This window comes from Leisingera sp. ANG-M6 (genome assembly GCF_000813905.1).
Classification (GTDB): domain Bacteria; phylum Pseudomonadota; class Alphaproteobacteria; order Rhodobacterales; family Rhodobacteraceae; genus Leisingera.
The window spans coordinates 1-111,792 of record NZ_JWLG01000007.1; the positions used below are offsets into that span (position 1 = coordinate 1).

The 111,792-nt window shown below is 63.7% G+C and carries 107 protein-coding genes and 6 tRNA genes; 52 read left to right on the top strand and 61 right to left on the bottom strand.

The window, feature by feature from the left end; all coding sequences use genetic code 11:
- Positions 1 to 114 precede the first annotated feature (114 nt).
- Positions 115 to 390 carry a glycine zipper 2TM domain-containing protein gene (locus RA24_RS04345; RefSeq protein WP_019298551.1) on the top strand — a complete coding sequence of 92 codons (276 nt, stop codon included), beginning with the start codon at positions 115 to 117 and terminating at the stop codon, positions 388 to 390.
- 341 nt (positions 391 to 731) lie between these two features.
- Here the strand turns inward: RA24_RS04345 and RA24_RS04350 are convergent, their stop codons facing one another.
- From RA24_RS04350 to RA24_RS04370, 5 genes are all read right to left on the bottom strand, one after another.
- Positions 732 to 1,262, bottom strand: coding sequence for an AAA family ATPase (locus RA24_RS04350; protein ID WP_039190123.1), 531 nt, complete (start codon positions 1,260 to 1,262; stop codon positions 732 to 734).
- A gap of 169 nt (positions 1,263 to 1,431) precedes the next feature.
- Complete coding sequence (locus RA24_RS04355) at positions 1,432 to 2,058, bottom strand: DUF2306 domain-containing protein (protein WP_039190126.1); 627 nt, start codon at positions 2,056 to 2,058, stop codon at positions 1,432 to 1,434.
- A gap of 53 nt (positions 2,059 to 2,111) precedes the next feature.
- Positions 2,112 to 3,386, bottom strand: coding sequence for a phosphopyruvate hydratase (gene eno, locus RA24_RS04360; RefSeq protein ID WP_039190128.1), 1,275 nt, complete (start codon positions 3,384 to 3,386; stop codon positions 2,112 to 2,114).
- A gap of 173 nt (positions 3,387 to 3,559) precedes the next feature.
- Entirely contained in the window at positions 3,560 to 4,453 is an 894-nt protein-coding gene (locus RA24_RS04365; RefSeq protein WP_019298555.1) for a DMT family transporter, read from the bottom strand.
- A 195-nt stretch (positions 4,454 to 4,648) separates the two neighbouring features.
- Positions 4,649 to 5,062 (bottom strand): Fur family transcriptional regulator, encoded by a 414-nt coding sequence (locus RA24_RS04370; RefSeq protein WP_019298556.1) that lies wholly within the window; start codon positions 5,060 to 5,062, stop codon positions 4,649 to 4,651.
- Positions 5,063 to 5,414: 352 nt separating this feature from the next.
- Between RA24_RS04370 and RA24_RS04375 the strand changes: the two genes are divergently transcribed.
- Complete coding sequence (locus RA24_RS04375; protein WP_029205083.1) at positions 5,415 to 6,731, top strand: DEAD/DEAH box helicase; 1,317 nt, start codon at positions 5,415 to 5,417, stop codon at positions 6,729 to 6,731.
- Between the two features lie 234 nt (positions 6,732 to 6,965).
- Here RA24_RS04375 and RA24_RS04380 read toward each other — a convergent pair whose 3' ends face one another.
- Complete coding sequence (locus RA24_RS04380) at positions 6,966 to 7,670, bottom strand: endonuclease/exonuclease/phosphatase family protein (protein ID WP_019298558.1); 705 nt, start codon at positions 7,668 to 7,670, stop codon at positions 6,966 to 6,968.
- Positions 7,671 to 7,826: 156 nt separating this feature from the next.
- Entirely contained in the window at positions 7,827 to 9,245 is a 1,419-nt protein-coding gene (locus RA24_RS04385) for a protein adenylyltransferase SelO (RefSeq protein WP_039190130.1), read from the bottom strand.
- A gap of 57 nt (positions 9,246 to 9,302) precedes the next feature.
- Between RA24_RS04385 and RA24_RS04390 the strand changes: the two genes are divergently transcribed.
- A complete protein-coding gene (locus RA24_RS04390; protein ID WP_039190132.1) occupies positions 9,303 to 9,722 on the top strand; it encodes a cupin domain-containing protein in 420 nt (139 codons plus the stop codon).
- Between the two features lie 44 nt (positions 9,723 to 9,766).
- A complete protein-coding gene (locus tag RA24_RS04395; protein WP_039190135.1) occupies positions 9,767 to 10,669 on the top strand; it encodes a fatty acid desaturase in 903 nt (300 codons plus the stop codon).
- Positions 10,670 to 10,750: 81 nt separating this feature from the next.
- Here RA24_RS04395 and RA24_RS04400 read toward each other — a convergent pair whose 3' ends face one another.
- Entirely contained in the window at positions 10,751 to 11,860 is a 1,110-nt protein-coding gene (locus tag RA24_RS04400; RefSeq protein ID WP_039190137.1) for an anhydro-N-acetylmuramic acid kinase, read from the bottom strand.
- Positions 11,861 to 12,003: 143 nt separating this feature from the next.
- On the opposite strand from RA24_RS04400, the gene tyrS reads away from it, so the two are divergent.
- Entirely contained in the window at positions 12,004 to 13,260 is a 1,257-nt protein-coding gene (gene tyrS / locus RA24_RS04405; RefSeq protein ID WP_039190140.1) for a tyrosine--tRNA ligase, read from the top strand.
- Between the two features lie 298 nt (positions 13,261 to 13,558).
- Here tyrS and RA24_RS22445 read toward each other — a convergent pair whose 3' ends face one another.
- Positions 13,559 to 13,696: a hypothetical protein gene (locus tag RA24_RS22445; protein ID WP_193747109.1), complete on the bottom strand. Its 138-nt coding sequence runs from the start codon at positions 13,694 to 13,696 to the stop codon at positions 13,559 to 13,561.
- 46 nt (positions 13,697 to 13,742) lie between these two features.
- On the opposite strand from RA24_RS22445, the gene RA24_RS04410 reads away from it, so the two are divergent.
- Both RA24_RS04410 and RA24_RS04415 read left to right on the top strand, forming a co-directional pair.
- Positions 13,743 to 14,657, top strand: coding sequence for a GNAT family N-acetyltransferase (locus RA24_RS04410; protein WP_052269530.1), 915 nt, complete (start codon positions 13,743 to 13,745; stop codon positions 14,655 to 14,657).
- Positions 14,658 to 14,757: 100 nt separating this feature from the next.
- Complete coding sequence (locus RA24_RS04415; RefSeq protein WP_039190143.1) at positions 14,758 to 15,513, top strand: SDR family NAD(P)-dependent oxidoreductase; 756 nt, start codon at positions 14,758 to 14,760, stop codon at positions 15,511 to 15,513.
- A 241-nt stretch (positions 15,514 to 15,754) separates the two neighbouring features.
- Here the strand turns inward: RA24_RS04415 and RA24_RS04420 are convergent, their stop codons facing one another.
- Positions 15,755 to 16,111 carry a winged helix-turn-helix transcriptional regulator gene (locus tag RA24_RS04420; RefSeq protein WP_019298567.1) on the bottom strand — a complete coding sequence of 119 codons (357 nt, stop codon included), beginning with the start codon at positions 16,109 to 16,111 and terminating at the stop codon, positions 15,755 to 15,757.
- A 95-nt stretch (positions 16,112 to 16,206) separates the two neighbouring features.
- Here RA24_RS04420 and RA24_RS04425 point away from each other — a divergent pair, with 95 nt between their 5' ends.
- Positions 16,207 to 16,494, top strand: a complete 288-nt coding sequence (locus tag RA24_RS04425) for a putative quinol monooxygenase (protein ID WP_039145605.1) — start codon at positions 16,207 to 16,209, stop codon at positions 16,492 to 16,494.
- Positions 16,495 to 16,646: 152 nt separating this feature from the next.
- Positions 16,647 to 17,204, top strand: a complete 558-nt coding sequence (locus RA24_RS04430; protein WP_039170666.1) for a sugar O-acetyltransferase — start codon at positions 16,647 to 16,649, stop codon at positions 17,202 to 17,204.
- A gap of 134 nt (positions 17,205 to 17,338) precedes the next feature.
- Here the strand turns inward: RA24_RS04430 and RA24_RS04435 are convergent, their stop codons facing one another.
- The 3 genes from RA24_RS04435 to RA24_RS04445 form a co-directional block, all read right to left on the bottom strand.
- Positions 17,339 to 19,147, bottom strand: coding sequence for an ABC-F family ATP-binding cassette domain-containing protein (locus RA24_RS04435; RefSeq protein ID WP_082020321.1), 1,809 nt, complete (start codon positions 19,145 to 19,147; stop codon positions 17,339 to 17,341).
- Positions 19,148 to 19,216: 69 nt separating this feature from the next.
- A complete protein-coding gene (locus tag RA24_RS04440) occupies positions 19,217 to 19,957 on the bottom strand; it encodes a GNAT family N-acetyltransferase (protein ID WP_052254172.1) in 741 nt (246 codons plus the stop codon).
- Positions 19,958 to 20,021: 64 nt separating this feature from the next.
- Positions 20,022 to 20,495, bottom strand: coding sequence for an outer membrane protein assembly factor BamE (locus RA24_RS04445; protein WP_029204843.1), 474 nt, complete (start codon positions 20,493 to 20,495; stop codon positions 20,022 to 20,024).
- Between the two features lie 101 nt (positions 20,496 to 20,596).
- Between RA24_RS04445 and RA24_RS04450 the strand changes: the two genes are divergently transcribed.
- From RA24_RS04450 to RA24_RS04490, 8 genes are all read left to right on the top strand, one after another.
- Positions 20,597 to 21,133 (top strand): YceD family protein, encoded by a 537-nt coding sequence (locus tag RA24_RS04450; RefSeq protein WP_039145595.1) that lies wholly within the window; start codon positions 20,597 to 20,599, stop codon positions 21,131 to 21,133.
- Between the two features lie 224 nt (positions 21,134 to 21,357).
- Complete coding sequence (gene rpmF / locus RA24_RS04455; RefSeq protein ID WP_008558107.1) at positions 21,358 to 21,564, top strand: 50S ribosomal protein L32; 207 nt, start codon at positions 21,358 to 21,360, stop codon at positions 21,562 to 21,564.
- Between the two features lie 37 nt (positions 21,565 to 21,601).
- Complete coding sequence (gene plsX / locus RA24_RS04460) at positions 21,602 to 22,714, top strand: phosphate acyltransferase PlsX (RefSeq protein ID WP_039190147.1); 1,113 nt, start codon at positions 21,602 to 21,604, stop codon at positions 22,712 to 22,714.
- A gap of 18 nt (positions 22,715 to 22,732) precedes the next feature.
- Positions 22,733 to 23,704: a beta-ketoacyl-ACP synthase III gene (locus RA24_RS04465; protein ID WP_019296536.1), complete on the top strand. Its 972-nt coding sequence runs from the start codon at positions 22,733 to 22,735 to the stop codon at positions 23,702 to 23,704.
- A gap of 101 nt (positions 23,705 to 23,805) precedes the next feature.
- Positions 23,806 to 24,108 (top strand): integration host factor subunit alpha, encoded by a 303-nt coding sequence (gene ihfA / locus RA24_RS04470; protein ID WP_008207184.1) that lies wholly within the window; start codon positions 23,806 to 23,808, stop codon positions 24,106 to 24,108.
- Between the two features lie 16 nt (positions 24,109 to 24,124).
- Positions 24,125 to 26,347, top strand: coding sequence for a MerR family transcriptional regulator (locus RA24_RS22720; protein WP_052269531.1), 2,223 nt, complete (start codon positions 24,125 to 24,127; stop codon positions 26,345 to 26,347).
- Between the two features lie 190 nt (positions 26,348 to 26,537).
- Positions 26,538 to 26,614 (top strand) — tRNA-Pro (locus RA24_RS04485).
- A gap of 138 nt (positions 26,615 to 26,752) precedes the next feature.
- On the top strand, positions 26,753 to 27,832 hold the full coding sequence (locus tag RA24_RS04490; RefSeq protein WP_039190150.1) for a 2'-deoxycytidine 5'-triphosphate deaminase: 1,080 nt from the start codon (positions 26,753 to 26,755) through the stop codon (positions 27,830 to 27,832).
- 151 nt (positions 27,833 to 27,983) lie between these two features.
- Here RA24_RS04490 and RA24_RS04495 read toward each other — a convergent pair whose 3' ends face one another.
- Complete coding sequence (locus tag RA24_RS04495; protein ID WP_241480901.1) at positions 27,984 to 28,544, bottom strand: Lrp/AsnC family transcriptional regulator; 561 nt, start codon at positions 28,542 to 28,544, stop codon at positions 27,984 to 27,986.
- Positions 28,545 to 28,588: 44 nt separating this feature from the next.
- On the opposite strand from RA24_RS04495, the gene RA24_RS04500 reads away from it, so the two are divergent.
- The gene (locus tag RA24_RS04500; RefSeq protein WP_052269532.1) at positions 28,589 to 29,746 is read left to right on the top strand and encodes an MFS transporter; all 1,158 of its coding nucleotides are present in this window, start codon (positions 28,589 to 28,591) and stop codon (positions 29,744 to 29,746) included.
- Here RA24_RS04500 and RA24_RS04505 read toward each other — a convergent pair.
- The 10 genes from RA24_RS04505 to RA24_RS04550 form a co-directional block, all read right to left on the bottom strand.
- The gene (locus RA24_RS04505; RefSeq protein ID WP_039170658.1) at positions 29,739 to 29,936 is read right to left on the bottom strand and encodes a hypothetical protein; all 198 of its coding nucleotides are present in this window, start codon (positions 29,934 to 29,936) and stop codon (positions 29,739 to 29,741) included. The two genes, RA24_RS04500 and RA24_RS04505, sit on opposite strands and share 8 nt — an antisense overlap.
- An 82-nt stretch (positions 29,937 to 30,018) precedes the next feature.
- Positions 30,019 to 30,696 (bottom strand): SMC-Scp complex subunit ScpB, encoded by a 678-nt coding sequence (gene scpB, locus RA24_RS04510; RefSeq protein WP_019296542.1) that lies wholly within the window; start codon positions 30,694 to 30,696, stop codon positions 30,019 to 30,021.
- On the bottom strand, positions 30,696 to 31,490 hold the full coding sequence (locus tag RA24_RS04515) for a segregation and condensation protein A (protein WP_039190157.1): 795 nt from the start codon (positions 31,488 to 31,490) through the stop codon (positions 30,696 to 30,698). Before RA24_RS04515 ends, scpB begins: the two co-directional genes overlap by 1 nt.
- Positions 31,483 to 32,487: a beta-N-acetylhexosaminidase gene (gene nagZ, locus RA24_RS04520; RefSeq protein WP_039190159.1), complete on the bottom strand. Its 1,005-nt coding sequence runs from the start codon at positions 32,485 to 32,487 to the stop codon at positions 31,483 to 31,485. Before nagZ ends, RA24_RS04515 begins: the two co-directional genes overlap by 8 nt.
- A gap of 155 nt (positions 32,488 to 32,642) precedes the next feature.
- Complete coding sequence (locus RA24_RS04525) at positions 32,643 to 33,842, bottom strand: SPOR domain-containing protein (protein WP_039190162.1); 1,200 nt, start codon at positions 33,840 to 33,842, stop codon at positions 32,643 to 32,645.
- 118 nt (positions 33,843 to 33,960) lie between these two features.
- Positions 33,961 to 35,706, bottom strand: coding sequence for an arginine--tRNA ligase (argS, locus tag RA24_RS04530; protein WP_039190165.1), 1,746 nt, complete (start codon positions 35,704 to 35,706; stop codon positions 33,961 to 33,963).
- Between the two features lie 165 nt (positions 35,707 to 35,871).
- Positions 35,872 to 36,210, bottom strand: coding sequence for a YciI family protein (locus tag RA24_RS04535; protein WP_019296547.1), 339 nt, complete (start codon positions 36,208 to 36,210; stop codon positions 35,872 to 35,874).
- Positions 36,207 to 36,506, bottom strand: coding sequence for a YciI family protein (locus RA24_RS04540; RefSeq protein WP_039190167.1), 300 nt, complete (start codon positions 36,504 to 36,506; stop codon positions 36,207 to 36,209). Before RA24_RS04540 ends, RA24_RS04535 begins: the two co-directional genes overlap by 4 nt.
- A gap of 144 nt (positions 36,507 to 36,650) precedes the next feature.
- Positions 36,651 to 37,043 (bottom strand): GFA family protein, encoded by a 393-nt coding sequence (locus tag RA24_RS04545; protein WP_039190170.1) that lies wholly within the window; start codon positions 37,041 to 37,043, stop codon positions 36,651 to 36,653.
- Positions 37,044 to 37,424: 381 nt separating this feature from the next.
- Positions 37,425 to 38,576 (bottom strand): deoxyguanosinetriphosphate triphosphohydrolase, encoded by a 1,152-nt coding sequence (locus tag RA24_RS04550; RefSeq protein WP_039170654.1) that lies wholly within the window; start codon positions 38,574 to 38,576, stop codon positions 37,425 to 37,427.
- Between the two features lie 91 nt (positions 38,577 to 38,667).
- On the opposite strand from RA24_RS04550, the gene RA24_RS04555 reads away from it, so the two are divergent.
- A complete protein-coding gene (locus tag RA24_RS04555; protein WP_039178633.1) occupies positions 38,668 to 38,991 on the top strand; it encodes a HesB/IscA family protein in 324 nt (107 codons plus the stop codon).
- A gap of 108 nt (positions 38,992 to 39,099) precedes the next feature.
- On the opposite strand, the gene RA24_RS04560 is transcribed toward RA24_RS04555, so the two are convergent.
- The 3 genes from RA24_RS04560 to RA24_RS04570 form a co-directional block, all read right to left on the bottom strand.
- Positions 39,100 to 40,017 carry a DMT family transporter gene (locus RA24_RS04560; RefSeq protein WP_039190172.1) on the bottom strand — a complete coding sequence of 306 codons (918 nt, stop codon included), beginning with the start codon at positions 40,015 to 40,017 and terminating at the stop codon, positions 39,100 to 39,102.
- On the bottom strand, positions 40,017 to 41,078 hold the full coding sequence (locus RA24_RS04565) for a DUF6902 family protein (RefSeq protein ID WP_039190174.1): 1,062 nt from the start codon (positions 41,076 to 41,078) through the stop codon (positions 40,017 to 40,019). The genes RA24_RS04560 and RA24_RS04565 overlap by 1 nt, the downstream gene beginning before the upstream one ends.
- Positions 41,079 to 41,175: 97 nt before the next feature.
- Positions 41,176 to 41,928, bottom strand: a complete 753-nt coding sequence (locus tag RA24_RS04570) for a DUF6749 family protein (RefSeq protein ID WP_241480902.1) — start codon at positions 41,926 to 41,928, stop codon at positions 41,176 to 41,178.
- Positions 41,929 to 42,205: 277 nt separating this feature from the next.
- Between RA24_RS04570 and xth the strand changes: the two genes are divergently transcribed.
- A complete protein-coding gene (xth, locus tag RA24_RS04575; protein ID WP_019296739.1) occupies positions 42,206 to 43,012 on the top strand; it encodes an exodeoxyribonuclease III in 807 nt (268 codons plus the stop codon).
- A gap of 108 nt (positions 43,013 to 43,120) precedes the next feature.
- Here the strand turns inward: xth and RA24_RS04580 are convergent, their stop codons facing one another.
- Together RA24_RS04580 and dksA are read right to left on the bottom strand one after the other, a co-directional pair.
- Complete coding sequence (locus RA24_RS04580) at positions 43,121 to 44,287, bottom strand: FAD-dependent monooxygenase (protein WP_039190179.1); 1,167 nt, start codon at positions 44,285 to 44,287, stop codon at positions 43,121 to 43,123.
- Between the two features lie 104 nt (positions 44,288 to 44,391).
- On the bottom strand, positions 44,392 to 44,814 hold the full coding sequence (dksA, locus tag RA24_RS04585; protein WP_039146440.1) for an RNA polymerase-binding protein DksA: 423 nt from the start codon (positions 44,812 to 44,814) through the stop codon (positions 44,392 to 44,394).
- A 175-nt stretch (positions 44,815 to 44,989) separates the two neighbouring features.
- Between dksA and RA24_RS04590 the strand changes: the two genes are divergently transcribed.
- The 4 genes from RA24_RS04590 (at position 44,990) to RA24_RS04605 (ending at position 48,805) form a co-directional block, all read left to right on the top strand.
- On the top strand, positions 44,990 to 45,829 hold the full coding sequence (locus RA24_RS04590) for an AAA family ATPase (RefSeq protein ID WP_039145572.1): 840 nt from the start codon (positions 44,990 to 44,992) through the stop codon (positions 45,827 to 45,829).
- Positions 45,830 to 46,023: 194 nt separating this feature from the next.
- Positions 46,024 to 47,385, top strand: coding sequence for a DUF2927 domain-containing protein (locus tag RA24_RS04595; RefSeq protein ID WP_039190182.1), 1,362 nt, complete (start codon positions 46,024 to 46,026; stop codon positions 47,383 to 47,385).
- A gap of 48 nt (positions 47,386 to 47,433) precedes the next feature.
- Positions 47,434 to 47,601 carry a hypothetical protein gene (locus tag RA24_RS22450; protein ID WP_019296744.1) on the top strand — a complete coding sequence of 56 codons (168 nt, stop codon included), beginning with the start codon at positions 47,434 to 47,436 and terminating at the stop codon, positions 47,599 to 47,601.
- Between the two features lie 19 nt (positions 47,602 to 47,620).
- Positions 47,621 to 48,805 (top strand): vWA domain-containing protein, encoded by a 1,185-nt coding sequence (locus RA24_RS04605; RefSeq protein WP_019296745.1) that lies wholly within the window; start codon positions 47,621 to 47,623, stop codon positions 48,803 to 48,805.
- A 206-nt stretch (positions 48,806 to 49,011) separates the two neighbouring features.
- Here RA24_RS04605 and RA24_RS04610 read toward each other — a convergent pair whose 3' ends face one another.
- On the bottom strand, positions 49,012 to 49,380 hold the full coding sequence (locus RA24_RS04610) for a hypothetical protein (RefSeq protein WP_039170649.1): 369 nt from the start codon (positions 49,378 to 49,380) through the stop codon (positions 49,012 to 49,014).
- 185 nt (positions 49,381 to 49,565) lie between these two features.
- Here RA24_RS04610 and RA24_RS04615 point away from each other — a divergent pair, with 185 nt between their 5' ends.
- From RA24_RS04615 to RA24_RS04635, 5 genes are all read left to right on the top strand, one after another.
- Complete coding sequence (locus RA24_RS04615; protein WP_052269533.1) at positions 49,566 to 51,032, top strand: alkaline phosphatase D family protein; 1,467 nt, start codon at positions 49,566 to 49,568, stop codon at positions 51,030 to 51,032.
- A gap of 213 nt (positions 51,033 to 51,245) precedes the next feature.
- On the top strand, positions 51,246 to 51,995 hold the full coding sequence (minC, locus tag RA24_RS04620) for a septum site-determining protein MinC (RefSeq protein WP_019296749.1): 750 nt from the start codon (positions 51,246 to 51,248) through the stop codon (positions 51,993 to 51,995).
- Entirely contained in the window at positions 51,995 to 52,843 is an 849-nt protein-coding gene (gene minD, locus RA24_RS04625; protein WP_039190184.1) for a septum site-determining protein MinD, read from the top strand. The genes minC and minD overlap by 1 nt, the downstream gene beginning before the upstream one ends.
- 2 nt (positions 52,844 to 52,845) lie before the next feature.
- The gene (gene minE, locus RA24_RS04630; RefSeq protein WP_039190186.1) at positions 52,846 to 53,109 is read left to right on the top strand and encodes a cell division topological specificity factor MinE; all 264 of its coding nucleotides are present in this window, start codon (positions 52,846 to 52,848) and stop codon (positions 53,107 to 53,109) included.
- Between the two features lie 220 nt (positions 53,110 to 53,329).
- Complete coding sequence (locus RA24_RS04635; protein WP_039170648.1) at positions 53,330 to 54,781, top strand: HD-GYP domain-containing protein; 1,452 nt, start codon at positions 53,330 to 53,332, stop codon at positions 54,779 to 54,781.
- On the opposite strand, the gene RA24_RS04640 is transcribed toward RA24_RS04635, so the two are convergent.
- Both RA24_RS04640 and RA24_RS04645 read right to left on the bottom strand, forming a co-directional pair.
- Entirely contained in the window at positions 54,778 to 55,950 is a 1,173-nt protein-coding gene (locus RA24_RS04640) for a threonine/serine ThrE exporter family protein (protein ID WP_039190188.1), read from the bottom strand. The genes RA24_RS04635 and RA24_RS04640 overlap by 4 nt on opposite strands.
- A gap of 93 nt (positions 55,951 to 56,043) precedes the next feature.
- Positions 56,044 to 56,988: a LysR substrate-binding domain-containing protein gene (locus RA24_RS04645; protein ID WP_052269534.1), complete on the bottom strand. Its 945-nt coding sequence runs from the start codon at positions 56,986 to 56,988 to the stop codon at positions 56,044 to 56,046.
- 96 nt (positions 56,989 to 57,084) lie between these two features.
- Between RA24_RS04645 and RA24_RS04650 the strand changes: the two genes are divergently transcribed.
- Both RA24_RS04650 and RA24_RS04655 read left to right on the top strand, forming a co-directional pair.
- The gene (locus RA24_RS04650; protein WP_039190189.1) at positions 57,085 to 58,047 is read left to right on the top strand and encodes a sodium-dependent bicarbonate transport family permease; all 963 of its coding nucleotides are present in this window, start codon (positions 57,085 to 57,087) and stop codon (positions 58,045 to 58,047) included.
- Between the two features lie 57 nt (positions 58,048 to 58,104).
- Positions 58,105 to 58,791: a M48 family metallopeptidase gene (locus tag RA24_RS04655; protein ID WP_039190192.1), complete on the top strand. Its 687-nt coding sequence runs from the start codon at positions 58,105 to 58,107 to the stop codon at positions 58,789 to 58,791.
- 68 nt (positions 58,792 to 58,859) lie between these two features.
- Here the strand turns inward: RA24_RS04655 and RA24_RS04660 are convergent, their stop codons facing one another.
- The 4 genes from RA24_RS04660 to RA24_RS04675 all read right to left on the bottom strand — a co-directional run bounded on the left by RA24_RS04660 (position 58,860) and on the right by RA24_RS04675 (position 61,976).
- Complete coding sequence (locus tag RA24_RS04660) at positions 58,860 to 59,273, bottom strand: hypothetical protein (protein WP_019296757.1); 414 nt, start codon at positions 59,271 to 59,273, stop codon at positions 58,860 to 58,862.
- 188 nt (positions 59,274 to 59,461) lie between these two features.
- Positions 59,462 to 60,004: an RSP_2648 family PIN domain-containing protein gene (locus RA24_RS04665; protein WP_039190195.1), complete on the bottom strand. Its 543-nt coding sequence runs from the start codon at positions 60,002 to 60,004 to the stop codon at positions 59,462 to 59,464.
- Between the two features lie 5 nt (positions 60,005 to 60,009).
- Entirely contained in the window at positions 60,010 to 61,224 is a 1,215-nt protein-coding gene (locus RA24_RS04670; protein ID WP_039190198.1) for an RSP_2647 family RNA methyltransferase, read from the bottom strand.
- An 83-nt stretch (positions 61,225 to 61,307) separates the two neighbouring features.
- Entirely contained in the window at positions 61,308 to 61,976 is a 669-nt protein-coding gene (locus RA24_RS04675; RefSeq protein WP_039190200.1) for a DUF6778 family protein, read from the bottom strand.
- 245 nt (positions 61,977 to 62,221) lie between these two features.
- On the opposite strand from RA24_RS04675, the gene RA24_RS04680 reads away from it, so the two are divergent.
- Positions 62,222 to 63,355, top strand: a complete 1,134-nt coding sequence (locus RA24_RS04680; protein ID WP_039190204.1) for a glycoside hydrolase — start codon at positions 62,222 to 62,224, stop codon at positions 63,353 to 63,355.
- A gap of 9 nt (positions 63,356 to 63,364) precedes the next feature.
- On the opposite strand, the gene RA24_RS04685 is transcribed toward RA24_RS04680, so the two are convergent.
- Together RA24_RS04685 and RA24_RS04690 are read right to left on the bottom strand one after the other, a co-directional pair.
- The gene (locus RA24_RS04685; RefSeq protein ID WP_039170641.1) at positions 63,365 to 63,637 is read right to left on the bottom strand and encodes a hypothetical protein; all 273 of its coding nucleotides are present in this window, start codon (positions 63,635 to 63,637) and stop codon (positions 63,365 to 63,367) included.
- Positions 63,618 to 66,425: a [protein-PII] uridylyltransferase family protein gene (locus tag RA24_RS04690; RefSeq protein ID WP_039190207.1), complete on the bottom strand. Its 2,808-nt coding sequence runs from the start codon at positions 66,423 to 66,425 to the stop codon at positions 63,618 to 63,620. Before RA24_RS04690 ends, RA24_RS04685 begins: the two co-directional genes overlap by 20 nt.
- A 475-nt stretch (positions 66,426 to 66,900) precedes the next feature.
- Here RA24_RS04690 and RA24_RS04695 point away from each other — a divergent pair, with 475 nt between their 5' ends.
- The 4 genes from RA24_RS04695 to RA24_RS04710 all read left to right on the top strand — a co-directional run bounded on the left by RA24_RS04695 (position 66,901) and on the right by RA24_RS04710 (position 69,201).
- Complete coding sequence (locus tag RA24_RS04695) at positions 66,901 to 67,356, top strand: DUF2852 domain-containing protein (protein ID WP_039190210.1); 456 nt, start codon at positions 66,901 to 66,903, stop codon at positions 67,354 to 67,356.
- A 76-nt stretch (positions 67,357 to 67,432) separates the two neighbouring features.
- Positions 67,433 to 67,864, top strand: coding sequence for an RDD family protein (locus RA24_RS04700; protein ID WP_019296765.1), 432 nt, complete (start codon positions 67,433 to 67,435; stop codon positions 67,862 to 67,864).
- 129 nt (positions 67,865 to 67,993) lie between these two features.
- Positions 67,994 to 68,818: an arginyltransferase gene (locus tag RA24_RS04705; protein ID WP_019296766.1), complete on the top strand. Its 825-nt coding sequence runs from the start codon at positions 67,994 to 67,996 to the stop codon at positions 68,816 to 68,818.
- Positions 68,818 to 69,201, top strand: coding sequence for a VOC family protein (locus RA24_RS04710; protein ID WP_019296767.1), 384 nt, complete (start codon positions 68,818 to 68,820; stop codon positions 69,199 to 69,201). The genes RA24_RS04705 and RA24_RS04710 overlap by 1 nt, the downstream gene beginning before the upstream one ends.
- 151 nt (positions 69,202 to 69,352) lie before the next feature.
- On the opposite strand, the gene RA24_RS04715 is transcribed toward RA24_RS04710, so the two are convergent.
- From RA24_RS04715 to RA24_RS04725, 3 genes are all read right to left on the bottom strand, one after another.
- Entirely contained in the window at positions 69,353 to 71,707 is a 2,355-nt protein-coding gene (locus RA24_RS04715) for a TRAP transporter large permease (RefSeq protein ID WP_039190213.1), read from the bottom strand.
- Positions 71,708 to 71,722: 15 nt separating this feature from the next.
- The gene (locus RA24_RS04720; RefSeq protein WP_039190217.1) at positions 71,723 to 72,649 is read right to left on the bottom strand and encodes a TRAP transporter small permease subunit; all 927 of its coding nucleotides are present in this window, start codon (positions 72,647 to 72,649) and stop codon (positions 71,723 to 71,725) included.
- Positions 72,650 to 72,780: 131 nt separating this feature from the next.
- Positions 72,781 to 73,863: a TRAP transporter substrate-binding protein gene (locus tag RA24_RS04725; protein WP_019296770.1), complete on the bottom strand. Its 1,083-nt coding sequence runs from the start codon at positions 73,861 to 73,863 to the stop codon at positions 72,781 to 72,783.
- 282 nt (positions 73,864 to 74,145) lie between these two features.
- On the opposite strand from RA24_RS04725, the gene RA24_RS04730 reads away from it, so the two are divergent.
- From RA24_RS04730 to RA24_RS04740, 3 genes are all read left to right on the top strand, one after another.
- A complete protein-coding gene (locus tag RA24_RS04730) occupies positions 74,146 to 75,573 on the top strand; it encodes a cache domain-containing protein (RefSeq protein ID WP_039190219.1) in 1,428 nt (475 codons plus the stop codon).
- A 56-nt stretch (positions 75,574 to 75,629) separates the two neighbouring features.
- Positions 75,630 to 76,274: a response regulator transcription factor gene (locus tag RA24_RS04735; protein ID WP_039146433.1), complete on the top strand. Its 645-nt coding sequence runs from the start codon at positions 75,630 to 75,632 to the stop codon at positions 76,272 to 76,274.
- A 68-nt stretch (positions 76,275 to 76,342) separates the two neighbouring features.
- Positions 76,343 to 77,311: a LuxR C-terminal-related transcriptional regulator gene (locus tag RA24_RS04740; RefSeq protein ID WP_039190222.1), complete on the top strand. Its 969-nt coding sequence runs from the start codon at positions 76,343 to 76,345 to the stop codon at positions 77,309 to 77,311.
- Positions 77,312 to 77,314: 3 nt separating this feature from the next.
- Here the strand turns inward: RA24_RS04740 and RA24_RS04745 are convergent, their stop codons facing one another.
- A complete protein-coding gene (locus RA24_RS04745; protein ID WP_039190225.1) occupies positions 77,315 to 78,463 on the bottom strand; it encodes a lytic murein transglycosylase in 1,149 nt (382 codons plus the stop codon).
- Positions 78,464 to 78,728: 265 nt separating this feature from the next.
- Here RA24_RS04745 and RA24_RS04750 point away from each other — a divergent pair, with 265 nt between their 5' ends.
- On the top strand, positions 78,729 to 79,718 hold the full coding sequence (locus tag RA24_RS04750) for an MBL fold metallo-hydrolase (RefSeq protein WP_039190227.1): 990 nt from the start codon (positions 78,729 to 78,731) through the stop codon (positions 79,716 to 79,718).
- 67 nt (positions 79,719 to 79,785) lie between these two features.
- Here RA24_RS04750 and RA24_RS04755 read toward each other — a convergent pair whose 3' ends face one another.
- Positions 79,786 to 80,637, bottom strand: a complete 852-nt coding sequence (locus tag RA24_RS04755) for a HalD/BesD family halogenase (RefSeq protein ID WP_039190230.1) — start codon at positions 80,635 to 80,637, stop codon at positions 79,786 to 79,788.
- Between the two features lie 403 nt (positions 80,638 to 81,040).
- On the opposite strand from RA24_RS04755, the gene RA24_RS04760 reads away from it, so the two are divergent.
- Entirely contained in the window at positions 81,041 to 82,792 is a 1,752-nt protein-coding gene (locus RA24_RS04760) for an acetolactate synthase 3 large subunit (RefSeq protein ID WP_019296777.1), read from the top strand.
- An 85-nt stretch (positions 82,793 to 82,877) separates the two neighbouring features.
- On the top strand, positions 82,878 to 83,438 hold the full coding sequence (gene ilvN, locus RA24_RS04765; protein ID WP_019296778.1) for an acetolactate synthase small subunit: 561 nt from the start codon (positions 82,878 to 82,880) through the stop codon (positions 83,436 to 83,438).
- 29 nt (positions 83,439 to 83,467) lie between these two features.
- Here ilvN and RA24_RS04770 read toward each other — a convergent pair whose 3' ends face one another.
- On the bottom strand, positions 83,468 to 83,947 hold the full coding sequence (locus RA24_RS04770; RefSeq protein ID WP_241480903.1) for a hypothetical protein: 480 nt from the start codon (positions 83,945 to 83,947) through the stop codon (positions 83,468 to 83,470).
- 109 nt (positions 83,948 to 84,056) lie between these two features.
- On the opposite strand from RA24_RS04770, the gene RA24_RS04775 reads away from it, so the two are divergent.
- Complete coding sequence (locus tag RA24_RS04775; protein WP_019296780.1) at positions 84,057 to 84,854, top strand: helix-turn-helix domain-containing protein; 798 nt, start codon at positions 84,057 to 84,059, stop codon at positions 84,852 to 84,854.
- Between the two features lie 2 nt (positions 84,855 to 84,856).
- On the opposite strand, the gene RA24_RS04780 is transcribed toward RA24_RS04775, so the two are convergent.
- On the bottom strand, positions 84,857 to 85,627 hold the full coding sequence (locus RA24_RS04780) for a DUF2189 domain-containing protein (RefSeq protein WP_039170632.1): 771 nt from the start codon (positions 85,625 to 85,627) through the stop codon (positions 84,857 to 84,859).
- A gap of 245 nt (positions 85,628 to 85,872) precedes the next feature.
- On the bottom strand, positions 85,873 to 87,000 hold the full coding sequence (gene prfB, locus RA24_RS04785; RefSeq protein WP_019296782.1) for a peptide chain release factor 2: 1,128 nt from the start codon (positions 86,998 to 87,000) through the stop codon (positions 85,873 to 85,875).
- Between the two features lie 224 nt (positions 87,001 to 87,224).
- On the opposite strand from prfB, the gene RA24_RS04790 reads away from it, so the two are divergent.
- Positions 87,225 to 89,222 carry a Hint domain-containing protein gene (locus tag RA24_RS04790; RefSeq protein WP_039190234.1) on the top strand — a complete coding sequence of 666 codons (1,998 nt, stop codon included), beginning with the start codon at positions 87,225 to 87,227 and terminating at the stop codon, positions 89,220 to 89,222.
- Here the strand turns inward: RA24_RS04790 and RA24_RS04795 are convergent.
- The 3 genes from RA24_RS04795 to RA24_RS04805 all read right to left on the bottom strand — a co-directional run bounded on the left by RA24_RS04795 (position 89,216) and on the right by RA24_RS04805 (position 94,348).
- A complete protein-coding gene (locus tag RA24_RS04795; RefSeq protein WP_039190236.1) occupies positions 89,216 to 91,717 on the bottom strand; it encodes a penicillin-binding protein 1A in 2,502 nt (833 codons plus the stop codon). The genes RA24_RS04790 and RA24_RS04795 overlap by 7 nt on opposite strands.
- A gap of 166 nt (positions 91,718 to 91,883) precedes the next feature.
- Positions 91,884 to 93,110, bottom strand: coding sequence for an N-acetylmuramoyl-L-alanine amidase (locus tag RA24_RS04800; RefSeq protein ID WP_039190238.1), 1,227 nt, complete (start codon positions 93,108 to 93,110; stop codon positions 91,884 to 91,886).
- Between the two features lie 92 nt (positions 93,111 to 93,202).
- Entirely contained in the window at positions 93,203 to 94,348 is a 1,146-nt protein-coding gene (locus tag RA24_RS04805; RefSeq protein ID WP_039190240.1) for a pyridoxal phosphate-dependent aminotransferase, read from the bottom strand.
- Between RA24_RS04805 and RA24_RS04810 the strand changes: the two genes are divergently transcribed.
- Together RA24_RS04810 and RA24_RS04815 are read left to right on the top strand one after the other, a co-directional pair.
- Positions 94,347 to 95,726 (top strand): M48 family metalloprotease, encoded by a 1,380-nt coding sequence (locus tag RA24_RS04810; protein ID WP_039170626.1) that lies wholly within the window; start codon positions 94,347 to 94,349, stop codon positions 95,724 to 95,726. The genes RA24_RS04805 and RA24_RS04810 overlap by 2 nt on opposite strands.
- A complete protein-coding gene (locus RA24_RS04815) occupies positions 95,723 to 96,487 on the top strand; it encodes a DsbA family protein (protein ID WP_039190242.1) in 765 nt (254 codons plus the stop codon). Before RA24_RS04810 ends, RA24_RS04815 begins: the two co-directional genes overlap by 4 nt.
- A gap of 90 nt (positions 96,488 to 96,577) precedes the next feature.
- On the opposite strand, the gene ispG is transcribed toward RA24_RS04815, so the two are convergent.
- The 3 genes from ispG to hemA all read right to left on the bottom strand — a co-directional run bounded on the left by ispG (position 96,578) and on the right by hemA (position 100,384).
- Positions 96,578 to 97,699 (bottom strand): flavodoxin-dependent (E)-4-hydroxy-3-methylbut-2-enyl-diphosphate synthase, encoded by a 1,122-nt coding sequence (gene ispG, locus RA24_RS04820; RefSeq protein ID WP_019296789.1) that lies wholly within the window; start codon positions 97,697 to 97,699, stop codon positions 96,578 to 96,580.
- Between the two features lie 104 nt (positions 97,700 to 97,803).
- Positions 97,804 to 99,030 (bottom strand): helix-turn-helix domain-containing protein, encoded by a 1,227-nt coding sequence (locus RA24_RS04825; protein ID WP_039145520.1) that lies wholly within the window; start codon positions 99,028 to 99,030, stop codon positions 97,804 to 97,806.
- A gap of 130 nt (positions 99,031 to 99,160) precedes the next feature.
- Positions 99,161 to 100,384, bottom strand: coding sequence for a 5-aminolevulinate synthase (hemA, locus tag RA24_RS04830; RefSeq protein WP_029204868.1), 1,224 nt, complete (start codon positions 100,382 to 100,384; stop codon positions 99,161 to 99,163).
- A 400-nt stretch (positions 100,385 to 100,784) separates the two neighbouring features.
- On the opposite strand from hemA, the gene RA24_RS04835 reads away from it, so the two are divergent.
- From RA24_RS04835 to RA24_RS04850, 4 genes are all read left to right on the top strand, one after another.
- Complete coding sequence (locus RA24_RS04835) at positions 100,785 to 102,176, top strand: M20/M25/M40 family metallo-hydrolase (RefSeq protein ID WP_039190244.1); 1,392 nt, start codon at positions 100,785 to 100,787, stop codon at positions 102,174 to 102,176.
- Positions 102,177 to 102,388: 212 nt separating this feature from the next.
- Entirely contained in the window at positions 102,389 to 103,267 is an 879-nt protein-coding gene (locus RA24_RS04840) for an alpha/beta fold hydrolase (RefSeq protein WP_039190246.1), read from the top strand.
- Positions 103,268 to 103,392: 125 nt separating this feature from the next.
- Positions 103,393 to 103,614, top strand: a complete 222-nt coding sequence (locus RA24_RS04845; RefSeq protein ID WP_019296794.1) for a hypothetical protein — start codon at positions 103,393 to 103,395, stop codon at positions 103,612 to 103,614.
- A 55-nt stretch (positions 103,615 to 103,669) separates the two neighbouring features.
- Positions 103,670 to 104,086, top strand: coding sequence for a nuclear transport factor 2 family protein (locus RA24_RS04850; protein ID WP_039190248.1), 417 nt, complete (start codon positions 103,670 to 103,672; stop codon positions 104,084 to 104,086).
- A 45-nt stretch (positions 104,087 to 104,131) separates the two neighbouring features.
- On the opposite strand, the gene RA24_RS04855 is transcribed toward RA24_RS04850, so the two are convergent.
- The 4 genes from RA24_RS04855 to RA24_RS04870 form a co-directional block, all read right to left on the bottom strand.
- Positions 104,132 to 104,208: transfer RNA gene (locus tag RA24_RS04855), tRNA-Asp, on the bottom strand.
- A 66-nt stretch (positions 104,209 to 104,274) separates the two neighbouring features.
- A tRNA-Asp gene (locus RA24_RS04860) sits at positions 104,275 to 104,351 on the bottom strand.
- An 81-nt stretch (positions 104,352 to 104,432) separates the two neighbouring features.
- Positions 104,433 to 104,509, bottom strand: a tRNA-Asp gene (locus tag RA24_RS04865).
- A gap of 200 nt (positions 104,510 to 104,709) precedes the next feature.
- Positions 104,710 to 104,785, bottom strand: a tRNA-Val gene (locus RA24_RS04870).
- A 237-nt stretch (positions 104,786 to 105,022) separates the two neighbouring features.
- Between RA24_RS04870 and RA24_RS04875 the strand changes: the two genes are divergently transcribed.
- Positions 105,023 to 105,727: a hypothetical protein gene (locus tag RA24_RS04875; RefSeq protein ID WP_039190250.1), complete on the top strand. Its 705-nt coding sequence runs from the start codon at positions 105,023 to 105,025 to the stop codon at positions 105,725 to 105,727.
- A gap of 31 nt (positions 105,728 to 105,758) precedes the next feature.
- On the opposite strand, the gene RA24_RS04880 is transcribed toward RA24_RS04875, so the two are convergent.
- The 4 genes from RA24_RS04880 to RA24_RS04895 form a co-directional block, all read right to left on the bottom strand.
- On the bottom strand, positions 105,759 to 106,328 hold the full coding sequence (locus RA24_RS04880; RefSeq protein ID WP_039190252.1) for a histidine phosphatase family protein: 570 nt from the start codon (positions 106,326 to 106,328) through the stop codon (positions 105,759 to 105,761).
- Positions 106,329 to 106,441: 113 nt separating this feature from the next.
- Positions 106,442 to 106,516: transfer RNA gene (locus RA24_RS04885), tRNA-Val, on the bottom strand.
- 12 nt (positions 106,517 to 106,528) lie between these two features.
- Complete coding sequence (locus RA24_RS22725) at positions 106,529 to 106,885, bottom strand: HU family DNA-binding protein (protein WP_039146431.1); 357 nt, start codon at positions 106,883 to 106,885, stop codon at positions 106,529 to 106,531.
- Between the two features lie 334 nt (positions 106,886 to 107,219).
- On the bottom strand, positions 107,220 to 107,675 hold the full coding sequence (locus tag RA24_RS04895) for an Lrp/AsnC family transcriptional regulator (protein ID WP_019295887.1): 456 nt from the start codon (positions 107,673 to 107,675) through the stop codon (positions 107,220 to 107,222).
- 133 nt (positions 107,676 to 107,808) lie between these two features.
- Here RA24_RS04895 and RA24_RS04900 point away from each other — a divergent pair, with 133 nt between their 5' ends.
- A complete protein-coding gene (locus tag RA24_RS04900; protein WP_039190380.1) occupies positions 107,809 to 108,864 on the top strand; it encodes a Glu/Leu/Phe/Val family dehydrogenase in 1,056 nt (351 codons plus the stop codon).
- Between the two features lie 318 nt (positions 108,865 to 109,182).
- On the opposite strand, the gene lon is transcribed toward RA24_RS04900, so the two are convergent.
- On the bottom strand, positions 109,183 to 111,594 hold the full coding sequence (gene lon / locus RA24_RS04905) for an endopeptidase La (RefSeq protein WP_039190254.1): 2,412 nt from the start codon (positions 111,592 to 111,594) through the stop codon (positions 109,183 to 109,185).
- Positions 111,595 to 111,792 lie beyond the last annotated feature (198 nt).

Here is a 111,792-nt window from a genome sequence, read left to right on the forward strand (position 1 = left end):
CGCTGCTGTCCCCAAAGCGCGCATTTATGCGGAACCATCCTCCTGAGGCCGGCGTTATAGTCCCGTCTGCGGCCTGAAACACGGCCACCCTGGACCTGAAAATGGAGATATCAAATGACTTTCCGCTGGATCCCTGCACTTGCAAGTTCCGCTGTACTGGGCCTCGGGGCCTGTACCAATCTGACCCCGGAACAGCGCACCGTTGCCGGTGTGGCAGGCGGTGCCGCAGCCGGCCTGATCGCAGCTGACGCGCTCAAGGCAGACGACGACTGGCGCCTGATCGCAGCGCTCGGCGGCGCCGCCGCAGGCACGCTGGTTGCGCAGAACAACCAGACCCGGCAGTGCGCATATTCCCGCGGCGACGGCACCTATTACACCGCCCCGTGCTAAGAATTCACGATCTGGCGCCCTCCCCCCGGCCAGGGCGCCAGATCTCCCGATGCAGCCTGCGGTCAGGCCGCATCCCTGGCATCAGCGTATTTCACCGCCAAGATTCAGCCGCTGGACCGGATCGTCCGGTGACGCGGCCTGGCCGCTGAATGGGTAGGTTCCCGGTCCGCTGCATCCCAGAAGGGTCGAAAGAACTGCACAGATTGCCACTGTGCGCAAAGCCCGAATTGTCATGGCTTGCTCCCCTTTCCCGCGGCTGCTTTGCGCCGCGTAAGAACAAGCTACATGACGCCAGCGTGAGCGTCTGTGATCCGGGCCACATATGCCGAAATGGGGATTTCTTACGTCTCTGCCAGCTCTGCGGCCAAGGCGCGGCCCTGCTGCTCAGCGTCGAATTCCAGGCCGCACGGCACAGAAATCAGCCGCCCCGCCTGCAGAGGGTAGCCGGCTTCGAGTACTTGAAGCCACTTCAGAACATCATCCCGGCTGCTCAGGTCTTCAAGACGCCTTTTGGCTGAGCCGAACCTTTCCGCAGCAACTTCGGCACTGCAGGCGCAATGCACCTCCACCAAGGTCTCATACTGCTGCAACCAGCCAGCTGGCGTTCCGAAACCAGCCGCCCCTACGCGCGGCTGCCACTGAGCCACCAGAACACAGTGGCTGAGCGCTTCAGCGGCGGTTTGAAACAGGCGGTCGGATTCCTGCTCCAGCCGCCTGCGCTGCTCCGGCGTGGCATCAGCCGCGCGCACAGACAAGGCTTCCAGGAAGTCATCCCTGTCCAGACAGGGCCAGCTCAGTTGCCGCGCCAAGACATGCCCAAGTGCGGATTTCCCGCTGCCGGGCAAACCTGTCAGGATAATTGCCGCTTTCATCTTTTCAGCTCAGTTTTGCCTGCACCAGATTTACCATCATTCGGCAATACCCGCATAGGGTTTCTCAGAGAAACGAAAACTCGCGGAAACTTGCCGCCTCGCCCAGCCGAATAGCCAGCAAACTACCTCTTACTTAAGGAGAGACTGAGTATGGGTCAGAGGCAAATCATCAAAACCTCAACGCCTTATGGAAAACGCCCGCACGCGCCTCCAGGACAAGAAGAACAGCCAGATTTGTCACCAAACCCACCGCCGATGCTGCGGTAAAACTCTGTTCAAAGGGGACAGAAAGCAGCTGATTGGCCAGTTCAATGTAAACCCGCGCAGTGGAGACCGTCAGTCCAAGGGCAAAAGCCAGCCGCATCAAACGCATGTGCATTCCGAATTTCCGCAGGCGAGCAAAACGGTATGCGAAAGCCATAGCCGTCATCAAGCTGATGCAAATTGCGAAAGTAACTGCCTGTGTCAGAACCCCGCCAAGCGCCGGGAAGACCATCACCATATGCATTACGCCAAGGCTTGAAATCACCCCGCTTAGAATGAACACTTGGCCCAGCGCCCGGTGAGCCTTGGGAAAACGCCTTCGGACCACGGGGGAAAACTGAAGGGGGCCAATCAGAAAGAACACGATACCAGGAATTAGGTGGACAGCTGACGCCAGTGGGTGATCAGCATAGCGCTGGTCCACAAGAGGCAACCCGTCATGAGGCTGAAACAGGAAAAGCAAACGGTCAAAACTGTCCCGCAGAACCGGCCAGCTCAACAGATAGAGAAATACGGTATCAAATCGGAACATCTATGTGTGGTTCAAAATGAGAAGCCCCGCCGGAGAGGCGGGGCTTCGCAATCTTACTTCAGGATCGAGCGGCCTGCGTATTCAGCCACTTCACCCAGCGCTTCCTCGATGCGGATCAGCTGGTTGTACTTGGCAAGCCGGTCAGAGCGCGCCAGCGAACCGGTCTTGATCTGGCCGCAGTTGGTGGCCACAGCCAGATCGGCAATGGTGGCGTCCTCGGTCTCGCCAGAGCGGTGCGACATCACGTTGGTGTAACGGGCACGATGCGCCATATCGACCGCCTTCAGGGTCTCGGTCAGGGAGCCGATCTGGTTCACCTTCACCAGCATCGAGTTGGCGACACCGCGCTCGATGCCCTCGGCCAGGCGCGCCGGGTTGGTCACAAACAGATCGTCCCCCACCAGCTGCACAGAGCTGCCGATCTTGTCGGTCAGCAGCTTCCAGCCGTCCCAGTCATCCTCGGACATGCCGTCTTCGATGGAGATGATCGGATAGTCATTGACCAGCGCCGCCAGATAGTCGGCGTTTTCCTCGGATGTCAGGGATTTGCCTTCACCCGCCAGGACATATTTTCCGTCCTTGTAGTACTCGGTCGCCGCGCAATCGAGCGCCAGGTAGATCTCTTCACCGGGCTTGTAGCCAGCCTTTTCGATCGACTTCAGGATGAAATCCAGCGCCTCACGGGAGGAGCCGATGTTGGGGGCAAAGCCGCCCTCGTCGCCGATCCCGGTCGACAGCCCCGCCGCCGACAGCTCTTTCTTCAGGGTGTGGAACACTTCAGAGCCCATGCGCACCGCGTCGCGGATGTTTTCCGCGGCCACCGGCATGATCATGAATTCCTGAATATCGATCGGGTTGTCGGCATGCTCGCCGCCGTTGATGATGTTCATCATCGGCACCGGCAGAACCCGGGCCGAGGTGCCGCCGATATAGCGGTAGAGCGGCTGGGTGGTGAAATCGGCCGCGGCCTTGGCCACCGCCATCGACACGCCCAGAATGGCGTTGGCGCCCAGGCGGCCCTTGTTCTCGGTGCCGTCCAGTTCGATCATCGCCTGATCGACCGCAACTTGCTCGGTAGCATCAAAGCCGACCAGCTCCTCGGCGATCTCGCCGTTCACCGCGGCCACCGCTTCCAGCACGCCTTTGCCCATGTAACGGGACTTGTCGCCGTCGCGCTTCTCCACCGCCTCATAGGCACCGGTCGAGGCACCCGAGGGCACAGCTGCACGGCCCATGGTGCCGTCTTCCAGGATCACGTCGACCTCAACCGTCGGGTTGCCCCGGCTGTCGAGGATCTCACGGGCGTGAATGTCGATAATGGTGCTCATCTGTCCATCCTTGGTTTGGCCTGAAAGCGGCGCGTTTTGCTGCCAGCGTCATACCAGCCGCTGCAGGAAAGTAAACCGGGATCGTTATCGCTAACACGCATAAAAGCGGCAGGTTAGGGCTAACAAGGCGCTGTTTGCGCCAACAGGGCAGAGGAATTTCGCCAGCCGGGACGTCAGGCCGCAGCCGCCGCCGCACGGCGGGCCCGCCGTGCCAGCCGTTGCTCGCGCACAAAGGTGTAAAGCCCCGACCCGATGATCAGCGCCGCCCCGGTCATGGTCAGCGCATCGGGCCGCTCGCCAAAAACCAGAACGCCCGCCAGGATCGAGAACAGCAGCCGGGTATAGCGGAACGGTGTCACCGCCGAGGCATCCCCCACCCGCATCGCCGTGACAATGCCGTAATAGCCCAAGACCCCGAACAGAACGCCGCCTGCCATCATCAGGTATTCATTCTGCTCCATCACCTGCGCCTCACCGGGGGTGAAGGCCAACAGCAGCAGGCCCGCAGGAATGACTGCCAAAAACGCCTGGAAACTGACGACGGTAGAGGGAACGGCGCTGTCCATCACCCGGGTCATCAGATCCCGCGTGGCGACGCCCAGCACCGCTATCACCACCAAGAGCGCCGCAGGCTCAAAACTGTCCAGACCCGGCCGGATGATCAGCAGCACCCCGGCAAAGCCAACGCAGATCGCCAGCCAGCGCCGCCAGCCGACCTGTTCACCCAGAAACAGCGCAGCGCCCATTGTGATCACCAGCGGCGTCGCCTGGAAAACGGCGGCCACAACCGAGATATCAACCAGCGCCAGCGCCGAAGCAAAGCCCATCGCCGACACCGCCTCTGTCCCCGCGCGCAGCACGGGGCGCAGACGCCAGGACCGCGGCGCAAACAGTTTGTGGCCCTGCATCTTTGCCATCACCGCAAAGACCAGCCCGCTGCCAATACCAAGGCAGATCAGGATCTGCCCAACCGGCAAAGTGCCTGACAGCTGTTTGATGAACATGTCTTCAAGCGTGAAGAACGCCATAGAGGCGATGACCAGAAGAATGCCGTGCAGGTTGTTCATTTTCGCGCGTCCCGTAATGCGGACCGGCAGCACGCCGGACCATCCGGGCAAATGACATCAGCACAAGGTGCCGGACAACTCCGTTTCCGACCCCGGCCCATGACAAGACGTGAGCACACACATCAATATTTGTGATAAGCCGAACACCAGCTACCCGCACAACCGGGCTTTGGGCTGGAAAACACCCCCGCTAGCCTACTCCGCCTTGCGCGGCACTCCGTAGAGCTCAAGCCGGTGCCCGCGCAGCTCATAGCCCAGCTTGCGGGCGATCCGCTCCTGCAGCTCCTCAATCTCCGGATCGCAGAACTCGATCACCTCGCCGGTGTTCATGTCGATCAGATGGTCATGATGCTCGCGCTCGGCGTCCTCGTAGCGCGCGCGCCCGTCGCCGAACTCCAGCCGCTCCAGAATGCCCGCCTCCTCGAACAGCTTGACCGTGCGGTAAACCGTGGCAATCGAAATCCCGGCGTCTTTTGCGCTGGCGCGGGCGTACAGCTCCTCGACATCCGGGTGATCATCGCTGTCCTGCAGCACCTGGGCAATCACCCGGCGCTGGCCGGTCATGCGGAGCCCCTTGGCTTCGCATCGGGCGATAATCGTCTTTTGCATATCTTCCTCGCGGTTTTCTGGTCTTCCTCTTTAGCGGATGCGTTCTGCGGCGAAAACAGGCTTTTCAACCGTATCAATGGTTGACAAACAGCTTATCCACAGCCATTTGGCACCCAGGCATCCCTCCCTGCCGCGTGAGCAGAGGCCATTGACCGGACGCGCAACCTGCGCACAAACCACAGTTCCGGGGTCTAGTGATATGCCGCCATTCCCAAAATCACGCGTGGGGATTGCAGAGGCCAGCGGCCTGGCATCCGGCCAGCGCGCGCCCGAGGTCCCTGCCCCGCAAGACACCGCTGCCATGCAGCGGACTCCGGCCCGTGCAGACTGCAGGGCCGTGAAAGGACGATACGTGACTGAATTTTCGACCATGGGGCTGCCTGAAAAGCTCCTCGCGCGCCTCAAGGACATGGGTCTGAACGACCCCACCCCGATCCAGGCCCGCGCCATTCCCCATGCCCTCAATGGCAAGGACGTGCTGGGCCTCGCGCAGACCGGCACCGGCAAAACCGCTGCTTTCGGCGTGCCGCTGATCGCGCAAATGATGCAATACGGCCGCAAGCCCGCCGCGATGACCGTGCGCGGCCTGGTTCTGGCACCGACCCGCGAACTGGCCAACCAGATCGCCGACACGCTGAAGGGCCTCACTGAAGGCACCCCGATGAAAGTCGGCCTGGTGGTCGGCGGCGTCTCCATCAATCCGCAGATCGCCCGCATCGCCAAGGGCACCGACATCCTGGTTGCCACTCCGGGCCGCCTGATCGACATCCTCGACCGCGGCGCGCTGGACCTGGCTTCCTGCGACTTCCTGGTGCTCGACGAAGCCGACCAGATGCTGGATCTGGGCTTCATCCACACCCTGCGCAAGATCGCTGCTCTGATCCCCGCGGAACGCCAGACCATGCTGTTCTCGGCCACCATGCCCAAGCAGATGAACGAGATCGCCAACTCCTACCTGCAAAGCCCCGTCCGAATCGAGGTTTCACCTCCGGGCAAGGCCGCCGACAAGATCACCCAGTCGGTGCATTTCATCGCCAAGGCCGCCAAGCTTGACCTGCTGAAGGAACTGCTGAACGAACACAAGGATGAGCGCACCCTGGTCTTCGGCCGCACCAAATGGGGCATGGAGAAGCTGATGAAGACGCTGGACAAGGCAGGTTTTGCCGCGGCGTCCATCCATGGCAACAAATCCCAAGGCCAGCGCGAACGCGCCCTGGCGGCCTTCAAGGCGGGCGAGATCAAGGTGCTGGTTGCTACCGATGTGGCGGCCCGCGGCCTCGACATTCCGGATGTGAAATACGTCTACAACTATGAACTGCCCAACGTGCCCGACGCTTATGTGCACCGCATCGGCCGCACCGCGCGTGCGGGCAAGGACGGCCAGGCAATTGCGCTGTGCGCCCCGGATGAGATGGAAGAGCTGAAGGCGATCCAGAAAGTGATGAAAATCACCATCCCCACCGCCTCCGGCCGCGCCTGGGAAGCGATGCCCGATCCGGCAGCCCCCGCGGGCAAGCCCGGCGGCCGTCCCAACGGGCGCCGCGGCGGCGGCAAACCCGGCGGCCAGCGCCGCCGTGGCGGCAGCGGCGGCGGCAACAGCCAGGGCAAACCCCAGGGCAGCAAGCCCGGCAACGCCCAGCGCCGCGGCCAGAAACAGCGCGCGCGCTAAGCCTTCCCCGCCAGCGCCGGGTCAAGGGTCCCGCAGGGACCGCGCGGCACGCGCGGCTTGCCCTTGACGCGGCGCTGGCGGAACACACACTTGAAATGGCGCTTAAGGGCACACCTGCCCTTAAGCGCCTCTCAGCAGAAAATACTCCGCGCTGCGCAGCAGCGCCCGGCCCAAGCCTGACGGTAAATTGCCCAGGCAATTTCCCTGGAAAGGCGCGGGAGCTCCCTCGCTTCGCTAGACCGCCCGCAGATCCGCCCAGACCGGCAGATGGTCAGAGGCGATATGCGCGGGCCTTTTGCCATGCACCCCATGCGCCACCGCCGTCAGCCGCTTGCAATGGGCGATCCTATCCAGCGCGCCCAGCGGCCTGAGCGCTGGAAAACTCGGTTTCGGCGGCAGAAAATTCAGCGCCGGGGCGATATGCTCCAGCACCGCCCCGCGCGACCATTCGTTGAAATCCCCTGCCAGAACCACCGCGGCGTCATCGCGTTTCGCGGCCCGCGCCAGCGCATGCATCTGCTCGCGCCGGGCCCTGCCTGTCAGCCCCAGATGCGCGCCGATCACCCGCACCGGGCCCAGCGCCGTGTCCAGCTCCGCCCAGACCGCCCCGCGCGGCTCAAGCCCGGGCAGCGCGATATGCCCCTTTGCCCGCAGCTGCACCCCATTCCGGTACAGCACCGCATTGCCATGCCAGCCCAAGGACCCCGCACCGCCGAGATCCGCGGCCCTCCAGCCGGTCTCCTCGACCAGGAAATGCGGCAGCGCCGCCGGGCGCGGCGGCAATCGCTTATCCGCCTCCTGCAGCACCGCCACATCCGCCTTCAACCCGGCCAGCACCTGCAGAATACGCTCCGGCCGCCGGCGCAGGTCCAGGCCGACGCATTTCTGGATGTTGTAGGTGGCAATCCGCAGCGTGTCCGGCGGGGGTCTTTGTGGCATCTGCTTGTCCCGGGTCTCAATCGGAGTGTGGGGCAGGACGCCATCCAAGCACAACCGGCATCACGCCGCAGAAGGTTAAAAAGGGGGGCTGCCTCCCCCTCTTGAGCCTGCAGCTCACTTCACCCCCGCGGGTATTTTCAATCAGAAAGGAGCAGATCAGGTGCCGCAGAAGGTTGCCTGCACCACTTCTTCGGGCAGCGGCGGACGCTGCAGATCACTATGCTCCGGCTGGTCCTCGTAAGGGTTGGCCAGCACTGTGTTCAGCCGGTGGAACAGCGCATAGTCGCCTGCCACCGCACCGGCAATCATCTCCTCGATCCTATGGTTGCGCGGAATGAAGGCAGGGTTCGCCGCACGCATGACCGCCTGCGGGTCCGGTTCGTCTTCCAGCCGCGCCTGCCAGTCCTCCGCCCAGGCATCAAAAGCTGCCGGATCGGTGAACTGATCCCGCGCCTTGCCATCCGCCAGAGCGCGGAAGGTATTGGTGAAATCACTCTGGTTCTCCGCCATCCGACCCAGCAGAGAGGTGACCAGTTCCAGGTCCCCGTCCCGCTCCGTGGTGATCCCCAGCTTGGCCCGGAACCGCCGCAGCCAGGCCGCCTCTGTCAGTGCGGGCATCGCATGCACGATTTCCGTTGCTTGCTCGACACCTGCCTGCGGGTCGTCCATCTGCTGGATCAGCGCGGTTGCCAGCTGCGCCAGATTCCAGACCGCAATCGTGGGCTGGTTGGCATAGGCATAGCGCCGCCCCCGGTCGATCGAAGAAAACACCGTATGCGGGTGGTATACATCCATGAAGGCGCAAGGCCCGTAGTCGATGGTCTCGCCGGAGATCGAGAAATTATCGGTGTTCATCACCCCGTGGATAAAGCCCACGGACATCCATGCAGCAATCAGCTCGGCCTGCGCATCACGCACTGCGCTGAGCAGCCCCATCGGGCCATCAGCCTCCAGGTAATGGCGGGCAATGGCATAGTCTGTCAGCTGCCTGAGGCTCGCCTTGTCGCCGCGTGCCGCAAATACCTGAAACGTTCCCACCCGCAGATGGCTTGCCGCCACCCGGGTCAGCACAGCGCCGGGCAGGCCGCCCTCGCGCCATACGGTCTCGCCGGTCTCCACGGCCGCCAGCGCCCGCGTGGTCGGGATGCCAAGCGCATGCATCGCCTCGCTCACCACATATTCGCGCAGCACCGGCCCCAGCCAAGCGCGCCCGTCCCCGTTGCGGGAGTACGGCGTTCGCCCCGCCCCCTTCAGCTGAATGTCCCGGCGCTGGCCGTCCGTCCCTACCGTCTCCCCCAGCAGGATCGCGCGCCCGTCGCCCAGCTGCGGATTGTAGGTGCCGAACTGATGCCCGGAATATAGCTGCGCCAGCGGATCGGCCCCCTCCGGCACCTGATTGCCGCTGAACACCTCTGCCATCTCCACCGCCTCACCGGGCGTGATCGCCATGATCCGCGCCAGATCCTCGTTAAACGCAACCAGCCTGGGCGCCTTCACTGCCTGCGGCGGCAGTTTGGAGTAGAACTGCCCCGGCAGGGCAGCATAGGTGTTGTCAAAGGGGATCATGAGTGTCATGGCCCAAACATATGACTGGAATAGAGATTTACCAGCACCAAAGCGGGGAGAGCAGCAGTGGACGCAGACCGGATCATCGAGCACCTGGGCCTGCAGCAGCACCCGGAGGGCGGCTGGTACAAGGAAACCTGGCGTGCGGAAAATGAAGGCCGCCCCACAGGCACCTGTATTTACTTTCTTTTGAAGGCTGGCGAGAGCAGCCACTGGCACCGCGTCGACGCCACCGAAATCTGGCTGTACCACGCCGGCGCGCCGCTGGTGCTGTCAATGGCTGCGACAGATGAAGGCCCGGTGCAGGACCACCTGCTGACCCCGGACCTGACCAAAGGCGCACCGCAGCTGATCGTGCCCACGGGCCACTGGCAGGCCGCCCGCACCACCGGCGCGTTCACACTGGCCAGCTGCACCGTTTCGCCGGGATTCGAGTTTGAAGGCTTCGAACTGGCCGCCCCCGGTTTTGACATCCCGCGCGGCTGATCCGCCCCTTGCAGCGAATCGCCGGCCTGGACAAGACTGTCCATATGTCTGCAGAACCGGATCACACGCGTCTCATCAAATCGCTGCCGCCACAGACCAAGGCTACCCTGACAGCCCGGTCTGACGCGGCGGGGCTGCGGCATCTGGCGCTGTATCTGGCGGCGCTCGGCGCCTGCTCAACCGGCATTGCGCTGCATGTGCCCCTCTGGCCGCTTCTGATGCTGCCGCAGGGGGTGCTTCTGGTCTTCTTGTTCACCCTGTCTCATGAGTGCACCCATAAAACCCCATTCCGAAGCGGCTGGATGAATGAGGCCGCAGGTCATTTCTGCGCCGTCGCCATCGCCCTGCCCTTTGTCTGGTTCCGCTACTTCCACCTGGCGCATCACAAATACACCAACGATCCTCAGCGCGACCCGGAGCTGGAACACGGAGGGCGGCCGGAGACCTTCGCTCAATGGCTGAAATACCTGAGCGGCTGGGGCTATTGGCGCGGCATGGCGGCAACTCTCTGGCGCAACGCTTTTGGCACCATCACCGCGCCCTACCTGCCGGAACGCCGCCACGCGGCCATGCGGCTGGAGGCGCGCCTGCTGCTGGCGATCTACTCCGCCGCGCTGCTGAGCCTGCTGGTCTCGCCGATGGTTCTGTGGCTGTGGATTGTGCCGCTGCTGATCGGCCAGCCTGCCTTACGCGCCTACCTTCTGGCCGAACACGGGCTCTGCCCGCCGGTGGCCAACATGCTGGAAAACTCCCGCACCACCTTCACCAACCGGCTGGTGCGGTTTGTGGCCTGGAACATGCCTTATCACGCAGAGCACCACTCTTTCCCGAATGTGCCCTTTCACCAGCTGCCCGCCTTTCACGCCATCACCCGCGCGCATTTGAAGTCGACGTCAGACGGGTACAGCGAGTTCACGGTGGACTACCTCCGCCAGCTCTCCCGCTGATCCGCCGCCAGAGGCCGCACAAATTTCTTCAAAGAAATTTGCCAAGAAACTTCGAAGTTTCTTGTCCGCCCGGTCACAACCTTACGCCCCCGGCACACTGACCACGCCACCGCCGACACAGGCGCTGACTCCAGTGGTGCCAGGCGCCGATGTCGGCATTCCCCGCGCCACCCGCACCGCCAGATGGGCAAAGGCCTGCGCCTCCAGCATGTCACCGTCCAGCCCTGCGTCCTCCACCGGCTTTACCGGACAATCGAGCGACACCCGCAGCATCTCCATCAGCACCGGGTTGTGCCGCCCGCCGCCGGTGACAAGCACCACCTCCGGCGGCTCAGGGCAATGTTCCATGCCCTGCGCCACGGCAGCCGCGCACATGGCAATCAGGGTGGCAGCCGCATCCGCATCGCTCAGTTCATTGACCAGTCCGACCATCTCGGCAAAATCGTTCCGGTCCAGCGACTTGGGCGGCATTCTTGCGAAATAGGGCTCGGCCAGAAACAGCTCCAGCGCACCTGTTTCCACGGTGCCGGACCGCGCCACTTTGCCATCGGCGTCCCAGGGAATACCCAACCGCTCCTGTACCAGATCATTGACCGGCGCATTGGCCGGGCCGGTGTCAAAGGCCAAGAGCGCACCCGGCTGCTCGGGCCTGTCAAACCGCGGATCCACATAGGTGAGGTTGCCAACCCCGCCCAGATTCAGGAAGCACAAGGGCTGCTCAGCGCCGATATACTTGGCGCAGGCAAAATGGAAGAACGGCGCCAGCGGCGCGCCCTCGCCGCCCATCGCCACATCGTCAGTGCGGAAGTCCCAGACCACAGGCTTGCCCAGCGTTTCGGCCAAGGCTGCTCCGTCGCCCACCTGCAATGTGCCCTGCAACCGCGGCGCATGGGCCAGGGTCTGGCCGTGAAAGCCGATGATTTCCACATCACCGAACTCCGCCAGCGCCGCCGCATGGGCCGCATCGCAAACCTCTGCCGCGGCCTCAACCTCCGGCCCCGCCCACTTGCCGAGGCCCGCACGCAACACGCTGCGTTCTTCTGCCGAATACTCGCGGTAGCTGCTCTCGCCAAATCCGTGAATGCGCGCGCCGTCGGTCACCACCACCGCCGCATCCACCCCGTCCAGCGAGGTGCCGCTCATCGCGCCCAGCGCCCTGACCGCACCCGTTTTTGCAATGGCCCTGCTCATGGCCTGCCCCCATCCTTCTGGATCCGGGCCGTACCGCCCGTTGCAGGGGATACTACAGCGCATAATTTGCCGGGAAAACAGGTTCCAACCGGCGCCAATGCGATTTATAGGGCATGGTGCAAAACCATAGACCGAGGCATGTTATGACCTACACACCGAAATCGGATTTCGTCGCAGTCATGATGGAACGCGGGTTCCTCGCGGACTGCACCGATTATCAGGGCCTGGACGACGCCCTGCTGCAAGGTGTGCGCCCGGCCTATATCGGCTTTGACGCGACAGCGAAATCGCTGCACGTCGGCTCGCTCATTCAGATCATGATGCTGCGCTGGTTCCAGAAGACCGGCCACCAGCCGATCACCCTGATGGGCGGCGGCACCACCAAGGTGGGCGACCCCTCCTTCCGCGCCGACGAGCGCCCGCTGCTGACCGAAGCACAGATCGACGGCAATATCGCTGGCATCAAGAAGGTGTTTTCCGCCTACATCGACTATGAAACCGACGCCCCGAACAAGGCGCTGATGCTGAACAACGCCGAATGGCTGGACGGGCTGAACTACCTGGAATTCCTGCGCGACATCGGCCGCCATTTCTCGGTAAACCGGATGCTGTCGTTCGAGAGCGTCAAATCCCGCCTCGACCGCGAGCAGTCGCTCAGCTTCCTCGAATTCAACTACATGATCCTGCAGGCCTATGACTTCATGGAGCTGAACAACCGCTACGGCTGCATCCTGCAGATGGGCGGCTCGGACCAGTGGGGCAATATCGTCAACGGCATCGACCTGACGCGCCGCACCATCGAACATGAGGTCTATGGCCTCACCTCGCCGCTGCTGACCACCTCCGACGGTAAGAAGATGGGCAAGACCGCCGAAGGCGCGATCTGGCTCAACGCCGACATGCGCAGCCCTTATGAGTTCTGGCAGTTCTGGCGCAACACCACCGACGCCGACGTGGGCCGGTTCCTGAAGCTCTACACCGAACTGCCGGTGGAGGAGTGCGAACGCATCGGCGCCCTGCAAGGCTCCGAGATCAACGAGGGCAAAGTGATCCTCGCCAACGAGGTGACCACCCTGCTGCACGGCGCCGAGGCTGCTGCGGCGGCAGAAGCCACCGCCCGCGAGGTATTCGAAAAGGGCGGCGTGGGCGACGACCTGCCCACACTCTCGCTCACGCCTGCGGACCTGGGCGACGGCATCTCGATCGTGCAACTGATCGTAAAATCCGGCCTCGCCAAATCCGGCAAGGACGCCAAGCGGCTGATCTCCGAGAATGGCGCCCGGATCGACGACCAGCCGCTGACCGATGCGGGCCTTATGATCGACGCAGGCGCGCTGTCCTCGCCGATCAAGCTGAGCGCCGGCAAGAAACGCCACGCGCTGGTGAAGCTGGACGGCTGAACCTTCTAACATGACACGGAAAAAGGGGGCCTCCGCGCTCCCTTTTTTCTTGCCTGCAGATGCTCCCGCCCGTTCCAGCCCCGTCAAAGACGGGTCCTCACGGTTGGGCGGGGCGCCGCTGCGCGGCGCGCCAGCGGTTTCATGCAACGGCCCTTCAGGCCAGCCCCGGGTCAAGGACCGCGCATGCGGCCGTGCGCAGCACGGTTTACCCTTGAGGCGGGGAAGGCCAGGATACACTCAAAAAAAGGCGCTTAAGGGCAGACCTGACCTTAAACGCCTCTCAGCAAATCATCCTGCCTCAGAAAAACAGCGCTTCCACCAGCGTCAGCACTAAAAACACCGGCACTGACAGGCCGATGGCAATCAGCAGCGCCGCCGCCTTGGTCATCCGCGGGGCGGCTGCCGCCTGCCCCATGATCTGTTTTGCTTTCTTCATGCCTGAAATTAACCATGATTTAGGTTTCCAGTGCGTTAATAACCCCATGTTCGACAGCGCCCCCGATCCCGATCTGCCCGCAGCAGCAACCACCCGCCCCCGGCCCCGCGCCCTGCAGCAATCGCCGGAGTTTGCCCGCGCGCTGATGGCCTGCGGACAGGAGCCCCGGATGCTGAATGGCACGCTGGTACTGCGCCGCCGCTTCCACGGCGGGCTGCGGCTGGCGATGGTAAACCGGGCGGACCTGACTGATCCCGCACCGCTGATGGCCGCCCTGCGCACAGGCGGCTTCGCCCGCACCCCGCTGATCCTGTCGCCCGAATCCCCGGCGCCGCATCTTGCCCGCCTCGGCGCCGTGCCGCTGGCCACGCCAGCCCATGCCGCGCTCTGGGACCTGACAGGCGATGCAGAGCAGCGCCGCGCCGCCCTGCATCAGAAATGGCGCAACCGGCTGAAGCACGGAGAAGCGCAAAACCTCCGCCTCACCCGCCAGAACCTGCCGCATGACGTGCGCCACTGGCTGTTCCAGGCCGACGCGGCACAGCAAACACAGCGCGGCTACCGCAGCTGGCCCATTGGCCTCACCCTCGCCTATACCCGCGAAAACAAGGGCCAGGCAAAACTCTTCCAGGCGTTTGAGGGCAAGGAAGCGGTTGCCGCCATCCTGATCCTGACCCACGGCAGCACCGCCACCTACCACATCGCCCACACCACCGCGCGCGGCAAACAGCTCAGCGCCCATCCCCTCCTATTGTGGGAGGCCGCCAATTGGCTCGCCGCCAAGGGCATCTGCCGGCTCGACCTCGGCCTCATCAATACCGAGGACGCCCCAGGCCTTGCCCGCTTCAAACTCGGCACCGGCGCTCATCTGCACCGTCTGGGCGGCACCTGGGGTCTCTGGCCGCCGCTGGGCCGCCTCCTGCGCCCGCTGGCCTTGCTCGACCGGCAGCAAATGGCCTGACAGGTTTCTCGTAAGTCCGCGACGTCCCGTCCCGCTGGACAGGTGCCCGGCCTCTCCATTATATGAACAGATGTTCAGATAACCGGGAGGAGCCCCGCTCATGAAACTTGCAGACACCGCAGCCGTCGTCACCGGCGGCGCCTCCGGCCTGGGTGAGGCCACCGCGCGCTATTTCGCCGAACAAGGCGCTCAGGTCACCATCCTCGACCGCGACGCCGAACGCGGCACTCAGGTGGCAGAGGAAATCGGCGGCCACTTCGCCCAGACCGATGTAACTAGCGAAGGCTCGGTCTCCGCTGCCATCGCCCACGCGGCAGAGAAGATGGGCAAGATCACCGCTTGCGTGAACTGCGCGGGCATCGCCATCGGCGCCAAGACCGTGAGCAAGGAGGGCGCGCACCCGCTGGATGCCTACAAGCGCACCATCGACATCAACCTGGTCGGCACCTTCAACGTCGCCCGCCTCGCCGCTGTCGAGATCGCCAAGAACACCCCCGACGCGGACAACGCCCGCGGCGTAATCATCAACACCGCCTCCATCGCGGCATTTGACGGGCAAAAGGGTCAGGCCGCCTATGCCGCCTCCAAGGGCGGGGTTGCCGGCATGTGCCTGCCAATGGCCCGCGATCTCGCGTCCTCCGGCATCCGGGTGATGACCATTGCGCCCGGCATCTTCATGACCCCGATGCTGGCCGGCCTGCCGGAAGAGGTGCAGCAGCAGCTGGCCGCCGACGTTCCCAACCCCGCCCGCCTGGGCGACCCGCGCGAATACGGCCGTCTCGCCGGCTTCATCGTCGAGATGGGCTACCTCAACGGCGAGGTCATCCGCATAGACGGCGCCCTGCGCATGCGCTGACCTCTGCTGCTGATTCCGGGTCAAGGACGGCGCAGCCGCCGTGCGCAGCACGGTTCATCCTTGATACGCAAGCAGCGGCAAACACACTCGATACCGCGCCTTCAGGGCAAACCTGCCCCTGAAGCGCTTCTCAGCAAAACCTTCAGCGTTGCGCAGCAACGAACGGCCCACGACCGCACAAAGGCGCCTTGGCGCAGCCAGGGCACCTACGGCCGCGGGAGTTTCTTGCCAAGCCGCTGCCTTAGCTCCCCGGCCCGGCACCCCAGGCCGCCAGCGCCTCGATCACCGGGCGCAGCGCCTGTCCCTTGCCGGTCAGGCTGTATTCCACCCGCGGCGGCACCTCGGCATAGACCTTGCGGTGCACGATGCCATCCGCCTCCAGCTCCCGCAGCTGCTTGGTCAGGCTGCGCTGCGTCACATCCCCCAGCGCCCGCGCCAGGGCATTGAACCGCAAGGTGCCGGGCAGCAGGTGATAGACGATCAGCCCCTTCCACTTGCCGGAGATCTGCTCCAGCGCCGCCTCAACCGGGCAGCCGCCGCTGCAATCGTAAGTCTCGAACCGTGCGGCCCGGCTTTCGCCCTGATCTACAGTATCCATTTTGTACCTACCCTCACAAAATGTGCGTTCTTGCGCAGAATACACCGTGCAGCCATATCCCGTCCCGTCACATCCCTCAAGAACAGGAGGCCCAAATGGCCCTGACAATTCTCGCCCAGATTACCGCCCAGCCCGGCAAGGAAGCCCTGGTCAAAGCTGAACTCGAAAAGCTGGTGCCCATCACCCGCGCCGAGGACGGCTGCATCCGCTATGACCTTCACCAGGACAACCAGACGCCCGGGTTTTTCGTGTTCTACGAAACCTGGGAATCGCGGGAGCTGTGGCAGCAGCACATGAACGCACCGCATCTGGCCGCCTATATGACCGCGACTGAGGGCGCGGTGGCCGCCTTCACCCTCAATGAGATGACCCAAACCGCCTGAGCTTCTGCCCGCGCCGGGCACCGCACCAGCGGTGCCCGGCCCAAGGCCGCACAAGGGCGCCTTGGCAAAGCCAGGGCGCCTGCGGGCGCGGGAGCACACCCGCAATTGACAATCGATGCCGCCCGCCCTTCACTCCGGGTCAGGAGGCGCCGATGAACAAATCCGAACGGCAGAAAATGCAGGCAGGGGAATGGTACTGTTGCCTGGACAGCGAACTCTCCGCGTTGCGCCACCAGGCCCGGGTTGCGGTGCATCAGCACAACAGCGCACTGCCTGATCCGGCTGAGAATCTCAGCCCGCCGCTCGCCAAACTCTTTGCCGCCCACGGTGAAAACTGCCTGATCGAGGCGCCGTTTCACTGCGCCTACGGCCTCAACATCCGGCTAGGCAACAACGTCTACATGAACGCAGGCTGCACCATTCTGGACACCGCTCCCGTCAGCATTGGCGACGGCACCATGCTGGGGCCGAACGTGCAGATCTACTGCGCCCAGCACCACAAAAACAGGGCGTTGCGGGCCCAGGGGCTGGAGATTGCCTGTCCCGTCACCCTTGGTGCAGATGTCTGGATCGGCGGCGGCGCCATCATCCTGCCCGGGGTCACCATCGGCGATGGCGCGATTGTGGGAGCAGGCGCGGTGGTCACCAAGGATGTCGCCGCAGGAGAGACCGTCACCGGCAATCCCGCTGCCCCGGTGGCCAAACGGTAAGGGCGGCGTCCGCCCGCTTAGCACCCAATTTACATTTCCTGATGAATTACAAAGTTTTACGGCAGCATCCTTGACCAAATGTTTCGCGCGCGAAACATTTGGTCAGGCGTACTGACCTAACTGGGGAACCGGCCTCAGGCCCCAGCCTTCTCCTCCAGCTCCAGCCATTCCTCTTCGGCTGCAGCCAGCTTTTCCTGCCGCTCCACCAGCGCCTCGGTGGCCTTCTTGAACTTGACCGGTTCGCGGGTGAACAGCTCGGGATCGCTCATCAGCTCCTGCAGCTTGCCGATCTCCGCTTCCAGCCGTTCGATCTCCGCAGGCAGCGCCTCCAGCCGGTGCTTCTCCTTGAAGCTGAGGCCGTCCTTGGGCTGGCTCTCCTGCTTGGGCTTCGCCTTTGCAGGCTTCACCTTCTCCGCTTTCTCAGAAACCTCCAGCGGCCCGCGCTGCGCGATGTAATCGCTCCAGCCGCCGGCATAGGCCGTGGCCCGCCCGTTTCCTTCCATGGCAATGGTGGTGGTTGCCACCCGGTCCAGGAAATCCCGGTCGTGGCTGACCAAAAGCACAGTGCCGTCGTAGTTGTCCAACAGCTCCTGCAGCAAGTCCAGCGTCTCCACATCCAGATCGTTGGTCGGTTCGTCCAAAACCAGCAGGTTCGAGGACCGCGCCATCAGCCGCGCCAGCAACAGCCGCGCCTTCTCGCCGCCCGACAGCGAGCGCACTGGCGCCCGCGCCTGGCGCTCGTCGAACAGGAACTCCTTCAGGTAGCCCACCACATGCTTGGGCTGGCCGCGCACCATCACTTGATCGGCCTTGCCGGATATGCCGAGCAGCGGATCGGCCGTCAGGTTCTCCCAAAGGGTCGAATCGCCGTCCAGCTGGTCACGGGTCTGGTCGAACAGGGCGATCTCCAGATTGGTGCCCAGCTTCACAGAACCCGCATCCGGGTCTTCCATCCCCAGCAGCATCTTCAAAAGCGTAGTTTTCCCCGCGCCATTGGGGCCGACAAAGGCCACCCGGTCGCCGCGCTGCACTTTCAGTGAGAAATCCCTGACGATCTCCTTGCCGCCAAACGCCTTGCTCAGCCCCTCGGCCTCGATCACCTTGCGGCCCGACTTGGGGCCCGCCTCCAGCGCCATCTCGGCGGCGCCCTGACGCTTGATCTGGCCTGCGCGCTCCGCCTTCAGGTCCTGCAGCGCCCTGACGCGCCCCATATTGCGCTTGCGCCGGGCCGAGATGCCTTCCACCGCCCAGCGGCTTTCCGACTTGATCAGCCGGTTCAGCTTGTGGCGCTGCATGTCCTCGTCTTCCCAGACCTTGTCGCGCCAGGCCTCGAAATGCTCAAACCCCTTCTCCTGACGGCGCACCTCACCGCGGTCCACCCACAGGGTGGCGCGGGTCAGCGCCCGCAGAAACGCCCGGTCGTGGGAGATCAGCACAAAGGCCGCGCGGGTGCCTTTGAGCTCATTCTCCAGCCAGGTGATTGCCTCAATGTCCAGATGGTTGGTGGGCTCGTCCAGCAGCATCAGGTCCGGCGCCTCGGCCATCAGCTTGGCCAGGGCCGCGCGCCGCCGCTCGCCGCCGGAGGCGGTTTCCACCGGCCTTGCGGGATCAAACTTCAGCCCCTCGCCCGCGCGCTCCACCTTGTACATTTCGCCGGGGTCCAGCTCGCTGGCGGCAAAATCGCCTAAGGTAGCGAACCCCTCCATCTTCGGGTCCTGCTCCATGTAGCCGACGGATTTGCCCGGCGGCACCACGATGTCGCCCGTGTCCGCTTCAACAATCCCCGCCATTACTTTCATCAGGGTGGATTTTCCGGAGCCGTTGCGGCCCACTAGCGCCACCCGGTCGCCGGGCTGCACCACCAGATCAAGACCTGAAAAAACCGGATCGCCCCCGAAGGTGAGGGAAATGCCGGACATCTGCAGAAGAGGAATACGTGCCATGCCAGCCAGCTACCCCGGCGGCCAAATCCCGTCAACGCTCCCCGTTCATCTTTCCTAAAATACTCATAATCACCCGGCCACTGCCCGCAGCAGCCGCTTGCGGGCGTCAGGAATGGTGCCGATCTCAAGGCCGGTGAACACATGCAGCGTGTTCATCTGCCGGTCCACCACCGCATGACCGCTGACCCAGCCGCCCATCGCGAGATAGGCCCGCAGCAAGGGCGGCATCACCTGCAGTGCCTTCTTCGCATCTGCCGTCCGCGGCGGCTCCGCGGAAAAACGCACCACCTCAGGCGCCCTTTCAGCCGGGTGCCACTGCGCAGGCGCCAGATACCGCTGCCGCAGCAGTTCAAAGGCATCCTTGTAGGGCTCGGCCGAGGTGCCCGCAAAGGAGGAGCAGCCAAACAGCATCTGCACCCCCTGCCCGTCTACAAGGCCCGTCAATGCCCCCCAGGCGATACGCAGGATGTCGGGATCCTGCCATTCCGGGTGCGTGCAAAAGCGGCCCAGCTCCGCCATCCGCCCCGCAAAGTTTTGGAGCGCAGAAAGATCATAGAATTGCGCCGAATAGCTTTGCGCCAGCACCGCGCCGCTCTTCAGCAGCAGCAGCCGGAAACAGCAGACCAGCGCGCCGCTGGCCTTTTCCTCCACCAGAACATGGGTGCACCGGCTGTCAAAGGGGTCGCTGTCGGCGGCGGCGGTCCGGAAACACAGCGTCCGCAGCGCCTGCGCCGCCGCCACATCATCGGCACCCGCAGCAAGCCGGGCACGGTAGCGCCCCTTGCTCAGCAATATCTCAGGTTCCGCCACGGCGGCCTCCAGCTTTCCGGCTCAGCCCATAACATATGCGCTGTGACAGAGCAGTGAAGCCGGCTTATTCGTTGTTCAGCAGCTGACCGGGGCCAAAGTTGCCCAGGTTGCCCAAGAGCTGGCGCAGGAAGGTGTTGTCCTGCACACCGGAGCTGGTCACCCGGCGCTCCAGCGGCACCACCTTACCATCCTCCAGGCTGTAACGCTCGATTGCCTGCACCACGCCCGAAGTGTCGAAACTGATCGCCACGAGATCGCGTGCCACCGGCTCGGGCGCCTTGGCCCCGTAGTGGCGGAACCGGGTGGCGACATAGTAATAGCCGCTGTCGTTCAGCACGCCGGTCGAGGACGGGATGCCGATGGTTTCCGCCACCGAATCCCGTGTGTCGATGCCCGGCACCACTTCGGCCAGCTGATGCGGCGACGGCACATAGCCGTGCTTGCGGTAGACGGACGTGCAGGCCGCCAGTGCCAGCCCTGCCGCCGCAAATACTGCGCCGCGCAAAACGGCCTTGAAGTGAAATGCCTTTGCAACCATGACTGCCCCCCAGCCTGCCGCCATGACCGGCGGCTTGAATACGTCTTTTAACCCGATTACCTAATGACCGCCTCCGGTTCAAGAAACGAAAGTCCCCGAATATGTCTGACAGCACCGCTTTGCGGGTCGCGGACCTGCCTCAGAACACCCCGACTGCCTTTGAAATCATCCCGGACAAGGACACCCTGACCGCGCTTGCGGCGGAAATGGGGGTGAACGCAGTGCGCAAACTGCGCTTCACCGGTGAAATCAAGGCGATGGGCAAGAAGGACTGGAAACTGACCGGCCGCCTGGGCGCCACCGTGGTGCAGGATTGCGTGGTGACGCTGGAGCCGGTCACCACCCGGATCGAGGAACAGGTGGAGATCACCTACCTAGCCCGCGTTGAGACCCCGGAAGGTGCCGAGGTCGAAATGCCCGAAGATGACAGCATCGAACCGCTGGGCACACACATCGACCCGGCTGCCGTGATGGCTGAGGCGCTGGCACTGCATATCCCCGCCTATCCGCGCAAGGACGGCGCAGAACTCGGCGAAGCCGTTTATGCCGAGGATGGCGTACAGCCGATGCGGGACGAGGACACCCGGCCTTTCGCGGGCCTTGCCGCGCTGCGCGGCCAGCTGAAAGATGAGGACTGAGGGCAGAATTTTTGCAGCGCAGAAAATCGCCTCTGGCGCCGCCCTTCTGCCTGCCGTAAAAAACAGCTTGCGCCAGCGGAGATTCGCAGTATTTTCGCGCGCTCATCGGAATTTTTGGTTGGACAATGCTTGGGCAGACGCCTAAACGCACGTCAGACTGATCGAACAGAATGCAATCGCGCCGCGGGGATGGCCCCAAGGCCCAAACAGACAAAGGTTGAGACATGGCCGTCCAACAGAACAAAGTATCCAAATCGCGCCGCAACAACCGCCGCGCGCACGATGCACTGGTTGCTGCGAACCCGAACGAATGCGGCAACTGCGGCGAGCTGAAGCGCCCGCACCACGTATGCCCCTCCTGCGGCCATTACGACGACAAGGAAATCGTCGCAGCGGCTGACGAGATCGAGATCGACGAGGACGCGGCGTAAGCCACGGACAGGATCCTGATGCCAGGCAGGCTTTCGCATGACGGGTAAACCCGATCAAAATCAGGCAAAAGCCGGCCGCATCACTATTTCTGTTGACGCCATGGGCGGAGACGCCGGCCCCGCAGTTGTGGTGGCCGGCATTGCCATGTCTGCAGAAAAGAACCCGGATATCGGGTTTATCCTGCACGGGCCCGCGGATCAGCTGACACCGCTGGTTGCCAAGAAGCGCGCCTTGAAAGGCCGCGTCGAGATCCGTGACGTCCGCGATGTGGTCACCATGGAGGATAAACCCTCCCAGGTGATGCGCAACGGCAAGGGCACCTCGATGTGGTCGGCCCTGGATGCGGTCAAGAACGGCGAGGCCTCGGGCGCCGTCTCCTGCGGCAACACCGGCGCGCTGATGGCGCTGTCGATGCTGCGCCTGCGCAAGCTGCCGGGCGTCAACCGGCCCGCCATTGCGATCCTCTGGCCCTCGCTGAACCCGCAAGGCTTCAACGTGATGCTGGATGTCGGCGCCGACGTGAAGGCGGATGCAGAGGATCTGCTGCAATTTGCCCTGATGGGCACGTCTTACGTGCGCAACTCGATGGACATCATCCGCCCCCGCGTGGGCTTGCTGAATGTCGGCACCGAAGAACACAAGGGCCGCGCCGAGTTGAAGGAGGCCTTCGGGCTTATCTCAGACCAAGCCGGGCAGGCGAATTACGAGTTTGTCGGCTTTGTCGAGGGCAGCGACATTCCCGGCGATATTGCCGATGTGATCGTGACCGATGGTTTCACCGGCAATGTGGCAATCAAGACCGGCGAAGGCACCGCCAGCCTGATGCGCACCGCATTGCGCGAGGCGTTCGGGTACTCGTTCCTGTCCAAGATTGCCGCGGTTCTGGCGATGACCTCGCTGAAACGGCTGTCCAAGCGGATGGACCCGCGCCGCGTCAACGGCGGCGTGTTCCTGGGCCTCAACGGCACGGTGGTGAAATCCCACGGCGGCGCTGATGCCACGGGCGTCTCCGCTGCAGTCAAGCTGGCGTTCCGGCTGGCACAGCACGGATTCGCCGAAAAGCTGGCCGCGCGGGTTGCATCTGCCGGCCTGCATACCCAAGATAATACTGCCCCCCGCGAGATGCGGGCGGCCACCGAAAAAGACTGAAAATAGGCAGGCAGACGGATGACGCGACGCGCGGTAGTTGTTGGCACAGGACACTATCTCCCCGAACGGGTGGTTGAAAACGCGGAATTCGAAGCCACGCTGGACACAACGGACGAATGGATCCGCAGCCGCTCCGGCATCGAACGCCGCCATTTTGCCGCTGAGGGAGAGACCACATCGGATATGGCCGCCAAGGCAGCTGAACGCGCTTTGGCGGACGCGGGCCTGACCGCGGATGATGTGGATGCCATTGTTGTGGCCACCTCCACCCCCGACCTCACCTTCCCTTCCGCCGCCACCATGGTGCAATCCAAGCTGGGCATGACAAAAGGCTTTGCCTTTGACGTGCAGGCGGTCTGCGCGGGCTTTGTCTATGCGCTCAGCAATGCCAGCGCTCTGATCGCTTCGGGCCAGGCAAACCGGGTGATGGTGATCGGCGCAGAGACCTTCAGCCGGATCATGGACTGGACCGACCGCGGCACCTGTGTGCTGTTCGGCGACGGTGCCGGGGCGCTGCTGCTGGAAGCGCAGGAACAGCCCGGCACCAATGCGGACCGCGGCATCCTGGCGACCGACCTCAACTCCGACGGCCGCTACAAGGACCTGCTGTACGTGGACGGCGGGGTGTCGACCCAGTCCACCGGCCATCTGCGGATGCAGGGCAATCAGGTGTTCCGCCACGCGGTCGAAAAACTCGCCTCCACCGCCAACACCGCGCTGGACCGTGCAGGCCTGTCTGCAGCGGATGTCGACTGGATCGTGCCGCATCAGGCCAACATCCGCATCATCCAGGGCACAGCCAAGAAAATGGGCCTCAGCATGGACAACGTGGTGGTTACCGTGCAGGATCACGGCAATACCTCCGCCGCCTCCATCCCGCTGGCCCTGTCGGTCGGCAAGGAACGCGGCCAGATCAAGGAAGGCGATCTGATCGTGACTGAGGCCATCGGCGGCGGCCTGGCCTGGGGAGCAGTTGTGCTGCGCTGGTAACCGCGCAGCTCTAATTTCCGCCCGAATACCCCGGTGCAATTCATTGATATTGACAGGGAAATTCCCTCCGCCCTATGCTTTGGCAAACAACGGGGATTGGTATGGGCGAAAAAACACTGACAAGAATGGATTTGAGTGAAGCTGTTTTCCGGGAAGTCGGCCTGTCGCGCAACGAAAGCGCACAGCTGGTAGAAAGCATGCTGCAGCATATGTCGGATGCCCTGGTGCGCGGTGAACAGGTTAAGATTTCCTCGTTCGGCACCTTCAGCGTAAGGGACAAGTCGGCCCGGGTCGGGCGCAACCCGAAGACGGGCGAAGAAGTGCCGATCCAGCCGCGCCGCGTGCTGACCTTCCGGCCCTCCCACCTGATGAAAGACCGCGTGGCAGACGGCAACCGTAAGTAACGGGACCAATTAAGCCATGTCGAAATCACCGGACGCCTTCCGCACCATCAGTGAAGTTGCGGATTGGCTGGACGTGCAGGCGCATGTTCTGCGCTTCTGGGAGAGCAAGTTCACCCAGGTAAAACCTGTAAAGCGCGCCGGCGGGCGGCGCTATTACCGGCCTGCGGACATGCAGCTGCTGGGCGGGATCAGGAAACTGCTGCACGTCGACGGATTGTCGATCAAGGAAGTGCAGGCACTGCTGCGCGAGCAGGGCGTGGCCCATGTCGCCAGCCTGTCGCATCCGCTGGACGGCGAGGAAGAGCCTGTTGTTGAGGCGCCGCCGCCCGCGGACAAGCTGGGCGATGACTGGGATCAGTCGCTGGAGCAAAGCGCCGAGGCCGCGTCCGAAGCCCCCCCCGAAGACAGCAATGTGGTTGGTTTCCCGCAAGCCTCCGGTGCAGACGCTGCCCCTCCGGCCTCCGCATCCGCGGAGCCAGCCCCCGCTTCCCCGCGGCCCGAAGCTGCCGCTGCGCCGCAAATGCAGATGGATCTGGCTCCACCCGCAGCGGGAGGCAGCACTGCCCCCTCCGGCGGGACGCCAGCGGCCCCTGCAGGGGAACCATCCGGCGCAGAGGCAGAACCGCCTGCAACCGCAGCAACAGGTTTGGACACTCAGGACGGCGCCCCGGAGGCACCCGAAACGCCCGCGCCTGCAACTTCCGCACCATTTGAGGATCAGCCTGAGCCATCGCAGCCAGCGTCTGAAGCAGCCCTGGAACCGCTGTCCGGTGCAGCGGACGCTGTGATGCCCGATGAGGCATCTGCATCTCAGGTTCAGACACAGGAAACCGCTGCGGCAGCCGCTCTGCATGAGGGTGATTCCGCCCCGGAACGGCCGGCCGAGCCCACCGGCCAGGCACCGCAGGATCTTTTTGCGGATCAGGCCGCCGCAGAGCCGGCCGCCATTGAAGAGAATTCGCCGGCCCCGGAGCTGACGGAGGCCGCCGCGGACCCTGAACCCGCGCCTGAAACGGCTGACGGCGCAGAGGAGCTGCAGGAAACCTTTGCAGACGCACCCGCTCCTGCGGAGGAAGCGCTTGCGGCCGCGCCGGAAGCCGCGGAAGCAACTTTGGAAACCGCGCCAGAGGCTGCCGCAGGGACCACCCCCGAATCTCAGCCCTCACCGCTGGAAGAGATCGCCCCCCTGACCGGACAGGAACATCTGCCCGAACCGGAGGAAGAGGCGGAAACCCTTTCCACAGAGGATCCTGCCGCGGCCGAGACACCACCTGCGGCTGCGCAACAGCTGCACGAGGATGCGCAGGAAACTGGCCAGGAAGTGGCAGCAGACCCAGCCCCCGATACGGCACCTGCTCCGCTGGAGGCTATCGCGCCGCTGAGCGGTCAGGAGCACCTGGACGTGGCGGAATCAGCCCCCGCTGAGGACCTGGCCGCGGAACCGCAAAACTTCGCGCAGGACAGCACTGCCGCCGGAGTGCCCGCAGCCGCCGGAGTGCCCGCAGCCGCCGGACTGTCTGCAGCAGAAGAAATGCAGGACGCCGTTCAGAACCCCGAAACGGATACCGCTTCCGCTGCGGCTGAGTTCACAGAGGAGGCTGCCCCCGCAGTTGAACCCGTGGCGGAGCCGGAGCCTCAGGCAGAGCCGGAGCCTCAGGCAGAGCCCGAGCCCGCAGAAGACACGCTGGTTGCAGCTGCAGGACTGCAGCCCGAGGAGCCGCTGGACTTCGCCGTTTCCGCAGAAGAGTCCGTGCAAGCAGCGCCAGAGCCGGAGGAAGATCAGCCCTCTGATCCCGCCGCAGCCTTCCCGCCGCATGATCTGGACGAAGCTGCCCGTCAGGTGGACGCGCTGGAATTCGCGACCGGCTTCAACGGCGGCGGGGACGACGCGCAGGACGACGGCGAAGCGGAGGTTCTTGCGGAAGCCGGACAAGATGCCCAGCCGGATGTGTTCGCGGAAGCAGAGCCGGATATGCAGGCAGATGCCCTGACCGATGCAGAGACGGAGCCTGCGCTGGCAGAGAGTGCGGAACAGCAGACAGAGGCACTAACGGAACCTGAACCGGCGGACATGTCCGAACAGCAGCCTGCGGCAGACGAAGAAGCCGCCGTCCCTGCCCCGGTGCAGCCCGGCATCCTGACGCTTCTGGCCGAAACCTGCAGCCTGCCGCCGCAGTCTTTGGCGGGCATTGCCGCCTGCGCCGATGAACTGCGCGCTTTTGTTCAGAACAGGCCCTGAAGCCGGAATTCGGCGCGAATTCCGGCCCGGAAATCACGTGATTTCCGAGCCGTTTCCCGCGCCGGGAAACGGATGCCGTCTGTGTCTGCCCCGGCAACTGCTTCTGGCTGCTGAATTTCTTTGCAGGGCCGCAAAAAATCTTGCTGCCCCCTCTTGCCCCTGCTGCGAAAACGGTTAGAAGGCTTTGCAACGGGCTATGGCGCAGCCTGGTAGCGCGTCCGTCTGGGGGACGGAAGGTCGCAGGTTCGAGTCCTGCTAGCCCGACCATATGAAAAACGCCCGGGTGTTCACGCACCCGGGCGTTTTCGTATCCAGCGCAAGGCTTTGCCGGTTGCGAACTGGGATTGCGAACCGGCCCCGTTTGGGCCAGCATCGCCGCAAAGCCGGCGCGGAGGGGGACAGGACATGACAGGCGTATTGCCCAGCCAGACCATCGAAACAATGCTGGAGCGCGGGGAGATCACCGTCAGCACGCCGCTGGTGGAGGGCCAGGTGCAGCCCGCCAGCCTTGATTTGCGCCTCGGCAATGTGGCCTACCGGGTGCGGGCCTCGTTCCTGGCGGGCCAGGGCCGCAGCGTTTCCGACCGGCTGACCGAGTTTGAGATGCACCGGATCGACCTGAGCAACGGCGCGGTGCTGGAAAAGGGCTGCGTCTACGTGGTGCCGCTGATGGAAGGGCTGGCGCTGCCGGATGATGTCTCTGCCGTCGCCAACGCCAAAAGCTCCACCGGGCGGCTGGACCTTTTGACCCGCACCATCACCGATGGCGGTGAGGAGTTTGACCGCATCAAGCCCGGCTACACCGGCCCGCTTTACGCAGAAATCTGCCCCCGCTCCTTTTCGGTGCTGGTGCGCCCCGGCATGCGACTCAACCAAATCCGGTTCCGCACTGGCCAGGCGGTGCTGTCGGACGCGGAGCTGAAGATGCTGCACGCCGGCTCGCCGCTGGTGGATGGCGAGGCTGTGATCGAGGACGGCCTTGGCTTCTCCGTCGATCTGAAGCTGCCCGGCACCGATCTGGTCGGCTACCGCGCTAAACCGCACACCGGCGTGATCGACCTGGACCGGATCGGCGAATACGATCCGCAGGAATACTGGGAAGAGGTGCGCACCAGGGACGGCCGCATCATCCTGGACCCCGGTGCGTTTTACATCCTGGTCAGCCGCGAGGCGGTGCATATCCCGCCCGCCTATGCGGCGGAGATGGCCCCCTATCTGGCGATGGTCGGTGAATTCCGGGTGCATTACGCCGGTTTCTTCGACCCCGGGTTCGGCCATGACGCCGCCGGCGGCACCGGCTCCCGCGGGGTGCTGGAAGTGCGCTGCCACGAGGCGCCGTTTGTGCTGGAGCACGGCCAAGTGGTTGGCCGCCTGGTCTATGAGAAGATGGCCGAGGTGCCGGAGCAGCTCTATGGTGCGGGCATTGCCTCCAACTATCAGGGCCAGGGGCTGAAACTGTCGAAGCATTTCAAGACGCCGGAGTAATCATCTGCAGCTAACGGCTGCGCCCGGCCCGGCGGGGCAGGAAGCGAAGCGCTCGCCCGTTTTGCCGGAGGCAAACCTCCGGTTTGACGGGGGCCGGACGGGCGCTGCCCGGCCTTCGGCCAGGCGATAGATCCGTTACTTCACCGCGCCCTCAACGCTTGATATATAAATCCTCTTCCAGCTCCGCGCTGACCCCGGCCTGCACGGTGCGCTCCAGATGGGTGGAGAGCGTCATATAGGTGCGGGTTCCGCGCACCCCCTCGACGTCATAGATGCGGGCCAAGAGCCCCTCCAGCGCATGCGGAGACGCCACCCGCACCTTGAGGATCAGGCAGGTGTCGCCGGTGGCAGTGTGAATCTCCTCCACCTCCGGCCAGGCCTCCAGCGACATCAGTTCCGCCGTCTTGCCCCAGCCGACCGTGTCCACATGGATGAAGGCCAGCATCGGCTTGCCCACAGCAGGCCCGTCCAGCTGCGCCACCGTCGCCCGGATCGCGCCAGAGGCCCTGAGCCGCTTCACCCGCTCATGCACTGCGGGCGCCGAGAGGCCCACTTCCTGGCCGATGGCGGCGTAGGAGAGCGTCGCATCGACGCTCAGCGCGCCTAATATTTTTCGGTCCAAAGCGTCGAGAACACGGGCAGCGCCGCCGTTCCTCCGAACCTCATCTGTTTTTTCCCTGACCATTTCCGCCCGCCCTTCACAGAACATCATTCAGTACTTAGCAAAGATACCTGAACATTCTTCAAGGTAAACCCATGCGAACCCCGATTCTGATCCTGATGAGCGCCATTGGCGTAATTGGCGCGAACTCCCTACTGCTGTCGCCGGTGGTGACGGCGGTCAGCCAGACGCTGAATGCCACCACGGCAGAGGTGATGCGGGCCGCCAGCGCCTATGGGCTGGGGGTTGCGGCGGCGGCGCTGCTGCTCGCACCGCTCGGAGACCGGATCGGCGCCGGGCGGCTGATGCGTGCCGCGCTCTTGCTGCTTGGGGCCGGGCTGGGCGCCAGCGCCGCAGCACCGGATGTCTGGACACTGATGGCCGCGCAGGCGGTCTGCGGGCTGGCGGCGGGGGCCGCCCTGCCCTCGATCTACACGCTGGCAATGGTGATAGCCCCCAAGGGACGCGAGGCGCGGGTGCTGGGCTATGTGCTGGCGGGCTGGACGGTGTCGATGGTGCTGGGTGTCAGCGTCAGCGCCTGGGCCACCGATCTCGCGGGCTGGCGCGCGGTCTATGGCACGCTGGCGGGCGTGGCGCTGCTGCTGTGGGGCGCTTCGGCCCAAATGCGCGCCGCGGGCAGCCCCAGCGGCCAGGCCACTTCGCCATTGACAGCACTGCGGGTGACGGGGATCGCACGCGGCCTGCTGGCAACCGCGCTTCTGATGATGGGGTTTTACAGCAGCTATTTCTTCACTGGCGCCCATATCACCCAAGCGCTTGGCCTCAGCACCACGCAGGCGGGCCTGTTGCCGCTGTTCTACGGCATCGGCTTTGGCCTCGCGGTGCTGCTGGATCCTCTGCTGGACCGGCTGGGACTGGCCCGCGCCACTGCGCCGGTGCTGCTGGCGGTCACAGCCAGCTACCTGCTGATGATGGCGGTGGCACCGCAATACCTGCTACTCTTGGGGGCGGCCCTGGTCTGGGGCATGTTCCAGCATCTTGCCCTCAACCTGCTGGTGGCGCGCCTTACGGCGCTGGAGCCTGCGCAGCGCGGTGCCATCATGGGGCTGTACAGCACCGTCACCTATCTCTGCGTCTTTGCGGCGCCTTTTGCGGGCGGGCTGCTGTTCGCAGGATGGGGTTTGGCGGGCTGCCTGGGGCTATCGGCCTTCCTAGCGCTCAGCGGCGCGGCTGAGGCGCTTAGCCTCCGGCGAAAGCCCGGCGGTGCGCTGCCTGCCGGTTCCGCTACTTGACCTTGGGAATGCGTGACCTTGCATTGCGGAATTTGCGCTGCGGGCTGGGGCCGGCTCCGAACCCCGGTGCCGGCCCTTTGCTCTTGCCGAGCCGCTGCGCACCGTGTTGCGCCGCGCGGCGCAGCCCGGCATTAACCACGCGCCCGATCAGGCGGCGCAGCACCATGCGGATAATCCAGTTCGCATTCATGGCCTCAGTCCTCTGCCTTCGCTTGCCTGCCACCGTAGAAGAGTAATGCGGCAATTTCCGGGCGCTCGAGGCCACGGAGGCGTCACTCCTCGAACAGTTCCGCCTGTTCTTCCGCCTCGTCGTCCTCGTCGCCGCCCTGCCCCAGCGGCAGGCTGCCCGGCGGCGGCCGGTTCTCCAAGAGGCCCGCGGCACGCAGTTCCTTGAGGCCCGGCAGGTCGCGGGCGCTTTCCAGTCCGAAATGGTCCAGGAAATCCGGCGTCACCACAAAGGTCACCGGCCGACCCGGTGTCATCCGGCGGCGGCCGAGGCGGATCCAGTCCATTTCCATCAGCTGGTCGATGGTGCCGCGCGACACCGACACACCGCGGATTTCCTCGATCTCCGTCCGTGTCACCGGCTGGTGATAGGCGACAATGGCCAGGGTTTCGATCGCGGCGCGGCTCAGCTTGCGCAGCTCGGTAGTTTCCTTCTGCATCAGGAAGCCAAGGTCCGGAGCGGTGCGGATCGCCCAGGCATCACCCAGGCGCACGACGCGCACACCACGCCCCTCATAGCGCTTGCGCAGATGCTCCAGCGCCTCGCGCGGGTTGCAGCCGGGCGGCATGCGGCCTTCCAGGTCGCGTAAGGTAACGGGCTCGGCGCTGGCAAACAGCACCGCCTCCACCATCCGCTCCTGCTCTGCCATGGGCGGTGCGTCAAACAGGGTGTCGTTCTCGGTCCGGCCAGAGCTGCTGGCCGCGTCCATGATCTGATCTTCCATCAGGTATCCTCGTCGAGGCTGCGCAGCTGAATGGGCGCAAATGTTTCGCTCTGCCGCAGCTCTGCCTTGCCTTCCTTGACCAGCTGCAGCGAGGCGGCAAAGGTCGCCGCAGTCGCTGAACGGCGCTTGACCGGATCGCTGTGCCATCCGTCCGGCAGATAGCTGATCAGGTCGGTCCAGTCGCCAGTGAAACCCAGCAAATGCCGCATGCGGTCAAGCGCTTCCTCCATGGTGAAGACCGAGTCGCGGTCCATCACGAAGGGGCGGAAATCCTCCTTGGTGCGGATGCGGGCATAGGCCTGCATCAGATCCAGGAGGTTGGCGGTATAGGTCACGGTCTTGATCCGGGCGACGCTCTCTTCCTCGCCGCGGGCAAAGAAGTCGCGGCCCAGCCTGTCGCGCCCCATCAGCCGTGCGGCGGCGTCGCGCATTGCTTGCAGACGTTCGAGCTGAAATGCCAGGTGGGCGGCCAGTTCCTCACCGGACGGCCCCTCTTCTTCCGGGTCCGGCGGCAGCAGCAGGCGGGATTTCAAGAACGCCAGCCAGGCCGCCATCACCAGATAATCGGCGGCCAGCTCAATGCGCAGTTCCTTGGCCTTCTCGACAAAAGCCAGGTACTGTTTTGCCAGCTCCAGCACCGAGATCTTGCGCAAATCGACTTTCTGCGTGCGCGACAGCGTCAGCAGCAGGTCGAGCGGGCCTTCGAACCCGTCCACGTCCACGATCAGGGCCTCGGCCGCCAGCCGTTCCTCTACGCTCGTGTCCGCTTCTGAAAAAAGTGTCTGCTCAGCCATACACCTGCCCGCCCATGAGGGCGGCAAGTTCTCTTTCAGCGCTCATAATGTCAAGGGCAACAGGCGCGCGGCGGGCCTCCAGCGCGCGCTCTGCGCGGGTCTGTGCCGCTTCGCTCATGGTGCCTGCGGCCTCAGCCACGGCGATCCGTTCCTCCAGCGAGGCATTGCACAGCAGCACCACATCGCAGCCTGCCTCGATCGAGGCGTGGGCGTTGCCGGCCAGCGAGCCCTGCAGCGCCTTCATCGAGATATCGTCGGTCATAATCAGCCCGTCAAAGCCGATGCGTTCCCGAATGAGCCGCATCATCACCGGCGAGGTTGTGGCCGGGCGGTCGTCATAGGCGTCATAGACCAGATGCGCGGTCATCCCCAGCGGCAGGTCATTGAGTGCCGCAAAGGCGGCAAAATCGCCTTCCTCCAGCATTTCCGGGTGGCTGGCCACATGCGGCAGGTCCAGGTGGCTGTCGGCGGTGGCGCGGCCGTGGCCGGGGATGTGTTTCAGCACCGGCAGCACACCGCCGTCCAGATGCGCGGTGGCCACCGCACGGGCAATCCGCGCCACGGTTGCGGCACTGGTGCCATAACACCGGTTGCGCAGGAATTCGTGAGTCTCCGCATAGGCGATGTCAGCGATCGGGGCGCAATTGCTGTCGATGCCCAGGGTGTGCAGCTCATGCGCAATCAGACGGTAGCGCAGATACATGGCACGGACGGCGTCCTCGCCGGCCAGCTGCACATGCTCCAGCGGCGGGCGCCAGTTGCGCGCCAGCGGCTTGTGCAGCCTCTGCACCCGGCCGCCCTCCTGATCGATGGTGATCGGGCAATTGCGGCCCACCGCCTCGCGGAAGTCGTTGCACAGGGCCTGGATCTGCTCAACGTCTTCCAGATTGCGGGCAAACAGGATGAAGCCGAAGGGATCCGCATCACGGAAGAACGCCTTTTCATCTGCACTCAGCCGCAGGCCCTCGGCATCAAGGATCGTGGCTCCGTAGGTCATGATTGCCCCCTGGTGTTCGCGCTCCCCCAGTCAGTGACAAAAAGGGCTGCGCCCGGCCCGGCGGGGAGGGTGCAAAGCGCCCGCCCCGTGGGGGGCGGGACGGGCGCTGCCCGGCCTCGCGGGCCGGGCGGAACACTAGTCTGCCATCTGTACTGTTACCGGGTGGTTACCGGAATGCAATCGGCATTGCCTGCAACCAGCGCCGAGCAGAACCTGCGCGCATCCGACAGCCCGTCAAAGCCCATCGCCCGCAGCCGGTAGAAGGTGCGGCCGCCGCTTTCGGCGCGCTGGATCACCCGCTGCTTGGTTTCCAGATACTCCGGGAAACGGGCGCTGATGCGGTCCCATTCGGCGCGCGCCACCTCGGGGCTTTCATAGGCGCCCAGCTGCGCCAGACGGGTGCCGGCCGCCAGGGTTGCCGGGTCCACATCCACGGTTCCGGCACGCGCTGCCGGCGCGGCAGCGGCCGGAGCCGGGCTGAACCGTGCGGGCCGGGCCGAGGGCCGCAGCGAGACCTTGACGCCGGGCGCATTCAGCAGCGCCGGAGAAACCGTGGCAGCGGCCAGCGCAGGCTGCAGCGGTTCCGGCTGCACAATTGCAGGCGCCGCCGCCGAGGCAGGCACCGCCGCGGAAACATCCTCGGCCTCGCGCGCAAGCTCCGCCACCAGCGCATCGATATCGCCGTTCTGAAAGGACGCCACTGCCTCCTCGCTGACACCTGTCTCGGCGCCAAGGGCTGCTGGGGCCTCCGGTTCTGCCGGGGCGGCGGGCACGTCCGCAACCGGCGCGGCCTCTGCCGCCAGTTCCGGCAGCGGTTTGTCGTCTTCTGTAAGTTCAATCGCAGAGGGCGCCAGGGTCAGCCGGTCGGCGGGCGCCTCGGCGCTGCCGCGGGCGGCCACTGCGTTCACGGCCAGCCCCTGATGGTCGGCTTGGCTGCCACCCGGGTTTGCGGGCTGTTCACGCATCGGGCCTTCGGCGGCACGCACCACCGGCACACCGCTGACGTCGCGCATCACCAGCTTGTAGCCCCAGAAGCCGACGCCCGCGACCAGCGCGATGGAGGCCACCGCGCCCAGAATGCTCAAGGATTTGGAAAACCGCGCCCGCAGCCCCGCAGGCGCCGCGGCATAGGCCGCGTACTCATCCGCGCCGTAGCCCTGCCCCTCTGACTGATAGCCATAGGCCGGGTCTTCATAGCCATAGGCTGGTTCAGCGCCAGGCCCGGTATACTGCTGCCCTGCATAGGTCTGATCGGAGTACTGCTGCCCGTAAGAGCCGCCAGCTGCGGTGTCCTGCTGCCGGCCATCGCCCTGTGAATAGGCGTGGCCCTGGCCCGCCTGCGCAAAATACGCCATTGTCCGCCTCACTGCCCGGTTCGGCAGCACCTAAGGTGGTGCTGCGCCCCAAGTCTCTTGAACTGCCTCAGTCCGGCGGAATGTGTGATTTATTCCCTCAGGGGGCAGGCCCCTTTGGTTATCGCATCTCTTCTGCCGGTTTCACGCCAAGAATACCAAGACCTGCGGAAATGACAACGGAAACGGCCCGCGCCAGCGCCAAATTCGCATGTGTTGCCGATTGGCTGCTTTCATTAACAAATCGTAAACCTTCGTTCGATTTGCCGAGGTGGTACAGTCCGTGCAACTCAGACGCGAGATCGTAGAGATAGAAGGCCACCCGGTGCGGTTCATGGGTGCGGGCGGCGATTTCCACCTGGCGCGGCCATTCGGCCAGCTTCTTGGCCACAGCCAGCTGCGCCGGATCGGCGATCAGGCTCAGGTCGGCAGCATTCAGGGCGGCGTCGTCCGCAGCGATCCCCTGCTCCTCTGCCTTGCGCAGGGTCGAGCAGATCCGCGCGTTGGCGTATTGCACGTAGAACACCGGGTTGTCCTTGGACTGCTCCAGCGCCTTGTCGAGGTCGAAGTCAAAGCCCTGGTCGTTCTTGCGGGTGAGCAGCATGAAGCGGGTGACGTCGGCGCCCACTGCATCCACCACATCGCGCAGGGTGACAAAGGTCCCTGCCCGCTTGGACATCTTGAATTCCTGGCCGTCCTTGAACAGCTTGACCAGCTGGCACAGCTTGATGTCCAGCGGCACCTTGCCGTCGGAGAGCGCCGAAACGGCGGCCTTCATCCGCTTGACATAACCGCCATGGTCGGCGCCGAAAATGTCGATCAGCTCGTCAAAGCCGCGCTCCACCTTGTCGAAGTGATAGGCGATATCCGGCGCGAAATAGGTCCAGGAACCGTCGGATTTCTTCACCGCCCGGTCCACGTCGTCGCCGTGGTCGGTGGATTTGAACAGGGTCTGCTCGCGCGGCTCCCAATCGTCGGGCTTCTTGCCCTTCGGCGGCTCCAGCACGCCCTGGTAGATCAGCCCCTTGGATTCCAGGCTGGCCAGCGCCGCCTCGATCTTGCCGGTGCCATAGAGCGACTTCTCGGAGTAGAACTTGTCCATCTTGATGCCGAGCTGGGCCAGGTCCTCGCGGATCAGTTCCATCATCGCATCGGTGGAGAACTCGCGCACCTCTGCCAGCCAGACGTCTTCGCCCTTGCCGACATAGGCATCGCCCACCTTGTCCTTCAGCGCCTGCCCCACCGGGACCAGATAGTCGCCCGGATAGGTGCCGTCAGCAAAGGCCACTTCCTGACCGTGCGCCTCCAGGTAGCGCAGGTAGACAGAGCGCGCCAGCACATCGACCTGGCCGCCGCCGTCGTTGATGTAGTATTCGCGGGTGACGTCATAACCGGCATAGGCCAGCAGCGCCGCCAGCGCATCACCAAAGACCGCGCCGCGGGTGTGGCCCACATGCAGCGGACCGGTCGGGTTGGCAGAGACATACTCCACGTTCACGCGCTTGTCCGCGCCCATGTCCGAGCGGCCGAAATCCGTGCCTGCGTCCAGGACTGATTTCAGAACCGCCTGCCAGACGCCGGGGGCCAGCCGCAGGTTGAGGAAACCGGGGCCTGCAACCTCAGCCGAGGTGATCCGCTCATCCGCGGCCAGCTTGGCCGCCAGCGCCTCGGCAATGTCGCGCGGCTTCATCTTGGCGGGCTTGGCCAGCACCATTGCCGCATTTGTTGCCATGTCGCCATGAGCGGCATCACGCGGCGGCTCCACCGCCACATTGGCAAAATCGAGCCCCTCGGGCAGCGCGCCTTCGCCGGTCATGGCGGTCAGGCTGTCAATCACAAGCGTGCGGATATCGGTAAAGAGGTTCATGTCTGGCGTCCCAACTGTTCAGCACTGCGGATACCGGGGGCCGCCGGAAGGGTCAACAGGATTGCAAGAGCAGCCTGGAGTCTCAGGCAGGCGGCACCGGAAAATTCGAATTTTCCGGCCAATTTTCTTACTGAAGAAAATTGCGCCGCTGCCGCGGTGCGCGGCTTACAGAACCGCGGTGCGGTCTTCCAGGATCTTGCCCCAGGTGAATATCTCGTAGGAGCGGAAGGCGGGCACGTAAAACGGATCGCCATGGATCAGGTGCTCCACCTCGATCCGGTCCTCGGCCTCGACAATCCACAGGGCGCCGCAGAAATCGCCGTCGATGTCCGGTTTCAGCCCGCCGCCGATGCGCAGTTCCGGATGATCCTCGACATAGGCCACATGGGCATCGCGCCGGGCCTTGTCCGCCCGGATATCCATCATCGCAGGCGCATCGCGGAACAGCACTGCCCAGCGGGTCAGTGCGGGCGCGGATTTGCGGGCTTCACGGGCGGCAGTCATGAAAACATCCCCTGGATGGCGGAGGCAGTGCCCCATTCGGTGATTTTATACGTGCGCAAGGAGGCCACGTAGTACGGGTCCTGCAGGATCAGCCGCTCCACATCCTGGCGGGTTTCGGCTTCCACATTCCAGATCGCGCCGGGGAAATCCTGCATCGGCCGCATCGCCAGCGCGCCGCCGATCTGCAGCTCAGGCCGCGACCTCACAAAGGCGATATGCGCCTCGCGCCGCTTCTTGTCGCCGCGCACCCGGTCCATTTCGGGCTTGTCCGTGAATGTGACGGTCCAGCGTGCCATGGCTTTCCCCTCGTTATGCCTCCCCTCGCGGATACCGCCGATGCACTGCGGCATCATAGGGCCAGATCATAACACGGCTTACGGCCAATTTGGGAAACCGCATGGCACGCAAGGCGGGCAGCCGCCCACCCTGCGCTGCCATGCCTAGGCCGGATGCCCCTGCGACTGCTTTGCCCCGTCACAGATTTCATACCAGCCGGGTTTCTCGCCCACGAACTCATGAAAGCTGTTCGACACCTCCAGCACCCCGTCCAGCGCATTTGCTGCGATCGGGAAGCTCTCCTCCTCCGACAGGATCTCGCCCAGAGAGCTGCCGCAGATCCGGCAGAAGCAGCGGCCGTATTTATAGGGCGGCGCAGGCTGATACAGCGCCACCTCCTCCTTGCCTGCAATCCAGCGCAAATCGGCCTTTTTCACAAAGACGATGGTGCTGGCCCCGGCCTTGCGGCAGCGGGAGCAATGGCAAGTGCCCATCAAAGCGGGCTGCGCCAGCAATTCAAACCTGACAGCGCCGCAGCAGCAGCTTCCCTCAATCATTCCGGCTATCCTCTCTAACATGAATTTAATGAGAACATTACAGGAACACCTGTTGCCAAACAAGCCGCCACAGGGCGTTGCGCAAACACTGTCAGCACCGCACGCCCCGCTTTCCGGTCCTTAACCGGACTATGCGACAGTCACCCCCGCTGCAGCACAAGGCGCGGGTCTGGCACCCCGTGCGAACAGGAGACCAGGATCCCCAAAACCACCTCCACAAAAGGTGCAGGGACGTCTGAGTGATGAAGCTTTTGACCGGACCCGGGGCGCGCTGGCGTTCCGGCCCTACCCTCCGCCCCCGTTGGCGGCGCCGCCATCTTTAACCGCCCCTTGAAAGGCACGCAGACTGAAGTACAGCAAAACGGCAGCAGCCCGAAGCCCTTACACCTCGACCTTCACTCCGATCAGCCGCTCATGCAGCTGCAGGGCAAAACGGTCGGTCATGCCGGCGATATAGTCCGACACGATCCGCGCCAGCGCGGTGCGGTCCTGTGCAGCTGCGATCTCGGCGTGCCAGCGCTCCGGCATGTCCTGCGGATTGTCCAGAAAATAGGGAAACAGCGCCTCCACCACCTTGGCAACTTTGGCCCGCTTCTCCATCACAGAGGGCGCCCGGTACATGCGGGTGAACAGAAAGGCGCGGATCTCCTTCAGGTCGCGCCACAGCGGATCGGAGAATTTCACCACCGGGTGGCCCAGACCGCGCACCTCCTCGACGCTTTGCACGCCGGATTCCGCAAGCAAGTGCTGGGCCGTGCTGATCACGTCTTCAACCATAAAGCCGAAGAACCGCCGCAGCGCCTCATGCCGGCGGCGGTTGGGATCAAGGCCGGGGTATTTCCGGTCCACCGCACCATAAGCCCTGTCCAAGAGCGGCAGCCGCGCCAGATCATCGTCGGTGAACAGCCCGGCGCGCAGCGCATCGTGCAGGTCGTGGTTGTTATATGCGATGTCATCGGACAGCGCCGCCACCTGCGCCTCGGCGCTGGCATGGGTGTGCAGTTCCAGGTCGATGGCGGCATTGCATTCGGCCAGCGCCCAGGGCAGCTCCCCCACCACAGGGCCATTGTGTTTGGCAATCGCTTCAAGGGTTTCCCAGGTCAGGTTCAAGCCGTCAAACTCGGCGTAGTGGCGCTCCAGGCAGGTCACGATACGGATCGCCTGGGCATTGTGGTCAAAGCCGCCATAAGGCGCCATCAGCGCATGCAGCGCATCCTCGCCAGTGTGGCCGAACGGCGTGTGTCCCAGGTCATGCGCCAGCGCCACCGCCTCGGTCAGCTCCTGGTTCAGTCCCAGCGCGCCGGCAATGGTGCGGCCCACCTGCCCGACCTCGATCGAATGGGTCAGACGTGTGCGGTAATTGTCGCCCTCATGCTCCACGAACACCTGGGTCTTGTGCTTCAGCCTGCGGAAGGCGCTGGCGTGGATAATCCGGTCGCGGTCGCGCTGGTAGGGGGAACGAAAGGAGCTCTCCTCCTCCGGCACCTGCCGCCCGCGGCTGCGGTCCGGCATCGTGGCATAAGGCGCATGCATATGAAATCTTTTCCCTTACAAATCTTGCCGCCTGAATTGCACCTTTCTATATAAAGCTTTGCGCTGCAACCTACGCCCGTGGAGAAAGCTGATGAACCTGCCCCCCAAAGTCACAGACCGCGCCTTTGCCCGGCTGGCCGAGATCGGCGCCGCGGACCAGGGCCAGGCGCTGCGTGTCGCGGTGGAAGGCGGCGGCTGCTCCGGCTTCCAGTACGAGATTGCTCTGGATGAGGCAAAGGAAGACGATCTGGTGCTCGAAGGTCAGGGCGAAAAAGTTGTCGTCGACAGTGTTTCCCTGCCGTTCCTTGAAAACGCGGTGATCGACTTCACCGAGGAATTGATCGGCGCGCGGTTTACCATCGAAAACCCCAACGCCACCTCCAGCTGCGGCTGCGGCACCTCGTTCTCCATGTGACGGTAAATCTGAGCATTTCCCAGCCTTGCTCCTGCAAGGCCGCGCCCGCCCCCTGCTCAAGGGGCGGGCGCTTCGCCCCTTAAGGGGCTCAACAGGTGGTTTCCAGCGTTACGGATCCGTCCGCAACCGCCCCGCACCACGCAAACGCGGCATCGCAGGGGCGAACTGATCCCAGACCAGATAGAGACCCGAGGCGATCACGATGGCGCCCCCCAGATAGGTTGTGGCGGGCGGAAACTCCCCAAAGAACACCGCGCCGATCACTGCCATCCAGATGAACTGCAGGTTCATCAGCGGCGTCACCGCGTAGGAGGCCAGCAGACGCAGCGCCACCACCAGGAGCCAGCGCGCCCCGAACAGCAGGAACGCATAGGCCGCCGCCCAAGCAACATCCGCCATCGGCATCGGCACCCAGACAAAGGGCAGTGCCAGCAGCATCGCACCGCACAGCGTCAGGTTCGGATAAAACACCTGCGCCAGCGCGTTGCTTTCGTAACGGCCGATAAACCGCGCCATGGTCATGGAAAACGTGCCGGACACCACCGCCGCGAAGGCCACCAGATGCCCGGTTGCAGAATGGCTGCCGTCACCGCCATGAGGCAGCAGGAACAGTACCCCGGCAAAGCCAGCCAGCAGCGCAATCCAGGCCGCCGGGCGCACCGGCTCCTTCAGCACAAGGCCGGACATCGCCCCCGCCAGCAGCGGCATTAGCCCGATGAAGACAAACACCTCGGCAAAGGGCAGCAGGCGGAACGCATAGAAGAAACAGACCGCGGCAATCAGCGTCGCCACCGAACGCAGTGCCATCGCCCGCGGGCAGCGGGTGCGGAAGCCGCCGCGCAGCCGGGGGAGCCGGTCCGCCAGCAGGCAGAATCCGACCACCATGGCCCCTGACAGCGCGTAAAGCTGCGCCGCCGCATACTGGCCCGCCAAAAGTTTCGTGATCCCGTCAGCAGAGGCGATCAGACCAGTATAGGCCACCACCAAAAGCGCCCCGCCCAGGGCCTGGTTGCGCGAACAGCCCATCACGCTGCCCCCGCGCTGCCCGCCCGGGCAAATCCTTCAAAGAAATGGGCAAAGCCGGCGCAGCTGCGTTCGGCCGCGCTCAGCAGCCCGTGTTCTTCCTCGTTCAGCATGGCCTCGGTCCGCGCCTTGACCGCGCCCCAGCCCGGACGGCCGGTTCCAGCTTCAAAAACGGCTTCTGAAAGGCTTCTCAAGATACTTCCTCCCCGCACAGCTGACACATGCACGCCCCCCGCGGGAACCGCCTGCCGGAAGGGTTTTCGCCCAGACAGGATCATGAGCCAGTTAACAACAAAATACTCGTGATAAGAATCATGAAGTCCAGAAAATTCTCGCTCTGATAGAGTAAAGGCGGATACATGCCTGTCAAGCCAGCCCTCCCAGGCAGCAGGCGGCTGCTGGCCGGCATAACGCAACGCAATGCAGATTTCGGCAAGCAAATCAGCGTTCTGGTCGAGGAAGGCCACCAGCCCCGCAAACTCGAGACTGGTCAGCGCCGCCTGCGGCAGCTGCGGGTCGCGGCGGCCGTATTCCGACAGGTAAAAGACGATGTGAGTCAGCTCGTAAGCGGCTTTTTTGTTTGGAATGGCAAAGGTTTCCGGGCGCGAGATGAAAGCGCGCAGCCGGTCGTCCAACCCGTCGTCCTGCAGGATCTCACCGCGGCGCGCCAGCAGGCGGCGGGCTTCGGCGCGCTGCAGGTCGGACAGCTCTGCCTGCGCCAGCCCTTCGGCGCGGATCCATGCGGCCAGCTGCGCGCCGGTCTCCCCGGGATGACCCAAGTCTTCCAGATCCAAGCAGATCGACAGGATGAAGCGGTAATACTGGCGGAAGAAACTGATATGCCGCGCCGCACCGTCGTAGAACCCCTGCAAGGGCGCCAGGGCCTCAGCGGCAACATCGGCTCTGGTGCATTCCAGAATATTCAACAGCTCGGCGTTTTCCTTGAGCCAGAACACGTCTTCCTGGGTGCGCCGCTGTGCGGCGAAACCGCCGATCAGCGCCGCATGCGCAGCCGCCCGGGACTGGCGGGCAGCAGGTGAGAAGAACGGGATGATCTGGGCCATGGAAACCTCCTGCGGGTGTGTGCGGCGCGGCAAGGGCGGCCCCGGATACGGGACCGCCGATGGTCAGGGGCCGGGAGGGAGGCCGGCCCCGGTCCGGTCAGCTGCCGGAGGAAAACAGCCGGGTTGCGTCGCCATCGCTGGTGCAGGCCTCAGCCGCCGGTGCGGAGCCGGAGGAGAACAGATGCGTCCCCTCGCCCGCGCCGCGCTCAGCCGTGGCGGCCGGAGCCGAGCCGGAGGAGAACATTTCCACCCCCTCGCCCGCGCCGGTTCCGGCCTGCGCCGCAGGTGCCGAGCCTGACGAAAACATTTCCGTCAGATCGCCGGAGGCGGTTTCATTTTCCATTGCCGGGGCGGAGCCGGAAGAAAACAGTTCAGTCAAATTGCCGGAAGCAACCTCAGATTGATTTAAGGGTGCAGACCCGGAAGAAAACATCTGCACCAAATCCCCCGCTGAGGTGTCAGCGCGGGCGGCAGGGGCGGAGCCAGAGGAGAACATCTCCACCAGATCGCCAGCCGCGGTTTCGCTGCAGGCCGACGGCGCCGAACCGCTGGAGAACAGCCCGGTTTCCCCGCCTGCCCAGCTCTCTGCCGTCTGCGGCATGGAGCCCGAGGAGAACAGCGAAACGCCTTCCCCTACTGACAGACCCGCATTGAGTTCAGGCGCGGAGCCGGAGGAGAACATCTCTGTTGCATCGCCCTCGAACAGGCTGGCGCCAGTGGCTTGGCGGGTTGCGTGGATGGTCTGGATTTTACGCTGAGCAGTCATTTTGGAACCCCATTCGTTAAGGACAAAAGGCTCCTTGACGCTGGCACGGGCGCCGCGCAGCGCAAACATAAAATGCAATTTCACATTGTATTTTGTAGTTTCATTTACTTTAACTTCAACCCGCTATTTTTTGCGCAATTTCAGTTATTTCAATTCATCCACAGGTTATTCACCGTGTTATTCACACGCATATTATTGCAAAATAAAGAAACTCAACCTGAGGGGTATTTTTCACCTGTGCAAAACGCCAGTGAGTCGCAGCGCCAAAGGTGATTCGCGAATCGCGCATCGGGCTTGCCCCGGGACGCTGATTCAGCGATAGATCGGCCCCGAATAAAGAATTCTGCGCCGGAGGCAAGCCATGAAAATCGCCACTTTTAACATCAATGGCATCAAGGCCCGGGCGCAGGCACTGCCGGACTGGCTGGATGAGGCGCAGCCCGACGTGGTGCTGCTGCAGGAAATCAAGTCAGTGGATGAGGCCTTCCCGCGCGAGATCTTCGAGGAGCGCGGCTACAACGTCGAAACCCACGGCCAGAAGAGCTTCAATGGCGTGGCAATCCTGTCCAAGCTGCCGCTGGAGGATGTGAGCCGCGGCCTGCCCGGCGACGACAGCGACGAACAGGCGCGCTGGATCGAGGCCACCGTGGTGGGCAAGCAGGCGATCCGGATCTGCGGCCTGTATCTGCCGAATGGCAACCCGGTGGAGCTGGAGGCAGACGGCAGCCCGGTGGCGGGCGGCAAATACGCCTACAAGCTGGCCTGGATGGAGCGGCTGAAGACCCGCGCCGCGGCGCTGATGGCCGAAGAGATGCCCGCGCTGATGGCCGGGGACTACAATATCATCCCGCAGGCCGAGGACGCCAAGCGCCCGGAGGCCTGGCGCGAGGACGCTCTGCACCGTCCGGAAAGCCGTGCGGCGTTTCAGCGGATCGTCAACCTGGGCTTCACCGAGGCGTTCCGGGCGCGGCACCAGGGGCCGGGGCATTATTCCTTTTGGGATTACCAGGCCGGCGCCTGGAACCGCGACGACGGCATCCGCATCGACCATTTCCTGCTCACGCCGCAGGCCGCTGACCTGCTGCGGGACTGCCAGATCGACAAGGATGTGCGGGGCCGCGAAAAGCCGTCCGACCATGTTCCGGTCTGGGTCGACCTGGACATCTGAACACAACCCGCGCCGCGCGTCAGCGCGGCGCCACGCCCAACGGGAGCGGTTCATTTTCAATGAAACCGCGACGGGCGGGAGCCTCCCCCGCCCAGCCCCCGGCCTGATTCAGGCGGTGACGTCGTGGCGGTAGATCCAGTCGAACTGGCTGACCATGCGGTCCGGGGCAAAGCGGCCGCCCAGTTTCAGCACCTGGTGCGCAGGCCAGTTGAGCGGCGCGCGCAGATGGTATTTCCAGGCGTTGTTGCTGGCGGCCTGCACCACCTTCTCTGCCCGCGCGCGGCGGCGCTCCTGGTACATCATCAGGCCGGATTTCAGCCCCGCTGCCTCTTGCAGGGAACGTGCCAGCACCCAGGCATCCTCCAGCGCCAGATTGGCGCCTTGCGCCATAAAAGGCAGCGTCGGATGCGCGGCGTCGCCAAGAATGGCGGTGTTTTCGCCAAACCAGTGCTCTGCCACCGGATGGCGGAACAGCCCCCACAGCAGCACCTCCTCCACCGCCTCCAAGAGCGCCGCAGCATTGCCGCCGAAACCGCGGAAGGCGGCGCGCAGGTTGGCAGGGTCGTCCTTGAGGTTCCAGCCTTCCTCAGCCCAGGCCCGGCGCTCCTGCACCGCGACCAGGTTCATCAGGCTGCTATCGCGCAAAGGGTAAGCCACCAGGTGCCGCCCCGGCCCCATGAACACCTGCGCCTCCGGCGGCAGGTTCAGGTGGTTGGGCACCGTGGCGCGCCAGGCGACCTGGCCGGTGAAGGCGGGTTTGCGCTCGCCATTCAATGCCACCCGGGTTTTCGAATGCAGCCCGTCGGCCCCGACCACCAGATCGCCGCCGCACTGGGCACCGTTCACCAGGTGAACGGCCGGCTGCGGACCCGGTTCGATGCGCTCTGCCTTTTGCAGCAGCCGCACCTGCACGCCCTCGCGCCGGGCGGCACCGGCCAGGATGCCAATGAGGTCGGAGCGGTGCACGAAGTAATAAGGCAGCCCGGCGGCGTATTCGTCCAGATCCAGCCGCAGCACCTGTTTGCCGCGGCGGTGGCCGCGCAGTACCACGGCACGCGCGCGCTGCGAGCACCAGGCCAGATCATCCGCCAGCCCCAGCGCCTTCAGCACCTGCACGCCATTGGGGGTGATCTGCAGGCCTGCGCCCACCTCGGAGATCGCCTCGGCCTGTTCCAGCACGGTGACGGACGCCCCGAAGCGGCGCAGCGACAGCGCTGCAGCCAGGCCGCCGATGCCGGCGCCGATGACGGTTATTTTCAGGCCTTTGAGGTCCATGGGGCTCCCGCAGATTCTCCGCCTGCCCCCAATGAAACAAAAAACGCCGGAGCAAAAGGCCCCGGCGTCAATGTTTGTCGCGTTTTTGCCGCCAAAATCAGCGGTTAATCGTCGCGGTGGACCTTTTCGCGGCGCTCGTGGCGCTCCTGCGCTTCCAGGCTCATGGTTGCAATCGGACGCGCATCCAGGCGTTTCAGCGAGATCGGATCGCCGGTCACTTCGCAGTAGCCGTATTCGCCCTCGTCGATGCGGCGCAGGGCCGAGTCGATCTTGGCGACCAGCTTGCGCTGGCGGTCGCGGGTGCGCAGTTCCAGCGCGCGGTCGGTCTCTTCGCTGGCGCGGTCGGCGACATCGGGAATATTGCGGGTGCTGTCCTGCAGCCCCTCAATCGTGTCGCGGGTATCCGCCAGCAGGTCCTGCTTCCATTCCAATAGCTTGCGTCGGAAATATTCAGTCTGCCGTTCATTCATGAACGGCTCATCTTCAGCCGGTCGGTAGTCGTCCGGCAGAAACACTTCTTGCTTCATTTCGGCTCCTTCGGTCTGGCCCATCATGCTGGTCATAAACTATACCTCAACACTTTGGATCCCCCTCTGCCGCAGCGTTTATCCCTATCGGACAGGAATGTCACTACACAATAGTGGCGCTGTTTGGTTAAAACCGTGATAACAAGACGGCAACCACGGCTGAGACGGGAAAGATATGCGATTTCAGGGCACTAAGGAATATGTTGCAACCGACGACCTGAAGGTGGCGGTAAATGCGGCGGTGACGCTGGAGCGGCCGCTGCTGGTCAAGGGTGAACCCGGCACCGGCAAAACCGAGCTGGCCAAGCAGGTTGCAGAAGCGCTGGGGCTGCGGATGATCGAGTGGAACGTGAAGTCCACCACCCGTGCCCAGCAAGGTCTCTATGAATACGATGCCGTCAGCCGCCTGCGCGACAGCCAGCTGGGCGAAGAACGCGTGCATGACGTGAAGAACTACATCCGCAAGGGCAAGCTGTGGGAAGCGTTTGAGGCGGACGAGAAGGTCGTGCTGCTGATTGACGAAATCGACAAGGCTGACATCGAGTTTCCGAACGACCTCTTGCAGGAGCTCGACAAGATGGAGTTCCACGTCTACGAGACCGGCGAGACGATCAAGGCGAAGCACCGCCCGATCATGATCATCACCTCCAACAACGAGAAAGAGCTGCCCGACGCCTTCCTGCGCCGCTGCTTCTTCCACTACATCCGCTTCCCGGATGCGGAAACGATGAAGAAAATCGTCGAGGTGCATCACCCGGGCATCAAGGAGGCGCTGCTGACCGCGGCCCTGACCCAGTTCTATGAGATCCGCGAGACGCAAGGCTTGAAGAAGAAGCCCTCGACCTCTGAGGTGATCGACTGGCTGAAACTGCTGCTGGCCGAGGACCTGAGCCCGGAGGACATTGCGCGGGACGGCGCCAATGCCCTGCCCAAGCTGCACGGGGCGCTCTTGAAGAACGAGCAGGACGTGCATCTGTTCGAACGCCTGGCCTTTATGGCGCGCGGGCGGCGCTGAGGGCACGGCCTGATGCCACAGGCGGCGGGCGCTTTGCCCGGCGTCTGCCTGTTTCGCTTCAAATTGCTGATGCATTCCCCTATCAGAGGAAACAGGGCCGGGCTGAGACAGCCGGGCCAGCAGGAGACGCCTGAGTGCCCGCGGACGCAACTATCAAGCCGGAAACGAAGCCCCGCAGCGGCGGGTGCAGCCTTATGAAGGCGGCTGCAGGTGTTCTGGCAGCGCTTGCCCTTGCCGCCTGCACGGCCCCCGTGCCCCGTGTCGAGGCCCCGACCCGCGCCGCTGCCGCGACGCTGGCGCTGCCGCCGGTCAAGGTGTTCACCACCCCCCGGCCGCAAGCTCCGCAGCGCGCCAACGCGGAAATCGCCCGCGACTTCCTGGATTTGCATTTCCAGCTGGAGGGCGGCAGCACCCTGCCCCAGTTCACCCGGTTCGAGACCCAGATCACCCTGCGCGTGACCGGCACGCCATCCCCCGGCTTCACCCGCGAGCTGAACGCGCTGCTGGCCAGATTGCGCACTGAAGCCGGAATTCCCATCCGCCGGGTCGCTGGCGAGGCGGCCAGCATCACCATTCAGATGGTGTCCCGGAACGAGATCCGCCGGGCGCTGCCCAAAGCGGCCTGTTTCGTGGTGCCCAATGTCTCCTCGCTGGCGGAATACCGGCGCAACCGGCGCAGCCCGCGCACCAACTGGGCCTTGCTGCGCGAGCGGGACCGGCTGGCGGTGTTCATTCCGAATGACACCAGCCCGCAGGAAGTGCGCGACTGCCTGCATGAGGAGCTCGCCCAGGCGATCGGGCCGCTGAATGACCTCTACCGGCTGCCGGACTCGGTGTTCAACGACGACAACATGCACGCGGTGCTGACCGGGTTCGATATGCTGATCCTGCGCGCCACATATGCGCCGGAGCTGAAAACCGGCATGAGCCGGGAGCAGGTTGCCGCCCGGCTGCCCGCCATCCTGGCCCGGCTGAACCCGCGCGGTGCATGGGCCGCTGCGCCCGGTTTGCCGGACACGCCGCGGGCCTGGGCCGCAGCTTATGAACAGGCACTGGGGCCGCAGGCGTCCCTGCGGGAACGGCTGCGCGCCGCCAACAGGGCGGCAGAGATCGCCCGCGACCTGGGCTGGAGCGACCACCGCCGGGCGCTGAGCCACTATACGCTGGGCCGGATGCTGCACATCCGCGAGCCGGAGCTGGCACTGCGGCATTTCCTGACCGCGCAGGATTTTCTGCAGCAGCTGCCCGGCACCGGCATCCACCAAGCCAAGGTCGCGGTGCAGCTGGCGGCCTATGACGTTGCAACCGGCAACGGCGCCTCGGCCTTGGCCCGGCTGAAGCCTGCGGTGACTGCCGCAGCCGCGCATGAAAACGCTGCCCTGCTGTCAACGCTGCTGATGCTGCAAGCGGAGGCGCTGGAGCTGGAGGGCCGCCAGGTGGAAGCGCGCCGGGTCAGGCTGGACAGCCTGGGATGGGCGCGATACGGCTTTGGCCCGGACTGGGTGGTCGAGGCCCGGCTGGAGGAAGTCGCCGCGCTGCGCCCCACCGGCTCCTGATACGGCCCGCAAGAAACTGACCCTGAAAGACAACAGACGGATAGAACCATGATCGTAATCATCGGCGTTCTGCTGGGCGGCCTGATTGGCGCCCTGAAGGCCCGCAAACGTGGCGGCAACACCCTGGACATGCTGCAATACGGGGCTGTCTATGCCATTATCTTTGGTATTCTGGGGCTGCTGGCAACCATCCTGACCCACCGGGTGCTGGCGTAACTGCTGACAGAGGCCCGCGATGTTCCAGCCCTTCTTTGAAAACCTGCGCAAGGCGTCCATTCCGGTTTCCCTGCGCGAGTACCTTACCTTCCTGGAAGGCATGAAGGCGGGGCTGGCCACCTATGACATCGAGGCGTTCTATTTCCTCGCCCGCGCGGCGATGGTGAAGGATGAGCGCAACATCGACAAGTTCGACCGCGCCTTTGCCGCCACCTTTGAAGGCTTGGAGGCGATCCCTGCTGATGCCGTGATGGAGGCGGTGGACATTCCCGAGGAATGGCTGCGCAAGATGGCCGAGAAGCATCTGAGCGCGGAGGAAAAGGCCGAGATCGAAGCGCTTGGCGGCTTCGACAAGCTAATGGAGACGCTGAAGGAGCGGCTGAAGGAACAGCAGGGCCGCCATCAGGGCGGCAACAAGTGGATCGGGACAGCGGGCACCTCGCCCTTCGGCGCTTATGGGTACAACCCCGAAGGCGTGCGCATCGGCCAGGACAAGAGCCGCCATCAGCGCGCGGTCAAGGTCTGGGACAAGCGCGAGTTCAAGAACCTCGACGGCGATGTGGAACTGGGCACCCGCAACATCAAGGTCGCCCTGAAGCGGCTGCGCCGCTGGGTGCGTGAGGGCGCGCAGGAGGAACTGGATCTGGACGGCACCATCCGTTCCACTGCTGAGCACGGCTATCTGGACGTGAAAACCCGGCCTGAGCGGCACAATGCGGTGAAGGTCTTGCTGTTTCTTGACGTGGGCGGCTCGATGGATCCGCATATCCAGGTGGTGGAGGAGCTGTTCTCTGCCGCCCGCGCCGAGTTCAAGCACCTGGAATACTACTACTTCCACAATTGCCTCTATGAGGGCGTCTGGCGCGATAACAAGCGCCGCTGGAACGAGAAGACCCCGACCCATGAGGTGCTGCGCACCTACGGGCCGGATTACAAATGCATCTTCGTCGGCGATGCCTCGATGTCGCCTTACGAGATCGCCTATCCCGGCGGCGCCAATGAGCATTGGAACGAGGAAGCGGGCCAGGTCTGGCTGCAGCGCGCGCGGGAGGCCTGGACGTCGAACCTGTGGATCAACCCGGTGCCGGAGAAATACTGGGACTACACCCATTCGATCGGCATGATCCGTGAGATTTTCGAAAACCGGATGGTGCCGATGACCCTGGACGGCCTGGAACGCGGCATGCGGGAGCTGAGCCGCTAGGTCATTTCCCCAAACCCGGCAGCCCTCCCGCGCCTGCAGGTGCTGCGGCTGATGCCGCACCCCCTTGCAGCCTTGGGTATGGCATCCTGCCCTGCGGGCAGGATGCGCGCCGGAGCCGCGGCTCCGGCGCCGGGCCCAACCGGGCGGCGGGCATGCCGCATGCACGCTGGACGGGCGGGAGGGCCGCGCTGGTGTTTGACCTGGCGCTAACCGCCCGCCAGCCCCCAAGCGCCCAGAGCGGCCACAGGCACAAACAGCCACCCTTGCGGCAGCAGGCCATAACCCGCCCGGCGCAGCGGCGGCAGAAGCAGGCCAACCACCGCCATCATCGCGGCCATTGCAGTTCCGGCCAGCGCCAGCCCGTCATATCCGCGGGCGCCGAGGAACAGGAACAGCGCCATCAGTGCCAGGCAGCCGGTGACCAGATGCCAGCACAAGAGCGTGGTCTCGCGCACCACATCCGGCAGCTGCCGGTCCTGCGCCAGGGGACGGGCGCATTCACGGCCTCCCACAAAGGCATGAACAATCATCCACAGGGCGGCCAGAAGGGCGGCGGCCAGAAAACTCCATTGCATGTCAAATCTCCTGAAAAATCCGCGCCTTCGGGCGGGCCGGAGGCGGCTGGGCAATATGGGGGCAGTCAGACCACACCCGCCCAGGAAGCGCCACCGGCAATTCTGCCGCAGACCCGGACGACCCCACAAAGTCATGCCGCCAGCGGTTGATTGCGCCGCCGCCCGCACCTAGGTGCTGTGACGGCATGAGCAGCAGCACCCGTACAACAGGCCCGATAACAGGCCCGGCAACAGGCCGAATAACCGGCCCGATCCTGATCCTTGATGATCTGCGCGATGGCCGGATGCATCTGGCCGCCTTGTTCATCGCGCCCAAAGGCGCGGCTCTGCCGCCAGTTCAATTGGACGGTGGTGAAGCGCAGCCCGCACCGCTGGCGGAGTACAGCACCCATACGGTGCTGCGGGCGCGGTTCAGCCTGCCGGCGGACTGCCCTTCCGCCTACCAGTGGAACGGCACGCGCTATGAGCTGGCAGGCGGTTTTGGCGGCGATCTGCGGATCGCCTATGCCGCCTGCAACGGCGAGGAGCATGGTGACCTGGACCGCGACGGGGCCGAGCGCAACGCCATGTGGGCGCGGATGGGCGCGGAGCATGCGGAACACCCCTTCTCGCTGCTGCTGCATGGCGGTGACCAAGTCTATGCGGATGAGGTGACAGACGGCCATCCCTTGAGCCAAGATTGGCCGAACCGCATTCCCCGCGATCCCGCGCGCGCGGACCTGGCGGATCTGATGCACCACCTGCGCGAGCGTTTCCTGCAGCGTTACCTGGCTGTCTACACCGCACCGGAGTTTGCTTGGATCGCCGCCCGGGTGCCATCGTTGATGCAGTGGGACGACCACGACATCTGCGATGGCTGGGGGTCCTTGCGGCGCTCCCGCACTTACTCCCCGGTCGGCCAGACGCTGTTTGCCGCTGCACGGGAGGCGGCGCTGCTGTTTCAGCACGGCTGCTGCGATGGGGACCTGCCTGCGCGCTTCACCGATCCCGGAGGCAGCCACCTGGGCTGGCGTGTTGAGGCGCCGGGGCTGCGGCTGCTGGCGCCCGATCTGCGCTCCGAACGCAGCCGGCGGCGGGTGATGGCGCGGGGCGGCTGGTGGTTGATGAAAGCAGCGGCAGAGAAACGCTTTGCCGGGCGCAGCCTGATCCTGTCCAGCGTGCCGCTGCTGGGGCCGCGGTTGTCGCTGCTGGAATTCCTGATGGTGCTGATCCCGCGGATGCAGAAATACGAGGACGACCTGCGCGACCAGTGGCAAAGCCGGGCGCACCGGGCCTCATGGCGGCGGATGCTGCGGCTGCTGCGGGACATGGCAGCGCAAGAAGGGCATGAGGTCACCGCGATTTCCGGCGAGATCCACCTGGCCGCACGGGGCGAGATGGCGCTTGGCGGCGGCAAGGTTTTGCACCAGCTGGTGGCCTCCGGCATTTCCCACCGGGCACCGCCCAAGGCCTGGGCGAAGGCGCTGGGGCTGCTCTCGTGGCTGGGCGATGCGCCCCTGCCCGGCCACCCGATCCGCATCCGCAGAATCCCCGGTCAGGCCGGGCGGTATGCAGCGGAGCGCAACTATCTGGTGCTGAAACGCCGGAGCGCAGACTGGTCCGCCAGCTGGGAGCTGGAGACCTCGGGCCGGTCCTCACCGCTGGCCCTGTAGACCCGGACAGCGGCAGCTGGCGGCAGCGGGAACGGCAACCCTTTTCTGCTCAACCGCAGATGGATCGCCTGCGGAAATCCGCCGCTCCGGCACAGCGCAGGCGCTTGTCCGCCGAACCCGCCCTGCCATGGTTGAACGGCGTATCCCGCAAGGGCTACCCAAGGGAAAAAGGCGCGGCAGCAAAACCCGCCCATCCCCGAGCAGGAGCATCGCGTGAGCGTGCCGCATCAAGACATAAAACCCCGTGGCAGCGCGCCTGCCGCCAGCGTGAAGCCGTTCCAGATCCGCGGGCGCTATTTTACTGCTGTTGCCCTGCGCCCCGAGGACGGGCCGCTGGATCAGGCGTTTTATGCCGCCTTGGACGCGCAGCTGCGCTGGAGCCCGCATTTCTTTGACGGTGCACCGCTGATTCTGGATCTGGCGCAGGCGCCGGGGCTGAACCGGCCTGCTGAACTGCGGGCGCTGGCTGACAGCCTGCGCAGCCGCGACCTGGCGGTGTTCGGGGTGCAGAACGCCACCCCCGCCCAGGCCGCTGCTGCAGAGGACGCCGGGCTGATCACGCTGGCCAGCGGCAAGGATGCGCCGCTGAACACTGGCCCCGGCACCCGCCGTGAAATCCCCAAGAAACTGCGCCCGCCGGAAAATGTAGTGGTCACCCGGCCGGTGCGTTCCGGCCAGACGGTGGTGGCCGAGGGCGGCGATCTGGTGGTGGTTGGCCCCGTCAGCTCCGGCGCGGAACTGATCGCGCGCGGCAATATCCATGTCTACGGCCTGCTTCGGGGCCGTGCCATGGCCGGAGCCGAAGGCGATGAGAGCGCCCGCATCTTCTGCCAGCGGCTGGACGCGGAGCTGCTGGCGGTGGCGGGCCTTTACCGGACGAACGAGAATTTGGAGCCGGAGCTATTGAACCGCGCAGCACAGGTTTTCCTGCGCGATGGCCGGCTGTGTGTGGAGGCACTGTAATGAGCAAGGACCTGACATTGGAAGAACCGCTGGGCAAGGTGATCGTTGTCACCTCGGGCAAGGGCGGCGTCGGCAAGACCACAACCTCGGCGGCGGTGGGCGCAGAGCTGGCGCGGCGCGGGCATAAGACTGTGGTGATCGATTTCGACGTGGGCTTGCGCAACCTGGACATGATCATGGGCTGCGAGCGCCGGGTGGTGTTCGATTTCATCAACGTGATCCAGGGCGACGCCAAGCTGAAGCAGGCGCTGATCCGCGACCGGCGGCTGGAGAACCTGGCGGTGCTGCCAACTTCGCAGACCCGAGACAAGGACGCGCTGACCAAAGAAGGCGTCGAGAAGGTTCTGGATGAGCTGCGCAAGGAGTTCGACTATATCATCTGCGACAGCCCGGCAGGGATCGAGCGCGGCGCCCAGATGGCGATGCATTTCGCCGATGAAGCCATTGTGGTGACCAACCCCGAAGTGTCCTCGGTCCGCGACAGCGACCGGGTGCTGGGGCTCTTGAACAGCATCACCGACCGGGCCGGCAAGACCGGTGCCGAGCCGGTGAAGGCGCAGGTGCTGATCACCCGCCACGACAAATCCCGCGTCGACAGCGGCGAGATGATGACGGTGGAGGACGTTCTGGAGGTTCTGGCGGTGCCGCTCTTGGGGATCATCCCCGAAAGCAAGGCGGTGCTGCGCGCCTCCAACCTCGGCGTGCCGGTGGTGCTGGATGACCCTTCGGCGGCTGCCGCCGCCTATGAGGATGCGGTGGGCCGGCTGATCGGCGAGCAGATCGAGATGCGGATTGCCGCCGACCCGCGCCGCGGGCTGCTGCAGCGGCTGTTCCGGCGGGCGGTGTAAGAATGTTCGGATTTTCCCTCCGCCCCCGCAAGGCCTCGGCCAGCACCGCCAAGGAACGGTTGCAGATCCTGCTGGCGCATGAGCGCAGCGGCAGCGGCGGCACCCGCCCTGACTGCCTGCCGCAATTGCAGCGCGAGATTCTGGACGTGATCCGCCGCCACATGCAGATCGGCGACGAGGCGATCGACATCCGCATGGAGCGCGGTGACGAGTTGTCGAGTCTGGAGATCAACATAGAGTTCCCGGGAAAACCGGGTGTGAACTAGGGCCGGGGCCCTTGGGGCGGTGCTGCCCGCCCCGGAAATCCTGGCAAGGGCGGCCTTCCTGCGGCCCTCAAAATCAGAACATGGGGCTGCCTATCCGGCGGCCCTGGAAATTTTACGAAAATCCGGCGCAGAATCCCCACCCCTATCCTGCGCCGGGTCAGGGCAGGTTAACCCTGCCCGTGTTGTCATGGGCCTTCCGCACTTGCCCTGCAGAAGGCCCATGACACATTACACTTCTCCCTACAGTCCCGGTCAGGCCGGTACCGCCGCGCCGCAGGACATCCTGCGGCTTGGTGAACTGCTGGGCGCGCTCAGCCATGCGCTGGACCTGACAGAAGGCCAGCCCAAGGGCCATTGCGTGCGCTGCTGCTGGATCGGCATGCAGGTGGCGGCAGAGCTGGGGCTGGCGCCGCAAGCGCGCTCTGATCTCTATTTCACCCTCTTGATGAAGGATCTGGGCTGCAGTTCCAACGCCGCCCGCATCTGCCAGCTGTATATGGCCGATGATCTTTCCTTCAAACGCAGCTTCAAGACCGTCAGCGGTGTACGCCAGGGGCTGGCGTTCCTTTGGCGCAATACTGCGGCCAATGCGGCGCCCTGGACCCGGCTGAAGACGCTGAAGCAAGTGCTGGCAAAGAATACTGAAATTGCAGGCGAGCTGATTGAGACCCGCTGCAACCGCGGTGCGGCGATTGCCCGGCAGATGCGGTTCTCGGAGGATGTGGCGGAGGGCATCGCCTGCCTGGATGAGCATTGGGACGGCGGCGGTCAGCCGCTGGGCCTGAAGGGCGAGGCGATCCCGCTGTTCGCGCGCATTGCGCTGATGGCGCAGGTGGCCGATGTCTTTGCCACCGATCTGGGGGCGGAGGCCGCCGCGGAGGAGCTGGAGCGGCGCGCAGGCAGCTGGTTCGACCCGGATCTGGTGCCGGTCTTCACCGCGGTGCTCCGGCGGCCGCGGTTCCTGCCTGACCTGCAGGACCCCGGGCTGGAGGCCGAAGTCTTTGCCACCCCGCAGGCGCAGCACATCCATGCCGTTGACGAGGAGTACCTGGATGAGATCGCCCGCGCGTTCTCGCTGGTGATCGACGCCAAGAGCCCCTTTACCCACGGCCATTCGCAGCGGGTGGCGCGCTATACCGGCATGATCTGTGACCAGCTGGGATACACGCCGGAACGGCGCCGCTGGATGGTGCGCGGGGCGCTGTTGCATGACATCGGCAAGCTGGGGATCTCCAACACCATTCTGGACAAGCCCGGCAAGATGACGGACGAGGAATTTGCCCTGATGAAGCGGCACCCGGTGCTGGGACATGAGGTACTGAGCCGGATACATGCCTTCCGCGAATTGGCGGATGTGAGCGCGGCGCATCACGAGCGGCTGGACGGCAAGGGTTACCCCTATGGCCTGGACGCCAGCCGCCTGACCCAGGAAATGCGGGTGATGGCGGTGGCCGATATCTTTGATGCGCTGACCGCCGACCGCCCCTACCGCGCGGCACTGCCGCTGGAGAAGACCTATGCCATCATGGATGACTTGGCAGGCCCCGGCATCGATCCCGACTGTTACGCTGCGCTGCAGGATGCGGTGACCGCCAGCGGCTGGCCCTCAGCCTCTGACGCGCCCCTGACTGGCGGTGAATGGGAACTGCCGGCGGCTGAGCGCAGCGCCTAGCTGGCGAGGTTGCGGTTCTTCTGTGAATAAAGCGCCAGTGCCGTCACCTGCCCCGCCACGATGGCGGAGAACATCAGAAGCGCCGACAGGCCGATGCTGGCATCCGCCATCAGGGTTTCGTTGAACAGCGACTGGGTGGCGCTCATCAGCACCCGGCTGCCGGGAACCAGGATAAGGATGCCCTGCACGATATAGATGGCGCCGGTCAGGTTCAGCATCTTGGCGAGCCAGGTGCCGTAAAGGGTGATGCACATGGCGGTGACCCAGGTGCCGACGATCCAGCCGCCGCCGAAGCCCAGGTAGAGCGGCCCCCACATGCCCAACACGGTGACCGGCAGCGCCCGCAGGATGTCGGCCAGCCGGGCGTTGAAGATCACCCCGATCGAGAACGACAGCGCCGGCAGCGCCAGATAGGGCATCCACCACAGGACTTCGTTCACGTTCGCCACCTGCGGCGCTGCCCCCCAGAGCGCAGTGCCGATGCTGACGCCGATATAGATGCCGATAAACAGCTTCATCAGTACAAAGATCGACTGAGCAAACAGGCTGGAGCCGGAAATCACGTCGTTGAAGGCAAGGCATTCCAAGGAGTTGGCAATCGACAGCCCCGGCACGAACAGCACAATGGCGGCGATGCAAGTGCCCCAGACCGGCACCTCCACCCCCATGCTGCTGACCAGCGATACGGTGAGACCGGCGACCAGCGCCGACAGGAATTCGACCAGGATCACCCGGTCGCCGCGGCAGAACAGCTGGCAGAGCCAGACCAGGAAACCCAGCACCGCCGAGAGCGCAATGGTGGTCAGCGCGCTGCCGATCAGGGTCAGGAAGGCGGGCGGGATGGCGATATTGGCTAGCATGATCAGCCAGCCGGGATAGCGGCCCGGCTCCTCGATTCCCGGGTCCTCAACCGCGTTGATGCGGATGATGGTGCGCGCCAGCAGGCTGAGGTTGATCTGGGCGGGCTCCAGCCGTCGGATGATGAACTGGTTGTCCTCGTCCGGGAACTGGCAGGAGATCGAGGTGGGGGTGGCCTGCACAATCACGTTGATGCCCTGTTTGCGGGCATAGAACTGCAGGTACTTCTCGATCTTGTAGGGCGCACAGCCGCTGCGGTGCAGGGTCTCGCCGGTGTCAGCGATATTGCGGAGCTGTGAGAGCGGTGCCATGTGCCGGAAGCCGTTGTTATCTGGTGTCTTTGGGAAGGCACCCCATACTGGATGCGGGGCGGTGCAGCGAGTGCGGTTTTTGCATGGCTGCTATCACTGGATGTCAGGGCTGGCGTCAGGCTCCGCTGCGCCAGTACTGAGGCCGAAACTGCGCGCCACATCCAGAAGCGCGGCGCTGACGAACCCGGTGCCGGTCTGGCTTTCCTCCCCTGCCCGCTGCAACAGCGCGATGTCGCGGCTGGCGCCCTCGGCAGCAAGCGGGCGGAAGATCACCTCGCTGTGGCCTTTCGGCTGGCGCAGGGTGTAAAGCTCCGGCAGCACCGCGACGCCGGCGCCGGAGGCCGCCATCAGGCGGATTGAATCGAGGCTGGTGCCCTCATAGTCGTCAGCCACCACCCCGCCGAAGCCGGAGGCCAGCGCATAAACGATACGCGACAGCCGGTGGCCGCTGTCCAGGGTCAGAAAATTGCGACCCCGCAGGGACTTGCCATCGACGGGCCCGCTCGCTGCCGCCAGCGGATCGTCCAGCGCTGCGGCGATCCACAGCCGTTCGCTGAACAGGCGAACCTGGTGGGTGTTGGGGTGATCCTCCGGCGTGGAGATGATCATGTCGAACCGCCCGGCCTTCAGCCCCTGCTCCAGGTCGCGGGTGTTTTCCTCGCGCACGATGACGCGCAGGCTGGGCTGGGTGCGGTGGATGGCGCTGACCGCCCTGGGCAGCAGATAGGGGCCGATAGAAGGCAAGACCCCCAGCCGCAGCCGCCCGCCGAACGGCACGCCGCCGGTGACGGCCGCACGCAGGTCGTCGACCTCCCCCAGGATCCTCTGCGCCCGCCGGATCACCTCTGCCCCCATCGCCGTGGGCTGGGCGCCGGCGCGGCCGCGTTTGAACAGGCGGGTGCCAAGATCCTCCTCCACCGCGGAAATCTGCGCCGAGAGGCTGGGCTGGCTGACGTTCAGCGCCTCCGCGGCCAGGCCGAACTGGCCGAGCCGGGCCACGGCGACAATGTACTCGAGCTGACGCAGGGTTGGGCGCATAATATAGCCTGATCCTATGTGAAACTTAGAAACAATATATTGGAACTATGCTGCAGTGCAATTCATGAGGGCGGAAAAGATGGAATGGAGAGACAGATGCCTAGCACCCTCGAAACCCTTGCCAGCAGTTTGCTGGTGCCCACGATCCTGTTCTTTGCCCTTGGCCTGATTGCAGCCTTTGCCCGCAGCGACCTGTCGATCCCCGAAGGCGCAGCCAAGTTCATGTCGCTTTACCTGCTGCTGGCGATCGGCTTCAAGGGCGGCGCCAGCCTGGCCGAGCACGGGCTGAGCCCGGATCTGTTTGCCACCATCCTGGCGGGGGTGGCGCTGTCGTTCCTTCTGCCGTTCCTTGCCTTTGCGCTGCTTAAGGTCTTGACCCGGCTCGACCCGCTGAACGCGGCGGCGGTGGCCGGGCATTACGGCTCGATCTCCATCGTGACCTTTGTCACCGCAACCAGCCTCTTGGAGCTGACCGGGGTGGTCTATGACGGCTACATGGTGGCGGTGGCCGCGGCGATGGAGGTGCCTGCGATCCTGTCGGCGCTGTGGCTGGCACATAGCACCGGCAGCAACGGCGAGCGGCCGGAAGGGTTCTGGCGCGAGCTGCTGGCCAATGGCTCGGTTGTGCTGCTTTTGGGTGCCTTTGCGATCGGTGCGATCACCGGCGGCAAGGGGATGGAGCTGATTGCCCCCTTCATCGTCACCCCTTTTACCGGCATCCTGTGCCTGTTCCTGCTGGACATGGGCCTGTCGGCGGGCCGCAGCCTGATCAAGAACCGGGAGATGCTGTCGCCGGGGCTGTTTGTCTTTGGTGCGGCGATGCCGGTCATTGGCGCGCTGCTGGCCTATGGCGCGGGCTGGGTGGTCGGACTGGGAAGCGGCAGCCTGTTCCTCTTGATGGTGCTGGCGGCCTCGGCCTCATACATCGCGGTGCCTGCGGCGATGAAGATCGCCCTGCCCAAGGCGGAATCGGGCATTTACCTGACGCTGTCGCTGGGGGTGACCTTCCCGTTCAACATCACGGTTGGGCTGCCGCTGTACTACTGGCTGGCGTCCTGAAGCTTCGGGCGGGCGGCACGCCTTGCGCTGCCGCCCGTTCCGGCCCATATCTGAGGCATGCTGCGCCTCTTGCCCATACTGCTGGCCGTTGCCTATGGCCTTGTGATGTACCGGATTTCGATCTGGCGCACCCACCGGGAGCTGGACCAGCGCTCAACCGAGCTGGCTGACCCCAAGCTGAAGCAGCTGACCGACCGGCTGGCGGCGGCTCTGAACGTGGCCCGCATCCCGGTGCATATCTACGAGGTCGACCCGGTGAACGGGCTGGCAGCGCCGGACGGTCGGATCTTCATCACCCGCGGGTTTTACCGCAAGTACCAGAACAGTGATGTCAGCGCCGAGGAGATGGCATCCGTCATTGCCCATGAACTGGGCCATGTGGCGCTGGGGCACGCGAAGAAGCGGATGATCGACTTCTCCGGCCAGAATGCGCTGCGCACTGCGCTGATGATGATCCTGGGCCGCTATATCCCCTTTATCGGGCCGTGGATTGCCGGGGTGCTGACCGGACTGCTGGCGGCACGGCTGTCGCGCGGGGATGAGTATGAAGCCGATGAATACGCCGCGGCGCTGCTGACCAAGGCGGGCATTGGCCTGGCACCCCAGAAAAGCCTGTTTGCGAAGCTTGAGGAACTGACCCAGCAACGCGCCGGCATGGCGCCTGCCTGGCTGATGAGCCACCCCAAAACCGAAGAGCGCATCGCGGCGCTGGAGCGGTTGGAAGACAAATGGGCCAAGGGCTGAGGCCGCAGCGGATTTGAGGGGCCGGCCCCTCAAACTCCCCGGAGTTTTTCAGGAAAGATGAAACGGCGTTACTGAACGTCGTATTCCTGCTTGAACCCTTCGAGGGTGCCGCCAGCAACCAGGTGATCCAGGAAAATCTGCCGCTGATATCCATAGAGCGCGTTCAGGAAGGCCGCTTCCTCCGGCGTCATTTCCCGGCGGGTGTAGCCTTGTGCCTCCAGGCATTTGTCCACCGCGCGCCGGGCGCCGTTGGCGCGGATGTGATCCTCGTTCGAGGCGACGATCACCGGGCCGATAATCAGCCCGCCCAACAGCACGCCGGCCACATAACTGCCGGTAACCGCATTCTTACCGCCCTTGGGGGCAACGGGAGCGCACTGGCGGACGGCCTCATGCGCTTCGGAGATCGACTTGCCCGGCTGAGCAGGGACAGAAGGCACCGGCGTCTTGGCGCAGGCGGACAGCCCAAGCACCGCCGCCATGGCCAGTCCGGAGAGGGCACGGGACGGAGAACGGGGGGGCAGTGCGGTGCGGCAAGGTTTGGCTGGCATTTCTGGTCCCTGAAAAATGTTTTAAATAACAGGCTTTTCCGTTTGATAAACGGGAACCGCAGCAGCGGCCAAGCGGAAAGCTGGAAGAATGCCGTGCAAATTTGCAGGCTGTGGTTCTGTTACCGCGCCAGCGCCTTGGCCAGCCGCGGCAGGCGGGCTTTTTTCAGCAGCGGGCGGATCTCCCAGCTGCCGCCGGACAGCCGGTTGGCCTCGGCCAGAACCTCTGCCCCCAGCGCCTCCATGCCTGAGCTGTCCTGCAGCCAGAAGCCATAGAGCAGCTCGTCCGGGCCGAGGCGGTCCAGGCCTTCCTCTGCCAATGTGTGGCGCGGGAAGTCCTTGTTATTGACCGTGACGATGGCGTCGGCGTGGCCTGCTATGGCAGCGGCCAGCACATGGGTGTCGGCGCTGTCGGGCAGCCAGAGGCGCGCCTCAACCCCTGGTGCCGGAGCGACCTCCGCCTTGGGCCTGCCCGCGCGGATCAGGGCAATCTCTGCTTTGGCCTGGGCCGCGCCTGCGGGGCCGAGTTTAAGCGCCGCGCGCTCCCACTCCCCCAGGATGCGGGCAGACCAGAGCGGGGTGAAATGGCCGAGGCGCGCCGCCCCCAGCAGCATCTCCCGCATCACCGTGGGATACAGGACGCAAGTGTCGAGGAGCAGCTTCACCCGCGTCAGTCCAGCCGCAAGAACACGGCCTTCAGATAGCCGCTTTCGGCCAGCTGCGGCAATTGCGGGTGGTCGGGGCCTGCATATCCGGTATGGATGAGCGCCGCCCGGCGGCCGCCCTTGCCGATGCCGCGGGCCGAGGCGTTGCGGAAGCGGGTGAGGTCGGCGGCGTGCGAGCAGGAACAGAGGCCCAGGTAGCCGCCGGGTTTCACCAAGGGTGCTGCCAGTTTGGCGACGCGCTCATAGGCGCGCAGACCGGCCTCAAGCGCCTGTTTCGAGGGTGCAAAAGCGGGCGGGTCGCAGATGACGACGTCGAAGGTTTCGCCCTCCTGCCCCAGCGCCGTCAGCACGTCGAAAGCATCGCCCTGGCGGGCAGTGAACTTGTCCTTGAAACCGCCGGCCTCGGCCCCCTGCGCGGCCAGTTCCAGCGCGGCGGCGGAGCCGTCGACGCAAGTGGCCTGCCCTGCCCCGCCTGCCAGCATCGCCAGGCCAAAGCCGCCGACGTGGGAAAACACATCCAGCACCTTGGCGCCGGGCGCAGTGAGGCGGGCGGCAAAGGCGTGGTTTTCACGCTGATCGAAGAACAGCCCGGTTTTCTGGCCGCCGGTGAGATCCGCCATATAGGTGGCGCCATTCATCTGCACAGGCACCGGCGCTGCGGGAGCCTCGCCCAGCAGGGTCTGGTTCACGTCATCCAGACCTTCCAGCCCGCGGGTGCGGCCGGAGGCGTTTTTCAGGATCACTTCGGCGCCGGTCACTTCTGCGAGGGCAGCGGTGAGCATATCCAGATGCGCTTCTGCCCAGGCGGCGTTGGGCTGCACCACGCAAGCCGCGCCGAAGCGGTCGATCACCACGCCGGGCAGGCCATCGGATTCGGCATGCACCAGCCGGTAGAAGGGCGCATCATAGAGCCGTTGGCGCATCTCCAGCGCACGGGTGAGGCGAGCGGCGAACCACGCCTGGTCAATTTCCGCCTCCGGGTCGCGGTCGAGCATCCGGGCGATGATCTTGCTTTCAGGATTGACCGAGACCAGCCCCAGCGGGCGCTGCGCCTCATCCTCCAGCACCGCCAGGGTGCCGGGAGCCAGCTTGCGGGTGCGGCGGTCGGTCACCAGTTCATTGGCATAAACCCAGGGAAACCCGTGCCGGATGGCGCGGGCGTTGGACTTGGGCTTCATTTTAACGCGGGGGCGCTGGAGCGCATCGGAGGAGGCTGTCATAGGGCTCTCTTATCCCTTAGCCCCGAACAGGAAAAGGGGCCGCGTGGCCCCTCTCCTCAGAACTTTCGCTCGTCGCGCCGGCGTTACTGCAGGGCCTGCAGCAGGCCCAGGCGGGGATTCTTGTAGCTGCCGGGTTTGATCAGCTCCTGGCGGATCACGTTGGACAAATGGCCGGTGATGCGGACCTTCTGGGTTTGGCCGCGCGCCATGGCTTCCAGTGCGCGGGCGCCGCCAAAGGCCTTGAGGTCAGCCTCGATCACCTTTTCAGGCCGCAGCAGGGCGCCGGTGGCCGGGTCCGTCAGCCGCATCTTGAAGGTGATGGCGTGAATGCCGCCAGTGGTATAGCGCGCCTTCTGCGTCAGCGCGTGGAAGCGTTGCACCTCGACACTGAGGTGCGCCTCGATCGGGCCGTTCAGGGTGGCGGTGCCGCGTTCCATTGCGGCCTGCACGATCGCCTGCACCTGTGTGTAGCGGTCGCCATGAGGATCCTCGCGCCATACGATGTCGCCCTTGGGCAGATAGCTGTTGGATTCCGAGACCTTGAGACTGCGCGGCACCGACACGGTAACACGGCTGACGCGCAGAGCCGGAACCGGGTCCGCCTGCGGCAGTGTCTCATACCCGTCAGGCACGCTGATAGCGGCGTCGGGCATAGGCTCAAACGGGAGGTTCCGGGATGGCAGATCCACCTGCGCACAGGCCGAAACCGCCAGCCCGAGGGCACCAAGTGCAAGACTGCGAATGATCTTCATGGGTCAGCTCCTTGCCGTTTAAAGCCGCCGCCGGGTGAGGGTCCGGGGGGCGGGGTCAATGGCAAGGTGCCGGTCAATCCGGGCAGAATTGGGACAATTTACGTCCAATTTAGCGAAAAATTAACGAATGTTGACGCTCCGTTTACTGTCGGCATCAGCAAGGCAGAAACCCGATGTGCGCCCAGCCGCTGCTGCCGGTTCGGTGCGGCCCGAAGCTGTGGTATGCTTGAGGGCCGGAGGCTACCATGACTCTATCTGCAAGACTTCTAATCGGCACGACAAAAGGCGCCTTTGTTCTGACACCGGACGGCAAGGGCTGGAGCGTCTCCGGCCCGCACTGCGACGGCTGGTGCATCAATCATGTGATCGGTGATCCGGACAGCGGCATGGTGTGGGCGGGCGGCGGCGGCGACTGGCCCGGCGCAGGGGTCTGGCGCTCTGCAGATGGCGAGGCCTGGGAGCTGAGCAAACTGTCCAATGGCCAGATTGATGAGTGGGCGGCCTCGGACCCGGAAACAGCGGCGTTTTTCAATTGGGAGCCAGTGGAGGTGCCTTTTGAGGATCTCAAGGCCGTGTGGTCGCTGCACCACGCGCATGGGGTTTTATACGCAGGCACCAATCCGGCCACGCTTCTATCCAGCAGGGATGGCGGCAAAACGTGGGAAAGGAATGCGGCGCTCGACGGCCATCCGTCGCGCGAGAGCTGGAGCCCCGGTGCGGCGGGGCTGGTTCTGCACACGTTGCTGAGCGATCCGGGCCATGCGGCCAAGCTGTGGCTTGGCATCTCAGCCGCCGGGGTCTTTGCCACAGAGGATGGCGGCAACAGCTGGGAGCGGCGCAACCGCCTGTCCAACGACACGCTCTGCACGGAACATCATCACCCGGCAGCACCGCGCAACGGCGAGACCGGCCATTGCGTGCACAATATGCAGCGCGGCCCGGGCGATCTGCTCTATCAGCAGAACCATCATGGAACCTACCGCAGCACCGATGGCGGCCGCACCTGGAGTGACATTACCGCCGGTCTGCCCTCCACCTTCGGTTTTCCCATTGTGGTGCATCCGCAGGATCCGGATACCATCTGGGTGCTGCCGCTGAACGGTGATGCCGCCGGGCGGTTTCCGCCGGATGCCTCGGCGGCGGTTTGGAAGTCCACCGATGGCGGCGAGACCTGGAAGGCCAAACGTGACGGGCTGCCGCAGGGCGCGTGTTTCTTTACCGTGCTGCGCCAGGCGATGGCGACCGATGCAGCGGCGGGCGTCTATTTCGGAACCAACTCGGGCTCAGTCTTTGCCAGTTTTGACGAGGGCGAAAGCTGGTCGGAAATCGCCCGGCACCTGCCCACGATTCTGTCTGTTGAGACACTGAGCCTCTGGTAGCCGTCTGCCCTAGCGCTCGCGCGAGCGCCAGCCTCCGCGGCGGCGCGGTTTTTCCGCACCTTGCAGCCCGTCACGCAGCACCGCGGTCATTGGATGCTCCGGATGCGCATTGCCATAGAGATCCAGCAGCGCCTGAATATCCGTGCGGCTGTCGCGGGCAGCGTCCATGCCCAGCGCCCAGTCAAAGAAGATGCTGCGGCATTGGGAATCGCTGATGCCCTCGATCCGGTAGGCCTCGTAGATCAGACCGCGCGGGTCCTGTTCAGTGCTGCCCTTCTTCATCCGCCGCTTCCCTTTCCAAGGTTTCGCCAATCAGCGCAGCGCAGCGGCTGTAGCGGTCTTGCAGTTCCTGTTCCAGCGCCTCCAGATGGTCAAATCCGGTGGTGCGGCAGAGGAACTGCGCCCCGCCCTCCCCCATGGTTTCGGCATCAATAGCCTTGCCGGAGAGCAGCCGCGCTGCGCATTGCACGGCCCAGAATAGACGGTAACCATCAGCAAGGTATTCTGCATCCGCGTCATTCAGCCATCCGGCAGCGACAGCACCGCGAAGACCGGAGGCCACATCGCGGGCAGCGGAGGCGGAGGTGAGCGTGCCGGCCTGTGACAGCAATTCGATATCCATCATCCGCCCCGGCCCGTTCTTGGCGTCCCAGACGCCAGCGGGAGTCTTGGCCGCAGCGAGGCGTTCGCGCATCTGCGCCACTTCGCGCAGGACCTTGCCGCTGTCGCGCGGTTCCGACAGGAAGCTTGTGCGGAAGTCCTCTATTTCGGTGGTCAGGGTGCGGTCGCCGGCGATGGTCCGGGCGCGGGTCAGGGCCAGATGCTCCCACACCCAGGCTTCGTTCTGCTGATACTGGGTAAAGCCCGCAAAGCTGACCGCGACGGGGCCCTGGGTGCCCGACGGACGCAGGCGCATGTCGACCTCGTAAAGGCGGCCCTGCGCCATCGGTGCCGACAGCGCGGTGACAAAGGCCTGCGTGAGGCGCGCGAAATAGGGTCGCGTGGCCAGCGGGCGCTTGCCGTCGGACATCTCCACGCCCTGGGGATCGTAGATCACGATCAGGTCGAGGTCGGACTGCGAGTTGATCTGCCCTGCCCCCATCGAGCCCATCGCCAGCACGGCGGCGCCACGGCCCGGCTGGGGACCGTGTTTTTTGGAGAAATGCGCCAGCACTTCCGGTGCGATGCCTGCAATCACCACCTCTGCCAGCTCGGCATACTGGGCGCCTGCCTGCTGGCCATCGATCAGCCCGCGCAGATGATGCACGCCAATGCGGAAATGCCACTCCTTGCACCAGCGCCGGGTGGCGTCGAGCCGCGCCTCATAGTCGTCTTCCTGCTGCAGCCGCGTCCTCAGCTCCGCCCGCAGCGTCGTCGCTCCCGGCCAGGGATCAAAGAAGGAGCCGCCGATCACCGCGTCAAAAACGCCGGAGTTGCGGGACAGGAAAGCGGCCAGATCGCTTGAGGTACCGGCGATATCGATCAGCAGATCGATCAGCTGCGGATTGGCGCCAAACAGCGAGAACAGTTGCACCCCCGCGGGCAGTCCGGCCAGGAAGCCGTCCAGTGCCAGCAGGGTTTCCGCCGGTTTGGCGGTCTTGGCCACCCGGGCCAGAAGTTCCGGCTTCAGGCTTTCGAAAATACGCGCGCCGCGCGAGGAGCGCAGCGCCGGATAGGTGGGCCAGCGGGCGATGACGGCGCCGTCCAGTTCGGCAGTGTCCTCTGGCAGGGCCACAGGCCGCGGCGCCGCGCCGGGAGAGAAGAACCCCTCGGTCAGCTCATGCACCTCCTCCAGGCGGGTCCTGATCTCCGCCTGCAATTGTGCCGGGTCCAGGTCCATCAGGCAGGCGATGCGGGCGATCCCGTCTTCGGACTTGGGCATCCGGTGGGTCTGGGCGTCGTGCACCATCTGAATGCGGTGCTCCACCTCGCGGTGGGCACGGTAGTGGGCCGTCAGGGTCTCAGCCACTTCCGGCGGCACCCAGCCCTTGCCGGCCAGCGCCGCCAGACCTTCGACGGTGCCGCGCAGGCGCAGGTCTTCGTCACGCCCGCCAGCGATCAGCTGGCGTGTCTGGGTAAAGAACTCGATCTCGCGGATGCCGCCGCGGCCCAGCTTCATGTCGTGGCCCGGAACGTTCAGGGCGCCGCCGGTGCCCTTGTTCTCGCGGATGCGCAGGCGGATGTCATGGGCGTCCTGGATCGCGGCAAAATCCAGATGCCGCCGCCAGACGAAGGGGCGCAGAGTGTTCAGGAAGCGTTCCCCCGCGGCGATGTCGCCTGCGCAGGGGCGCGCCTTGATATAGGCGGCGCGCTCCCAGGTTCGGCCCAGGCTTTCGTAATAGCGTTCCGCCGCCTCCATCGCCAGGCACACGGGGGTCACCGCCGGGTCCGGGCGCAGCCGCAGGTCGGTGCGGAACACATAGCCATCACCCGTGCGGTCGCTGAGCGCGGCGCACATGTTCTTAGTCGCGCGCACCATGCCCTGGCGCGCCTCGTAGAAATCATCCGGGTCGAAGCGGGTTTCGTCGAACAGGCAGATGAGGTCGATGTCGGAGCTGTAGTTCAGCTCATGCGCGCCCATCTTGCCCATGGCCAGGATACTCATGCCGCCGGCGGTTTCCACGTCGTCCTGCGTGAGGCCGGGCAGCTTCTTGCGGCGGATCAGATTGGCAATCTCCGCCTTGATCGCAACGTCTGCACACAGCGCCCCGAAATCGGTGAGCGCCCCGGTTACCTGCTCGAGGCTCCAGCCGCCCGAGAGGTCGCAAAGCGCAGTCAGCAGCGCCAGCCGCCGCTTGGCCTGGCGCAGCCCCGGTTTCAGCTGCGCAGCTTCCAGCGCGCGGCAATCCGCAAAAACCTGCTGTACTGCGGCTTCCGGATCGTGCAGCGCCTGAGGCAGCCAGCCTGCCTCCCGGTCCGTCAGCTCCTTCAGGTACGGGCTGGACCCGCAGGCCCCGGCCACCAGGTCTGCCAAATCGCCTGAAAGCGCGGGTACCAGCGCGCGCGCCTCGGCGCCAAGCTCCGGATCGTAAGGGCGGGGGATGCGGGAAATCGTCAGCTCAGTCGTCATGGAAACGACACTGTTCCGCAGGCAGGATGCCGTCAATGGGTGAATTGCCGCGCTGCCGCATAGGTTTACCTTGGGTCAGGAATACCCGAATAGGTTAAAATCGAATTTTAAAGTAATATTAACGTTACGGTTATGCTCCCGTTGCGGAGCCGTTTCGAAGTAAAGAGTGTTTTGTTCCCTGGGGATGCCCGGATTGGTCTGACGGTTTTTGGACAGGTTCCGCCAGCAGCAGTTTCTTAGGCGCAGTTTCCCTTGACCTGGTATCGCAACCGGAGTGTAACCGCGCATCTTCCCCAACAATGTTTGCGCGCGCGGCCGGGTCGCGCCCCTCTTCACTGTAGCAATTGCAGGCCTCTGCCTTCTGCCTCCGAAAAATGTGAAAAAGATTTACATGAGGGCTTGAAAGCCCGCTGGTGGCTTCCGATATGCAATCATGTGAAAGGGATTTACATTCACCGAAACCTGGAGGACCCCGATGACGAGTTTCACCCCGACCGCCCCTGCCGCCCCGGTACAGGGCTGGTTTTCCCGCAGCGAAGCCTGGCTGGACAGCAAGGGCAAAGGCGCCTGGATCGCCGCCATGGTCCTGGGTTTCGTGTTTTTCTGGCCCGTTGGCCTGGCCCTTCTCTTCTACATGATCTGGAGCAAACGCATGTTCAGCAAATCCTCCTGCCGCCACCGAAAGTCCTGGGCACGTCACGGTTACTCGGCGATGAAACCCTCCGGCAACAGCGCCTTTGACGCCTACAAGGCCGACACGCTGCGCCGCCTGGAACAGGAACAGCATGATTTTGAGGCCTTCCTGCAGCGCCTGCGCGAGGCCAAGGACAAGGCGGAGTTCGACGAATTCATGGACGAACGCGCCCGCACCGCCTCAAGCGAGGACCTGGAGGACGAGGATGAAGACCGGGGCGAGCCCAAGCGCCATTGATCCCAGCCCCCTCCGGCTGCCCCGCCCACCCGTCCGGGCGGGGCTTCCTCGTGACCATTCAGCAAAGGACCCATGTATGACCGCCCTGCCCGATCCCGACTACCAGGCAGAATTCTATGCGTCTGTGCCCGCCAAGCGTCTGATCGCCTGGATCGTCGACAGCATCCTGATCTTTGCACTCAGCGCCGGTGCCGTGGTGCTGACCGCCTTCACCGGGCTCTTCATCTGGCCGCTTCTGTATCTGGCCGTTGGTTTTGCCTACCGCACCGTGACCATCGCCAACGGGTCCGCCACCTGGGGCATGCGTTTTGCGGGTATAGAGCTGCGCGACGGCGAAGGCCGCCGCATGGACAGCGGCATGGCTGCGCTGCACACCGCGGGCTACACTCTGTCGCTGGCGCTGCCGGTGCTGCAGGTGATCTCGGTGATCCTGATGCTGACCTCCACGCGCGGCCAAGGCCTGACCGACCATTTCCTCGGCACCGTGATGCTGAACCGTCGGGTTTGAATGAAACCGGCAAGACAGCGTTAAACCATTTTCACAAGACCGCTTGGCGCACCGGAACCGCGTTGCTATCATCCTTGGGACCGCAGGCGATCTGTTCCGCCTGTTCCGCGAAACTGCTGACGGGTTCCGATGCGCCATACTCTTCCGATTGCCCCGCAGTTCTATGTGACTGCGCCGCAGCCCTGCCCCTATCTGGAGGGCCGGATGGAGCGCAAGCTGTTCACCGCGCTGCAGGGCGACGGAGTGGATCAACTGAACAACAGCCTCAGCCAGCAAGGGTTCCGCCGCTCGCAGAATGTGCTGTACCGGCCGTCCTGTTCGGAATGCTCCGCCTGCCTGTCGGCCCGGATCGACGTTGCAGCCTTCCGCCCCAGCCGCAGCCAGAAGCGCACCCTGAAGCGCAACGCGCATCTGGAACGGCGCGCCACCTCACCCTGGGCGACCGAGGATCAGTTTGCCCTGTTCCGCAGCTATCTTGACAGCCGCCACGCCGATGGCGGCATGGCTGATATGGACGTCTTTGAGTACGCCGCAATGATCGAGGAAACCCCGGTGCGCAGCCGGGTGGTGGAGTATGCGGCGCCGGGCAGCAGCGAACTGACCGCGGTGTCGCTGACCGATGTGCTGGAGGACGGGCTGAGCATGGTCTATTCCTTCTACGCCCCGGACCGGCCTCAGGACTCGCTCGGCACCTTCATGATACTGGATCACATCAAGATCGCGCAGGAGGCGGGGCTGCCCTATGTGTACTTGGGCTACTGGGTGCCCGGCAGCCAGAAGATGGGCTACAAGGCCAAGTTCTCCGGTCTGGAGATCTATCACCAGAGCGAATGGAAAAAGATGAGTGACCCGACGCAGTTCGAGACGGCCAGCCACCCGCTGTCGACCGATCCGATTGCCGAGCAGGTTGCAAATATCCAGCTGCCTGAACAGCCGATTCACAAGAAACGCTGATGCAATTCCTCCATGCCGTTTCGCTGGTGGTGGCGGATTACGACGCCGCCATCGCCTTTTACTGCACCCAGCTGGGCTGGCAGCTGGCAGAGGATATTGACCAGGGCCGCAAGCGCTGGGTCCGCATCCTGCCGCCTGGGGCCGAACAGGGAAGCCTGATTTTGGCCCGCGCTGAAGGGGCTGAGCAGGAGGCCGTGATCGGCAACCAGTTCGGCGGCCGCGTCGGACTGTTCCTGGCGACCGATGATTTTGCCCGCGACCATGCCGCGATGCTGGCCAAGGGGGTGATCTTCGAGGAAGAGCCGCGGCATGAGCCCTATGGCACCGTCGCCGTGTGGCGCGATCCTTTCGGCAACCGCTGGGACCTGCTGCAGTTCACCTGAGGGCCGCGCCGCCTCCTTTTTCATCTTTCCGCAAATACTCCGGGGTGAATGCGCGCCGCGCGCGCAGAGGGGCAGCGCCCCTGCCCGTTCCGAACATGCAAAAGGGGCCCGCTCGGGGCCCCTTTTCCGTTTCTTGTTTTTGATGCCCGGATCAGTTCGGGATCAGCGCCGGTACGATGGTCACGATCGACGGGAACATCCACAGGATTCCGATGCCCACCACCTGGATCAGCACAAACGGCACGATCCCGCGGTAGATATGGGCCGTTGTAACCTCTTTCGGCGCCACCCCGCGCAGGTAGAACAGCGCAAAACCGAAGGGTGGTGTCAGAAACGACGTCTGCAGGTTCACCGCCACCATAATGGTCACCCACTTGGGGTCGAACGAGCCGCCGTAGATCACCGGACCGACGATCGGGATCACGATGTAGATGATCTCCAGGAAGTCCAGCACGAAGCCCAGGAAGAACAAGACCAGCATCACGATCAGGAAGACCGTCATCTCGTTGTCGAAGCTCTTCAGGAACTGCTGGATGTAGTGTTCACCGCCAAAGGAGATCACCACCAGGTTCAAGAGCTGAGAGCCGATCAGGATGGTGAAGACCATGGAGGTCACCTTGGCGGTTTCCCGCACCACAGGGGTCAGCACGCCGGAGCGGAACAGAACCCAGCAGCCGTAAAGCAGGCCGAACAGCGCGTAGAGATACATCGCATAGGCTGCAAAGAAGGCGATCCAGCTCTCGACTGAGACGCCGCCCTGGTTCACCCGCAGGTCGAAGTTCATGCCGATCAGGATGCACAGCATGACGGCAAAGGTCGACCAGATGATGATCTTGCCCGATTTGCCTTCATCCTGCAGCTTGCGGTAGGCCGCCAGCATGATGGCGCCGCCTGCCCCCAGCGCCGCAGCGGGCGTCGGGTTGGTGATGCCGCCCAGGATCGAGCCAAGCACCGCAACGATCAGAACCAGCGGCGGGAACACCACCCGGATCAGATCGTTTTTGGCGCAGCGGGCCGCAGCTTCGCGGCAACCGTAGAGCGCCAGCAACAGCGGCAGCGCGATCCACAGCACCGTCACCCCGGCAGAGGTAGTCGGCGCTATCGCCACCAGGTCCACCAGTGCAATCAGCAGGATGCCGATGGAACCCAGGATCAGCGGCTTGGCATCGCGCGACGGCGCCACACCCCGGCCAAAGGCCAGCACCAGACCCAGCAGAACCATGATCACGGTGATGCCGGTGCCGATCGGCGCGGCGGACGCGATCTTGGCGTCGCGGGCGGCGGTGATTTCCTCTTCGCTCAGCCGCTTGGCCAGGGCCACGCCGCCAGCCTCGTTGATGGCCTTCTGCTCTTCGACAGCTGCATCCCATGCTTCCTGCCCGTGCAGCTCAATCATCGAGGCCTTGCATTCCGCGCCGACATTGGTGCGCAGCGAAGCTGTTTCACCAGCATCTGAGAAGGTGGACACGACAATGTTCTGGCTGCCGATCACGTTGAAGCTGTTCAGCAGGATCGCGCCGCCGATCAAAGCCGCAGGCACGCCCAGGAACCAGATCAGCCCTTCATTGCGGGTGATCACCTCACCGGTGCCGCCCTCAATGTTCACCGCAGGCGCCTTATGCGGGTTCAGCAGCGCATAGCCGAAGGCGTAGGTGGCATAGAGGATCGCCAGCAGGATGCCCGGCAGCAGCGCCGCCTGGAACAATGTGCCGACCGAGACCACCGCCGGCTCGCCCAGGTATGTGAGCGCGTCGGAACAGCCAGCCTCCATCGCGCGGGTCTCCTGCGCAGTGGAGTAGAGGTCGCCTGCCAGGGTACCAAGAAGAACGATCACGATGGACGGCGGAATGATCTGGCCCAGGGTGCCTGAAGCAGCAATCACACCGGTTGCCAGTTCTGGCGAGTAATTGTTGCGCAGCATGGTGGGCAGGGCCAATAGGCCCATGGTCACCACAGTAGCGCCAACGATGCCGGTGGAAGCCGCCAGGAACGCACCCACGACAACAATCGACACCGCCAGGCCGCCGGGCAGCGGCCCGAAGACGCGCGCCATGGTGGTCAGCAGGTCGTTGGCGATCTTGGAGCGTTCCAGCGTGATACCCATCAGAACGAACATCAGCACCGCCAGCAGGGTTTCAATCGACGCTCCCGCCAAAACCCGCTCATTCATCCGGTTGACGATGAAGGAGACGTTGCGGTCCAGCGCCACTTCCCAGCCCTGGGTGAAAACCGGTTCGGCCAGCCTGGGCAAATCCGGGTAGCGGAAAACGGATATCTTATCGGGCCTGATGCCCGATCCCACCAGATCCCGGTAGGCCTGCGACGAGGTGTCGATGGCCTGGTGGATCAGGATGCCGGCGCTGTCCAGCGCAGCGATCATCCCGAAGGAGATGATCCCGGCACCGCCGATGGCAAAAGCCACCGGGAAGCCGGAGAGAATGCCCCCGAAGAGGCAGAAGAATACGATGAGCAGGCCGATCTCGACGCCATCAAGTCCAAATAGCATGTTTCCGACGTCCCTTTAGTGCGTGCCTTCGTAGGCTTCTTCACCCTCTCCAAGGCTGTCCTTGTCGAGGTATTTGTTTTCGCTGCCCTGCCCTTCGACGAACTCCAGGAAGGAGCGGTAGAAGAAGGCGATGGCGTGCAGGAACACCAGGCCTGCAAAGGCGATCAGCAGGTTCTTGAACAGGAAGTAGGCGTTGAACCCGTTAGGGCTGAAGCCGATGGTCTCCACGTTCCAGCGCAGCGCGCGGGACTTCATCACCAGCCTGTCCAGACTGTCCGAGGCCGAAGGCTTCGGCACGATCAGGTGCCGCCACAGGAAGAACCAGCCGTACATCCATGTGAGCACTGCGGCAGGCATCATGAACAGAAGCGAGCCGAGCATGTCGACGACCTTCTTGGCGCGGAAGCTGATGCCGGAATAGATCAGGTCCACCCGCACATGACCGCCCTGCACGAAGGTGTAGGTCACACAAAGGCAGACCACCAAGGCATTGTAGAACTTCAACTCTTCGGCAAACCAGCTGATGTCCTGGCTGAACGGAATGCCAAAGCCAAAGCTGATGTCGGGCCGCGCAAACACCCGCTGCATGAAGACGATGATGATCTGTTGAAGCACCATCAGGAGGCCCGCCCAGGCAAAGAAGCGGCCGACGGTGTTGGCCAGCCCCTCCAGCCCGCGGACCATGCCCCACATGAAGCCGCGGAAGTAAATTCCGATGGCGGTCAGCACAAGGAAGGCGGTGAAGACGACAAAGAAAAACTCGACCGAACCGCCATAGTAGACGAAGCGCATGATCGAGGCCTTGTCGGACCAGTCGAGCCAGAGCTGCGGATGGGTGATGGCATAGCCGAAATTGTAAAAGGCGCCGGCGATATTCTGGACCAGCCAGAGCAATCCGCCCGCTATGGCGCCGAAGAAGGTGAGGCCACTCTCTTCCTGCATGTTTCCCCCGGGGGTCTTTGCTGCGGCGGGTCAGGCGCGCGGCCGTTTGGCCGGCCAAAGTCCCGCGTCACGCAACTGGAAAAGGATCCCCCGCCGCAGGCGGAGGATCCGGTTGATGCCGGTCAGGCGGATCAGCCCAGGACGCGGTCGCGCTGAACGCGGTAGGCGCCTTCGGATTTGGTAATCCAGCCGGAGGAGGCTTTCATCGAAGCTTCAACGCTGTTGCGGATTTTTGCAAACAGCTCGTCGCCCATGAACTCGTCCAGGGTTTCCTTGGTCGCGGAGCCGAAGGCATCCCAGACGCTGTCGGGGAATTCCAGGGTCTTCACGCCGCCGGACTGCAGGCGCTGCAGCGCTGCACCGTTGTTGTTCATGAATTGCGCCAGGCTCCACTGGTGGCCGGCAGCCGATGCCATCTCGATGATCTTCTGATGGGCAGGCGACAGGCCTTCGAAGACTTCACGGTTGGTAGCAACCGACAGCGCCGCGCCCGGCTCGTGGAAGCCAGCGGTGTAGTAGGTCTTGGTGATTTCCTGGAAGCCGGCCTTTTCGTCCGCCCAGGGGCCGATCCACTCAGTGCCGTCGATGGCGCCGGAGGACAGCGCCTGATACACTTCGGAGCCCGGGATGTTCTGCACGGATGCGCCCAGCTTGCCCAGCGCCTTGCCGCCCAGGCCCGGCATCCGGAACTTGAGGCCATTGAAGTCTTCGGGGCCTTTGATTTCCTTGTTGAACCAGCCGCCGGCCTGCGGGCCGGTGTTGCCGCCGATGAAGGACTTGAGGCCGAAGATCTGGCCCAGCTCGTCATGCAGCGCATGGCCGTCGCCATGGTAGTACCAGTTCACCAGTTCCTGCGGGGTCATGCCAAACGGCACGGCGGTGAAATAGGCATAGCCCGGGTGCTGGCTGACGAAATAATAGTCAGCAGCGTGATACATGTCGGCCTGCCCTGCGGTCACGGCGTCGAACACTTCGAACGCGCCAACCAGCTCGCCTGCGGCCTTGACGTCGATGGTCAGGCTGCCGTCGGACATGGCGGTGATGGTGTCGGCAACGTACTGCGCCGAGTCATGCACGCCTGCCAGACCGCGGCCCCAGGTGGTAACCATGGTCAGGGTGCGGTTGCCCTGGGCATAGGCCGGTGCCGCCAGGGTGCTGGCTGCTGCTGCGGACCCGCCCAGCGCGGATGTTTTCAAGAAAGAACGGCGATCCATTAATTATTCCTCCCATTATCAATTCGGATTGCCCCAGGTCCCCCCAAGGCGGATCGGTTCGAGTGCGGTCAGCCTAGCGGCGGTGAATTTTATGTGAATACCTAGTACTGCGTAGAACGGAACGTTTTTGCCGGTAATTGCAGCAAATCGCATGCATTTCATGCGCGATGTGAAAACTTGCCGCTCATCCATAAAGTGCAAACCACACCTGCCCCTTTGATTCCTCTGGGCGGCTGCGCAATGATTCGGTACACGATTCTGACCCATTCCAGCGGAGTGCTCATGCGCCTGTTCCGTTCTTTGCTGCGCCCCGACTATGCGCAGAAACTGTCGCTGCTGATGACCCTGCCCCTGATCGTGGCAGGCACTGCGATTGCGCTGGTGGTGGGTTATCAGTCCCGTGCCCTGGCCGAACGCGAAATTCAGGCGCTGGAAATGCAGCTGCTGGAGGCCAAGAAGGCGGAACTGCGCAACTACGTGACCCAGGCCCGCAACGGCTTTGCCCATATCTACGGCCTGGCGGCGCCGGATGATGCGGCGGCCAAGGAGCAGGTCACCCAGATCCTGAGCGCGATGATCTATGGCAAGGACGGTTTTTTCTTCGTCTACGACTATGACGGCACCAACCTGGTGAGCCCGCGGCAGACCGAATACATCAACCGCAATTGGGCCGGGCTGCGGGACAGCGCCGGCGTGCCGGTGGTGGATGAGTTCATCCGCCTCGCACGTGACGGGGCGGGCTGGCACAGTTTCACCTGGGAAAAGCCCTCCACCGGTGAGGAGGCGCAGATGATCGCCTATGTGCTGGGCCTGCAGGACTGGCAATGGGCCATCGGCACCGGCGTCTTCATCGACGATGTGCTGGCCACTGTGGCCGCGTCGCGGGCAGAGGTGGAGGCGCGGGTGCGGCGCACGTTCTTGTATATCGGTGCGATCACGCTGATTTCGCTGGCTTTGGTCTTTGCTTCAGGCATGTTCCTGAACATCCGCGAGCGGCGGCTGGCGGATGCCAAGCTGAAGGAGCTGACCCAGCGGGTTTTCGACGCCCAGGAGGAAGAGCGCGGACGGGTTGCGCGGGAGTTGCACGACGGCATCAGCCAGCTGTTGGTCGGGGTGCGCTATGCGCTGGACAACACAAGCCGGCGCTTGTCACGCGGCGACAGTGAGGCGGCCCAGGCACCGCTGGAAAAGGGCACCGACAACCTGCTGACGGCGATTACCGAGGTGCGCCGGATCAGCCGTGACCTGCGCCCGGGGGTGCTGGACGACCTTGGCCTGGGACCCGCGCTGAAGGCGCTAACAGACGATTTCGCTGCCCGCACGGGGATTGAGACCGAGTTTTCCACCGTGGTGTTCCGCAACCGGCTGGACCAGGATTCCAAGATTGCGCTCTACCGCATCGCCCAGGAGGCGCTAACCAATATCGAGCGCCATGCAGAGGCCACCAAGGTGAGCATCGACCTGCGCGGCCACACCCGCGGCGCCACCATGCGGATCTCCGACAACGGCCGCGGCCTGCCACCGCGAGATGCCCGGACCGGGCCTGGGATCGGCCTGCGCAACATGCAGGAACGGATCGAGCAGCTTGACGGCACCTTGCGCATTCTGTCATCACGGGGCACCCAGAGCGGTACCGTGATCGAGGCCAGCCTGCCCCTGAGCCACCTGCTGCCGCCTGGCGAGGAAGGCGCACCTGCACAAATGCCTTAACTTGGGGGCGGCAGCAGCGGCCTTGGGAAACATCAACAACTGCCGTTGGGGGGATGATGGCTGATCCGGTGAAAGTTCTGATCGTGGATGACCATCCGATGGTGGCCGAAGGCATCCAGTCGATCCTGGAAAGCTATAACGATATCGAAGTTGTCGGCTCCCTGACTGACGGGCAGGATGCGGTGGACCGGATAGGCGGGCTGGCACCAGACGTGGTGCTGATGGACCTCAACATGCCCAAACTGGGCGGCCTCAGCGCCACCGAGATCATCCTGGAACAGCACCCCGGCACCCGGATCCTGATCCTGTCGATGCATGACAGCGCCGAATATATTTCCACCGCGCTCAGCCACGGCGCCATGGGGTACGTTCTGAAGGATGTTCCGACAGAGGAGATCAAGCAGGCGATCGACGCGGTGATGCAGGGCAAGACCTACCTCTGCACCGGCGCGGCCGGCTCGCTGAAACCCAAGGACGGCGATATCCGCGAGGCGCTGACCGGGCGCGAGCAGACGATCCTCTTGGAACTGGCACAGGGCAAGTCCAACAAGGAAGTCGCGCAAACGCTTGATATTTCTGTCAGAACCGTCGAGACTCACCGCAAGAACATCAAGCGCAAGCTGGGGATTTCCTCCACCGCCGGCCTTACCCGCTATGCGCTGGAGCATGGCGTGCTGCAGGGCACCGGCGCCGGGTTCTGAACGCCATCTAGAATTTCCTTTGTGATCCGCAGCCCCTGCCCTAGCCTTGCGCGTCAAGGAGCTGCGCCATGACCACAGACAAGCCCGCAATCCCCCCGCAGACCCAGGCCAAATGGCAGCGGGTGGTGGATCTGGTGGCGGAGCTGACCGATGTGCCTGCCGCGCTGATCATGGCAACGGTCGATCTGGACCACCGGGTCAAGGTTTCCAACACTTCAGAGAACAACCCCTATTATCCGGGCCGCAAATACCATCTGAACGAAAAGCTCTATTGCTTCGGCGTCTTTGAAAACGACGGCGAACTGGTGGTCGAGGACGCCCAGTGCGAACCGCGCTGGCAGGACAACGAGGACATGGAGCACGCCATGTCCTTTTACATCGGTTATCCGATCAAATGGCCGGACGGGGAGATTTACGGCACCATCTGCGTGCTCGACACCCGGCGCAACAAACGCGCGCTGATGTTCCGCAAAGGGCTGCAGGAGTTCTGCCGGGTGGTCGAGGGTGATCTGGCACTGCTGCTGGAGGTGGCCCAGCGAAAGCAGGCACAGGCAGAACTGCGCGAGACGGTGCGGGCGCGGGAGGACACCATCAAGCGCCGCACTAAGGCGCTGGAGGAAGCCAACACCGCACTGCGGGTGCTGATCGACAACGTGGAGGCATCGCGCCACGAGAGCGAGCAGCAGATCGTGCAGCAAATCAAGGGAATGGTGCTGCCCTATGTGGCCAAGCTCAGGCATCTGGATGCGGGGCGCGAGCTGCAGAGCGCCTATCTGATGATGATCGAGGACAATCTGAAGAACATTACCTCGGCGCTCTCGTCCAAGCTGGCACAGACGCTGGAGCAGCTGACGCCAGCGGAGACCGAGATCATGCAGCTGATCATGATGGGCCGCACCACCAAGGAGATCGCCGCCACCCTGGGGCGCGAAACCAGCACCATTGATTTCCACCGCAACAACATCCGCCAGAAACTGGGTCTCAGCCGGCGCGAGAACCTGCGCCAGCATCTGATTGCGCTGAGTTCGGCACAGTAGCCGCTAGTTCAGACTGTTCAGAAGTGCCTGCGACGGGTCGCCGGTTGCCGGCAGGCCGCGGCTGGACTGGTAAGCGCTTATCGCCGCGCGGCTTTTCGGCCCAAGCACGCCATCGGCGCCGCCGGTGTCAAAACCGCGCGCGGTCAGGCGTTTCTGCAGCAGGATGCGGTCATCCTTGGTCAGCCCGTATTTGTCCGGCGGGAAGCTGGCGCGCAGCGGGGCGCCGCCGGCAATGCGGTCGGCCAGATGGCCCACACCAATCGCATAGGCATCCGAATTGTTGTAGCGCTTGATCGCATTGAAGTTGCTGGTGACGGTGAACACCGGCCCGCCCGGTTGCGGCTGCAGGCTGCGGCCCGAAGGGGTGCCCGGCGCACCGGCCTCGCCGCCCCATTTCAGGCCGCGGGTCCAGCCGTTCCGTTGCAGATACGCGGCAGTGGAGGCAAGCGCGTCGGTCGGGTCCTCCGACCAGATGTCGCGGCGGCCGTCGCCGGTGAAATCCACCGCAAAGGCCTGATAAGAGGTCGGAATGAACTGGGTATGCCCCATGGCACCGGCCCAGCTGCCGGTCATGCGGGCTGGCGTGATGTCGCCGTTCTGCAGGATCTTCAGCGCCGCCAGCAGCTGTTTTTCAAAGAACGCTCCGCGCCGCCCGTCATAGGCCAGCGTCGAGGTGGCGGAAATCACCGGAACGTTGCCGCGGCGCTCGCCAAAGAAGCTCTCCAGCCCCCAGATCGCACAAATAATTTCCGCATCGACGCCATAGCTGCGCTCCAGCGTGCGCAGCGTGGACTGGTGGCGGGCAAAGGCGGCGCGGCCCTTGGCAAGGCGCTCGTCCGAAACGGCGATGGAGAGGTAATCCTCCAGCGAGCGTTTGAATTCGGTCTGGTTGCGGTCGCGCTTGACCACGCCGGGCAGATACCCTGCCCCGCGGAAGGCGGCGCGCAGGGTGGATTGGGAAATGCCGCGGGCTTCTGCCCGTGTTCGAAAGGCGGCGACCCAAGCGTCATAACCCGCGTTTGGCACCGGCCGCAGGTCTGCAGGCAGGCCGGATGTGCCGCTGGGGCCGCTGCCTGCCGGTACCGTGCTGCTGCAGGCGCCCAGCCCCAAGGCTGCCAGGCCAAATCCGAAATGACGCCGTGTGATGTTCATGCTCTCTGCCCGCTCCAATAGGTGATTAGCTGCCCGGCTCCGTCCGGATCCTTTGAAAACAGGCTGCCAGAAACCAGCAGGTGCGCCAAGGCCCGGATTTCCTCCACAGCAAGGACCCGCCGCTGGTACATTTGCCCAAATTATGGGGATTGGCCCCATATTACCCCCACAATCTTCCGGGGCACCCCTTAGAGCCGTTGATGCCTAGCCTGTTTGCATCGCTGCGCCAAGGCGGCGGCCAGACAACAACAGGGAGACGGAACCAATGGATGAGCAAAAGAAGGACCTGAAACCGGCCAGGCTTGATGGCCGCAAGGATGATCTGGCGCCCGGTCTGTCCCGGCGCAGCTTCTTTGCAGCCGCAGGCGCAGCAGGCGTCGGAACGGCCGCCGGCCTGCTGGGCAGCACCAGCGCACAGGCGCAATCAACCGACTGGCTGCAGCCCGGCAACAACAACCACGTGATCGACCTGCAGAACATGTCCGCCTTTACGGATGGCGAGGTGAAGATCGATTTCTACGGCCATTGCGCCCTCAAGATCACCTCGCCCGGCGGCGCCTCCATCCTGTTCGATCCGTGGCGGGACGATCCCTCCGGTGCCTGGGGGCTTTGGTTCAAGCAGAAATTCCCGGAAACGCTGGTGGATATCACCATGTCCACCCATACCCATTTCGACCACGACGCCATCGACCGCCCGCAATCAACCATGGTGCTGGACCGGATGGTCGGCAGTTTCGAATTCGCGGATCTCAAGATCACTGGCTATGCCGACAAGCACGCCTGCGTCGCGCCGGGCTGGTACCCCTGGACCAACGCCCTGGCGGAATTCGGGGTTGAGGCCTGCCCGCCCAACAACCCGGGCCACATGGACATGGTGACCTATGTGGTGGAGACCGGCGGCATCCGCACCCTGATTTGGGGCGATAACCGGCCCGACCCGGCAGACGGGTTCTGGGATGCCATCGGGCGCATCGACGTGCTGACCCTGCCGGTCGACGGTTCCGAGCACATCCTGTCCTATGAGCAGGCCAACGCGCTGGTGGAACGTATCCAGCCCAAGGTGGTGATCCCTACCCACTACCTGTCGGAGACCACCACCTATACGTTGTCGACGCTGCAGCCCGCCGACACCTGGGTAAAGGACCAGAAAAGCTTCAAAATGCTGGACGGCGCCTCTCTGTCGCTGGCGGCGGCGGATGTGCAGGGGATGGACAAGGAGTTTCTGTATTTCGGGCATAACGCGCTGACGGAGTAATCCTCGGCATTGCCGCAACATTGTTGTGCCCGTCCGGGCGCCCTCCCCCCCGGGGCGCCCGTTTTTGTCAGTCCCGCAGCGCGTCTGCACGCAGTCCTTCGCGCTCGTAGTGGCGCGGCAGCACCCGGCCATAAAGCTGCCTGGTGCGCTCCACTCCGCCGCACATGCCCTCAGTCTCGACAAAGGAGAAGATGCCGACGTAGCGCCTGCGCGGGCCTTCGACCGGGGCTACCCTGTGCAATGAATAGCGGCCGCGGAAGATCTGCAGATCGCCCGGCTGCAGCACCAGCCTGCGCACCAGGGGCGAGCCGCCCGCCAGCACCCGCGCCACACCGTCGAAGTTCTCGTCCGTGGGCGTGCGCAGCATCGGCGCGTATTCGAAATCGCCACCCGCCTCGCCGTTCTGGATCGCCAGTGTCACCGTGTAGTTGTTGGTATCAAAATGCCAGGGGAAGCCGTCGCCCTCCTCGACCATGTTAATTATCACGTCCGCCAAAGGGTCGTCATAGCGGAAGAAACGGCCCTCCGGCTCGCCCAATGCCTCCCGGATGAAGGGCATGAAGCCGGGAAATTCATAGATTGTCCGCAGCGGACTGGCGGCGCCGAAATTGTCCGCTGGAATGAAGGCGTTGGAGCGGTCATAGAATTGGCGCACCGGATGGTCTTCCGGCAGTGCCGGGTCGTCTTTGGAGAAATATGCGTTGGTGCGGCTGAACGACTTATGCCCCTGATCCGCCACGCTATCTGCCTCTGCTGCCAGCCGGGCGATGCCGTCTTCATGCACAAATCCCGGCAGCACCGCGCAGCCGTCAGCCTCCAGCTCGCTTTGCACGTCCGCCATCATCCGCGCATAGGCAGGCGAGCCGGGCCGGTCGATGGGATACCGGCCCAGATCCACCAGTTCTGCAAGTTCAGCCATTGTATGTCCTTCCCTGTCGCCTCTTTTAAGGTGAGCTTGCCTGCTGCGGTTTGGCCGATCTGGCACAAACGGGACATCCCGGTGCCGGTTTTGAACGAATCCGCACGGAAAACCGCACCCGTTTTCGCGGAAATTTCGCCGCACCCCCGCCTGCAAGCAAGAAAATGTCCCTGAACCGGTGTTTTTTGACAGCTTTCGCGGTTGACGCCCCTGTCCGGCAGACATAATGTCGCCCGCAACGCAAGAAGGAGCCTGTGGCAGTGACCACCCTAGTCGTAATCGTAGGAACCAAGCGCATGGGCCGGTAACGGTAGACCATAATCGAACCCATGCGCCTCCGACCTGAAATCGGGGGCTTTTTTTATGCGTAACGGACGATGCCGCCAATTGGAGCAAAAAGCAGATGACACGTGAAATGACCGGCGCAAAGATGGTTGTCCAAGCCCTGAAGGATCAGGGTGTGGACGTAGTCTTCGGATACCCAGGCGGCGCCGTGCTGCCGATCTATGACGAGATCTTTCTGCAGAATGACATTCGTCACGTGCTGGTCCGCCATGAGCAAGGCGCGGTCCACGCCGCCGAAGGCTATGCCCGCTCCACCGGCAAGCCCGGCGTTGTGCTGGTGACGTCCGGTCCCGGTGCCACCAATGCGGTCACAGGTCTCACCGACGCTCTCCTGGACTCGATCCCGATCGTGGTTCTGACAGGCCAGGTCCCGACCTTCATGATCGGCTCCGACGCCTTTCAGGAGGCGGATACCGTCGGCATCACCCGCCCCTGCACCAAGCACAACTGGCTGGTCAAGGACACCGATGCGCTGGCCGGCACCCTGCACGAGGCATTCCACGTCGCCAAATCCGGCCGCCCCGGCCCGGTTCTGGTCGACATCCCCAAGGACGTGCAGTTCGCCAATGGCAAGTATCAGGGCCCGAAGCCGTCGGCCTCGCATTACCAGCCCCAGGTCAAAGGTGATATGGAAGAGATCACCGAGCTGGTCGAGGCCATCGAAAAGGCCAAGCGCCCGGTGTTCTATACCGGCGGCGGCGTCATCAACTCCGGCTCTGCAGCGAGCCAGTTGCTGCGTGAGCTGGTCGATGCCACCGGCATTCCAATCACCTCCACCCTGATGGGGCTGGGCGCTTATCCGGCCTCCGGCAAGAACTGGCTGGGAATGCTGGGCATGCACGGGCTTTACGAGGCCAACATGGCGATGCACGGCTGCGACCTGATGATCAACATCGGCGCCCGCTTCGATGACCGGATCACCGGCCGCATCGACGCCTTCAGCCCGAAGTCGAAGAAAGCCCATATCGACATCGACCCCTCCTCGATAAACAAGGTGATCCGGGTCGATATCCCGATTGTCGGCGATGTGGCCCATGTGCTGGAGGACCTGCTGAAGGTCTGGAAGTCGCGCGGCCGCAAGGTGAACCGCGAGGCGCTGGACAAGTGGCACAAGCAGATCAACGAATGGCGCGCGGTGAACTGCCTGTCCTTCAAGAACTCGGAAAAGACCATCAAGCCGCAGTACGCGCTGCAGCGCCTGGAGGAGCTGACCAAAGGCCGTGACCGTTACGTCACCACCGAGGTCGGACAGCACCAGATGTGGGCCGCGCAATACCTGGGCTTTGAGGATCCGAACCGCTGGATGACCTCCGGCGGGCTTGGCACCATGGGTTATGGCTTCCCGGCCTCGATCGGCGCCCAGATGGCGCATCCGGACGCGCTGGTGATCAACGTCGCGGGCGAGGCATCGTGGCTGATGAACATGCAGGAAATGGGCACCGCTGTGCAGTACCGCCTGCCGGTGAAGCAGTTCATCCTCAATAACGAGCGCCTGGGCATGGTGCGCCAGTGGCAGGAGCTGCTGCACGGCGAACGCTACAGCCACTCCTGGTCCGAGGCACTGCCTGATTTCGTGAAGCTCGCAGAGGCCTTCGGCGCCAAGGGCATCTGCGTCAGCGATCCCAAAGACCTGGATGATGCGATCATGGAAATGATAGATTATGACGGGCCGGTGATCTTCGACTGCCTGGTCGAGAAGCACGAGAACTGCTTCCCGATGATCCCGTCGGGCAAGGCGCATAACGAGATGCTCTTGGGCGAGGCGGAGACGCAGGGCGTCATCCAGGCCGGCGGCGCAGTGCTGGTGTAACCGCGGCGGCGCCGCAAATTTCTTCGAAGAAATTTGCCAGGAAATTCGAATTTCCTGGCACCGACATACGAGAGGAAGACCACGAATGTCTGCCCTGCATATCAAAAAAGGCTCCAACCGCCACTCCGCCTACAACCTGCGCCCGACGTTTTCGGACGTGCAGGAGCGCCACACCATTGCGGTGCTGGTGGAAAACGAACCCGGCGTTCTGGCCCGGGTGATCGGCCTGTTTTCGGGCCGCGGCTACAACATTGAAAGCCTCACCGTAGCCGAGGTGGACCATACCGGCCACCTATCGCGCATCACCATTGTCACCACCGGCACCCCGCAGGTGATCGAGCAGATCAAGGCACAGCTAGGCCGGATCGTGTCGGTCCGCGACGTGCATGACCTGACGGTCGAAGGCGCCGCAGTGGAGCGCGAACTGGCAATCCTGAAAGTGGCAGGCGAAGGCGACAAACGCGTCGAGGCGCTGCGGCTGGCGGATATCTTCCGCGCCAACGTGGTCGACAGTACCCTGAACAGCTTTGTCTTTGAAATCACCGGTGCGCCGGAAAAGATCGATGCCTTTGCCGATCTGATGCGCCCTCTGGGTCTGGCCGAGATTGCCCGCACCGGCGTTGCCGCCCTTCTGCGCGGCAACTGACCCTGTCCCCGGCCCGTTAAGGGCCGGCGTTATCCTTGAACGTTGCGAAGCGGTGCGGAAACGCGCCGCTTTTCTGCTGCCTGCAGCGGGAAGGGAACAACCTTCTGCTCCTGGCAATCGGGCTCCGCCTTCTCACCGCATTCCGCTGTTGCGCTCAGCCGGTCGGCCAAATCAGGGCTGCCCTGTTCCACGACAACAGACAGATCTTCTGCAATTCGAATATTACCACTCAGGATTATGTCAAACTCAACCCAATCACCCGGGTTCAGCTCTGGAAAGCCTGCGTCAGCCTTGTTTGTGAAAAAAGCAAGGTCCCCTTGATCGCCGCACCATATAACGGCTTTGGTCAGGGGGGCGTCACTCCATAAAATGACTCCAATCATACCAGTCCTCGTATTGCCGCCACCCAATTCTGAACCAATTAAGCTGACGCCAACATGACAAAAATCGGGTTGGGCTATTGCATTTTGTGTCAGTTCAATTAGCCTTCTGACGTGAATTAGCGACACCCCTGACGCAGGTAGGCGGCACAGACCGGTCCGGTGATGCCGAAAACTGGCATAAGCCTTCGGTAAAAGGGGAAAATTCTACGTAAAAGCCGGACAGTCAGGACCCCGAATGAACAGCCAGAACCGCTCTCCAGCTGACTTAAGGAACATGTTTGGCGCCAACTTGCGTCAACTGGCGCGGCAATACCGGTCGATTTCTGAATTGTCGCGGCAGCTGGGGATCAACCGCACCCAATTCAACCGGTACCTGTCCGGTGAAAGTTTCCCGCGCCCTGATGTTCTGGACCGAATTTGCCGTTTCTTTGAGGTTGACGCCCGCATTCTGCTTGACCCTGTCGAAACTCTTTCCAAGGCAGGCCAGGTTGTAAATGGCGCCTTTCTGGCTGACTTTCTGGGCCACGGCGTACAGCAGCTGACTGAAGAGTTTTTCCCTTCCGGATTTTATCGCTTCACCCGCCGCAGCTTCATCAACGAAGAGAAGTTCGTGATCGGCTTGGTCTATGTGTTCCGCGAGGCCGGTGTCACCTATATCAAAGGGTTCGAAGCCAAAGAGGCAATGCTCAGCCAGGGCCTGCCGGCCAGCCCCGGCGTGCGGGAGTTCCGCGGCTATATCAGCGGCCACGAGGACGGCGTCGCCTTTGTCATCGCGCGGCGCAAGGCGATGACCTATTCCTTCAATTACCTGGCGCGGGTTGCGTCGCTGCAGAACAACTTCTGGTCAGGCTACGTCGCCCGCACCGTCCGCGAAAGCGGCACCGGCGAGCGGGTGACGCGGATGGTCTATGAGCATCTGGGCCGCGACACGGCCCAGGTTCTGGCCGCCGCCCGCAGCGCCGGATTTGCCGATGAAGACGCCCTGCTGCCCTTTCACCGGCGCCTTCTCAACACCACTCAACCTTTCCACTGACGCTAACTGGCGTCTGTCAGCCTGTAGATGTGCCAGGTGGCGTGGCCCAGCAGCGGCAACACCAGAAACAGACCCAGGAACCACGGCAGCAACGCCGCAAAGGTCAGAACCGCGATCATTCCGGCCCAGATCATCATCACCACAAAATTCTGCTGCACATACTGAAAGCTGGTAATCATCGCGGTGACGAAATCCACCTCGCGGTCCAGCAGCAGCGGCAGTGCAATCACCGTGATCATGTAAAGCAGCAATGCGAACAGCGCCCCGACTACAGTGCCGACGGCCAGCATGATCAGCCCGTTGGCAGTCAGGAACACTTCCGCTGAGGTGGAAATATTGGTCATGGTGGCAGTCCCCAGGAACAGGGCAAAGATCATATGGCCGAGAAAGAACCAGAACAGGAAAACCACCACGATGATGGCGCAGATCGACGGCAGCTGGCGGCGGCTTTGCTGCACCACGACACCCAAAATCCGGCCAACTGCGATTCCCCTGCCCTGTTCCAGCCGGTGCGACACCTCATAAAGGCCAACCGCGGCAAAGGGGCCGATCAGCGGGAACCCGATGGCTGCCAGCACCAGCCAGTATGTGGTGCCGGTACGCACGGTGATCCAGGCCATCAGCCAGCCAGCCAGCACATAGACCGAAGCAAAGAACAGCCCGTAAAGCGGCTTCCTTCGGAAATCCGCCCAGCCCCGGCGCAGCGCCTCAAACAGCATTTGCGTCGTGACCGGCTGCAGCGGCGGCACACCAAAGGGTTTTTCGGGTGTCATCGCGGTACTCCTCCCCTCCGGCAGGCCCTGTTTTCTGTCCGGTCGCGGATGGCCTGCGTCCTTTTCAAAAGCGGCGTCAAAAATGCTTCATTTAAGCCTAGCCGCGAAATCCGCAGAATAAAATGCCTTGCAGATGCATGATTTAGCGGCACCTGCCCGAAGCAGAAACTGCACAAAGAAAAAGGGCAGCCCATGCAGGCTGCCCCTTGAAAACTGTCAGATGCCCCGGCCGGACATCGCCGGGATCAGTCCTCAGCCTGCGCGTCCGCGCGGCTTTTACCGGCAACATTCAGCGCCAGGGTGGCAGCCATGAAACCGTCCAGATCGCCGTCCAGAACCCCCTTGGTGTCAGAGGTCTCATGCTGGGTGCGCAGATCCTTTACCATCTGGTAGGGCTGCAGCACGTAAGACCGGATCTGGTTGCCCCAGCCGGCATCGCCCTTGGCCTCATGCGCCTCGTTAATGGCGGCGTTGCGGCGGTCCAGCTCCTGCTGGTAGAGGCGCGATTTCAGCGCCTTCATAGCGATATCGCGGTTCTGGTGCTGGGATTTCTCAGACGAGGTCACCACGATGCCGGTCGGGATGTGAGTGATCCGAACCGCCGAGTCGGTGGTGTTGACGTGCTGGCCGCCGGCACCGGACGAGCGGTAGGTGTCAACGCGGATATCAGAAGGGTTCACCTCGATCTCGATATTGTCGTCCACCACCGGGTAGACCCAGACGGAGCTGAACGATGTGTGCCGCTTGGCCGCCGAGTCATAGGGCGAAATCCGCACCAGCCGGTGCACGCCGCTTTCGGATTTCAGCCAGCCATAGGCGTTGTGGCCGGAAATCTTGTAGGCGGCGGATTTGATGCCCGCCTCGTCACCTGCGCTTTCGGACTGAAGCTCGACCTTGTAGCCCTTCTTCTCGGCCCAGCGCACATACATCCGCGCCAGCATCGAGGCCCAGTCGCAGCTCTCGGTGCCGCCGGCGCCTGCGTTGATTTCCAGGAAGGTGTCATTGGCATCCGCCTCGCCGTCCAGCAGCGCTTCCAGCTCTTTCTCGGCAGCCTTGCCCTTGAGCGCCGCCAGAGCTTCCTCAGCGTCCTTAACGACATCCGCGTCGTCTTCCATCTCGCCCAGTTCGATCAGCTCGATGTTGTCGGACAAATCCTGCTGGATGCCCTTGTAGGTCGCGATGGAATCCACCAGCGCCTGGCGCTCGCGCATCAGCTTCTGCGCCGCGTCCGGATCGTCCCAAAGATTGGGATCCTCAACGCGCGCATTGAACTCCTCCAGCCGGTATTCGGCGGTTTCCCAGTTCATCCGCTGGGCCAAGAGCTCCAGCGATTTCTCGATGTCTGCGACGATGTTCTGGGTTTCCGCGCGCATGGGAGGTCCTTGCAATCTGAGATCAGGACTGCGTGATAAACCACCCTTGCGCCGCGGGCAAGCGGCGAGGCCACACAGGCATTCCCCGGCCGTTGCAGAAAATTCAGATAAAATGCTGCACGTTATCTGCCTGCCGAAATACCCGGCATTAACAGGGCCTGCTTGACAGTGGGCTTTCGAACGCGCGTGCCGCCGGCTCGCGGTGTATTTGGGGAATTGGGACCATGCCCAGCGGATATCTTGTCCAGCTTGGAGACGGATCGCTTGATCACGGCGATACGATCACGTCCACCTATGCCTCTTTTACAACCGACCAAAACCTGGGAGCCGGCAACTGGAGCTGGACCGGATCGCACGGCGGCACCCCTTACACCAACGAGCTGGAGCCAGGTGTTTATTATCTGGCCACAGACGGAAACGTCTACTTCGTTCCGGACTACGGCCCGCCGGATACGTTCAGCTCAGCCTCGGCCGACAACCCGCCCGCCTATTCTGACACTGACGGCGCGGTGGAGGGCACCAGTGGCGCAGACACCATCGACAGCAGCTACACCGATGCCGACGGCGACCAGATCGACAACGGCAATGGCGGCGGCGCCTCCGGCAACCAGGATACGGTCGAGGCCGGGGCTGGCGACGATACTGTGGATGCCGGCGCCGACAATGACATGGTGTTCGGCGGTGAAGGCGGCGACAGTCTGGCAGGCGGCAGCGGCGATGACACGATCTATGGCGACAGCAGCAGCGAAGCGGGCCTGACAGACTCCGACCAAAGCATCACCTACGCCAATGTCACCGACACCAGCAGCGGTTTCACCGTCACGGCTAAGACCGTTGCAGGCAATACCAGTGCTGCCAACATCGACTACTACGATGGCGGCTATGGCGTGGCCGGTGCGATTTCCGACTCTGACAGCGGGGTTGACGCCCAGATCGGATATGACAAAGCCTCAGGCGTGTCAGAGGAACTGATCGTCGACTTCGACCAGGATACCGACGATGTCAGCGTCACCTTTAAGCATCTTTATTCCCAGTCGAACGGCGAAGAGGGCCACTGGGCCATCTACAAGGACGGCGTTCTGGTCGCCCAAGGGGATTTCACTGAGGATGTTGCGGGCTCTGGCACCGGCACCATCGACATCAGTGGCTATGGCGACTTCGACCAGCTGGTGCTGTCCGCCAACCTGCAGACCGATGGCACCGACGGCTCCGACTACATGGTCACCGACATCACGTTTGCGGTGCCCCCGGAAGTGCCCGCGGATGGGGATGACAGCATCGACGGCGGCGACGGCGATGACGTGATTTATGGCCAGGGCGGCGATGACACGATATCCGGTGGTAGCGGTGCCGATACGCTGGACGGCGGCGCGGGCGACGACAGCATCTTTGCGGGCGAAGGCGACTCCGCCAGCGGCGGCGCAGGTGACGACTATTTCACAATCGTGTCCGACGAAGCCTTCGTCACCGGCGACATCACCATAACTGGCGGCGATGACGGTGAAACCACTGGCGACACGCTGGACTTCAACGGCCAGCTGGACAAGGGCACGCTGGTCATTACTGATGACACCGGCGGCAGCAAGACCGGCAGCGCCACCTTGCTGGACGGCAGTACCGTCTACTTTTCCGGCATCGAAAACATCATCTGCTTTACCGCAGGCACCCGTATCGCCACGTCTGGGGGCCTGCGCGCCATCGAAACCCTGCGTCCCGGCGATCTGGTGATGACCCGCGACAACGGCCTGCAGCCAGTGCGCTGGATCAGCCAGTCAACGGTGCCCGCGACTGGCAACCTGGCTCCGATCCGCATCAAGGCAGGCCAGTTCGGGGCAGAGCGCGACCTGCTTGTCTCACCGCAGCACCGGATGCTGTTCTCCGGCTCCCAGGCCAGCCTGCTGTTTGGCGAAAGCGAGGTTCTGGTCTCCGCCGTGCATATGCTCAATGACCGCTCCATCCGGCGGGAGCCAGGCGGCACCGTGACCTATGTTCATGTGCTGTTTGGCCAGCACGAGATCATCTATGCCGAGGGCGCCGCCTCCGAGAGCTTCCACCCAGGGGTTCAGGCGGTCTCAGCGCTGGAAGAACCGGTGCGCGAGGAACTGTTCTGCATCATGCCCGACCTGCGCTGGCACAGCGGCGAAGGCGGGCGCACCGCCCGCCTCTGCGCCTCCCGCTGCGAGGCGGCATTGCTGCTGCCGCCCAGTCCGCTGGATCAGTAAAGCCCTCCGGAACTGACTGTGCCGAAGGTCGCCTTTGGTCCCAGCACCGCAGTGCCGCCGCTGGAGGTGGTGACCTGGCGGCCGGATTGCTGAACTTCCTCGATCAGCGGCAGGTTCGATCCCATCGCAAAGCCGCCGTCATAGGTCAGGCCGAAGATCGGTTCAGCCCCGTCGCGGAAATACTCCGCCACCACATAGGCACCAGAGGCGCCGTCAGGCAGCCTCGCGCCGGTGTAGCGGTCGATCTTGATGAAATGGCCGCCTTCCGGCACCTCGAACGGGCCGCCGCCGAATTTTTCGGTCGCCTTCTTCATGAACTGCTGGAACACCGGGCCGCACATGGTGCCGCCATAGGCGCCGCGGCCCATCGGGCGGGGCTGGTCAAACCCCATGTAGCAGCCGGCCACGATGTTGGAGGTGAAACCGACAAACCAGACATCGCGGGAATCGTTGGTGGTGCCGGTCTTGCCCGCGGTGGGCACCGGCAGGTTGATCACGCTGGACGCGGTGCCGCGGTCAACCACGCCCTTCATCATCGAGGTGAGCTGATAGGCGGTGATCGGGTCCATCACCTGTTCGCGGTCGGTGACAATGCGCGGGGCCTGACCGGGCGCCAGCGTGGGATCGGAGCAGTCGACGCAGTCACGGTCATCGTGACGGTAGATGGTCTTGCCGAAACGGTCCTGCACCCGGTCCACCAGCGTCGGCTGCACCCGCTCGCCGCCGTTGGCGAACATCGCATAGGCCGCCACCATCTTATAAAGCGTGGTTTCCTCCGCCCCGAGAGAGTTGGCCAGGAACGGCCCCATATTGTCATAGACGCCAAAGCGTTCTGCATAGCCCGCCACAACCGGCATCCCGACCTCCTGCGCCAGGCGGATGGTCATCAGGTTCCGGCTCATCTCGATGCCGGTGCGCAAGGGCGTCGGACCGTAGAACTTGTTGGTGGAGTTCTTCGGCCGCCACAGACCCTGCGGTGTGTTGATTTCAATCGGTGCGTCGACGACGATGGTCGCCGGGCTGTAGCCGCTGTCCAGTGCCGCGGCATAGACAAACGGCTTGAAACTGGAACCCGGCTGGCGCATCGCCTGGGTGGCACGGTTGAACACCGAATGCTGGTAAGAGAAGCCGCCCTGCATCGCCAGAACCCGGCCGGAGTTCACGTCCATCGCAACAAAGCCGCCCTGGACCTCAGGCACCTGCCGCAGCGACCAGTGGCTGAAGGCATCGTCCTTCTTCTCGGCGCGGACCAGCACAACGTCGCCGCGGGTGAAGTTGTCAGCAAAGCTGCCTTTCATCCATTTGATGTCGGAGCGCGGGACAGAGCCTGTGCCTTCACTGTGTTCGACACCAACGGTCAGGGACTTGTCGCCGACCTCCAGCACCACTGCCGGATACCAGCGCCCGCCCAGCACAATATCGCGGGAGACATTGGCGTTTGCCAGCGCTGCACGCCAAGTGGGTTCGTCCTTCAGCTGCTCTTCTTCCAGCTTGACGCCGGTGCCGCGCCAGATGCCGCGGGAACGGTCGTATTTCTCCAGCCCGCCGCGCATCGCGAGCGCCGCCTCGGCCTGCATGTCATGGTCGATGGTCGCGCGCACGGTAAAGCCGCCGGTGAAAAACTCACCCTCGCCGAAGTCCTCTGTCAGCTGGCGGCGGATTTCATCGGTAAAGTAATCGCGCGGCGGCAGCGTGGTGCGGAAGCCCTCGAAATCGCCGTTCTGGACCGAGCGCAGCGGCTGCGCCACCTCCACGTCATAAACATCCTTGGAGATATAGCCGTTCTCGCGCATCTCCCGCAGCACATAGTTGCGCCGCGCCAGCAGGCGCTCCTTCTGGCGCACGGGGTGATAATCCGACGGCGCCTTGGGCATCGAGGCCAGCGTCGCCGCCTCATGCGGCTCCAGTTCACCCAGGGTCTTGTTGAAATAGGTCTGCGCCGCCGCGGTCACGCCATAGGAGTTCTGGCCGAGGAAAATCTCGTTCAGGTACAGCTCCAGAATGCGTTCCTTGTCGAGCGTTTCCTCCAGCCGGGTGGCGAGGATGATCTCCTTGATCTTGCGCTCGGCCCGGCGATCGCCGGACAACAGGAAGTTCTTCATCACCTGCTGGGTAATGGTGGAGGCACCGCGCACGTTCTGCCCGCGCGAGCGCACCGCCTCGATCGCCGCTGCGGCGATACCGCGGGCGTCATAACCGGAATGGCTGTAGAAGTTCTTGTCTTCCGCCGAGATAAAGGCCTGTTTCACCAGATCCGGGATCTCATGCGACGGGGTGAACAGGCGGCGTTCCTTGGCGAATTCGTCAATCAGGTGCCCCTCGCCCGAATAGATCCGGCTGATCGTCGGCGGCTGGTACTGGGCCAGCGATTCATGGCTCGGCAGGTCGCGCCCGTAGATCCAGAACACCGCCCCAATGGTCAGCGCCACCATCGCCACGCCAAGGGTGATGGTGCTGAAGATGGAGCCGAAGAAAGAGAATATGAACCTGAGCACGGATGTTGGCCTTTCACGCGGGGTGCCGCCTATATAGGGACGGCAAGCGCCCTCGTCAAAACGGGAAACGGGGGATAGGCGCCGGGGAAGGTGGGAAAATCCTAGCAGATTTCACCGCACCCGGCCCCGTTTTGCGGATGGTCCGCCGATTCAGGCGCAAATACGCCTACTGCCGCACCAGCGCCCGGCGGGCATCATCCTGCGCGCGCCAGGCAATCAGCCCGTTGAGAATGCCGCGGGCGGCCTTGGCGCGCCACTCTGCGTCCACCAGATTCTTGATATCGCGCTTGCTGGACAGAAACCCAAGTTCCACCAGCACGGACGGGATATCGGCGGATTTCAGCACCGAGAACCCGGCCGAGCGCAGCGGCCGGTTGTTGATCGGCCGCCCTTGTGCGCGAAGCCCGTCGATCAGCGCCGCCGCCAGCGCATCACTGCGCGGCTGGGTTTCCTGCCGGGCCAAATCCAGCATCACAGCCGTCACGCCGTCGTCCGCTTGGCTAAGGTCGGTGCCGGACAAGAGATCACCACGCAGATGCCGCTCCGCCAGTTTGGCTGAAGCCGCGTCCGAGGCCTCCTTGGACAGGGTATAAACGGTCGAGCCGTGGGCGCGGCCCTCGGAAATCGTATCCGCATGCAGCGAAATGAACACGTCCGCGCCCGCCTGATGCGCCATTGCGATGCGCCGCTCCAGCGAGACAAAATAATCGTCATCGCGGGTCATCTGCACGGTGAACTGGCCCGACCGCACCAGCGCCTCGCCCAGCTCCCGGGCAAATTGCAGCATCAGGTGCTTTTCTACGACAACCTCTGTCTCGGCGCCCGGATCAATACCGCCGTGGCCCGGATCCAGCATCACCAGCAACGGCGCGTTCTCATCCCGCGCCGCCTTCGCCTCCATGGTTTCCGGTGCGGGCAGGTCCCAGCGCGGGTCCTGCGGTGCCCCGGCGCTGGCGGCAAACTCCTCCGCTGTGACCTGTTCCAGCGCAACTGTCAGTGTTGCGGCCGCTGTCACCTGATCCACAGTCAACGCAGCACTGGCCACTTTCATCGGTTCCGCAAGCTGCAGCACCAGACGCGACCAGCCGGGAACATAAGTGCCGAATTGCGCCGCGGTGACCTGATCCCCCTGCAGCAGCTTCTCTGCCGTCAACCCGGTCCAGTCGACCTCTTGGAAATCCAGAACCAAACGCGGCGGTTCCGTCAGGGTGAAAAGCCGGTACGGCACCCCCTGGCTGAGACCCAGCGTGATCTCTGCCCCCGGCCCGGCATCGCGCACCTGGCTGGCCCCGGCATCAATGCGCGCCAGCCCGCTGAAGCCGCTGCCGCCTTGCGCCCAGGCGCCTGCTGCCAGTGCCCAGATCAACGCGGTGAGTGTGATCAGTCTGCCCATATCTGCCTCATGCCTGGCCCTCCGGCCTTTTGGCCGGCAGACTAGGCAATTTGCGCGTCATTGGAAATCCGCCTTCTGCGTCTATCCGCGGGTTAATCCCGCGACGCCATGAACAGCGCCAGCCTTGCCAGGCCTTCCTCGATATCCGCGGTGGAGCGCGCATAGGAGAACCGCAGCGTGGTGGCGCCGCGGACGGGATCGAAATCCAGACCCGGGGTCACAGCAACACCCGCCTTTTCAAGGATTTCCGCGGCAAAGCTGCGGCTGTCATCGGTTAGGTCCGACACATCGGCATAGACATAAAACGCCCCGTCCGGCGGCGCGATTTTGGTGAAACCGGCCTTCGGCAGCCCGTCCAGCATCAACTGGCGGTTCTTGGCGTAGACGGCCAGGTTTTCCCGCATCTCGTCTTCGCAATCGAGTGCGGCCAGCGCCGCCACCTGGCTGGCGTGCGGCGCGCAGATGAACATGTTCTGGGCGATCCGTTCGACCACGCGCACATGATCCTCCGGCACCACCATCCAGCCGACCCGCCAACCGGTCATCGAAAAGAACTTGGAGAAGGAATTGATGACATAACACTCGTCGGTCAGCTCCAGCGCCGTGACTGCCTTCGCCTCGTATTCCAGCCCGTGATAGATCTCGTCGGAGATAAAGCTGGCGCCTTCTTCCCTGGCCGCATCGATCAGCGCCCCCATCGCCGCACGGTCCAGCATGGTGCCGGTCGGATTGGCGGGCGACGCCACCATCAGGCCGGACAGTTTCTGCCCTGCAAGGTCCGCCGCCACCGGCTGCAGCCGGTTTTCCGGTGCTGTCTGGATGTCCACCGGCACCAACCCCAGCGCCTTCAGGATCTGCCGGTAGGAGGGATAGCCCGGCGCGCCGATGCCCACTCGGTCGCCGCTGTCGAACAAAGCGGTGAAGCTGAGCAGAAAAGCGCCGGAGGAACCCGGCGTCACGATCACCCGTTCCGGGTTCAGATCGACATTGTACCACTCCCCATAGAGCTGCGCGATCCGCTTGCGCAGGGCTGGCAGGCCCAGAGCGACCGTGTAGCCCAAGGCGTTGTTCTCCAACGCATTCCCCAGCGACTTCAGCGCCCCGGATGGCGCCCCGGTCGACGGCTGGCCCACCTCCATGTGGATGATGTGGCGGCCCGCCTCCTCAGCCTTGCGGGCAGCCTCCATCACATCCATCACAATGAAGGGATCGACCTCGGACCGGGTTGAGTTTCGCATGCTAATCTCCCAATGTGCGCGCATGAGTTTTGACCGTTTCTTCCGGCTGGCGTCAATCCCGGCTCTTCTGGTTTGCACGCTTGTCCAATTTGCAGCGGCGGCGCAGGCGGCGTCTATCTCGCTGCTGCGCGATCCGGATATCGAATACGGGCTGAACCGGCTCGCGGCCCCGGTTCTGCGCGCCGCGGGTTTGAACGCAAACCGGGTTCGCATCTTGCTGGTCAACGACTCGTCCTTCAACGCATTCGTCCTGGATTCTCGAACGATATTTGTGAATTACGGGCTGATCCTCAAGGTCACCTCACCGGAAATGCTGCAAGCCGTGCTAGCCCATGAGGCGGCCCATATCACCAACGGCCACCTGTCACGGCGGATGCAGAACCTGCGCTCTGCCAATAGCGCGGCAGGGCTTGGCTTGGCACTGGCCGCACTTGCGGCAGCGGCCGGCGGCGGAGATGCGGCGGCGGGCATTGCCATCGGCACCCAAAGCTCGGCCTTCCGCAGCTTCCTGGCCCACACACGGGCAGAGGAAAGCAGCGCCGACCGTTCCGCCGCTGACTACCTGAACCGGGCAGGCATCAGCCCGCAGGGACTGGTCGATCTGCACCGCGCCTTTGCAGGCCAGGAAGTGCTGAGTGCAGGTACCCAGGATCCCTACACCCGCTCCCACCCCCTCAGCCGCGACCGTATGCGGGCCGCGCAGGCCTATCTGGCCGCCTATGGCGACAAGGGCCAGACCAGCCCGGACGCGCAATACTGGTTCGCCCGGGTCCGCGGCAAGCTGTCGGCCTTTACCCGCGCGCCGAAATGGACCCTGCGCCGAGTGCGCGAGGAGCAGTACAAGGACGTCCGCCTGATGCGCGAGGCCGCCGCCTATCACCGGCAGAGAAACCTGAAAAAGTCGCTGAAGGCGGTAAACGGCGCGCTGGCTGCACGGCCTTCCGATCCATTCTATTACGAACTCAAGGGCCAGATTCTGATCGAGAACCGCCAGTGGTCCGCGGCACTAGCCGCCTATGGCAAGGCCGTCAGCCTTGCCCCCAAGGACCCGCTGATCCTGACCGGCTACGGCCGCGCACAGCTGGCCGCGGGCCAGCCCAAAGCGGCACTGAAATCCATGGAACGCGCCCGCGCCATCGACTTCCGCAATACAGTGCTGCTGCGCGACATGTCGCTGGCCTATGCCAAAACCGGACAAAACGGCATGGCCGCCCTGGTCACTGCCGAACGCTATGCCTTGCAAGGGCGTCTGAATGACGCCGGCATTCACGCCAAACGGGCCACCGCCCTGCTGCCAGCCGGATCCCCCGCCGCCCGGCGGGCGCAGGATGTGCTGGTGGCCTATGAACAAGCTCAGAAGAGAAAGAGACGCAAATGACCCTTTTCACCCGCACCGCCACAGCCGCGGCTACTGCCCTGGCCCTCCTGGGCGCGCCGGCGCAGGCCTTTGACATCAGCTCAATGTCGGAGGCGGAACGCGAGGCCTTCGGCAAGGAAGTGCGCGAATACATCCTGGCAAACCCGGAACTGATCCTGGAGGCCGTCGACCTTCTGGAACAGCGCCAGCAGCAGGCCGAAGCCGCCCGCGATGACACGCTGGTTGCCGACAATCTGGCGGAGCTGCAAAACGACGGCTACTCTTGGGTTGGCGGCAACCCTGACGGCGACATTACCCTGGTCGAATTCATGGACTACCGCTGCGGCTACTGCCGCAAGGCCGCACCGGAAGTGGCCAAGTTGCTGAAAAGCGATGGTAATATCCGCCTGGTGATCAAGGAACTGCCGATCCTGGGCGACGCTTCCGTTCTGTCCGCACGCTTTGCCGTCGCAACCAAACAGGTGGCAGGCGATGATGCCTACAAGGATGTGCATGACGCGCTGATCGAATTCGGAGGTGAGCCGAACGAGGTCGCCCTGCGCCGCCTGGCAGACGGCCTGTCGCTGGATGCTGAGGCAATTTTTGCCAAGATGGACAGCGAAGAGGTGACCGCAGAGCTGCGCCAGACCCGTGCGCTGGCACAGAAGATGGCAATCTCCGGCACCCCGACCTTTGTGCTGGGCACCGAGCTTCTGCGCGGCTACCTGCCCGCCGATCAGATGGAGCTGATGGTGGCGGAAATCCGCGAGCAGCAGAGCTGACAGGTTAAGTTGAACCGGCTGGGCCGGGGCTCTGCCCCGGACCCCGGAGTATTATTGCAAAGAAGAAGCATAGCTGGCGTTTGAAACGCCCTACTCCGCCGCCTCTTGGGCCGCCTCGATCTGAGCGGCCTTTTTCTCGACCTCTTCGACGATGTGGTCGACCATCTGTTCGTTGGACATCTTGTGGCTGGCCTTGCCCGCCAGGTAGACCATGCCGGAGCCCGCGCCGCCGCCGGTGAAACCGACATCGGTCATCAGCGCCTCGCCGGGGCCGTTCACCACGCAGCCGATGATCGACAGGCTCATCGGCGTGTGGATATGGGCCAGCCGTTCCTCCAGTGTTTCCACCGTCTTGATCACGTCAAACCCCTGCCGCGCGCAGCTGGGGCAAGAGATGATGTTGACGCCGCGATGGCGCAGGCCGAGAGACTTGAGGATCTCGAAACCTACCTTCACCTCCTCCACCGGATCGGCAGAGAGGCTGACGCGCAGGGTGTCGCCGATGCCCATCCAAAGAAGCTGGCCCAGGCCGATCGCCGATTTGATGGTGCCGGAAACAAAACCGCCGGCCTCAGTCACGCCAAGATGAATGGGCGCGTCGGTGGCTTCCGCCAGCTGCTGGTAGGCGGCGGCCGTCATGAAGACGTCGGAGGCTTTCACCGAGATCTTGAACTCATGGAAGTCATGATCCTGCAGGATGCGAATATGGTCGAGACCGCTCTCCACCATCGCCTCCGGGCAAGGCTCGCCGTATTTGTCCAGCAAGTGCTTTTCCAGAGACCCGGCATTCACCCCGATGCGGATCGAGCAATTGTGGTCGCGCGCCGCCTTGATCACTTCAGCCACGCGCTTTTCGTCACCGATATTGCCCGGGTTGATGCGCAGGCAGGCAGCCCCGGCCTCGGCGGCCTCGATACCGCGTTTGTAGTGGAAATGGATGTCGGCGACGATCGGCACCGGGCTTTCGCGCACAATTTCCTTCAGCGCCTTTGACGATGCCTCATCCGGCACCGAGATCCGCACCAGATCAGCGCCCGCCTCTGCCGCGGCCTGGACCTGCGCGACCGTTGCCGCGACGTCGGTGGTCAGCGTATTGGTCATGGTCTGCACCGCGATCGGGGCGTCGCCGCCGACGGGCACGTTACCCACATGGATCTGGCGGCTCTTGCGGCGCTCGATATGGCGCCAGGGGCGGATGTGATTGATCGACATTGCGGCTGGTGTCCCGGCTGGATCCTGTTGCGGTCTAGATACGTGCAGACGCCCGGCGCTGCAATGGCAGCACCGGGCGACTTTTGCGAATTCCTGCGCGGGCGTTATTCTTGCGGAGGCTGTTCGGCCTGCAGTTGCGCAACCAGAGTGGCCAACGCCTCATTGCTGCCGTCCTGCAGATCCGCCAGTTCAAACCGGCCGGTGATCGCGTCCATCGACAGCTCGACATTCTTGGTGACCTGGCCGCGCTCGCCGACCGGGCCGAAATGCTGGCCATTGACGGCAAAGTAGATCGCGCTGCTTTCACCGGTGCGCAGTTTCGGCGCGTCCTCGGTCACCGGCACCTGGAACCGCTGGCCCGCGTCCATTATAGTTTCCAGGATCACGCTGCCGTCCGCCGCGGTGACCTGCACCCAGGAGGGGCGCACCGCAACCATTTCGACACCCGGTGTAACCTCGGCCAGAACCTGGGGCACCTGCGGTCCCTGCTCACCCTGCTGCAGCGGCCCGGCACCGTCAAACGGCAGGCTGGCCTCCGCCAGGCTGATCGTGGGCACATCCGGCGCCGCAAAATTGCCCAGCGTCGACGGGTCAATGGTGGAAATCGGTGCGTCACGCGCCACCAGCACCGGCACATCCAGCGCCTGCGGACGGTACAGCCGGTCCAACGCCTCAGCCGCGGGGTCCTGGCTGCCCTCGGCAACCTCCAGCACCGCACTGCTGAGCGGGTCGAGATCCGCCAGCACTGCCGGGGTCTGATCCACCGGTGCAAACTGTACCTGCTGCACCTCTTTCAGGACGGCCCAGCCGCCATATGTAATGCCGCCAATCAGGCCGGCCAGCACCATCAGCGAGCCGACGGCACGCAGCTCAATCTGGCTGAGGATGCTGCTGGGCGCGGGAATGAACGGGGTATTCGGCGAGGCAAAGGCATCGCCGCCCAGGCCCTTGGACGCAGGCGCCGGCGCTTTGCCGGACTTGCTGCGGCTGGAAGCCTCTGCCGACATGCCATGGGCTACGGAAAAGCCGCTTTCCTTGCAGAAATCCTGGAACGCCTGCTCGGCATCCATGTTCAGATAGCGCGCATAGGACCGCACATAACCGGCGATGAAGCCGGGTGTGTCAAACGCGGAAGGATCGGAGTTTTCAATGGCAGCGATATAGGAGGCCTTGATCCGCAACTCGCGCTGGACGTCGAGCAGCGATTTGCCCATCGTCGCCCGCTCGCCGCGCATCACGTCGCCAAGCTTCAGCTCGAAATCGTCAAAACCCTTCGGCTCTGCCGTTCCGCCATGCTCATCTTGCTTGCGCTGGGTGAAGCGCCCGATCATGCCTGCCGTCCCATAATATGCCTGCCGCCATCGTTTCTGTACGGTGAAAGAATCACATTTGCGACTCAGATCCGTTCATTGATTAGCAACAGCGTAACACACTCGGCGTTAATTTACACTGATCAGTAGGTTACCCGGCAAGTTCGGCACGATTCAGCGCACAATGCGACCACAATGCGTCCATTGCATGAACCAGCGCGTCGATCTCCTTGGGGCCGTGCACCGGCGACGGTGTGAATCGCAGACGCTCGGTGCCGCGCGGCACGGTGGGGAAGTTGATCGGCTGCACGTAGATGCCGTAATCCTCCAGCAGGTGATCGGACAGCACCTTGGTATGGACCGGGTTGCCGACAATCACCGGCACGATGTGGCTGCCGTGGTCGATGATAGGCAGGCCCAGGCCTTTCAGCCTCAATTTCAGCACCTTGGCCTGATCCTGATGCTTGTCTCGCAGGTCCTGCGCGCCCTTCAGATAGGCGACGGAAGCGGCCGCCCCTGCTGCAACAGAAGGCGCCAGCGAGGTGGTGAAGATAAAGCCCGGCGCATAGGAGCGGATGGCATCGCACATCTTGGCCGAGGCGGCGATATAGCCGCCCATCACACCATAGGCCTTGGCCAGGGTGCCATTGATGATGTCGATGCGGTGGGCCAGGCGGTCGCGCTCTGTGACGCCGCCGCCGCGCGGGCCGTACATGCCAACCGCATGCACCTCGTCGATATAGGTCAATGCGCCGAATTCATCCGCCAGGTCGCAGATTTCGGCAATCGGGCCAAAGTCGCCGTCCATCGAATAGACCGATTCGAAAGCGATCAGCTTGGGCGCCTTGGGGTCGTCGGCCTCCAGCAGTTCGCGCAGGTGGGCCACATCGTTGTGGCGGAAGATGCGCTTGGCGCCGCCGTTGCGGCGCACGCCCTCGATCATGGAGGCGTGGTTCAGCGCGTCGGAATAGATGATCAGCCCCGGGAACAGTTTGGGCAGCGTGCTCAGCGTCGCGTCATTCGCGATATATGCGGAGGTGAACAGCAGCGAGGCTTCCTTGCCATGCAGGTCGGCCAGCTCCGCCTCCAGCTGCTTGTGATAGACTGTGGTGCCGGAGATGTTGCGGGTCCCGCCAGAGCCTGCACCGGTAGCGTCGATGGCATCATGCATCGCATCCAGCACCACCGGGTTCTGCCCCATGCCCAGATAATCGTTGCCGCACCAGACAGTGATGTCCTGCTTGCTGCCATCGGGCCGGTTCCACACCGCGTGCGGGAAATGGCCCTTCTTACGCTCGATGTCGATGAAGGTCCGGTAACGGCCCTCTTCGTGAAGGCTGGCAATCGCTGCGTCCAGTTTCGCGGTATAGTCCACCGGCATCTCCATAGCTAATTGTGCTCTTGCGGAGCACGCGGGCTGTGTAAAGGGCACGGGTCTTCTGACGATTAGGCCACAATCACGTTCGCGACTGGTTACCTGAGGCAGTCCCTTCGATCAACTGAATACGCGCCGCCACGGGTGCGCAACATTGATGCAGGTCAAATAGAACTTAAACAATAACCAGGCAAGGACAGCTGCGGCCAACCTTTGGCCGTTTGCGTCGTATCTGTTTCCCATTTTTCCATATAGTGCACCGGATCGGAAACCTCAGCAGCAGAAAATGCCCTGAAAATCCAGCGCTGAGGCCTCTGGCCCCTCCCCAGCCGCGCTGCTAGGGTCCGCGGCAAATTGGCCCAAATTCCAGGGCCTGCCCGGACAAACAGGAGAGCAATAGATGGCACTGAATGACGTTCTGGACCGGATCGACGCAGAGCTGGACGCCGCAACCGAACGGCTGATGGAGCTGTTGCGGATCCAGTCGATTTCCACCGACCCGGCCTACAAGGCGGAATGCGACAAGGCTGCCGACTGGCTGGTCGCCGATCTGAACTCCATCGGCATCAAGGCGGAAAAACGCGCGACCCCGGGCCACCCGATGGTGGTCGGCCATGTGGGCGAGGAGAACGCGGACGCGCCGCATGTGCTGTTCTACGGCCATTATGATGTGCAGCCGGTCGACCCACTGAACCTCTGGAACACACCGCCGTTTGAGCCGCAGCTGGAGGAAACCCCGAACGGCACCGTGATCCGCGGCCGCGGATCGTCGGACGACAAGGGCCAGCTGATGACCTTTGTCGAGGCCTGCCGCGCCTGGAAGGCCGTCAACGGCTCCCTGCCCTGCCGCATCACCTTCTTCTTCGAGGGTGAAGAGGAAAGCGGCTCCCCTTCGCTCATTCCCTTCATGGAGGCTAACGCCGACGAGCTGAAGGCCGACATCGCACTGATCTGCGACACCTCCATGGTTTCGCGCGGGGTGCCGTCGATCTCCTCCCAGCTGCGCGGCATGCTGAAGGATGAGTTCACTCTCGTTGGCCCGCGCATCGACCTGCACTCCGGCCACTACGGAGGCCCCGGCCTGAACCCCCTGCGCGAGCTCAGCCGCATCGTTGCCTCCTTCTATGACGAAGAGACCGGCAAGGTCGCCGTCGACGGCTTCTATGAAGGTGTGCATGAGGTGCCCGAGGACCAGCTGCGCCAGTGGGAAGGCTGCGGCTTTGACGAAAAGGACTACCTCGACAACGCCGGCTACACCCAGGCGCACGGCGAAAAGGACCGCTCGGTGCTGGAACAGCAATGGGCCCGCCCGACGCTTGAGGTGAACGGCCTCTGGGGCGGCTACAATGGCGCCGGCTCCAAGACCGTGATCCCGTCGGAGGCACATTGCAAGATCACCTGCCGCCTGGTCGGCGACATGGACCCGGACGCACTGCGGGTGAAAATCCGCAAACATGTGGAGGCGCAGCTGAAACCCGACTGCAAGGTGGTCTGGGACAACGATCTCGAAGGCTCCAAGGCGTCAGTCATGGACATCACCCGTCCCGAATTCACCGCCGCCCGCGCCGCCCTGTCGGACGAATGGCAGCGCGAAGCGGTGTTCTGCGGCATGGGCGGCTCGATCCCGATCGCGGGTTTCTTCAAGTCGATCCTGGGCATGGAATCGATGCTGGCCGGTTTCGCCAATGACGACGACGCCATCCACTCGCCCAACGAGAAGTATGACCTGAAAAGCTTCCACAAGGGCATCCGCTCCTGGGCCCGCATCCTGGACGCGCTGACGCAGAAATAAGCAGCCGCAGGGCGGGCAAATCGTCCGCCCCGCCACCGGCCCCGCAAGGAGGGGCATTCTCCCGCCCGTCACCGGTGCTCTGACGAGCGCTTCTTCGATGCCGCGCCAAGGCGCGGGAGCCCTCCCCTTTCTCCCGAACGCAGCGGCAGGCTTGATCTGGAACGCTGCTCTGGCTCCAATGCGCGTGCGCCCGTCAGCCAAGGGAGAGAGCCATGCCAGCCGCCATCGAGACCGGCACAAGTCAGGTGAACGGCCAGCAGATCGCCTATACAAGACGCGGCAATGGACCGCCGCTTCTGCTGCTGCACGGCTTCCCGCAAACCAAAGAAATGTGGGAACATACCATCCCCGGCCTTGCCCGCCATTACACCGTGGTGACCGCCGACCTGCGCGGCTATGGCGCCAGCTCCAAACCCGAAGGCGTGGAAGCGATGAGCTTCCGCAACATGGCCGCTGACCAGCTGGCGCTGATGCAGGCGCTGGGATATCCGCGCTTTCACCTGGCGGGCCACGACCGCGGCGGCCGAACTGCCCACCGGCTGGCGCTGGACGCCCCCGAAGCCGTCGCAAGCCTCACCGTGATGGACATTACCCCGACACACCTGCTGCTGGATCAGCTGACTCAGCAGGTCGCCCGCACCTATTACCACTGGTTCTTCCTGGCCCAGCCCACGCCGCTGCCGGAACGGATGATCGGCGCCGACCCGCAGGCCTATTTCGAAAGCTGTCTTTTAGGCTGGGGCGGTGCATCACTAACGGACTTCCCGCCTGATGCATTAGCCGCCTACCGCCGTGCCTGGGCAGATCCGGCCTGCGTCCATGCCATGTGCAACGACTACCGCGCCGCAATCGAGTTGGATTTCCATGACGATGCCCGCGATCTGGACCGCCAGGTTCAATGTCCGGCGCTGGTGCTTTACGGCGCCGACGGCGCCATGGCGCAGGCCTACGACGTCGCCGCCACTTGGGCGCCCCGGCTGCAGAACATGGTGGCCCGCGGTGTACCCGGCGGGCACTTCTTCATCGACAGCGCCCCGGCTGAGACCGCCGCTGCGCTGCTCAGCTTTCTCAGCCCGCTGCCACCGCCTTGACCCGTTAGAAAATCCGCCACTGCCAGCGGCTTTGATGTTCGTTTTACGCACCAGGTTAAGACTTGCTTATCGCTCTTGCCCTAACCTTGCGGAAACACCTGATCGAATTGCACACGGAGGCAGAGATGACACAAAGTAGGTTCAACCGCCCGCCGGGGTTCGAGGGCAACCAGACCGACCCGGAGGAAAGCTACCGTGCCGGTTATCAGCACGGTACAAGGGTGCTGCTGCGCTATCTGGAATCCAATCCCAAGCCCGATCTTGACCGGCTCAAGAAATGGGTCGATGCGGAGCTGACCGGCTGGCGCCACGACACAGAGGCGGCACCGAACCCGCCTGCTATCTGACCGCTCCGCCGCCATACCGCTTGCCCGCCCCGCTTCCGGCGGTCAGGCTGGTTTCATGACACAAACGATTCTGACCGGCGGCCCGCGGCTGGCCGAGTTCGTCGCCTTGGAAACCAAGGTCTGGGAGGCGCTGGTTGCCGGTGACCCCGAGGCCGATGGGCAGATGCTGACCGAGGACTTCCTGGGCGTCTACCCCAGTGGCTTCTCGGACAAATCAGGCCACTGCGATCAGCTGCAAAACGGACCGGTGATGGCGGGCTACCGCCTCAGCGATGCGCAGCTGCGCGTCATCAGCCCGGATGCCGTGCTGCTCAGCTACCGAGCGGCCTATCTCCCTGCCGGCACCACGGCATGGAAATCGATGCTGATTTCGTCCCTGTGGGAAAAAAGCGCAGAAGGCTGGCGCAACAGCTTCAGCCAGGACACCCCCGAAGTCACAGCGGCCCCGGGAAGCCCACCGGAACACGGATGACACACGCTGGACGCGTCTCTAATTCCTTAAAACTGAGGAAGAAAGTGGCGCGGTTGACGGGGCTCGAACCCGCGACCCCCGGCGTGACAGGCCGGTACTCTAACCAACTGAGCTACAACCGCGCATGGGCCTTTCGGCTATGGTCCCCTCCGGGGCGGACCCTGATACGCCAGGGCGGCGGGCGAAAGTGGCGCGGTTGACGGGGCTCGAACCCGCGACCCCCGGCGTGACAGGCCGGTACTCTAACCAACTGAGCTACAACCGCATTTTCGCCTTGCGGCGGATCGTCTCCGATCCAGTCCCCTCCGGGGCGGTCCCTGTTCGGCCCCGGGACGGGGCGCAGCAGTGGCGCGGTTGACGGGGCTCGAACCCGCGACCCCCGGCGTGACAGGCCGGTACTCTAACCAACTGAGCTACAACCGCCCGCTGCACATTCGAGCATCGCTGCCGAATGTTGGGCTGTAATATTCTCCGCCCGGTGACCCGTCAAGCGGTGTTTTGCCTTTTTCAGAACTTTCCCGGAAAAAAATGGCAACCCCCGGATACCACACTGAAACATCATGAAAAACTCAACCGCAGCAAACACTTGCGCGGGAGATTTCTTTTTCTTCTTAGGAGGAGAATGGTGGGTCGTGAGAGGCTCGAACTCCCGACATCTTCGGTGTAAACGAAGCGCTCTACCAACTGAGCTAACGACCCGTTGAGCGGGGATTTAGACAATGGCGCCGGACTGCGCAAGGGGGCGGGCAGAAGTTTTTTCACTTTCCGGCGCCATCTGTCCCGGACGATGCAGGGCAGCGGGGCAACACTTCACCGCAGCCAGAGGGCAGCAGGTTCCAGCCATTTGCCAAGCGGCGGCGCGAAGGGATAGCAATCTGCGCAACCGGCCCGGAAAAAGCAGAGGCCGGAAGCGATTACACGACCGGAGCAGTATCCATGAAACGCCTTTTCAGCGCAGCCTGCGCAGCCGCAGCCCTGGCCGGCAGCCTGCAAGCCGCGGAAATCACCGGCGGCAGCTTTGACCTGTCCACCTCGGCCTTTGCCGATGACACCGATTATGCCCGCACCGCCGTTGGCGGCGCCGTGGAACTGGGCTTCTCCCGCAGCTTCTCCACCCAGCTCGACTTGTTTTACGCCGATTTCAACCTGACGGACCTGGAAGGCGCAAATGCCACCCTGCACGGCATCGCCCATGTCAGCAGCACCACCTCGCTGGGCCTGTTCTACGGTATCGAGGAAACCGGCCGGGATGAGTATGACTTCTACGGCATCGAGGCCGGGCATGAATTCGGGTTTGCCGATGCCGAGTTCTACCTGGGTGAAGGCGACGACGGCGCGATTTCCGGCACCATCGCCGGTGTTGCCTTCCGCAGGGATGTGAACAGCCAGTTCACCGTCAGCGCAGGCCTCGACCACCTGGATCTGGGCAATATCGAACTCACCAGGATCGCCGCCAGCGCGCAGTATGACGTCGGCAAAGGTGCCAAGTTCTACGGCGAACTTGGCTCATTGAATGCCGAAGCGCAGAACCTGTCCGGCAACGAGGCCTTTGTCGGCATCGGCTTCAGATGGGATTTCGGCGGCAACCGCGGCACCACCTTCGGCCGCCGCGGCCTGGTGAACAAGCTGCCGGGTCTCTGACCCGGCAAGGGCCGCCGCCCAACCGGCCGCCCTACTCCAGGACCGTTTCCGTCCCGTTTTCCAGCACATAGACGCAGCCCTGCCCGTTCGGCAGCGCCGCCATCCGGTCGCGCGTCAGGCCGCAAACAATACCGCGCATCACCTGCCCCAAGAGCCCATGCGCCACCACCACCGACGGGCCGGTCAGCGACTGCATGAAATCAAGGATGCGAGCATGGAAACTGCCGTATCCCTCACCGCCCGGCGCTTCGCAGAACAGATCCAGATTGCGCGGATTGGCGCCATGGATACCCGGATATTCTGCCGCCACTTCCTCCAGCGTCATGCCCTGAAACGCCCCGGCATATGCCTCGGCCAGCCGCGGGTCGGTTACAAAAGGCGCGCCGCCGAGGGCAATATCCGCGGTTTGCTGCGCCCGTCCCAGCGGAGAGGCATAACAGGCCGGATTCTGCGCCATAACCGGCGCCATCAGCACGGCTTGGCGGCGGGCGTGCTCCACCCCCAGGGCTGTCAGCGGTGATTCCAGCTGCCCCTGGATACGGCGCTCTGCATTCCATTCGGTCTGCCCGTGCCGCAGCAGCCAGATTTTCGGAAACTGCATGATATGCCCCCTGCCCGGTTTTTCAGGCAAAGTGGTAACGCCGCAAAGCCGCCAGTGAAACCCCGGAAAAGCAAAAGGCGCTCAACCATTTCAGGGAGCGCCTTTCAAAATGATGGTGGGTGATAAGAGATTTGAACTCCTGACATCTTCGATGTGAACGAAGCGCTCTACCACTGAGCTAATCACCCGTGAGGCGGCTTTTAGCCTTCCGCCGCAGGCTCCGCAAGAGGGTCATTGGAAGAATTTTCACCTCCCCCGGCATTTTCTTCAGGCGTGGCGGTTTGCGGTTCTGAGGCCGCCAAGGGCTGGCGCAGTTTGCAGACAAACACGGTGCCATTGCTGCGTTCCTGGCTGCGGTTGATGCGCAGTTTGCCAAAGGGCTTCAGGTTCAGCTCGCGCCCCTCGGCCACCGCCTCCCCCAGCAGCGCCAGAACCGCCTCAACCACAGGCTTGGCGTCCTTCTTCTTGACGCCGGACCGTTCGACCGCCTTTTCAATCAGTTCCTTTTTTGCCAGCTCAGGAGCAGACACCACCGGTGCGGCGGCCGCAACAACCACCGTTGGCGGCGCAGCCTGCGCCTCTGCTGCAGAAACTGCTTTCGGCTCCGGTGCCGTGCGGGACTGCGGTTCAGCAGCCGCCGGTTCCGCGCCGGAGACCTTTGCGGCTCTTGCCGTCAGCGTGCCCGTCTTGCGTGCCGCTGGTTTGCGCGTGCCGCTTTTGTGCGTGGATGTGCTGGTTTTTCTGGTTGCTCGTGCCATCTGATGCCCCGTTTGCCTGTCTTTATCCGCCCGCTTTGCCTCTTTCCTGCGGCCCTGAGGAGCACAGCGGACGGGCAGACGGGCCTGTTTTGTGCCTTCACCCTAACACACCTGCCCCGCAGCCGTGAACCGGTCAGCAGGACGGCAGCGCGTCGCGTTGTATCATTGTCCTGAGGGTAAAGCTGGACCGGGTGTTGCGGATGCCGGGCACCCGCATCAGCCGGTCCTCCAGAAAGCGGTCGAAATCCGGCAGATCCTCCGCCACCACCCGCAGCAGGATATCGCGGGTGCCGGTCATCAGGTAGCACTCCATCACCTGATCGAACTTGCGCACCGCCTTCTCAAAGGCCTGCAGCGCGTCGGTGGATTGCCGTTCTAGCTCCACCGCCACAAAAATCGTCACAGGCAGACCCAGCTTGGCCTGATCCACCCGCGCCGAATAGCCGCTGATCACGCCGCTTTCCTCCAGGTTGCCGACCCGGCGCGCGCAGGGGGTGGGCGACAGGCCAACCATCTCCGACAATTCTGATATCTTCAGCCGGCCGTTGCGCTGAAGCGCGGCGACAATCTTGCGGTCTATCGAATCCATAGGGGTTTCCTCTAATCCAGCCTCACATTTCAGAGTTTACCGCCAACTGCACCCGCCTTAACAGACCTCTTTTGGTGAAAACCGGCGCGCGCGGGAGGATATGATTGGCGAAAGTTTTGCAGGAGCTATCCAGATGACAGTGACCGCCGTGGCCTCCGCCACCCATGAAGAGATTTACCGCGTCGAGGAGCCCTCGGTTGGCCTCCTGGGCTTTATCGCTGTGCATTCCACCCAGCTGGGCCCCGCGGCCGGCGGTCTGCGCATGCGCCCCTATGCCAGCGAAGACGAAGCCCTGACCGACGTCAAACGCCTGAGCGAAGGCATGACCTACAAGAACGCGGCGGCGGGCCTGACCCTGGGCGGCGGCAAGGCGGTGATCATCGGCGATCCGGCCAAGGACAAGTCGCCGGAGCTGCTGCGCGCCTTTGCCCGCGCCATCGAGGGCCTGGACGGCCGCTATATCACCGCCGAGGACATGGGCATGAGCCCGGCGGACATGGCCATCCTGGCAGAGGAAACCCGCTTCGTGGCTGGTCTGGCCGACGGCGAGTTTGCCAGCGGCGACCCCTCCCCGATCACCGCGCGCGGCATCTTCAATGCGATCCGCACCACCCGCGCCCTCAAGCACGGCAGCCGCGACCTGGACGGCGTCACCGTGTCGGTGCAGGGCCTGGGCCACGTCGGCTGGTACCTCTGCCAGTTCCTGCACGAGGCAGGCGCCAAGCTGGTTGTCACCGACATCGACGAGTCCCGTGTCGAGCAGGCAATTGCCGACTTCGGTGCCAAGGCGGTGCCGCTGGCAGAGATCTATAGCGCCGAGGCAGACGTTTTTGCCCCCTGCGCCATCGGCGGCATCCTGAACGCTGAAACCATCCCGCAGCTTAAGGCGGACATCGTGGCAGGCGGCGCCAACAACCAGCTGGCCACGGCGGAAGACGGCGCCGCGCTGCACGCCCGCGGCATCCTCTATGCGCCCGATTTCGTTGCCAATGGCGGCGGCATCATCAACGTCGCGACCGAGATCCAGCGGATCAAGGACCGCGAGGGCTTTGTCGCCGAGAAGCTGCAGGCGCTGGATGAAACCATGGCGGCAATCCTGGCCCAGGCCAAGTCGGCGGACGTCAGCCCGGCAGAAATGGCCATTGCCACCGTCCAGGCCAAGATGGAACAGGCCAGCAAGGCCGCCTGAGCTTTTCTGTCAGCAGCCCTGCGGGCGCACTCCCGCAGCCGCAAAGCGTCCGGCCTGTAGCCGGGCACCATCCGGACTTTGGGCCCGGCGGCCTGCCCCATGCGGGGCAGGCCGGGCGCCGCACCGCAGGTGCGGCGCCATGCCTAACCGCTGCGGCGGCGCTGAAAGCGCTGCCGGCAGCGGGCGGGAGCACCTGCTCCACTCGCTGCCACACAAAACCATACGCCCCGGAAAGAAGGGCCAGAACGGAAGAGAAAACTAAAAAGGGCGGCCCCCTCGGACCGCCCTTTTCTTTTACTTACTTGCGTGAACCGCGGATCAGTGCGCTGTTGCGCCTGCCCCCTCGCCGGAGCCTTTCAGAGCCGCCTTGGCCGCAGCCGCCTCTTCGGCCTCCTCATCCCACTCAATGGCTTCGGGCTTGGAGACCAGCGCGTGTTCCAGAACCTCGGACACATGGGACACCGGAATGATTTCCAGCCCCTCCTTCACGTTGTCCGGGATCTCCGGCAGGTCTTTCTCGTTCTCCTGCGGGATCAGCACCGTCTTGATGCCGCCGCGCAGCGCCGCCAGCAGCTTCTCCTTGAGGCCGCCAATGGCGCTGGCATTGCCGCGCAGGGTGACCTCGCCAGTCATCGCAATGTCCTTGCGCACCGGGATGCCGGTCAGCACCGACACAATCGCGGTCACCATCGCCAGGCCGGCGCTCGGGCCATCCTTCGGCGTTGCGCCGTCCGGCACGTGCACGTGGATATCCAGCCGGTCGAACTGCGGCGGCTTGATCCCGATCTGCGGGCTGACCGAGCGCACATAGCTCGACGCCGCCTCAATCGATTCCTTCATCACATCGCCCAGCTTGCCGGTGGTCTTCATCCGGCCCTTACCGGGCAGCCGCAGCGCCTCGATCGACAGCAGCTCGCCGCCGACAGAAGTATAGGCGAGGCCGGTCACGACACCCACCTGGTCCTCCAGCTCAGCCAGACCATAGCGGAACTTTTTGACGCCCAGGAAGTCGTCCAGGTTTTCCGCCGTAACGGTCACGCTTTCGGCTTCTTTCTTGACGATCTTGGTCAGCGACTTGCGCGCCACCTTGGCGATCTCGCGCTCCAGATTCCGCACGCCGGCCTCGCGGGTGTAGGTGCGGATCATCTCGGTCACCGCGTCGTCGGTCAGCTCGAACTCCTTGGCCTTCAGGCCGTGGTTCTTCACCTGCTTGGAAATCAGGTGCTGCTTGGCGATCTCGCGCTTTTCGTCCTCGGTGTAACCCGACAGCGGGATGATCTCCATCCGGTCCAGCAGCGGCCCGGGCATGTTGTAGCTGTTCGAGGTGGTCAGGAACATCACGTTCGACAGGTCGTATTCCACCTCCAGGTAGTGATCCATGAAGGTGTTGTTCTGTTCCGGATCCAACACCTCCAGCATCGCCGAGGCCGGGTCGCCGCGGAAATCCTGGCCCATCTTGTCAATCTCATCGAGAAGGATCAGCGGGTTGGTGGTCTTGGCCTTCTTCAGCGCCTGGATGATCTTGCCCGGCATCGAACCGATATAGGTGCGGCGGTGGCCGCGGATCTCGGACTCGTCGCGCACACCGCCCAGCGAGATGCGGATGAATTCACGGCCGGTCGCCTTGGCCACGGATTTGCCCAAGCTGGTCTTACCCACGCCCGGAGGGCCGACGAGGCACAGAATCGGCCCCTTCAGCTTGGCCGAGCGCTGCTGCACCGCCAGATACTCGACGATCCGCTCCTTGACCTTCTCCAGGCCATAGTGATCCGCATCCAGGATCTCCTGCGCGCGGTTCAGGTCTTTCTTGACGCGGGACTTGTTGCCCCACGGGATCGACAGCATCCAGTCGAGGTAGTTGCGCACCACGGTCGCTTCCGCCGACATCGGCGACATGTTCTTGAGCTTCTTCAGCTCCGCATCGGCCTTCTCGCGCGCCTCTTTCGACAGTTTGGTGGCGGCGATCTTCTCTTCCAGCTCGGCGATTTCGCCGGCACCTTCCTCACCGTCGCCCAGCTCCTTCTGAATAGCCTTCATCTGCTCATTCAGATAGTACTCGCGCTGGGTCTTCTCCATCTGGGATTTGACGCGGGTCTTGATCTTCTTCTCGACCTGCAGGACCGACATTTCGCCCTGCATCAGGCCATAGACCTTCTCCAGCCGCTCGCTGACAGAGAGCGTCTCCAAGAGTTCCTGCTTGCGGTCCACTTCGATGCCCAGATGGCCTGCCACCAGGTCGGCCAGCTTGGCCGGCTCCGCGGTTTCGCCGACGGCAGACAGCGCCTCTTCGGGGATGTTCTTGCGGACCTTGGCGTAACGCTCGAACTCGTCGCCCACGGTGCGCACCAGCGCCTCGGTGGTGGTGACGTCACCCGGGATCTCGCTCAGCTCCTCGGCCTTGGCCTCGAAGAAATTGTCGTTTTCCAGGAACTCGGTGATCTTCACACGGCTCTGCCCCTCGACCAGCACCTTGACGGTGCCATCGGGCAGTTTCAGCAGCTGCAGCACATTGGCCAGCACGCCGACGGTATAGATGCTATCGGTTTCGGGATCGTCCTCGGAGGGGTCGATCTGGCTCGACAGCAGGATCTGCTTGTCGTCGGCCATCACCTCTTCCAGGGCGCGCACCGATTTTTCCCGGCCCACGAACAGCGGCACGATCATGTGGGGGAAGACCACGATGTCGCGCAGCGGCAGGACTGGGTAGGAGGAATTGAGTGGCTCTTGCATACTCGGTCCTTTGGTTAGGCAAGACGGCCCGGCCCCGGTATTGGCAGCTTTGGCCCGTCTCCTCATTGGATGTCTTTACTTGGTGGGGCGGCTCTGGATTTTCAACCGCGCATCCTCAAGGCTGGGGCTCACCTTGCCCGCTGCGCGCCGGGACCACAAGGGCGCAAATGCAGGAAGGGTGAGCAAATGATGAAGGCC

Excerpts from the sequence above, each read along its gene's own strand:
- RA24_RS04840 (WP_039190246.1), top strand. The coding sequence starts at position 102,389 with ATGCCAGCCGCCATCGAGACCGGCACAAGTCAGGTGAACGGCCAGCAG.
- RA24_RS04555 (WP_039178633.1), top strand. The coding sequence starts at position 38,668 with ATGAACCTGCCCCCCAAAGTCACAGACCGCGCCTTTGCCCGGCTGGCC.
- RA24_RS04505 (WP_039170658.1), bottom strand. The coding sequence starts at position 29,936 with ATGAATGCGAACTGGATTATCCGCATGGTGCTGCGCCGCCTGATCGGG.
- RA24_RS04805 (WP_039190240.1), bottom strand. The coding sequence starts at position 94,348 with ATGCGAAACTCAACCCGGTCCGAGGTCGATCCCTTCATTGTGATGGAT.
- RA24_RS04370 (WP_019298556.1), bottom strand. The coding sequence starts at position 5,062 with ATGCAAAAGACGATTATCGCCCGATGCGAAGCCAAGGGGCTCCGCATG.
- RA24_RS04640 (WP_039190188.1), bottom strand. The coding sequence starts at position 55,950 with ATGGCACCGCTCTCACAGCTCCGCAATATCGCTGACACCGGCGAGACC.
- RA24_RS04660 (WP_019296757.1), bottom strand. The coding sequence starts at position 59,273 with ATGGCGGCGGTGCTTGGGCTGTCCGCCTGCGCCAAGACGCCGGTGCCT.
- RA24_RS04385 (WP_039190130.1), bottom strand. The coding sequence starts at position 9,245 with ATGACACTCATGATCCCCTTTGACAACACCTATGCTGCCCTGCCGGGG.
- RA24_RS22450 (WP_019296744.1), top strand. The coding sequence starts at position 47,434 with ATGATCGTAATCATCGGCGTTCTGCTGGGCGGCCTGATTGGCGCCCTG.
- plsX (WP_039190147.1), top strand. The coding sequence starts at position 21,602 with ATGACGGGTAAACCCGATCAAAATCAGGCAAAAGCCGGCCGCATCACT.
- RA24_RS04565 (WP_039190174.1), bottom strand. The coding sequence starts at position 41,078 with ATGGCCCAGATCATCCCGTTCTTCTCACCTGCTGCCCGCCAGTCCCGG.
- RA24_RS04550 (WP_039170654.1), bottom strand. The coding sequence starts at position 38,576 with ATGCATGCGCCTTATGCCACGATGCCGGACCGCAGCCGCGGGCGGCAG.
- RA24_RS04605 (WP_019296745.1), top strand. The coding sequence starts at position 47,621 with ATGTTCCAGCCCTTCTTTGAAAACCTGCGCAAGGCGTCCATTCCGGTT.
- lon (WP_039190254.1), bottom strand. The coding sequence starts at position 111,594 with ATGCAAGAGCCACTCAATTCCTCCTACCCAGTCCTGCCGCTGCGCGAC.
- RA24_RS04680 (WP_039190204.1), top strand. The coding sequence starts at position 62,222 with ATGACTCTATCTGCAAGACTTCTAATCGGCACGACAAAAGGCGCCTTT.
- RA24_RS04590 (WP_039145572.1), top strand. The coding sequence starts at position 44,990 with ATGCGATTTCAGGGCACTAAGGAATATGTTGCAACCGACGACCTGAAG.
- RA24_RS04750 (WP_039190227.1), top strand. The coding sequence starts at position 78,729 with ATGGATGAGCAAAAGAAGGACCTGAAACCGGCCAGGCTTGATGGCCGC.
- RA24_RS04355 (WP_039190126.1), bottom strand. The coding sequence starts at position 2,058 with ATGTTCCGATTTGATACCGTATTTCTCTATCTGTTGAGCTGGCCGGTT.
- RA24_RS04775 (WP_019296780.1), top strand. The coding sequence starts at position 84,057 with ATGAACAGCCAGAACCGCTCTCCAGCTGACTTAAGGAACATGTTTGGC.
- RA24_RS04760 (WP_019296777.1), top strand. The coding sequence starts at position 81,041 with ATGACACGTGAAATGACCGGCGCAAAGATGGTTGTCCAAGCCCTGAAG.
- RA24_RS04690 (WP_039190207.1), bottom strand. The coding sequence starts at position 66,425 with ATGACGACTGAGCTGACGATTTCCCGCATCCCCCGCCCTTACGATCCG.
- RA24_RS04430 (WP_039170666.1), top strand. The coding sequence starts at position 16,647 with ATGAACAAATCCGAACGGCAGAAAATGCAGGCAGGGGAATGGTACTGT.
- nagZ (WP_039190159.1), bottom strand. The coding sequence starts at position 32,487 with ATGACCTACGGAGCCACGATCCTTGATGCCGAGGGCCTGCGGCTGAGT.
- RA24_RS04445 (WP_029204843.1), bottom strand. The coding sequence starts at position 20,495 with ATGGTTGCAAAGGCATTTCACTTCAAGGCCGTTTTGCGCGGCGCAGTA.
- minE (WP_039190186.1), top strand. The coding sequence starts at position 52,846 with ATGTTCGGATTTTCCCTCCGCCCCCGCAAGGCCTCGGCCAGCACCGCC.
- RA24_RS04800 (WP_039190238.1), bottom strand. The coding sequence starts at position 93,110 with ATGGGCAGACTGATCACACTCACCGCGTTGATCTGGGCACTGGCAGCA.
- RA24_RS04450 (WP_039145595.1), top strand. The coding sequence starts at position 20,597 with ATGTCTGACAGCACCGCTTTGCGGGTCGCGGACCTGCCTCAGAACACC.
- RA24_RS04435 (WP_082020321.1), bottom strand. The coding sequence starts at position 19,147 with ATGGCACGTATTCCTCTTCTGCAGATGTCCGGCATTTCCCTCACCTTC.
- RA24_RS04710 (WP_019296767.1), top strand. The coding sequence starts at position 68,818 with ATGCAATTCCTCCATGCCGTTTCGCTGGTGGTGGCGGATTACGACGCC.
- minD (WP_039190184.1), top strand. The coding sequence starts at position 51,995 with ATGAGCAAGGACCTGACATTGGAAGAACCGCTGGGCAAGGTGATCGTT.
- rpmF (WP_008558107.1), top strand. The coding sequence starts at position 21,358 with ATGGCCGTCCAACAGAACAAAGTATCCAAATCGCGCCGCAACAACCGC.
- RA24_RS04790 (WP_039190234.1), top strand. The coding sequence starts at position 87,225 with ATGCCCAGCGGATATCTTGTCCAGCTTGGAGACGGATCGCTTGATCAC.
- RA24_RS04895 (WP_019295887.1), bottom strand. The coding sequence starts at position 107,675 with ATGGATTCGATAGACCGCAAGATTGTCGCCGCGCTTCAGCGCAACGGC.
- RA24_RS04425 (WP_039145605.1), top strand. The coding sequence starts at position 16,207 with ATGGCCCTGACAATTCTCGCCCAGATTACCGCCCAGCCCGGCAAGGAA.
- RA24_RS04610 (WP_039170649.1), bottom strand. The coding sequence starts at position 49,380 with ATGCAATGGAGTTTTCTGGCCGCCGCCCTTCTGGCCGCCCTGTGGATG.
- tyrS (WP_039190140.1), top strand. The coding sequence starts at position 12,004 with ATGACCTACACACCGAAATCGGATTTCGTCGCAGTCATGATGGAACGC.
- RA24_RS04420 (WP_019298567.1), bottom strand. The coding sequence starts at position 16,111 with ATGGATACTGTAGATCAGGGCGAAAGCCGGGCCGCACGGTTCGAGACT.
- RA24_RS04395 (WP_039190135.1), top strand. The coding sequence starts at position 9,767 with ATGTCTGCAGAACCGGATCACACGCGTCTCATCAAATCGCTGCCGCCA.
- RA24_RS04400 (WP_039190137.1), bottom strand. The coding sequence starts at position 11,860 with ATGAGCAGGGCCATTGCAAAAACGGGTGCGGTCAGGGCGCTGGGCGCG.
- RA24_RS04345 (WP_019298551.1), top strand. The coding sequence starts at position 115 with ATGACTTTCCGCTGGATCCCTGCACTTGCAAGTTCCGCTGTACTGGGC.
- RA24_RS04745 (WP_039190225.1), bottom strand. The coding sequence starts at position 78,463 with ATGAACATCACACGGCGTCATTTCGGATTTGGCCTGGCAGCCTTGGGG.
- RA24_RS04560 (WP_039190172.1), bottom strand. The coding sequence starts at position 40,017 with ATGGGCTGTTCGCGCAACCAGGCCCTGGGCGGGGCGCTTTTGGTGGTG.
- argS (WP_039190165.1), bottom strand. The coding sequence starts at position 35,706 with ATGAACCTCTTTACCGATATCCGCACGCTTGTGATTGACAGCCTGACC.
- RA24_RS04755 (WP_039190230.1), bottom strand. The coding sequence starts at position 80,637 with ATGGCTGAACTTGCAGAACTGGTGGATCTGGGCCGGTATCCCATCGAC.
- RA24_RS04730 (WP_039190219.1), top strand. The coding sequence starts at position 74,146 with ATGCGCCTGTTCCGTTCTTTGCTGCGCCCCGACTATGCGCAGAAACTG.
- RA24_RS04350 (WP_039190123.1), bottom strand. The coding sequence starts at position 1,262 with ATGAAAGCGGCAATTATCCTGACAGGTTTGCCCGGCAGCGGGAAATCC.
- RA24_RS04525 (WP_039190162.1), bottom strand. The coding sequence starts at position 33,842 with ATGGCGTATTTTGCGCAGGCGGGCCAGGGCCACGCCTATTCACAGGGC.
- RA24_RS04700 (WP_019296765.1), top strand. The coding sequence starts at position 67,433 with ATGACCGCCCTGCCCGATCCCGACTACCAGGCAGAATTCTATGCGTCT.
- RA24_RS04540 (WP_039190167.1), bottom strand. The coding sequence starts at position 36,506 with ATGGCACGCTGGACCGTCACATTCACGGACAAGCCCGAAATGGACCGG.
- scpB (WP_019296542.1), bottom strand. The coding sequence starts at position 30,696 with ATGGAAGATCAGATCATGGACGCGGCCAGCAGCTCTGGCCGGACCGAG.
- RA24_RS04490 (WP_039190150.1), top strand. The coding sequence starts at position 26,753 with ATGACAGGCGTATTGCCCAGCCAGACCATCGAAACAATGCTGGAGCGC.
- RA24_RS04635 (WP_039170648.1), top strand. The coding sequence starts at position 53,330 with ATGACACATTACACTTCTCCCTACAGTCCCGGTCAGGCCGGTACCGCC.
- RA24_RS04740 (WP_039190222.1), top strand. The coding sequence starts at position 76,343 with ATGACCACAGACAAGCCCGCAATCCCCCCGCAGACCCAGGCCAAATGG.
- RA24_RS04850 (WP_039190248.1), top strand. The coding sequence starts at position 103,670 with ATGACACAAACGATTCTGACCGGCGGCCCGCGGCTGGCCGAGTTCGTC.
- RA24_RS04410 (WP_052269530.1), top strand. The coding sequence starts at position 13,743 with ATGTTCGACAGCGCCCCCGATCCCGATCTGCCCGCAGCAGCAACCACC.
- RA24_RS04655 (WP_039190192.1), top strand. The coding sequence starts at position 58,105 with ATGCTGCGCCTCTTGCCCATACTGCTGGCCGTTGCCTATGGCCTTGTG.
- RA24_RS04685 (WP_039170641.1), bottom strand. The coding sequence starts at position 63,637 with ATGAAGAAGGGCAGCACTGAACAGGACCCGCGCGGTCTGATCTACGAG.
- RA24_RS04380 (WP_019298558.1), bottom strand. The coding sequence starts at position 7,670 with ATGCCACAAAGACCCCCGCCGGACACGCTGCGGATTGCCACCTACAAC.
- RA24_RS04725 (WP_019296770.1), bottom strand. The coding sequence starts at position 73,863 with ATGGATCGCCGTTCTTTCTTGAAAACATCCGCGCTGGGCGGGTCCGCA.
- RA24_RS04365 (WP_019298555.1), bottom strand. The coding sequence starts at position 4,453 with ATGAACAACCTGCACGGCATTCTTCTGGTCATCGCCTCTATGGCGTTC.
- dksA (WP_039146440.1), bottom strand. The coding sequence starts at position 44,814 with ATGAAGCAAGAAGTGTTTCTGCCGGACGACTACCGACCGGCTGAAGAT.
- RA24_RS04720 (WP_039190217.1), bottom strand. The coding sequence starts at position 72,649 with ATGCAGGAAGAGAGTGGCCTCACCTTCTTCGGCGCCATAGCGGGCGGA.
- RA24_RS04650 (WP_039190189.1), top strand. The coding sequence starts at position 57,085 with ATGCCTAGCACCCTCGAAACCCTTGCCAGCAGTTTGCTGGTGCCCACG.
- RA24_RS04535 (WP_019296547.1), bottom strand. The coding sequence starts at position 36,210 with ATGACTGCCGCCCGTGAAGCCCGCAAATCCGCGCCCGCACTGACCCGC.
- RA24_RS04695 (WP_039190210.1), top strand. The coding sequence starts at position 66,901 with ATGACGAGTTTCACCCCGACCGCCCCTGCCGCCCCGGTACAGGGCTGG.
- RA24_RS04580 (WP_039190179.1), bottom strand. The coding sequence starts at position 44,287 with ATGGACCTCAAAGGCCTGAAAATAACCGTCATCGGCGCCGGCATCGGC.
- RA24_RS04880 (WP_039190252.1), bottom strand. The coding sequence starts at position 106,328 with ATGCAGTTTCCGAAAATCTGGCTGCTGCGGCACGGGCAGACCGAATGG.
- RA24_RS04715 (WP_039190213.1), bottom strand. The coding sequence starts at position 71,707 with ATGCTATTTGGACTTGATGGCGTCGAGATCGGCCTGCTCATCGTATTC.
- RA24_RS04545 (WP_039190170.1), bottom strand. The coding sequence starts at position 37,043 with ATGATTGAGGGAAGCTGCTGCTGCGGCGCTGTCAGGTTTGAATTGCTG.
- RA24_RS04595 (WP_039190182.1), top strand. The coding sequence starts at position 46,024 with ATGAAGGCGGCTGCAGGTGTTCTGGCAGCGCTTGCCCTTGCCGCCTGC.
- RA24_RS04825 (WP_039145520.1), bottom strand. The coding sequence starts at position 99,030 with ATGATCGGGCGCTTCACCCAGCGCAAGCAAGATGAGCATGGCGGAACG.
- RA24_RS04500 (WP_052269532.1), top strand. The coding sequence starts at position 28,589 with ATGCGAACCCCGATTCTGATCCTGATGAGCGCCATTGGCGTAATTGGC.
- RA24_RS04615 (WP_052269533.1), top strand. The coding sequence starts at position 49,566 with ATGAGCAGCAGCACCCGTACAACAGGCCCGATAACAGGCCCGGCAACA.
- RA24_RS04515 (WP_039190157.1), bottom strand. The coding sequence starts at position 31,490 with ATGGCTGAGCAGACACTTTTTTCAGAAGCGGACACGAGCGTAGAGGAA.
- RA24_RS04900 (WP_039190380.1), top strand. The coding sequence starts at position 107,809 with ATGACAGTGACCGCCGTGGCCTCCGCCACCCATGAAGAGATTTACCGC.
- RA24_RS04845 (WP_019296794.1), top strand. The coding sequence starts at position 103,393 with ATGACACAAAGTAGGTTCAACCGCCCGCCGGGGTTCGAGGGCAACCAG.
- RA24_RS22445 (WP_193747109.1), bottom strand. The coding sequence starts at position 13,696 with ATGAAGAAAGCAAAACAGATCATGGGGCAGGCGGCAGCCGCCCCGCGG.
- prfB (WP_019296782.1), bottom strand. The coding sequence starts at position 87,000 with ATGCGCGCGGAAACCCAGAACATCGTCGCAGACATCGAGAAATCGCTG.
- RA24_RS04835 (WP_039190244.1), top strand. The coding sequence starts at position 100,785 with ATGGCACTGAATGACGTTCTGGACCGGATCGACGCAGAGCTGGACGCC.
- RA24_RS04670 (WP_039190198.1), bottom strand. The coding sequence starts at position 61,224 with ATGACAGCCTCCTCCGATGCGCTCCAGCGCCCCCGCGTTAAAATGAAG.
- ihfA (WP_008207184.1), top strand. The coding sequence starts at position 23,806 with ATGGGCGAAAAAACACTGACAAGAATGGATTTGAGTGAAGCTGTTTTC.
- RA24_RS04780 (WP_039170632.1), bottom strand. The coding sequence starts at position 85,627 with ATGACACCCGAAAAACCCTTTGGTGTGCCGCCGCTGCAGCCGGTCACG.
- ispG (WP_019296789.1), bottom strand. The coding sequence starts at position 97,699 with ATGTCGATCAATCACATCCGCCCCTGGCGCCATATCGAGCGCCGCAAG.
- RA24_RS04495 (WP_241480901.1), bottom strand. The coding sequence starts at position 28,544 with ATGATGTTCTGTGAAGGGCGGGCGGAAATGGTCAGGGAAAAAACAGAT.
- RA24_RS04810 (WP_039170626.1), top strand. The coding sequence starts at position 94,347 with ATGCTAATCTCCCAATGTGCGCGCATGAGTTTTGACCGTTTCTTCCGG.
- eno (WP_039190128.1), bottom strand. The coding sequence starts at position 3,386 with ATGAGCACCATTATCGACATTCACGCCCGTGAGATCCTCGACAGCCGG.
- RA24_RS04465 (WP_019296536.1), top strand. The coding sequence starts at position 22,733 with ATGACGCGACGCGCGGTAGTTGTTGGCACAGGACACTATCTCCCCGAA.
- RA24_RS22720 (WP_052269531.1), top strand. The coding sequence starts at position 24,125 with ATGTCGAAATCACCGGACGCCTTCCGCACCATCAGTGAAGTTGCGGAT.
- RA24_RS04735 (WP_039146433.1), top strand. The coding sequence starts at position 75,630 with ATGGCTGATCCGGTGAAAGTTCTGATCGTGGATGACCATCCGATGGTG.
- RA24_RS04415 (WP_039190143.1), top strand. The coding sequence starts at position 14,758 with ATGAAACTTGCAGACACCGCAGCCGTCGTCACCGGCGGCGCCTCCGGC.
- ilvN (WP_019296778.1), top strand. The coding sequence starts at position 82,878 with ATGTCTGCCCTGCATATCAAAAAAGGCTCCAACCGCCACTCCGCCTAC.
- RA24_RS04875 (WP_039190250.1), top strand. The coding sequence starts at position 105,023 with ATGAAACGCCTTTTCAGCGCAGCCTGCGCAGCCGCAGCCCTGGCCGGC.
- xth (WP_019296739.1), top strand. The coding sequence starts at position 42,206 with ATGAAAATCGCCACTTTTAACATCAATGGCATCAAGGCCCGGGCGCAG.
- RA24_RS04675 (WP_039190200.1), bottom strand. The coding sequence starts at position 61,976 with ATGAAGATCATTCGCAGTCTTGCACTTGGTGCCCTCGGGCTGGCGGTT.
- RA24_RS04645 (WP_052269534.1), bottom strand. The coding sequence starts at position 56,988 with ATGCGCCCAACCCTGCGTCAGCTCGAGTACATTGTCGCCGTGGCCCGG.
- RA24_RS04705 (WP_019296766.1), top strand. The coding sequence starts at position 67,994 with ATGCGCCATACTCTTCCGATTGCCCCGCAGTTCTATGTGACTGCGCCG.
- RA24_RS04815 (WP_039190242.1), top strand. The coding sequence starts at position 95,723 with ATGACCCTTTTCACCCGCACCGCCACAGCCGCGGCTACTGCCCTGGCC.